The 115,343-nt window shown below is 41.8% G+C and carries 76 protein-coding genes, 3 tRNA genes, 7 rRNA genes and 7 pseudogenes (1 of these 93 running past the window's edge); 58 read left to right on the forward strand and 35 right to left on the reverse strand.

What is annotated here, in order from left to right:
- From ACGEDC_RS10290 to ACGEDC_RS10305, 4 genes are all read left to right on the forward strand, one after another.
- On the forward strand, nucleotides 1-1,100 hold the 3' end of the coding sequence (locus ACGEDC_RS10290) for an AAA family ATPase (protein ID WP_394498062.1). It extends 1,270 nt beyond the left edge of the window; 1,100 of the gene's 2,370 nt are visible here — the last part of the coding sequence; its start codon lies off the left edge, out of view; it ends in the stop codon at nucleotides 1,098-1,100.
- Nucleotides 1,100-4,420, forward strand: a complete 3,321-nt coding sequence (locus ACGEDC_RS10295) for a type I restriction endonuclease subunit R (RefSeq protein ID WP_394498064.1) — start codon at nucleotides 1,100-1,102, stop codon at nucleotides 4,418-4,420. The genes ACGEDC_RS10290 and ACGEDC_RS10295 overlap by 1 nt, the downstream gene beginning before the upstream one ends.
- On the forward strand, nucleotides 4,420-5,121 hold the full coding sequence (locus ACGEDC_RS10300) for a M48 family metallopeptidase (RefSeq protein WP_394498067.1): 702 nt from the start codon (nucleotides 4,420-4,422) through the stop codon (nucleotides 5,119-5,121). The genes ACGEDC_RS10295 and ACGEDC_RS10300 overlap by 1 nt, the downstream gene beginning before the upstream one ends.
- A 275-nt stretch (nucleotides 5,122-5,396) precedes the next feature.
- Nucleotides 5,397-5,654 carry a hypothetical protein gene (locus tag ACGEDC_RS10305; protein WP_394498069.1) on the forward strand — a complete coding sequence of 86 codons (258 nt, stop codon included), beginning with the start codon at nucleotides 5,397-5,399 and terminating at the stop codon, nucleotides 5,652-5,654.
- 916 nt (nucleotides 5,655-6,570) lie between these two features.
- Here ACGEDC_RS10305 and ACGEDC_RS10310 read toward each other — a convergent pair.
- The 5 genes from ACGEDC_RS10310 to ACGEDC_RS10330 all read right to left on the reverse strand — a co-directional run bounded on the left by ACGEDC_RS10310 (nucleotide 6,571) and on the right by ACGEDC_RS10330 (nucleotide 12,202).
- Nucleotides 6,571-7,914, reverse strand: coding sequence for a HipA domain-containing protein (locus tag ACGEDC_RS10310; protein ID WP_394498071.1), 1,344 nt, complete (start codon nucleotides 7,912-7,914; stop codon nucleotides 6,571-6,573).
- Nucleotides 7,915-7,917: 3 nt separating this feature from the next.
- Nucleotides 7,918-8,208: a helix-turn-helix domain-containing protein gene (locus tag ACGEDC_RS10315; RefSeq protein WP_394498073.1), complete on the reverse strand. Its 291-nt coding sequence runs from the start codon at nucleotides 8,206-8,208 to the stop codon at nucleotides 7,918-7,920.
- A 359-nt stretch (nucleotides 8,209-8,567) separates the two neighbouring features.
- Nucleotides 8,568-9,656: a hypothetical protein gene (locus ACGEDC_RS10320; RefSeq protein ID WP_394498075.1), complete on the reverse strand. Its 1,089-nt coding sequence runs from the start codon at nucleotides 9,654-9,656 to the stop codon at nucleotides 8,568-8,570.
- Nucleotides 9,657-9,871: 215 nt separating this feature from the next.
- Nucleotides 9,872-11,143, reverse strand: coding sequence for a tyrosine-type recombinase/integrase (locus ACGEDC_RS10325; RefSeq protein ID WP_394498077.1), 1,272 nt, complete (start codon nucleotides 11,141-11,143; stop codon nucleotides 9,872-9,874).
- A gap of 195 nt (nucleotides 11,144-11,338) precedes the next feature.
- Entirely contained in the window at nucleotides 11,339-12,202 is an 864-nt protein-coding gene (locus ACGEDC_RS10330) for a YicC/YloC family endoribonuclease (RefSeq protein WP_394498079.1), read from the reverse strand.
- A 281-nt stretch (nucleotides 12,203-12,483) separates the two neighbouring features.
- Between ACGEDC_RS10330 and lgt the strand changes: the two genes are divergently transcribed.
- Complete coding sequence (gene lgt / locus ACGEDC_RS10335) at nucleotides 12,484-13,266, forward strand: prolipoprotein diacylglyceryl transferase (protein WP_394498081.1); 783 nt, start codon at nucleotides 12,484-12,486, stop codon at nucleotides 13,264-13,266.
- Between the two features lie 86 nt (nucleotides 13,267-13,352).
- Here lgt and ACGEDC_RS10340 read toward each other — a convergent pair whose 3' ends face one another.
- Nucleotides 13,353-14,351, reverse strand: coding sequence for a 2-dehydropantoate 2-reductase (locus ACGEDC_RS10340; protein WP_394498084.1), 999 nt, complete (start codon nucleotides 14,349-14,351; stop codon nucleotides 13,353-13,355).
- 281 nt (nucleotides 14,352-14,632) lie between these two features.
- On the opposite strand from ACGEDC_RS10340, the gene rph reads away from it, so the two are divergent.
- Nucleotides 14,633-15,346, forward strand: a complete 714-nt coding sequence (gene rph, locus ACGEDC_RS10345) for a ribonuclease PH (protein WP_055025233.1) — start codon at nucleotides 14,633-14,635, stop codon at nucleotides 15,344-15,346.
- Nucleotides 15,347-15,450: 104 nt separating this feature from the next.
- The gene (gene pyrE / locus ACGEDC_RS10350; protein ID WP_065110096.1) at nucleotides 15,451-16,092 is read left to right on the forward strand and encodes an orotate phosphoribosyltransferase; all 642 of its coding nucleotides are present in this window, start codon (nucleotides 15,451-15,453) and stop codon (nucleotides 16,090-16,092) included.
- Nucleotides 16,093-16,177: 85 nt separating this feature from the next.
- Here pyrE and folE read toward each other — a convergent pair whose 3' ends face one another.
- The 5 genes and pseudogenes from folE to coaBC form a co-directional block, all read right to left on the reverse strand.
- On the reverse strand, nucleotides 16,178-16,831 hold the full coding sequence (folE, locus tag ACGEDC_RS10355) for a GTP cyclohydrolase I FolE (protein ID WP_055025231.1): 654 nt from the start codon (nucleotides 16,829-16,831) through the stop codon (nucleotides 16,178-16,180).
- Nucleotides 16,832-17,013: 182 nt separating this feature from the next.
- Nucleotides 17,014-18,977 (reverse strand): annotated as a pseudogene (locus ACGEDC_RS10360) (alpha/beta hydrolase family protein).
- Between the two features lie 156 nt (nucleotides 18,978-19,133).
- Entirely contained in the window at nucleotides 19,134-19,727 is a 594-nt protein-coding gene (gene slmA / locus ACGEDC_RS10365) for a nucleoid occlusion factor SlmA (protein ID WP_055025229.1), read from the reverse strand.
- A 34-nt stretch (nucleotides 19,728-19,761) separates the two neighbouring features.
- Complete coding sequence (gene dut / locus ACGEDC_RS10370; protein ID WP_055025228.1) at nucleotides 19,762-20,220, reverse strand: dUTP diphosphatase; 459 nt, start codon at nucleotides 20,218-20,220, stop codon at nucleotides 19,762-19,764.
- A complete protein-coding gene (gene coaBC / locus ACGEDC_RS10375; RefSeq protein ID WP_394498088.1) occupies nucleotides 20,217-21,386 on the reverse strand; it encodes a bifunctional phosphopantothenoylcysteine decarboxylase/phosphopantothenate--cysteine ligase CoaBC in 1,170 nt (389 codons plus the stop codon). The genes dut and coaBC overlap by 4 nt, the downstream gene beginning before the upstream one ends.
- A 197-nt stretch (nucleotides 21,387-21,583) precedes the next feature.
- Between coaBC and radC the strand changes: the two genes are divergently transcribed.
- The 5 genes from radC to ACGEDC_RS10400 all read left to right on the forward strand — a co-directional run bounded on the left by radC (nucleotide 21,584) and on the right by ACGEDC_RS10400 (nucleotide 25,291).
- Nucleotides 21,584-22,261 carry a RadC family protein gene (gene radC / locus ACGEDC_RS10380; protein ID WP_055025226.1) on the forward strand — a complete coding sequence of 226 codons (678 nt, stop codon included), beginning with the start codon at nucleotides 21,584-21,586 and terminating at the stop codon, nucleotides 22,259-22,261.
- Between the two features lie 122 nt (nucleotides 22,262-22,383).
- Nucleotides 22,384-22,620 carry a 50S ribosomal protein L28 gene (gene rpmB, locus ACGEDC_RS10385; RefSeq protein ID WP_055025225.1) on the forward strand — a complete coding sequence of 79 codons (237 nt, stop codon included), beginning with the start codon at nucleotides 22,384-22,386 and terminating at the stop codon, nucleotides 22,618-22,620.
- A gap of 6 nt (nucleotides 22,621-22,626) precedes the next feature.
- Nucleotides 22,627-22,800, forward strand: coding sequence for a 50S ribosomal protein L33 (gene rpmG / locus ACGEDC_RS10390; protein WP_055025224.1), 174 nt, complete (start codon nucleotides 22,627-22,629; stop codon nucleotides 22,798-22,800).
- Between the two features lie 453 nt (nucleotides 22,801-23,253).
- A complete protein-coding gene (argA, locus tag ACGEDC_RS10395; protein ID WP_065110094.1) occupies nucleotides 23,254-24,579 on the forward strand; it encodes an amino-acid N-acetyltransferase in 1,326 nt (441 codons plus the stop codon).
- 190 nt (nucleotides 24,580-24,769) lie between these two features.
- A complete protein-coding gene (locus ACGEDC_RS10400; protein WP_394498092.1) occupies nucleotides 24,770-25,291 on the forward strand; it encodes a PH domain-containing protein in 522 nt (173 codons plus the stop codon).
- Between the two features lie 12 nt (nucleotides 25,292-25,303).
- On the opposite strand, the gene rarD is transcribed toward ACGEDC_RS10400, so the two are convergent.
- Nucleotides 25,304-26,200, reverse strand: coding sequence for an EamA family transporter RarD (rarD, locus tag ACGEDC_RS10405; RefSeq protein ID WP_080914704.1), 897 nt, complete (start codon nucleotides 26,198-26,200; stop codon nucleotides 25,304-25,306).
- Between the two features lie 171 nt (nucleotides 26,201-26,371).
- The gene (locus tag ACGEDC_RS10410; RefSeq protein ID WP_055025220.1) at nucleotides 26,372-26,836 is read right to left on the reverse strand and encodes a thioesterase family protein; all 465 of its coding nucleotides are present in this window, start codon (nucleotides 26,834-26,836) and stop codon (nucleotides 26,372-26,374) included.
- Nucleotides 26,837-27,026: 190 nt separating this feature from the next.
- On the opposite strand from ACGEDC_RS10410, the gene recQ reads away from it, so the two are divergent.
- The 7 genes from recQ (at nucleotide 27,027) to glpK (ending at nucleotide 38,149) form a co-directional block, all read left to right on the forward strand.
- Complete coding sequence (gene recQ / locus ACGEDC_RS10415; protein ID WP_080917350.1) at nucleotides 27,027-28,895, forward strand: DNA helicase RecQ; 1,869 nt, start codon at nucleotides 27,027-27,029, stop codon at nucleotides 28,893-28,895.
- A 916-nt stretch (nucleotides 28,896-29,811) separates the two neighbouring features.
- Nucleotides 29,812-31,380 (forward strand): 2-isopropylmalate synthase, encoded by a 1,569-nt coding sequence (leuA, locus tag ACGEDC_RS10420; protein WP_055025219.1) that lies wholly within the window; start codon nucleotides 29,812-29,814, stop codon nucleotides 31,378-31,380.
- Nucleotides 31,377-32,471, forward strand: a complete 1,095-nt coding sequence (gene leuB / locus ACGEDC_RS10425) for a 3-isopropylmalate dehydrogenase (RefSeq protein ID WP_055025218.1) — start codon at nucleotides 31,377-31,379, stop codon at nucleotides 32,469-32,471. Before leuA ends, leuB begins: the two co-directional genes overlap by 4 nt.
- Nucleotides 32,471-33,889, forward strand: coding sequence for a 3-isopropylmalate dehydratase large subunit (gene leuC, locus ACGEDC_RS10430; protein ID WP_282167098.1), 1,419 nt, complete (start codon nucleotides 32,471-32,473; stop codon nucleotides 33,887-33,889). Before leuB ends, leuC begins: the two co-directional genes overlap by 1 nt.
- A 27-nt stretch (nucleotides 33,890-33,916) precedes the next feature.
- Complete coding sequence (gene leuD / locus ACGEDC_RS10435) at nucleotides 33,917-34,522, forward strand: 3-isopropylmalate dehydratase small subunit (protein WP_394498097.1); 606 nt, start codon at nucleotides 33,917-33,919, stop codon at nucleotides 34,520-34,522.
- Nucleotides 34,523-35,092: 570 nt separating this feature from the next.
- Nucleotides 35,093-36,451, forward strand: coding sequence for an outer membrane protein transport protein (locus tag ACGEDC_RS10440; protein ID WP_394498099.1), 1,359 nt, complete (start codon nucleotides 35,093-35,095; stop codon nucleotides 36,449-36,451).
- A 219-nt stretch (nucleotides 36,452-36,670) separates the two neighbouring features.
- Nucleotides 36,671-38,149, forward strand: a complete 1,479-nt coding sequence (glpK, locus tag ACGEDC_RS10445; protein WP_394498101.1) for a glycerol kinase GlpK — start codon at nucleotides 36,671-36,673, stop codon at nucleotides 38,147-38,149.
- 9 nt (nucleotides 38,150-38,158) lie between these two features.
- Here glpK and ACGEDC_RS10450 read toward each other — a convergent pair whose 3' ends face one another.
- Nucleotides 38,159-38,401: a hypothetical protein gene (locus ACGEDC_RS10450; RefSeq protein ID WP_080914709.1), complete on the reverse strand. Its 243-nt coding sequence runs from the start codon at nucleotides 38,399-38,401 to the stop codon at nucleotides 38,159-38,161.
- A 583-nt stretch (nucleotides 38,402-38,984) separates the two neighbouring features.
- On the opposite strand from ACGEDC_RS10450, the gene mraZ reads away from it, so the two are divergent.
- From mraZ to lpxC, 15 genes and pseudogenes are all read left to right on the forward strand, one after another.
- Nucleotides 38,985-39,443 carry a division/cell wall cluster transcriptional repressor MraZ gene (gene mraZ / locus ACGEDC_RS10455; RefSeq protein ID WP_055025297.1) on the forward strand — a complete coding sequence of 153 codons (459 nt, stop codon included), beginning with the start codon at nucleotides 38,985-38,987 and terminating at the stop codon, nucleotides 39,441-39,443.
- Nucleotides 39,444-39,466: 23 nt separating this feature from the next.
- Nucleotides 39,467-40,408 carry a 16S rRNA (cytosine(1402)-N(4))-methyltransferase RsmH gene (gene rsmH / locus ACGEDC_RS10460; protein WP_055025212.1) on the forward strand — a complete coding sequence of 314 codons (942 nt, stop codon included), beginning with the start codon at nucleotides 39,467-39,469 and terminating at the stop codon, nucleotides 40,406-40,408.
- Nucleotides 40,409-40,442: 34 nt separating this feature from the next.
- Complete coding sequence (gene ftsL / locus ACGEDC_RS10465) at nucleotides 40,443-40,757, forward strand: cell division protein FtsL (protein WP_055025211.1); 315 nt, start codon at nucleotides 40,443-40,445, stop codon at nucleotides 40,755-40,757.
- 27 nt (nucleotides 40,758-40,784) lie between these two features.
- Nucleotides 40,785-42,521, forward strand: coding sequence for a peptidoglycan D,D-transpeptidase FtsI family protein (locus tag ACGEDC_RS10470; RefSeq protein WP_394498105.1), 1,737 nt, complete (start codon nucleotides 40,785-40,787; stop codon nucleotides 42,519-42,521).
- Nucleotides 42,518-44,094 (forward strand): annotated as a pseudogene (gene murE, locus ACGEDC_RS10475) (UDP-N-acetylmuramoyl-L-alanyl-D-glutamate--2,6-diaminopimelate ligase). The gene ACGEDC_RS10470 and the pseudogene murE overlap by 4 nt, the downstream one beginning before the upstream one ends.
- A complete protein-coding gene (locus ACGEDC_RS10480) occupies nucleotides 44,091-45,464 on the forward strand; it encodes a UDP-N-acetylmuramoyl-tripeptide--D-alanyl-D-alanine ligase (protein WP_394498107.1) in 1,374 nt (457 codons plus the stop codon). Before murE ends, ACGEDC_RS10480 begins: the two are co-directional and overlap by 4 nt.
- A complete protein-coding gene (mraY, locus tag ACGEDC_RS10485; RefSeq protein ID WP_055025207.1) occupies nucleotides 45,465-46,547 on the forward strand; it encodes a phospho-N-acetylmuramoyl-pentapeptide-transferase in 1,083 nt (360 codons plus the stop codon).
- 6 nt (nucleotides 46,548-46,553) lie between these two features.
- Nucleotides 46,554-47,879, forward strand: coding sequence for a UDP-N-acetylmuramoyl-L-alanine--D-glutamate ligase (murD, locus tag ACGEDC_RS10490; protein ID WP_372036215.1), 1,326 nt, complete (start codon nucleotides 46,554-46,556; stop codon nucleotides 47,877-47,879).
- Nucleotides 47,866-49,080, forward strand: a complete 1,215-nt coding sequence (gene ftsW, locus ACGEDC_RS10495) for a cell division protein FtsW (protein ID WP_055025205.1) — start codon at nucleotides 47,866-47,868, stop codon at nucleotides 49,078-49,080. The genes murD and ftsW overlap by 14 nt, the downstream gene beginning before the upstream one ends.
- Nucleotides 49,081-49,088: 8 nt before the next feature.
- Nucleotides 49,089-50,176: pseudogene (gene murG, locus ACGEDC_RS10500) on the forward strand (undecaprenyldiphospho-muramoylpentapeptide beta-N-acetylglucosaminyltransferase).
- Nucleotide 50,177: 1 nt separating this feature from the next.
- A complete protein-coding gene (gene murC / locus ACGEDC_RS10505; RefSeq protein WP_372036213.1) occupies nucleotides 50,178-51,641 on the forward strand; it encodes a UDP-N-acetylmuramate--L-alanine ligase in 1,464 nt (487 codons plus the stop codon).
- Between the two features lie 112 nt (nucleotides 51,642-51,753).
- Nucleotides 51,754-52,521: a cell division protein FtsQ/DivIB gene (locus ACGEDC_RS10510; protein WP_394498112.1), complete on the forward strand. Its 768-nt coding sequence runs from the start codon at nucleotides 51,754-51,756 to the stop codon at nucleotides 52,519-52,521.
- Nucleotides 52,522-53,757, forward strand: a complete 1,236-nt coding sequence (ftsA, locus tag ACGEDC_RS10515; protein WP_055025203.1) for a cell division protein FtsA — start codon at nucleotides 52,522-52,524, stop codon at nucleotides 53,755-53,757.
- A 26-nt stretch (nucleotides 53,758-53,783) separates the two neighbouring features.
- Nucleotides 53,784-54,965: a cell division protein FtsZ gene (gene ftsZ, locus ACGEDC_RS10520; RefSeq protein WP_055025202.1), complete on the forward strand. Its 1,182-nt coding sequence runs from the start codon at nucleotides 53,784-53,786 to the stop codon at nucleotides 54,963-54,965.
- Between the two features lie 206 nt (nucleotides 54,966-55,171).
- On the forward strand, nucleotides 55,172-56,092 hold the full coding sequence (gene lpxC / locus ACGEDC_RS10525; RefSeq protein WP_055025201.1) for a UDP-3-O-acyl-N-acetylglucosamine deacetylase: 921 nt from the start codon (nucleotides 55,172-55,174) through the stop codon (nucleotides 56,090-56,092).
- A 4-nt stretch (nucleotides 56,093-56,096) separates the two neighbouring features.
- On the opposite strand, the gene ACGEDC_RS10530 is transcribed toward lpxC, so the two are convergent.
- Nucleotides 56,097-56,549, reverse strand: coding sequence for a DUF721 domain-containing protein (locus ACGEDC_RS10530; protein WP_055025294.1), 453 nt, complete (start codon nucleotides 56,547-56,549; stop codon nucleotides 56,097-56,099).
- Nucleotides 56,550-56,576: 27 nt separating this feature from the next.
- Between ACGEDC_RS10530 and ACGEDC_RS10535 the strand changes: the two genes are divergently transcribed.
- The 9 genes and pseudogenes from ACGEDC_RS10535 (at nucleotide 56,577) to rrf (ACGEDC_RS10575) (ending at nucleotide 66,439) form a co-directional block, all read left to right on the forward strand.
- A complete protein-coding gene (locus tag ACGEDC_RS10535; RefSeq protein ID WP_394498116.1) occupies nucleotides 56,577-57,476 on the forward strand; it encodes a peptidoglycan DD-metalloendopeptidase family protein in 900 nt (299 codons plus the stop codon).
- 58 nt (nucleotides 57,477-57,534) lie between these two features.
- Nucleotides 57,535-60,254: pseudogene (gene secA / locus ACGEDC_RS10540) on the forward strand (preprotein translocase subunit SecA).
- A gap of 601 nt (nucleotides 60,255-60,855) precedes the next feature.
- Nucleotides 60,856-62,397 (forward strand): 16S ribosomal RNA (locus ACGEDC_RS10545).
- 73 nt (nucleotides 62,398-62,470) lie between these two features.
- Nucleotides 62,471-62,547 (forward strand) — tRNA-Ile (locus tag ACGEDC_RS10550).
- A gap of 64 nt (nucleotides 62,548-62,611) precedes the next feature.
- Nucleotides 62,612-62,687, forward strand: a tRNA-Ala gene (locus ACGEDC_RS10555).
- Between the two features lie 318 nt (nucleotides 62,688-63,005).
- A 23S ribosomal RNA gene (locus tag ACGEDC_RS10560) occupies nucleotides 63,006-65,896 on the forward strand.
- 168 nt (nucleotides 65,897-66,064) lie between these two features.
- Nucleotides 66,065-66,180, forward strand: a 5S ribosomal RNA gene (gene rrf, locus ACGEDC_RS10565).
- 49 nt (nucleotides 66,181-66,229) lie between these two features.
- Nucleotides 66,230-66,305: transfer RNA gene (locus ACGEDC_RS10570), tRNA-Thr, on the forward strand.
- 18 nt (nucleotides 66,306-66,323) lie between these two features.
- A 5S ribosomal RNA gene (gene rrf, locus ACGEDC_RS10575) occupies nucleotides 66,324-66,439 on the forward strand.
- The 16S, 23S and 5S rRNA genes sit together here with 3 tRNA genes alongside, the layout of an rRNA operon.
- 517 nt (nucleotides 66,440-66,956) lie before the next feature.
- On the opposite strand, the gene ACGEDC_RS10580 is transcribed toward rrf (ACGEDC_RS10575), so the two are convergent.
- Together ACGEDC_RS10580 and ACGEDC_RS10585 are read right to left on the reverse strand one after the other, a co-directional pair.
- A protein-coding gene (locus tag ACGEDC_RS10580) for an IS3 family transposase (RefSeq protein ID WP_394493236.1) occupies nucleotides 66,957-68,146 on the reverse strand; the annotation gives its coding sequence in 2 pieces (ribosomal slippage) (nucleotides 66,957-67,888 and nucleotides 67,888-68,146; 1,191 coding nt in all).
- A gap of 45 nt (nucleotides 68,147-68,191) precedes the next feature.
- A complete protein-coding gene (locus ACGEDC_RS10585) occupies nucleotides 68,192-68,599 on the reverse strand; it encodes a hypothetical protein (RefSeq protein ID WP_394498118.1) in 408 nt (135 codons plus the stop codon).
- A 610-nt stretch (nucleotides 68,600-69,209) separates the two neighbouring features.
- Here ACGEDC_RS10585 and ACGEDC_RS10590 point away from each other — a divergent pair.
- The 3 genes from ACGEDC_RS10590 to rrf (ACGEDC_RS10600) all read left to right on the forward strand — a co-directional run bounded on the left by ACGEDC_RS10590 (nucleotide 69,210) and on the right by rrf (ACGEDC_RS10600) (nucleotide 74,267).
- Nucleotides 69,210-70,751, forward strand: a 16S ribosomal RNA gene (locus tag ACGEDC_RS10590).
- Nucleotides 70,752-71,101: 350 nt separating this feature from the next.
- Nucleotides 71,102-73,992 (forward strand): 23S ribosomal RNA (locus ACGEDC_RS10595).
- 159 nt (nucleotides 73,993-74,151) lie between these two features.
- Nucleotides 74,152-74,267, forward strand: a 5S ribosomal RNA gene (gene rrf, locus ACGEDC_RS10600).
- A 688-nt stretch (nucleotides 74,268-74,955) separates the two neighbouring features.
- On the opposite strand, the gene mutT is transcribed toward rrf (ACGEDC_RS10600), so the two are convergent.
- The 7 genes and pseudogenes from mutT to pilB all read right to left on the reverse strand — a co-directional run bounded on the left by mutT (nucleotide 74,956) and on the right by pilB (nucleotide 80,981).
- Nucleotides 74,956-75,351: an 8-oxo-dGTP diphosphatase MutT gene (mutT, locus tag ACGEDC_RS10605; RefSeq protein ID WP_119967846.1), complete on the reverse strand. Its 396-nt coding sequence runs from the start codon at nucleotides 75,349-75,351 to the stop codon at nucleotides 74,956-74,958.
- Between the two features lie 16 nt (nucleotides 75,352-75,367).
- Complete coding sequence (gene yacG / locus ACGEDC_RS10610; protein WP_055022953.1) at nucleotides 75,368-75,577, reverse strand: DNA gyrase inhibitor YacG; 210 nt, start codon at nucleotides 75,575-75,577, stop codon at nucleotides 75,368-75,370.
- A gap of 40 nt (nucleotides 75,578-75,617) precedes the next feature.
- Nucleotides 75,618-76,355: a cell division protein ZapD gene (gene zapD / locus ACGEDC_RS10615; protein WP_372036595.1), complete on the reverse strand. Its 738-nt coding sequence runs from the start codon at nucleotides 76,353-76,355 to the stop codon at nucleotides 75,618-75,620.
- Nucleotides 76,356-76,364: 9 nt separating this feature from the next.
- Nucleotides 76,365-76,970 (reverse strand): dephospho-CoA kinase, encoded by a 606-nt coding sequence (coaE, locus tag ACGEDC_RS10620; protein ID WP_372036593.1) that lies wholly within the window; start codon nucleotides 76,968-76,970, stop codon nucleotides 76,365-76,367.
- A 12-nt stretch (nucleotides 76,971-76,982) separates the two neighbouring features.
- Nucleotides 76,983-77,912 (reverse strand): prepilin peptidase, encoded by a 930-nt coding sequence (locus tag ACGEDC_RS10625; RefSeq protein ID WP_394498122.1) that lies wholly within the window; start codon nucleotides 77,910-77,912, stop codon nucleotides 76,983-76,985.
- Nucleotides 77,913-77,938: 26 nt separating this feature from the next.
- A pseudogene (locus ACGEDC_RS10630) lies at nucleotides 77,939-79,210 on the reverse strand (type II secretion system F family protein).
- Nucleotides 79,211-79,271: 61 nt separating this feature from the next.
- The gene (gene pilB / locus ACGEDC_RS10635) at nucleotides 79,272-80,981 is read right to left on the reverse strand and encodes a type IV-A pilus assembly ATPase PilB (RefSeq protein ID WP_372036587.1); all 1,710 of its coding nucleotides are present in this window, start codon (nucleotides 80,979-80,981) and stop codon (nucleotides 79,272-79,274) included.
- A 630-nt stretch (nucleotides 80,982-81,611) separates the two neighbouring features.
- On the opposite strand from pilB, the gene ACGEDC_RS10640 reads away from it, so the two are divergent.
- Nucleotides 81,612-82,574, forward strand: coding sequence for an O-antigen ligase family protein (locus tag ACGEDC_RS10640; RefSeq protein WP_394498124.1), 963 nt, complete (start codon nucleotides 81,612-81,614; stop codon nucleotides 82,572-82,574).
- A gap of 211 nt (nucleotides 82,575-82,785) precedes the next feature.
- On the opposite strand, the gene ACGEDC_RS10645 is transcribed toward ACGEDC_RS10640, so the two are convergent.
- Nucleotides 82,786-83,151, reverse strand: coding sequence for a type IV pilin protein (locus ACGEDC_RS10645; protein WP_372036583.1), 366 nt, complete (start codon nucleotides 83,149-83,151; stop codon nucleotides 82,786-82,788).
- 1,138 nt (nucleotides 83,152-84,289) lie between these two features.
- Nucleotides 84,290-85,168, reverse strand: coding sequence for a carboxylating nicotinate-nucleotide diphosphorylase (nadC, locus tag ACGEDC_RS10650; protein WP_282166432.1), 879 nt, complete (start codon nucleotides 85,166-85,168; stop codon nucleotides 84,290-84,292).
- A gap of 237 nt (nucleotides 85,169-85,405) precedes the next feature.
- Here nadC and ampD point away from each other — a divergent pair, with 237 nt between their 5' ends.
- From ampD to ACGEDC_RS10690, 8 genes are all read left to right on the forward strand, one after another.
- Nucleotides 85,406-85,966, forward strand: a complete 561-nt coding sequence (gene ampD, locus ACGEDC_RS10655; RefSeq protein ID WP_394498127.1) for a 1,6-anhydro-N-acetylmuramyl-L-alanine amidase AmpD — start codon at nucleotides 85,406-85,408, stop codon at nucleotides 85,964-85,966.
- Nucleotides 85,967-86,164: 198 nt separating this feature from the next.
- A complete protein-coding gene (gene ampE / locus ACGEDC_RS10660; RefSeq protein WP_080914721.1) occupies nucleotides 86,165-87,016 on the forward strand; it encodes a beta-lactamase regulator AmpE in 852 nt (283 codons plus the stop codon).
- Between the two features lie 369 nt (nucleotides 87,017-87,385).
- Nucleotides 87,386-88,138, forward strand: a complete 753-nt coding sequence (pdhR, locus tag ACGEDC_RS10665) for a pyruvate dehydrogenase complex transcriptional repressor PdhR (protein ID WP_055022944.1) — start codon at nucleotides 87,386-87,388, stop codon at nucleotides 88,136-88,138.
- Nucleotides 88,139-88,212: 74 nt separating this feature from the next.
- Nucleotides 88,213-90,876 (forward strand): pyruvate dehydrogenase (acetyl-transferring), homodimeric type, encoded by a 2,664-nt coding sequence (gene aceE, locus ACGEDC_RS10670; protein WP_055022943.1) that lies wholly within the window; start codon nucleotides 88,213-88,215, stop codon nucleotides 90,874-90,876.
- 11 nt (nucleotides 90,877-90,887) lie between these two features.
- On the forward strand, nucleotides 90,888-92,852 hold the full coding sequence (gene aceF / locus ACGEDC_RS10675; RefSeq protein WP_394498131.1) for a dihydrolipoyllysine-residue acetyltransferase: 1,965 nt from the start codon (nucleotides 90,888-90,890) through the stop codon (nucleotides 92,850-92,852).
- A gap of 162 nt (nucleotides 92,853-93,014) precedes the next feature.
- Nucleotides 93,015-94,442, forward strand: a complete 1,428-nt coding sequence (lpdA, locus tag ACGEDC_RS10680) for a dihydrolipoyl dehydrogenase (RefSeq protein ID WP_055022941.1) — start codon at nucleotides 93,015-93,017, stop codon at nucleotides 94,440-94,442.
- Nucleotides 94,443-94,638: 196 nt separating this feature from the next.
- Nucleotides 94,639-99,081 carry an EAL domain-containing protein gene (locus ACGEDC_RS10685; RefSeq protein WP_394498134.1) on the forward strand — a complete coding sequence of 1,481 codons (4,443 nt, stop codon included), beginning with the start codon at nucleotides 94,639-94,641 and terminating at the stop codon, nucleotides 99,079-99,081.
- A gap of 129 nt (nucleotides 99,082-99,210) precedes the next feature.
- On the forward strand, nucleotides 99,211-101,424 hold the full coding sequence (locus ACGEDC_RS10690; RefSeq protein WP_080914724.1) for a patatin-like phospholipase family protein: 2,214 nt from the start codon (nucleotides 99,211-99,213) through the stop codon (nucleotides 101,422-101,424).
- Nucleotides 101,425-101,503: 79 nt separating this feature from the next.
- Here the strand turns inward: ACGEDC_RS10690 and hxpB are convergent, their stop codons facing one another.
- Complete coding sequence (gene hxpB / locus ACGEDC_RS10695; protein WP_394498137.1) at nucleotides 101,504-102,175, reverse strand: hexitol phosphatase HxpB; 672 nt, start codon at nucleotides 102,173-102,175, stop codon at nucleotides 101,504-101,506.
- A gap of 432 nt (nucleotides 102,176-102,607) precedes the next feature.
- On the opposite strand from hxpB, the gene acnB reads away from it, so the two are divergent.
- Complete coding sequence (acnB, locus tag ACGEDC_RS10700; RefSeq protein WP_394498139.1) at nucleotides 102,608-105,205, forward strand: bifunctional aconitate hydratase 2/2-methylisocitrate dehydratase; 2,598 nt, start codon at nucleotides 102,608-102,610, stop codon at nucleotides 105,203-105,205.
- Nucleotides 105,206-105,544: 339 nt separating this feature from the next.
- Here the strand turns inward: acnB and ACGEDC_RS10705 are convergent, their stop codons facing one another.
- The 8 genes and pseudogenes from ACGEDC_RS10705 to ACGEDC_RS10740 form a co-directional block, all read right to left on the reverse strand.
- Nucleotides 105,545-105,949: a MerC domain-containing protein gene (locus ACGEDC_RS10705; RefSeq protein WP_394498141.1), complete on the reverse strand. Its 405-nt coding sequence runs from the start codon at nucleotides 105,947-105,949 to the stop codon at nucleotides 105,545-105,547.
- Between the two features lie 438 nt (nucleotides 105,950-106,387).
- Nucleotides 106,388-106,768, reverse strand: coding sequence for a gamma-butyrobetaine hydroxylase-like domain-containing protein (locus ACGEDC_RS10710; protein WP_055022935.1), 381 nt, complete (start codon nucleotides 106,766-106,768; stop codon nucleotides 106,388-106,390).
- A gap of 237 nt (nucleotides 106,769-107,005) precedes the next feature.
- Nucleotides 107,006-108,331, reverse strand: a complete 1,326-nt coding sequence (hslU, locus tag ACGEDC_RS10715) for an ATP-dependent protease ATPase subunit HslU (RefSeq protein ID WP_055022934.1) — start codon at nucleotides 108,329-108,331, stop codon at nucleotides 107,006-107,008.
- 22 nt (nucleotides 108,332-108,353) lie between these two features.
- Nucleotides 108,354-108,878 carry an ATP-dependent protease subunit HslV gene (gene hslV / locus ACGEDC_RS10720; protein ID WP_055022933.1) on the reverse strand — a complete coding sequence of 175 codons (525 nt, stop codon included), beginning with the start codon at nucleotides 108,876-108,878 and terminating at the stop codon, nucleotides 108,354-108,356.
- 152 nt (nucleotides 108,879-109,030) lie between these two features.
- Nucleotides 109,031-109,609 carry an SPOR domain-containing protein gene (locus ACGEDC_RS10725; protein ID WP_394498145.1) on the reverse strand — a complete coding sequence of 193 codons (579 nt, stop codon included), beginning with the start codon at nucleotides 109,607-109,609 and terminating at the stop codon, nucleotides 109,031-109,033.
- Between the two features lies 1 nt (nucleotide 109,610).
- Nucleotides 109,611-111,355 (reverse strand): annotated as a pseudogene (argS, locus tag ACGEDC_RS10730) (arginine--tRNA ligase).
- 152 nt (nucleotides 111,356-111,507) lie between these two features.
- Nucleotides 111,508-113,343, reverse strand: a complete 1,836-nt coding sequence (gene priA, locus ACGEDC_RS10735; RefSeq protein WP_394498147.1) for a primosomal protein N' — start codon at nucleotides 113,341-113,343, stop codon at nucleotides 111,508-111,510.
- Between the two features lie 110 nt (nucleotides 113,344-113,453).
- Nucleotides 113,454-113,702, reverse strand: a pseudogene (locus tag ACGEDC_RS10740) (primosomal protein N'); the annotation flags it as partial.
- A gap of 188 nt (nucleotides 113,703-113,890) precedes the next feature.
- On the opposite strand from ACGEDC_RS10740, the gene ACGEDC_RS10745 reads away from it, so the two are divergent.
- Entirely contained in the window at nucleotides 113,891-114,589 is a 699-nt protein-coding gene (locus ACGEDC_RS10745; protein WP_394498149.1) for a FimV/HubP family polar landmark protein, read from the forward strand.
- 127 nt (nucleotides 114,590-114,716) lie between these two features.
- A complete protein-coding gene (rpmE, locus tag ACGEDC_RS10750) occupies nucleotides 114,717-114,929 on the forward strand; it encodes a 50S ribosomal protein L31 (protein WP_055022928.1) in 213 nt (70 codons plus the stop codon).
- Nucleotides 114,930-115,343 lie beyond the last annotated feature (414 nt).

A 115,343-nucleotide genomic window follows, 5' to 3' on the forward strand; every position in this document is an offset into this window, starting at 1 on the left:
TTGCAGATCTGAACTCTGATTACCAAACCTTTAATAAAAGAGCCAACGAATTCAAAGCTAGATTTGAAGGAGACCAAATTGAAAAAGCTCTTGAACACCTTAAACTACAAGGCACAGGCTTAGCGTTAAAGGTTGAGCGATATGAAAAGAATGACGCTTGTATAAACCACATGGCTTTGTCAAAAAACATAAGCGATCTTGTGGAAGATATTCCAAAGCTAAAAGAATCGCTTCGGAACGAACAAAGCGCCTTCCTAAAACAGTATTTCACTAAAATTAATAAACATTTTAATGATTTAGGAAGTAGAGACTTTAAGCTTGAATATAAGCATGAGCCACTTGGTAACAAACCTATTTATAGCTTTAAAGTAAAGTTTAAAGGCGCTGATATTGCCGAGAATGATTTAGATAAAATTTTTAGTGAATCTGATAGACGATCTCTTGGTTTATCAATTTTTCTCGCATCGCTAGACTCTCTTGAAGACAAAACCTTAGCAAAAACAATAATTGTTTTTGATGACCCTGTTACCTCATTTGATGAAAACAGAGTTGGGCAAACGCATAGCAAGCTAGTGAAATTGGCGGATAAGTGCCAACAAGTAATAATGCTTAGCCACTTCAAGGATGGAGTCGCGAACTTTTTAAAGGTACATGGATTCTCAAAGAATGATATTGCTCTAATCGAAATTAAGAAAAATGCTCAAGGCTCATATCTTGAAGTTGGAAACAAAGATGCCTTTGTAAAATCAGCTCACCATTTGAACACTGAAGAGTTAATTGATTTTGTTGAACGAAATACCGATAAATTAAGCTGTAAGCCACGTGTTTATCTTGAAGAAGTTTTAAGTTTGAGATTTTCGAAACAGATACGTAAAAAACAAATTACTAATGAATCGTTAAGTAAGCGGATTGATGCGTTGAGCGAAGAAAAAATAGTATCGCAAGATATTGCAAAGCAATTGCATGATTGGCGCGAAGAGCTTAACCCTGAACATCATGTTTGGGTGGATGACGATATAGAAAATCAAAGGACTACAATTTCTAGCTTTTTAGAATTCGTGTTTTATGAGCTAGTACCAGAACCAGTGGGAGAGGTTTAATGTCTGAATATCAATTTGTAGAAAAGCCTCTACTAAATCAACTAGCAGCTATGGGATGGCAAGTTATTGAGCATTCCTCTAGTGTGATACCTAAAGATCCTAGCATTAGTTATCGAGAACATTTCAGAGAATGTGTTATCCAGAGAGAGTTTACAAAGGCGATAAGCACACTTAACACTATTGATGGCCAATGTTGGTTAACTGATTCACAAATAGATGGCCTGTATGAAGACTTCACTGATTTTGGTGTTAAGAGCCTGCTTGAAAACAATCAAGAGTTTATGGAGCGAATCAAAAAATGGCAGGTAGATGAGAACACCGTAACTGGTGAGCAGAACCCTACGGTTAAGATTATTGATTTTGATAATTGGAAGGCCAACCGATTTGTTGCAATAAATCAGTTTCGTATTGATACCCCTGCTGGCGTTAAAGAATGCATCATTCCTGATGTTGTATTGTTTGTTAACGGCCTTCCGCTGGTTGTTATTGAGTGTAAAGATGTAAATAGCTTTACATCAGACCCAATGAATCAAGCAATAGAGCAATTAAGGCGATATGCCGATCTAAGGGAGCCGGAAGGCTCTCAACTGATTGAAGGTGAAGAAAAACTTTTTTATACCAATCAATTAATGGTTGGCACATATGGTGACAACGCCAAGTTCGGTACAGTTACATCAACAGAAGAGTATTATTTTAATTGGAAGACAATTTACCCAGATGATACTCCTTATGTAGATCCCAAGACAGGGAAGCATCGTAAACAAGAAACCCTTGTTCAAGGTATGTTGCACCCCAGAAACCTGATAGACATTACGAATAACTTTACATTATTCATGGATGCAGGAAAGCAACGCATAAAGGTTGTTGCTCGTTATCAACAATATCGTGCTGTTAATAAGATTATTCAACGAATTAGAACTGGCGAGACAAGTGATGAACGCTCTGGTGTCGTTTGGCATACACAAGGTAGCGGCAAGTCTTTAACAATGGTCTTTTTAGTACGCAAAATGCGTAGTACCGAAGACTTGAAAGATTACAAAGTATTGATGGTTAATGACCGTAAAGACCTAGACAAACAGCTTGGTGAAACGGCTGATTTAACAGGCGAAAAGGTTTATCGCATTTCTAGCAGTGATGAAGTTAAAACAGAGCTGTGTGATGATCGCTCAACTCTGAATATGGTGATGGTGCATAAATTTAGAGAAGCAGATAACAGCAATACGCCAGACTATTTAAATGAAGCTTTGGGTAAATCTGTTGCAGAACCCTCTTCTGAGTATTCTTCTGAAGCTGACAAAGACAATGTTGTGAAGCTATTTGAAAGCTTTGGTGAGGTTAATTCATCAGAGAAAGTGCTTATCATGATTGATGAAGCACACCGAACACAGAAAACAGGGCAAGATAAAGCTAGTTTGTCGGACAATATGTTCGATGCATTCCCTAATGCAACTCGCTTGGCTTTTACTGGCACTCCTTTAATTGCCGACCATCATAACGATCCAACTTGGAAGCGCTTTGGCAATAACCCTGATGAACCATATATTGATGAATACAAGCTTCAAGATGCTGTAGATGATGGTGCTACTCTGCAAATATTGTATGAGGGTAAAACAGCCGATTCAGCAATTTATGATAAACATGGTTTTGATACAAAGTTTGAAAACTTGTTTAAAGACAGAACCGAAGAAGAAATAGCTGCAATACGCAAAAAGTATGGTGCAACTGGCGATATATTAGAAGCAGAAGATCGTATTGAAGAAATATCTAACGACCTTGTTAAGCATTATATACAAAAAGTATTGCCTAGTGGCTATAAAGCTCAGGTTGTTTGTTCTTCAAAGCAAGCGGCATTGCACTACCAAACGTTTATTAGAAAAGCGCTTAATGAGTGGGCAGAAGAGGAAAAGCAAAAACCTGCTGAAGAACAGGATAAAGAGCTACTCAAACAGGTCGAGTTTCTAGATGCTATGGTTGTCATTTCTTCTGATGGAACCAATGAAAAGGCTTCATTCGTTGCTGCTAGAAACGAGTCTCGTAAACGTAATGCGGTGGAAAACTTTAAGAAGAAATTTGATTACGACAAGCCAGATACAGGCATCGGTTTCTTAATAGTTTGTGACATGCTTCTTACTGGTTTTGATGCGCCCATTGAACAGGTTATGTACATCGATAAGAAGCTAAAAGAACATAACTTACTGCAAACAATAGCCCGTGTTAATAGAACATATCCCGGCAAAACAGTTGGGTATGTTGTCGATTACATAGGGTTAACTGAGAATCTAAAAGAAGCGCTATCGCTATACTCAGGCAAAGATCAAAAAGATATTTTAGATACGTTTAAATCGGTTGAGTCTGAAATGCCTGTACTTCAAAGCCGTTATAGGCAGTTGATTCAACTATTTGAAGATAAAGATATCTCACAAATAGAAAGTCTCGTTCAACAGAAGTTATCTTCAGATATTGAAAGATATAAAGTTACTGAGTCAGTCATTCAAGCACTAGAGGATATTAAAACTCGCGATAGCTTTAATGTTTATCTAAAGAAGTTCATGCAAAGTATGGATATTATTTTGCCAAACAAGCTGGCACATCCATACAAAATACCTATGTACCAATTTAGTCATCTACAGGCTAAAGCGAGGGAGCGGTATAAAGATGACTCTATCAATATTGCTGGTGCAGGTGAAAAAGTTCGCAAGCTAGTTAGTGAACATCTAATTAGCCTAGGTATTAACCCTAAAGTGCCACCTGTAGAGTTATTCTCAGATAAATTCATTACTACCTTAAAAGAGCATAAGGATGATCGTGCTGCGGCTAGTGAAATGGAACATGCTATTCGTAAACATTGCAAAGTGAATGAAGCTGATGACCCTGTAATGTACAAACGCTTCAGTGAAAAGCTTGATGATATTCTTAAGAAGTACAATGAGCAGTGGGATCAGATGCTGCTTCACTTGGAAACATTAAGAGAAGAAATTGACCAAGGTAGAGGTGATGATTCATCTGCTGGAGATCCGTTTACTGATCTAATCATTGAGTTGGCATTTGATGGGTCTTGCCAGCCAAGTGAGATGGAACCTGTTAAGAGTATTGTTGAACGAATACTAGAAATAATGGTTGATAAAATTGAAGGGTTAAACTTCTGGGATCGCCCTAATATGGTTGACGAACTTGAAGGTAAAATCCAAGAAGTATTTATTTTGAGTGGCATTCCGGCACTAGAAGAATCATTTGAGCTAGTAACAACAGAGTTATTGAATCTAGCCAAAAGAAGAGAGCTAGATATTTTGTCTAATAGAAAACAGCAGGATGGTAATTAGTGGCAGATACTTTAAATGTCAGCACATATAGGGATATCAGCTACCAACTAAAGAAAAGTGATAGGAAGACAACAAGTATCTACATTGAACGTGATGGTACTGTTTTAGTAATAGCGCCATCATCGTTTGATGTTGAGAAAATTGAACAGGTCATAGAGTCTAAGAGAAGCTGGATTTATAAGAGCCTAGCCGAGTGGGAGGACCTTAACAGAACTCGAATCCATCGAGAGTATGTTAACGGTGAAAGTTTCTTATATTTTGGCAGAAACTACCGCCTGCAACTAGTGAAGGACCAATTAGAGCCACTCACTTTCCATTATGGGCAATTTAAGTTGTTAGATTCAGAAGTGGCTAATGCCCCTGATCACTTTAAGAACTTTTACAAAACGAAATTAGAGCAGCGTTTAGATGAAAGGCTTAAGCTCTACCAGCCAAAAATGAACCTGAAACCTGCCAGCATTCGAGTTATGGAATTACAAAACCGCTGGGGGTCATGCACTTCGAAAGGAGCAATAAACCTTCATTGGAAGTGTGCCATGTTACCTTTAAGTGTGTTGGACTACGTTATAGTTCATGAACTTGCGCATTTAGAAGACAAAAATCACTCTCCCAAATTTTGGCGCACGATAGAAAAAGTGATGCCAGACTATGATGAAGCCAAAAAATGGCTGAAATTTAATGGTGCAGGAATGAGTTTATAGTTAATATCAATGGATCGGAACTATTTCAGTTGTTCCGATCCATCGACTAATGCACAGGAATTATTAAACTGCACCTTATAATTTGAAGCACTCCGTGATGTAACACAGTATTACTTTAAGCGTTCTTTATTGGTGGGAAGGTTTATAACAGTATGTAAACGTCAAGTTCACACAGTGGCCACTGTACTAAATTATAGTCATAACCGAACCATCTTTTGAGTTCAGAGTACTATTTAACTATGCTTAACTAGTATGGCGTTAATGCGAGTTTTCAAATGAAGAACAAAAGTACTAAGTATCCGGATTTGCGAAAAATTACTTTATTAGGAGAATGCCCTTCTCTCGATCCTGAGCAAAGCAATGCCTTTCAAACGGGATTGGATTTAGTAAATAATGTTGACTCATTCACAGATAAAAACCAGAAGGAAGCAATATCATACACATTTGAAACTCACCCCTTTTACTCTCAATTAGGTGATTATAGTAATATCGAGATTCCCGACACTTTTGATCCATCTCTTAATGATTTTTAATTTCAAAAAGCATGCTACTAATTAAATCAAAACTTATCGTAATCGATATTTTTATTTTGTCAGAGTAAATATTAAATAGGATCATTTGTTAACCACCTAACTCTAAATCCTTCAAAATAAAATCCGCTTATAGCCCTTGCAAACACTACATTTCTGTATAAGAAAATGTGTTTTTATGTTATAACTATTATAACGATCATAAAATTATAAAGTTATATAACAAAAGTAAGGTGAGGATTCGCCTTGTTCTTCAAATCACCAAATTTAGTCAAAAATACCCCATAAAAATGTTTGCCATTCTTGGCAATTTGTATGTCAAAGTCGACAATTCATGCGCCGAATTTGGCAAAGTAGTTGTCAAAAAGTCACAAGGCACTTCAGCGAAACTTGCTTATTAAGCAAGCCAAAATAACTTACATTGGCTAAGTCCGATCAAGTCTCCACCAACTTTCATTCAAAATGACACGGTAACCGTACCGATTCGGAACACTTCAAACTTCAAATCAAATTGGTGATGCTGCTGTACCGATTCGGAACACTTCAAACTCCAAATGAAAAGGTGGTACTGCTGTACCGATTCGGAACACTTCAAACTTCAAATCAAATTGGTGATGCTGCTGTACCGATTCGGAACACGTCAAACTTCAAATCAAATTGGTGATACTGCTGTACCGATTCGGAACACCTCAAACTTCGAATCAAAATGGTGAAACTGCCGTACCGATTCGAAACACCTCAAACTTCAAATCAAATTGGTGATGCTGCTGTACCGATTCGGAACACCTCAAACTTCGAATCAAAATGGTGAAACTGCCGTACCGATTCGGAACACCTCAAACTTCAACCCAAAGTGATGAAATGACAGGACCTATTCGGTCATCGATAGGTACATACTAAAAACAAGTAAAAGTACTCATTACACCTCTATTGTTGAGATCATTGAAGTTTGAGAATTTAGGTGTTGTGCTCTTGATACAATATTGTCTTTCAATTGACCTATGTATACTTGCTCTTCTGCCGAAAAATCATTGGTCTTGATTAGATCTTGAATAAAAGATTCTTCTGTTAAGGTGGAGAGCACTTGTTTTGTTAAATTAGAAAGTAACCTTGCCAGTAATTTTTTATCTATTGCACAAGTTTCGGCAAAATCAGCTAGCTGATAGGCATTGATATCATTGGGATCAAACTCATCTCCCATTGCCATAGCTAACACATGCTTAAATTGAGAAAACATTGCAATATTTACGAGGTCATAAGCAGGAGTGAAGCTACTATTCTCCCTACTCCAAAACAGTGATACGTTTTTTCCATGACTATCATAATTACTAATGATTAAGTTGAATAGCTGCCAGTTGATTAACCATTGTGCGCTTTCAACAGGGGAAGACATTGATTTACTAAACTCAAATAACTTAGGGAGGCTTGCGCCATCTCTTATATGCAATACATCTCTGTTGTCTCCCAAATTTCGTTCGTATTTATAATCCCTAGGCAAGTTCAATGCTTGGCATCCGTCAATGACGTGCCTCCTCAACACTTGTTTTTTCTCCGAGACATATTTTCTATCAAAGCGATGAACAATAAGCGCTGGGTGCTTTCCAAATCGAATAAACTCGACTTCAGCAGTAGGTAAACCAACTGCTGCGGATAACTTCATACAAAAATATTCGTTTAGAACTAGATTTAGGCAATTTTTCTTTTCAAATTTTAAGATATGTGTAGAACATAGCGTTCCATCACCAAAGCCAATTTCGCCATTTTCATTTATGAAGACGTTGAGCTTATCCTGAACCCCAGCCACACTGAGCCTAGGCTTGTCATCCCATGTTAATAAACCTATGTCTTCTTTAGTATCTAGTCTCCTTTCAAGCTCATCTTCAGTGAGTAATCTGAAAGCAGGCTCTTCAGCTTCATTTACACTCTGTTCAATACTGTCAGAAGTAAAGGTGACAGCCCCTGAAAGATCGCCACCTATTTCACGTATTTGTGAGAAAACATTTTTTTCTGATACTCCAGCCCTTTCTGCAAGGAGTAGTCGAGCTTCTCCTTCAGGTAAGGCGTTATCAAGAAAGTTATATGCAACAGAGTTGTCGTGATTATTATCTAGCGTTAGGTTTGGCGATATAGCGAAACCATTTTGTTGCCAATAATCATTGTATTCTAGTTTGGGCAAACCAGTTTCTTTGTTCAGTGATAGTTCACCGATAACATTTTCTGCAAATCTTATATTTAGACTGTAGGCATCTAATTTATCATTCATCAGTTAGACCCACTCGTTATCAGCTATAGTATTGGCGTTCGGAGTGAGTAGCTCTTTTGTTGTTAGCTTTATCCCTAACCCTTGTAAAACCGAAAAGACAGCGGACAAAGTACAATTAGCATTGCCGTTTTCAATACGTGATAGCGTATTTATACCGACTCCACATAGCGCTGCGCAGTCTGCCAGTTTCATATTCAACTTTGTTCGTTTTGCTTTAATTAGCTTACCTAGTACTACTGCATCTTCTATGTGTGCAGAGCTAGGCATGTCTGAAACTTTAACTCGATTAGCCATATTGATATGTACCCAATAATTCACCACTAGTAGTGATTATATTACTACTAGTCACATTAGCAAGAAATATTCACCACTACTAGTGAATAAATTAGATAGTAGTCATAAGATGAATTATATTCACTAGTAGTGGTGAATATAGGGTGTTGTAGTAGTAATTCAACAATAGTTCACTAGTAGTGGTGAACTATTTACAATTAGCTATTACGCAGTAAATTTAGAACTTGAGAAGTAGTAATAGTCGAATCAGTCAAAGCTTTCTCTAGAAGCTCTTTGACCTTTTTAGAAGGTACCTTCGATTCTAGTCGGTTATTGGCTAGTGCCTGCTTAAGAGCATTGGGATTAGTGATGCGCATTGTTTAAGTCTTTCTGTTCAGTGAACACAATCGGTAAGGCAAATTGAGTTGCTGAACAATACTCAGCAACTCTTTACCATTAATAAATAGCTTTTTCTTTAGATCACAAGGGGGAGTAGAGTACATCTGACAAACTTGAACTTTACAAAAGTGTCGATAAGGATTTGATAGATCTATTTGTAAAGTTTCCAATAATGATCGGTGCATGAACAAATGCTCAATTTGGAAAGCCTCACCTTCTCTATGGGCTTTTATTCCTTTCTTCTCTTCCTTAGCGATTTTTTTGCGCCCTATACATTCGTAGCTATGATACCCACCAAAATAAAATGCTAGTTCCCCTTTATCATACTCATAGTAAAATTCATAACTTCTCGGACACATAAATGAAGCCCTCATAAGGATAAGCTGTATTGCTTCTGAATCTAATCTTAAGCGGCTATCATGAATATAATTGAAATGAGAGACTAGGAAATTATCATTTTCTACAAAAATAGCCTCTTTAGCATAGTGTTCAATATAATTATACAGTGGCAAAGAAGGCATATAAGGTCTGTGTCTTCTATCAACATCTTCTTTATTGATCTCAATACAAGGCCCTATAGATACCCCTAGAGCATCTCTTTGCTCCAAGGCTATTAACAAATCAAGCTCATGTTTATAACCTACAACTTCATAAATGTTGCCTACATCTGTAGGTAGCAAGCACAGCTTAATTTCACTTTGTTCATCAAGATTCCAAGTACTTATCCATGATGCATTCTTTGGGAAAAAACTAGACAATATTTTTTTACTAATATTGACTACATGCTCTCGAGTGAGCTTCACTTCAGAAGGAATTAGCTTAAGGATGCAAGATGGAAAGTGCTCTTTAATTAAATGAAAAATATCAGTGAACATTACCTGTTTCTCACTGAATTCACTCAGCACTTCCCAGCTTGGGTAGTCTATTGTGATAGCAATAGCATCTAACACTTCATTTAACTTGAACTGAAGACTAGAAATATTTGAGTTCAATATTTCGATTGTGTGATTTGCAAGATCTTTTAAAACCAAAAGATCATTGTTACTGACTAAATTAGTATATTTAGACATAAAAATCTCCGTCGCCCCATGGAATCTCGATCTGCTTGGACGAAGTTGCTAAATATAAACTAAGTTAAATTTTAAGTGGGTAGCACAAAGGTCAGTGATTCCGTCTAGTTAATGTGCCCAATTAGAATATATTTATGCAACTTATTTTTCAAATATAGTTTTATTGCACTTATATTTGTCCGCTGAGCATTGCTCAGCAGAACTCTATAATTTAGTTAACCAACTGTAGCAGCAACTAAAGGCTTATAGTTAAGTAAAGGCGCAACATATTCACTGAGTTTGTTCAGAGCTTTTACTCGTTCAGGAAAAAAGCCGTAGCAATCATAGGTTTTCTCGACGCCTTTTAAACTATGGTTCATGCATTTTTCAGATACTTCACGGCTTACACCAAGCTTAGAAAGAAACGTGCGAAAAGTGCGGCGTAAATCATGTAAGGTAAAGTGCTCAACACCTGCTTCCTCCATGCGATTAGGACCTCTATCCCGCTTTCCATATGAAATACCAAACAAACAAGCTACAGCATCATTCAAGGTATCAGGCCCAATATGAGGGTATTGACTCGCTTTACGCTTAGGAAAAAGATATTCCGAGTGGCCACTCAGCACTCGTAAATCCTGAAACAGCGGAACTGCTAGATCAGGAATAGGGATCACAAGTGCAGCATCGGTTTTAGTTGAACTTGCAAATAATTTAAAGGTCTGTCGCTCAATATCAACTTGCGTCCATTTTGCTGATAACAGCTCCATTTTCCGTGTACCCAGCATAAGCAATAACGATAGTGCAATATAGGACGACTGTGTGATCTTCACAGGGTTTTCCCTAAAAACTCTAAAGGCTGCTTCTATCTCATGCTCCTCTAAAAATCGCTGACGTTTATTATCTGCTCCCCCTGCATCTTCCGTTTGTGAAAACTCCTGTGCGATATTTGACACAATAACGCTGTACTTAATAGCGACTCGAAAGACACGTTTGATTAAAAGCAAGGCTTGGTTCGCGACCGCTGGCCTACCCGTATCTAGGATACGTTGAATAACGTTATCAATATCATAACTGTTAATGTGCTCCATCCGAACATAACCGAGGTGGGCTTTAATCTCTTTGTTATAGATTCGTTCGTAAACAAAAGCAGTTCGAATTTGCTCGCGCTTTTTAGCTAAATACTTCTGAGCACAATCGTCAAACGTTATGAGCTTAGGGCGGCTTTGGCGCTCCATTTCCAGTTTAGGATCGATACCATCATTTAACTTTTGGCGGCAATCAATTGCGATTTTAACCGCGTCAGGGAAGTCCAATAGTTGCTCATGGTCTTGTCCATAGCTGCCGATTTTGAACTGACATCGCCTTCCCCGAAGTTGGTAACGGAAAACCCAGTTGGCAACACCAACTGATCTTACATCGATATATAAACTTGGATAGACATTCTGAAAGGTAGGATCACCAGAATAAACTAGTGCTTCAATCTGTTTAGATTTATCGGTTTTACTCACAAATTTTCTCCTCAAATTCTCAACCAAAATGTGGTGAGTAAAATGAGGAGTTCAGTTGCTTCAAGTGGTGAGTTGTCACCGCCAAAGTCACCACCTCAAAGCAGGTTTTTATAAAATTCACTGAATATTTTATGAATAAAACCTGAATAAGGCACTAAATCTGGCTGTTTTTGTGAATATATATGTAAAAACTAATCACTCAATATTCTGGATCTGTTCTCTCATCTGCTCAATCAGTACTTTAAGCTCTACCGCTGCGGCAGTGACTTCTGCGCTGATTGATTTAGATGCTAGGGTGTTAGATTCGCGGTTGAATTCTTGCATCATGAAGTCTAAGCGGCGGCCTTGTGCACCACCTTTTTTAAGGATTAAGCGCGTTTCAGCAACGTGTGCGTCAAGGCGATCCATTTCCTCTGCAACATCCATCTTTTGTGCAAGTAATACCATTTCTTGTTCCATACGTGCTGGATCAAGTTCGCCAGTGATTTCGGCTAAACGGTTGGTTAGCTTGTCACGTTGCCATTGCATAACCGCTGGCATGTGCTCGCGAACAATAGCTACTTGCTCAACGATTTGGTCGAGGCGAGTTTGTAGCATGGCGTTGATGGCTTCACCTTCACGGCCGCGGGCTTCGATAAATTGAGCCACTGCACCGTCGAAAGCACCGAGTAAATCTTTATTGATTTCGCCCATGTCTTGTTCTGCACCTGCCATAACACCAGGCCAGCGTAGAATATCAACTAGGTTAATTTGGCCGTGTGGCGCTTCTTTGTTTAACCATTCTGTCGCATTTAACAGCTGCTTGGCTAAGTCTTGGTTTAGGCGCATTTCGCTGCTGCCAGATTCAGACAGTTCGTAACGTAAGTTGACCTCAACTTTACCGCGGTTTAAGCGCTTACGTAGGCGATCACGCAATACTGGCTCAAGGCTACGCATTTGCTCTGGTAAACGTAGGTACGTTTCCAAGTAGCGTTGATTGACTGAGCGAATTTCCCAAGAGGCAGTGCCCCATTCGGCTTTATGCTCAATGCGAGCGTAGGCGGTCATACTTTGGATCATGGTTGAACCCTGAATAGTTAGCAGCAAGTGTGTTGTCGATTATAGTCTGCTGGCATTGAAGGTCAAAGTGTACAAGGGTAAATTCACTTTAAATATCGAAACTTAACCCGTTTTACACGGTCACATCACTGAAGTGTTTATCGCTTTGGGTTATCTCGGCCTGTTAAATGGCGTTATCGATGGGTTTGTCATCGAATTCGTTAAGTGAATTGTTTATAGTAGGCTCAATCACCAACTTAGATCTGCGGATTTAAGGTGTTATCAAATTTTGGAGTAGGCAATTGGACCATTTCGTGTGGAATCTCGACCCAGTATTAATTTCATTTATGGGTCTTAAAGTACATTGGTACGGGGCGTTATTTGCATTGGCGATTGCCAGTGGTTTTCAGGTAATGAAGCGCATGTACAAGCAAGAGGGCTTGGATGTTGAGTCGCTAGATAACTTGCTGATGTATTGTGTGGTGGGGATTATTGTTGGTGCGCGTTTGGCCCATTGTTTCTTTTACGATCCGAGTTACTACTTTGCCAATCCGATGAAGATTTTGGCGATATGGGAAGGCGGCTTAGCCAGCCATGGTGGCGGATTAGGGGCGATTTTAGCGCTGTATTACTACAAGCGTAAAACCGATATGCCGTTTTTATTCTTGCTGGATAGATTAGCGATTGCTACCGCGATATTTGGCTTCTTTGTGCGTATGGCCAACTTTGCTAACTCTGAGATTTTAGGTCTGCCGACCACTAAACCTTGGGGCATTATTTTTGAGCGTGTGGATTTATTGCCGCGTCATCCTGCGCAATTGTATGAAGCGATTAGCTACTTAATTATCTTTATCGCGCTTTATGCTGTGTACAAGTTTACTAACCTAAAAGAAAAGCATGGCGTGATATTCGGCTTGTTCTTATGTAGCGTATTCAGTGCCCGTTGGGCGATTGAAATGGTGAAAGTGAAGCAAGCAGCTTATGCCACTGAGTGGACCATGAGTGCAGGGCAGTTATTGAGTATTCCGTTTTTACTTGTGGGTGTCGCTTTGCTTATTTTACCGTTTGTGAAAAAGCAAAAGTAAGGCTTTACGATAACGTTCTGCCAAAAGAGAACTGACAAAACAAAAAAGGCCGTGACTTATTTAAGTCACGGCCTTTTTTATGCAGATTAAGCGAGTGATTCAATATCGATCTTTTGGCCTTGTTCAAGCTGCTTAATGGCGCTGACGATGGCGGCATTAACGGGGGTGGCGACCTGATGTTGTTGCCCAAGTTTGACCACGGCTTGATTTAAATAGTCTATTTCGGTTTTACGATTAGCTTGTATGTCTTCCCACATGGATGAGCGTGCCTGTGGGTCGATATCAAGCATTTGCTTAGCGAGCACGGTAAATAGGCTGTCGGGTAAGGACAATATCAGCGGCAACCATTGGGGTTTTACTTTGGTAAATTGCGCTAACGGCAAGCGGGCTTTTTGACACACGCTTAGCCATTCTTTCATCGCAAGGCTTAATAATTTACGGGTTTGTTTTTGACTCAGTTGCTGCTTAATAGGCACATCAGTAATTGCATTGAGTGCATTATTAAGGTTAAGCAGTAGTTTGCCGTAAATGATTGGCGCCATATCCTCTACCAAGGTGCAGCTTAAGCTCGCTGAAAGCATTGCTTGTTGGATCGCTTGCGTATGGGGCGTGTTGGCAAAAGTGAATTGGCCTTCGGTGCCTTTATGAAAGGTGGCATGTTCTTTTTGCAGCACGTTAAACGGGGTAATGCCTTGTAACAGCAGCCTTAGCTGCGTTGGGGCGTTAGCGAATGCTTGCTTAACTTCATCTAAACTGCCCAAGCCATTTTGCATTAATACTATGGTGCTTTGCGGGTGGGTTAACTGCAGTAGTTGCTCAGTTATATCGCTAAGTTGATGACATTTTAAGGTGACAAAAATCAAATCGAATCTGGGAGTGTCAGCGTCAACTTCGGTAATCATCGCGTTCGGCATGACTTTTTGATGTAAGCCTTGGTAGCTTGTGAGCGTGATACCTTGGTTGTCGATAATGCTGCGTTTAATACGCTCGCGACAAATTAAGCTGACATCGAGCTTTGCCATGAGTAGTTCACCCGCTAAGTAACATCCTGTTGAACCTGCACCAAAGATGGCTATTTTCATCATTTCCCTTAAAGCATGAGTCACATTCCATTGACCAGTGTGCCGTTTTGTTAATAAAAATCCAATAAGGGTTTTGTTTGACGTGGCATCAAGGCTAACAAGTCACTATAATGCTGTTCAATTATGAGCGTTGGTTGTGGGTTTATCGTGTTAGCTGCTATTTGAAGGCGCTACAAACGATAATATGCCCCGACCTTAGCTAGAAACTTAGGCTTAATACTTAGGTTTAACACTTAGGTTTAACACCCAATTTAGTCACTGATTCCACACAATAGGAAATGCATATGCGTCCAAGCGACAGAACACCAGCACAATCTCGTCCAGTTACGATTACTCGTCAATTTACAGCTCACGCTGAAGGTTCGGTGTTGGTTGAATTTGGTGACACTAAAGTTTTGTGTACCGCAAGTTTTGAAGAAGGCGTACCGCGTTTTCTTAAAGGCCAAGGCCAAGGCTGGGTAACTGCTGAATACGGTATGCTTCCTCGTTCGACTCATAGCCGCATGCAACGTGAAGCTGCACGTGGTAAACAGTCTGGTCGTACGCAAGAAATCCAACGTTTAATCGGCCGTTCTTTACGTGCTGCGGTAGACATGAAAGCCTTAGGCGAGAACACGATTGTTATCGATTGTGACGTGATTCAAGCTGATGGCGGTACTCGTACTGCTGCAATTACCGGTGCATGTGTTGCATTAGTAGATGCATTAAACTGGGCGCGTGGTAAAGGCATTTTAAAAACTAACCCGCTTAAGTTCTTAATTGCTGCTGTTAGTGTTGGTATTTACAAAGGTGAGCCAATCTGCGATTTAGAATATATCGAAGATAGCGCTGCTGAAACTGACATGAACGTTGTGATGACTGAAACTGGCAAGATGATTGAAATCCAAGGCACTGCCGAAGGTGAGCCATTCAGCCACGAAGAGTTATTAAGCTTACTTGAGCTTGCGAAGCACGGCATTCGCGAAATTGTCGATACGCAAAAAGCGGCATTAAGCTAAAGCGTATTTGATTAAGGGGCTGCTTGAATAAGGTGGCCCTTTTTTTAAGCTGTATTTAATACAAAAAAAGATTACCCAACAGATAACAGTGTTAAGGAGATAATGTGAAAGCATATCAACGTGAGTTTATTGAATTCGCTCTTGAGCGTCAGGTATTACGCTTTGGTGAGTTCACCTTAAAATCAGGCCGTACTAGCCCTTACTTTTTTAATGCGGGTTTGTTTAATACGGGTCGTGATTTAGCACGTTTAGGTCGTTTTTATGCTGCTGCATTGGTTGATTCTGGTATTGACTACGATTTAGTGTTTGGTCCGGCTTACAAAGGTATCCCTATTGCGACAACGACTGTTGTAGCGCTTTGCGATCACCATGATAAAGATGTGCCTTACTGCTTTAACCGTAAAGAGAAAAAAGATCACGGTGAAGGTGGCTCGTTAGTGGGTAGCGAGCTTGCGGGTAAAGTGATGTTAGTGGATGATGTGATTACCGCCGGTACAGCTATTCGTGAGTCGATGGAAATCATTGCTGCCCACGATGCAAGCTTAGCAGGTGTGTTAATCGCACTTGATAGACAAGAAAAAGGCAAGGGCGAGTTATCAGCGATTCAAGAAGTTGAACGTGACTTTGGCTGTGCTATCGTATCTATCATTAAGCTAGGTGATTTAATCAATTACTTATCTGAAAAACCAGGAATGGAAAAAGAGTTAGCGTCAGTGAGCGCTTACCGTGAGCAATACGGTATTTAATCCATCTTCGTTAAAAACAAAAGCCAGACTTGATGTCTGGCTTTTTTGTATTTGTTTTGCATTGAGCAGGGTTAATGATTGCTAACTAACACTTAGACTGGTGTAAAAACTCAGCACGGGTTGCTGGGTTTGATTTAAAAATCCCGCCTAATGCCGTGGTGGTGGTTGAGCTGGTGGAGTCCATCACGCCGCGAGATTTAACGCAGTAATGCACCGCATCCATTTTAACGGCAACATCTTTAGTTTCAAGCAAGGTTTGCAGTGCAACTAAGACTTGCTGGGTCAGTCTTTCTTGTACTTGTGGGCGCTGGGCAAAAAAGCGCACAATGCGGTTTATTTTTGATAAACCGATAATTTTAGTGCGAGGCAAATAGGCGACAGTGGCATAGCCATCAATGGTCACTAAGTGATGCTCACAAGTGCTGGTAAGGCTAATGTCTTGCACCCGAACCATTTCATCAACGCCCATCTTATTGTCGATGACAGTGATTTTAGGGAAGTTCTCATAATCAAGCCCTGAGAAAATCTCATCAACATACATTTTAGCAATGCGGCGAGGCGTATCCATTAAGCTGTCATCTGATAAGTCTAACGCCATTAGCGTTAACACTTCTTTCATGTGATGCTCAATTTTTTCTTTACGCGCTTCTGGAGTATGAGTTTGCGGCAGCATCGGGGTTTCTAACCCTTGCTCAGTCAGTGCTGTTTTGACCTTTATTGCAGCTTCACTTAATGCCATCTTATCCTCCAACCACAGGGGTAATGCGTACTACTGAGTGTATGTTATGAACCGTGATACTGCTGCAAATGCCGTATCACGAGGGAGGGGATAATAACGTGATTTGAAGCAAATTAATATTACTGACATAAAAAAAGCCGACCTTTTTAGTCAAGTATCGGCTTTAGTGGTGAGGTGACGAATTAGAGTTTGAGGTTACTTTTTAAAAAACTCAGCATTTTATCGTAATATTTTGCCCTATGGTCATCGTTATAAAAACCATGGCCTTCATCATCCATAATGAGTTTTTCATAGGGATGTTTGTTTTGGTTCAGCCCTTTTTCTAATGACTCTAATTGCTCAATCGGTGCTCGTTCATCATTGCCACCATGCACTAGTAGTATGTTTGCTTTCAGTTTATCAGTATTAAAAGCAGGTGACATGTTTTCTAGCTGCTGGATGTTTTCTCCAAGGACTTGTTTTAAATAGCTATTGCCGCTACTTGTTTGTTGTATATCACCTTCCTCAAACATCATTTTTAAATCGTAGACACCAGCAAATCCAATTGCACATTTGAATAATTCAGGTTCAATGATTGCGCTTTGAAGTGCACTGTAGCCACCAAAACTAGCACCTACGATACAAATTCTGTCTTTATCTACGAAGCCTTGATCAATTACATACTTGGTACCATCGATGATGTCGTATTGAATATCAGCTCCCCATTTTTGATAACCGTCTTGTTGGAACTGTTTACCATAACCACCAGAACCTCGAAAGTTAACTTGTAAAACGGCCATTCCTTGGCTGGCAAGCAATTGACTTTGGGGATCAAAAGACCACCAGTCTCGCACGTAATGTGGACCACCATGTGGATTAACAATTAGCGGTAAGTTCTTGGCCTCTTTGCCTTCAGGTAAAGTTAAATAACCAGAAATAATTTTTCCATCACGACTCGTGAAGCTTATCGGCTTTACTTCTGCCATTGCATCAGGATCTAACCAGCTTTTTCAGATGCGAGATAGTCTAATGTGACTTTTTCTGTATCAAATAGGTAGTAGTCACCGGGATTTTTATCGTTAAAAGCTTTAATCACGAATAGTTTTGCATCTGTTGTTTCACTGATAATTTGCACTTGATGACCGGGGAGTGATGCAATGAGTTGCTTCAGTAATTTTGTATGATCATCTTTTTGATCAACGAAAGCATATGTTGGATAGCCATCTTCATATTCAACTGCATAGAGCTGTTTAGACTGTTTGTTGATCCAAAAGTTACTTGGATCAACATTTTCATCATTAATGATCTTTTCTTTTTGGCCACTGACTAAGTCAATTTTATAAATACTTACAGTTTGATTATTTTCTCTAGCCGCTGCATAAATGGTGCTTGCTTTTCCTGCAAATGAAATAGGGTGAAAATCAGTTAACCCTACATTGAGATCATTGGCATTTATCCAATCACCATCTTGTCGATAAAACGTGTGTAATTCGTTGTTTTTATTAACCCCAGAGACGAATTTAACTTCGCCTTCATTGTCAGTTAAAAAGCTTGGGTTACCGATGGGGGATGTGGCTACTTTTCTCCTAACACCAGTTTTAACATTGACTCTGTAAACATGTTGTAAGCTATCGTTGCCCAATGAAGTGACGCTTCCCCAAGGAATTGCATTAACTAGCATATACTTATCATTTTCAGGTAATGGGTCTAAAATATATGCAGTGGCTCTAATTGATGTATTTCTCTTAATATTTGAACCAGTTTGCTGCTCGCTGCTATTGTAGCCAAATAAATATTTTCCTTTCGAGCCGTCAGCATTAACAGCCATAAGTTCACCATAATACTGGGGAACATCTGTCCAGCCTTTAAGATAGACTTTTTGCAATACGATTCTATCTTGGTTGACCCACTCATAATTTCCGACTTCAGCATTCCCTGGAAAATTTATCGCACTAATCATTTTTTTAGTTTCAGTTTCTAAAATAATTAAGGTTTTTTTACCATCATGGGTGGTCAATGCGCTGAGAAAATCACCATTTGGTGATATTTTTACATGGCTATACTCAGCGCCTTTACTATATAAAGCTGCCTGAGATAAAGAAGTTGCACTTAATATTGAGGGGAAAACAGCGAGCAGAAAACTTGCAATAATAGCAGTGTATTTCATAAACATCCTTGTATTTTTATCGGAAAAACCTATCGACTTCTATCGATTAATTCTATTTTTGTCATCTTAAAGTACGACTTTTAAGTCATTAATACAATTGTTTACATAAAAAAACGCACCGAAGTGCGTTTACATTATTGTACTTTGAAGGCTGATTTAGCTGCGTAACAACTGCTGCTGAACAAATTGCCATTGCTCGTCAAAGTGCTCGGTAGGTTTTTGTTTAAATTCACTACGAACAAATTGGGCGATTCTGCCTTCGGCGATAGCTAATAATAAGTTTGCTAAAATGGCTTCATCTAAATTAAAACCATGGCCTTCACGTAAGGTTTTTTCACGCAGTATTTGCTTAATTTGGGTTTCAATTTTGGCAAATAAACCACTGATGCGGCTGCGTAGACGCTCGTTCTCGCCCAGTAGTGCGTCGCCATTGAGTACCCGTGAAATACCTGGGTTACGCTCAGAGAAGACTAGTAATAGCTGTAAGACTAATTCACAGCGTTTCATGGTGTCTTTCTCTTCATCCATAATCAGGTTTAAACGAGACAAAATCGCGTCTTCAATAAACTCAATTAAGCCTTCAAACATTCTTGCTTTACTTGGGAAGTGGCGATAAAGCGCCGCTTCAGAAACACCAACTTCAGCTGCCAATTTAGCAGTGGTAATACGTTGGCCAGGGCTGGTTTCCAGCATGTGCGCGAGACACTGTAAAATGTGCTCACGACGATTTATTTTTGGGCTAGCCGCCATTTGTTATTCCTAGGCTTGTGACTACTTGTAAAGGTTATTTGGTACCTGAGTGACCAAATCCGCCTTCACCACGATCTGAGGTATCAAACTCATCGACTAAGGTAAATTGTGCTTGAACAACAGGAACAAACACCAGTTGCGCTAAACGATCACCTATTTCTAATGTAAAAGGCTCATCGCTACGATTCCAGCAAGACACCATTAATGGTCCTTGGTAATCAGAGTCAATTAAGCCGACTAAGTTACCTAACACAATGCCGTGTTTATGCCCCAAACCTGAGCGAGGCAAAATCACTGCCGCAAGACTTGGATCGGCAACGTGTACTGCAATCCCTGTGGGGATTAACACTGTTTTACCTGGCTCAATGACCATGGTGGTATCGATCATGGCGCGCAAGTCCATACCAGCACTGCCTGGTGTGGCATAGTTTGGTAGTGGAAACTCGCTGCCTATGCGGGAGTCGAGTAACTTTAATTCTACAGGTGTCTTCATGATGTTTTTATTTTTGTTGCTATTAAAGTAAGTAATTGTTTTGCTAGGGTCAGTTTATCGGTTGCTGGCAGCTGTTGACTACCGTCCTGCCAAAAAACATGTAATGCATTGGCGTCAGCATTAAAACCAAGCCCAGCGATTGATACGTCGTTTGCGGCAATTAAGTCCAACTTTTTTCGCTCAAGCTTGCCACGGGCGTATTCTTCTACGTTATCGGTCTCAGCAGCAAAACCTACAGTGAAAGGACGATTTTTTAATGCGGCTACATTGGCAAGAATGTCTGGATTACGGATCATCTCAAGCTGCATATTCTCAGCTGATTTTTTGATTTTTGATTCTGCTACTTCAGCAATGCGGTAATCTGCGACAGCAGCACAGCCTATAAAGATATCTTGACCATCAACATGCTCCATAACAGCATCAAGCATGTTTTGGGCTGATTCAACATCAATACGGTTGACATGACTTGGGGTCGCTAAATTGACTGGCCCTGATACTAAGGTGACTTCAGCGCCCATTTGTGTCGCTGCTGTGGCCAATGCGAAGCCCATTTTGCCTGAACTATGGTTAGAAATATAACGCACTGGGTCAATCGCTTCTCGAGTTGGGCCTGCTGTGAGGAGTAGTTTGACTCCGGCTAATGGTTTAGGGCCAAAGAAATTGATGAGCTGCTCAGCAATGGCTAACGGCTCCATCATCCGACCGGGACCCACTTCGCCACAGGCTTGGTCGCCACTCGCTGGTCCCCAAACTGTGATGCCTTTGCGAGCAATATTGGCAAGGTTTTCTTGAGTGGCTTGATTACGATACATTTGCTGGTTCATGGCTGGACACACTATCACTGGCGCTTCTGTGGCTAAACAAGTGGTAGTTAGCAATTCATCTGCCATGCCAGCATTAATGCGGGCAATAAGGTTTGCTGTTGCTGGCGCTACGATGACTACATCAGCCCAACGAGCTAATTCAATGTGCCCCATTGCAGCTTCAGCTGCGGGATCCAGTAAGTCAGAAGCAACAGGGTGACCTGATAAAGCTTGAATGGTTAACGGGGTGATAAATTCCATGGCGCTTTGGCTCATGACCACACGAACATCTGCGCCACGTTCTTTGAGGCGACGAATTAAGTCAGCACTTTTATACGCGGCTATGCCACCACCGATACCCAAAAGGACTTTTTATTTGTCAGCATGTTTACTCAATCCTGCTATCCAGTTCATTGGCGCTACAATATCACAATCAACCTAAATGGTGACGATCCGAAATTAAAATTTTCGTCCATACTCTATGGTTATGTTGGCAGTGATGCGTGAGCTAACAGGAATATTGACTGAATTTGATTTAAGCAATAAACAAGGGAGTGTTTATGGCAATAAAAGATTGGCCAGAAGGAGAAGGTCCACGAGATAAGTTACTTCATCATGGGGCTGGGCACTTATCAGATGCAGAATTATTGGCTGTATTATTGCGAAATGGGTTAGCAGGCCATAATGCGGTGGATTTGGCTCGAGGAATGATCACAGAATTTGGCGGATTACGGGCTTTATTTTCAGCATCACAGTCTCAAGTGTGTCAATTAGCGGGTGTTGGGCCGGTAAAATTTGCTCAAATGCAGGCTGCATCGGAGATTTCGAAGCGAATTTTTCAAGAAAATATGCATCGAGGACAAATTTTAATAAATCCTGATTTAACTCGGGACTATTTAATGAGACAATTAGCAGACCGATCCTATGAAGTGTTCGCATTATTATTGTTGGATAGCCAACATAGAGTGATTCAGTTTGTAGAATTATTCCGCGGAACGATTAATTCGGCATCAGTATATCCACGTGAAGTGGTGGCGTTGGTGCTGGAGAAAAAGGCTGCGGCAGTCATAGTGTGTCATAATCACCCGTCTGGCATTGCAGAGCCAAGTCAGGCAGATCGGCAAATTACTGACAGATTAAAAAAAGCCCTCTCTACTATCGATGTTTCTCTATTAGATCATATGGTTGTAGGTGATCAGCAGATAATATCCTTTGCTGAACGTGGGTGGATATTTTAAACAACACTTGATCTTAGTTTTGTTATCGTGTATAAAATGCGCCCTCTTTGTGCCTCGGGCGACGGCCACACGAGGCACATAAATGCTCGAGCGTTTTAAAATTGTTTTTGGAGAAGATTGACATGTCAAGAGTATGCCAAGTAACTGGCAAGAAGCCGATGGTTGGTAACAACCGTTCGCACGCTAAAAATTCGACTCGTCGTCGTTTTTTACCTAACCTACAAAACCACCGTTTTTGGTTAGAAGAAGAAAAACGCTTCGTGCAACTACGTGTATCTACTAAAGGTATCCGTATCATCGATAAAAAAGGTATTGAAGTTGTAGTTAAAGAACTTCGTGCCCGCGGCGAGAAGGTATAATAGAAAATGGCTAAATCTAAAGGTAATCGTGAGAAGATCAAATTAGTATCTAGTGCTAAAACTGGTCACTTCTACACTACTGAAAAAAATAAGCGTAACATGCCTGAAAAAATGGAAATCAAAAAATTTGATCCAGTTATTCGTCAGCACGTTATCTACAAAGAAGCTAAAATCAAGTAATTGATTTTTCCTCCTTTTAAAAGCCCCTTTTTAGGGGCTTTTTTTGGCCCTTTTTCAGCCCCACCAATGTCATCCCAACTCTCTTATCCATTTTTAAGTAGCAATATATCTTTACAGTGCTTTGTACTGATTATTTAGTGTGAGTATTAAACTTGTCATCTTGGCTGATTAGGCTGCGTATGACTGAGTGCTTACCTGTATATTGGCCAACTATTTTACAAACCATGGCAAAAGGGTCGCTTTAATTAAGTGATTGGCTAGCTGATATTTTATCGAATACTAACGTGACACCGCTTTTGAGACTTTTTTGAATAGTTAAATACTAAAAATCGCTAAATATCCCAATAAAAGTCTTTTAAAGTGAATTTAAATGCAATAATATTGATTAATTATATTGGTGTCGTATTTAGAATAGACACTGAATACCGTTAAGTTTATTTGTTAGGGGTTAATGTGCCTTTAAGAACCACAGAACTTGTTGATGGATTCCGTCACTCAGCGCCATATGTCAATGTGCATCGCGGCAAAACCTTCGTTGTGATGCTTGGTGGCGAAGCACTATTACATAATCAATTTAGAGGCATTCTCAATGATGTCGCCTTGTTGCACTCTTTAGGGATTAAAGTCGTGCTAGTTTATGGTGCCCGCCCTCAAATTGACGCGGCATTGCATGATGCGAACATCGAGCCTACGTATCACAATGGTGTGCGTATAACCGACGAAGACTCGCTTAAAGTCATTAAGCAAGTTGCCGGTGCGGTGCAATTTGATATTACCGCGCGCTTATCGATGAGCTTGGGTAATACACCGATGCAAAATGCGCAAATCAACTTAGTGAGCGGCAATTTTGTTATTGCACAGCCATTAGGTATTGATGATGGCGTCGATTTTTGCCTGACTGGCAAAGTGCGCCGTATTGATACCCAAGGGTTAGAGCGTCAATTAAATAATAACTGTATTGTGTTAATGGGTCCTATGGCGGTCTCAGTGACTGGTGAGTGTTTTAATTTAACGGCTGAAGAGGTTGCCACCCAAGTGGCGATAAAGTTAAAGGCAGATAAGATCATCGGCTTTAGTAATACTCACGGCATTTTAGATGAGTCAGGCGAGGTGATTGCCGAGTTAATGCCTAATGGCGCACAAGCTATTTGGGATGACATGAATCAAGCTGGCGAAGCCTGTGTTGGTACTATGGCCTTCTTAAAAGCCAGTATTGATGCGTGTCGTAATGGCGTGCCACGTTGTCATTTAGTGAGTTACCTTGAAGATGGCACCTTGTTGCAAGAGTTATTCTCTCGTGAAGGTATTGGTACCCAGATTGTGACCGAAAGTGCCGAACGATTACGCCGGGCAAACATTGGCGATATCGGTGGTATCTTAGATTTAATTAGACCACTAGAAGAGCAAGGGATACTGGTTAGACGCTCTCGTGAGCAACTGGAAATGGAAATCGAACAGTTTATGCTGATTGAGCGTGACAGTTTGGTGATTGGTTGTGCAGCACTGTATCCATTTGAAGAAGATAATGCCGGTGAGTTTGCTTGTTTAGTCGTGCATCCCGATTACCGTGATGCCGACAGAGGTAGCGTGCTATTGAATAACATTATTGGTCAAGCCAGAGTCAGAGGCTATTCACGGCTATTTGCCTTAACGACTCGCAGTATTCATTGGTTTTTAGAGCATGGCTTTAATATTGTTGAGGTTGATGCGCTGCCGAATGTCAAAAAGCAGCTATATAATTTTCAACGTAAATCAAAAATATTGGCCCTAGATTTATAAGGTATATTTATAACACTAGATTTGAACATTAATGTTGAATACGTGATTGTTTGATACTTACTGAAATGCCACAACATGTTAAGCCATGGGGTGGCATTTTTGTTATGCTCGCAAAATATTGCATTATTCCAATCACATGCTCTATTAAGTTGGGCGCTTAATAAAAACGAATTTTAGGTATAGAAAATCAATGAATATAGAACTGGCAGGGCTAACAGCGAACGGTTTAGCTAATTTCATCGGCGTTATGATGGGCTTATTGCTGCTCACGTTACTTTTAAAACTGAAAAAGATGCCAAGCATGGCCGTTTACGCAAGCTTAGGGATAATTATTGCGGTGTTTGGTTTGTTTTCTATTACCTTGTATCAAACGCAACATGCGGGGTTATCGGTCGAGAAAAGTCATCAGGTGACACTGACTATTCCACTCTACGGACAAGTATTTCAGCAAGATGAATTAGTTTGGCAGCAGGCCAGAGTGATTAATCTTATTGAGGTGCCTCAATATATGCCTACAAGACGAACGAATGGTCTTGGCTTGTCAGGTTACTCATTAGGATGGTTTACGCTGCAAAACGGCGATAAGGCGTTAGTATCAGTGACTACAAACGAGAATGTCTTGTTGTTACCCACTGAAAAGGGGTATTCGTTGTTGTTATCGTTAGAAAACCCGCAAGCAGCAATAACAAAAATGACTGCTTGGCAGGATTAAGTCAATTGGCTGTTAGCTTTGCTTTAAACGACGGCGTCGTTGTAGTGCCATATCGGTAGTAAAGACCACTAAAGCACTCCAAATAAACCCAAAGGTGATGCCCTTTTCAATATCGAATGGTTCCTTGTATAAAAATATTGCCAAAATAAACATGATACTGGGACCGATATACTGAAAGAATCCCAGCATCGATAGGGGGATGCGCATGGCTGCACCAGCAAAGCACAATAATGGCACTGTAGTGACAATACCTGCTGCAATCAGTGTGAGGTTCATTGTCATATCATTAGTCAGCATATTCGCGCTGGCAGTGTCTAATGTGAGCGCTAAATAGCCGAGTGCGATAGGGAGCAAAATAGCGGTTTCAACTAATAAGCCTGTTTTAGCGTCGATATTGACCTTTTTACGCAATAAACCATAAAAGCCAAAAGAAGCTGCTAATGCCAGAGATACTAAAGGTATTGAGCCGAATGAAATGAGCTGAATCAAAACGCCAATACTGGCTAGCGCCACAGCAGCCCACTGCAATTTGCGTAACCGCTCAGATAAAAAGACCATTCCCAATAGCACATTAAATAATGGATTAATGAAGTAGCCTAAGCTGGCATCAAGCATTTGATCGTTATTAATGGCCCAAATAAATATCAACCAATTAGCAGCAATGAGCACCGAGGTGAGTGCTAACACCAGTAACTGTTTGGGCTTTTTCAGCAAGGTCGTTAAGCGAGAGAAACCGCCCAAAAACTGCATTAAAATGATAATAAAAATAAATGACCACACGACACGGTGCGCTAAGGTTTCCAGCGCAGAAACGTCACTCAGTAACTTGAAATAAAGCGGTGCAATTCCCCATAGACAGTAGGCACAAATGGCAAGGGCTATGCCTTTACGATGTTCAAGATCTTGCATGGGAATCCAGTATGAAGCGATAAAGAAGGCGATTGTAGGTGGCTTACGGTAATCTCTCAAGTAATTCGCGAAATCATTTTACGTATATTGAATATACAAAAACTTTACAGTTGCCAAATAGACACTGATGTTCAAATGAATTATTCGCATCTGGCTACTCAACCCATCATATCAGCCAACCATATAAGTTCCCGTGCCAAATGCGATATGAGTACCTTGTTCATTATGCAGCTCCATTCGGCACACTGAAACACGATTACCTGAACGGATCACACATCCTGTGGCTGTAAATATTTCTCCTCGGCCTGGGCGAAGGTAATCGACTCGCATATCAATTGTACCGAGCGTAGTGAGCCGTTGTTCTAACGCTTCAATGGTCCAATCTTCTCGGCTTGAAACTAAGCCTGCAAAACAGGTTAACCCACCGACAACATCGAGCAGTGTGGCTGTCACTCCACCATGTAATATGTGTTGATGAATATTGCCAATGAGTTCGGGTTTCATTTTAATCACCACTTCAACACCGTCGATATCGTAACGCTTGATTTCTAATCCGAGTAGATTATGAAAAGGAACATGCTTATCAAAAATATCAGCCACTTGTTGTAATACTTTACGTTGAACGTCCGTGGTCATAGTTGGCCTTTAGTTAGCAAGTCATGCTGAAATACATGAACGTGATGAGATAGAGTATTTAATCTAACTTAATTAGCTTTATAAAATCAATGGTGCATATTTGAGCAGTTGAGGTCAGCTATTGCGCATTGATTCGAGACATATGCACAGCAGTGCTTTAAAATGGCGCTTCTTATCTTCAGCTCAAAAGATGGACAATCATATCTCAGGTTCAGTAGAAGCACAGCCGCAGCAGATTTCAGTTCCCACTCCAGCATTGGAGCAGGACGCACTCGGCTACCATTTACAACAGATATTTGGCTATCGTGACTTTAGAGAAGGTCAGCGTGAGATTATTGAGCAAACGTTAAACGGCCAAGACACATTAGTTATCATGCCCACAGGTGGCGGTAAAAGTATGTGTTATCAGCTGCCAGCTTTATTACTGCCAGGGTTGACAGTAGTGGTGTCACCTTTGATTTCTTTGATGAAAGATCAAGTGGACAGCTTAACTCAATCTGGTGTTGCGGCAGCTTATTTGAACTCATCCTTGCCTCGTGAAGAAACGGTGGCAATACTACGTCGTTTGCATCAAGGTGAAATTAAGCTGCTATATGTATCGCCAGAGCGCTTACTTCGTCCTGACTTTATTGAACGTTTACATGAATTACAGGTATCTCTGTTTGCCATTGACGAAGCGCATTGCATCAGTCAATGGGGCCATGATTTTAGACCTGAATATGCCGCCCTTGGTCAGTTAAAACAGATATTTCCATACATTCCACTGATGGCGTTAACAGCTACTGCTGATCAAGCAACTCGTGAGAGTATTTGCCAGCGTCTTCATATCACGCCATTTTGCTTATTATCTAGCTTTGACAGACCTAATATCCGTTACACTGTGGTCGAAAAGCTCAATGCGGCTAACCAGCTAAAGCAGTTTTTACAACTGCAAAAAGGCAGTAATGGCATTATCTACTGCAGTAGTCGACGCCGTGTTGATGAGGTTGCTGATCGCCTAAAGCTGCAGGGCTTCAGCGCTGCTGCGTACCATGCGGGTATGACACAAGAAGAACGTGTTGATATTCAAGATAAATTTTTAAAAGATAAAATCGATATTGTAGTGGCAACTGTTGCCTTTGGCATGGGGATTAATAAATCCAATGTCCGCTTTGTAGTGCATTACGATATTCCGAAAAGCGTGGAGTCTTACTACCAAGAAACAGGCCGAGCAGGACGAGATGGCTTAGATGCTGAAGCTTACATGTTATTTGACCCTGCTGATATTGGGCGCGTGAAGCATTTAATTGAGCAATCTGAGCCCGGTCCGCAACAAGATGTGGAGTTCCATAAAATGAATACCATGGCGGCGTTTGCTGAAGCGCAAACATGCCGCCGTCAGGTATTACTGCATTACTTTGATGAAAGTGCTGATAAGCCTTGTGGTAACTGCGATGTCTGTATTGACCCGCCTAAAAAGTATGATGGCAGTGAAGATGCTAAAAAAGTTTTGTCTTGTATCTTTAGACTAAACCAGCATTTTGGGGTGAATCAGGTCATTGACGTGTTACGTGGCTCAAAAGCGGCCAATGTGATGGATCGTGGCCATAATAAGTTATCCACTTGGGGAATTGGCAAGGAGCAAAGCCATGAGTATTGGTTGTCGGTTACACGTCAACTCATTCACCTTGGACTGGCTTCACAAGATATTACCCGTGGTTCATCTGTTAAGCTCAACGAATCAGCAAGAGCCGTGTTAAAAGGCGAGGTGACATTGCAACTTGCAGAGCCTCGTATTCAATTAGTGACCACTAAACGTCGCAGTAGCGCCTCTCGTGCGCCGCAGCAATACGACAGAAAGCTCTTTGCACGCCTGAAATTACTACGAAGAGAGCTGGCCGAAGAGCATGACGTTCCGCCATATTTAGTATTCAATGACGCAACATTAGCAGAAATGGCGGCAATGGTACCCACGAGCGCCGGAGAAATGTTAGCGGTGAATGGTGTTGGTGAGCGTAAGTTAAGCCGATTTGGTAATGCCTTTTTGGATGAAATTAGCCAATACTTAATCGAAAGCTAGTTAATCTTTGGTACAAGGCTTATTGCGTTATCATCAAGGATGTTAGCGAGCCGTTTTAATGCTAGGTAATGAAAGCGTGATGGTTCTTCACCTCCTCAGTTCTTCACTTCTTCAGTTCTTCACTTCTTCAATTCTCGTTTGTCGTCAATTTTAGCTCTCTTATATTTCACTAGCTTGATTTCATCATTCTCGTTATGGCCTTCCTTTGTGTGCAACCGCTTTGATTAGGTTATCGCGCAAACATGATTAACAGGTGTTTTTAATCACGAACGATCTATTTCATTCAGTTACTATGCTAGTCCCATATTCAATGTTTGCTGGCTGCGTATTGATTCGCATGGCTGATATAACAAAAATGGCTTAATCACTTCAAAAAATTTATGCACTTTTTTATTGGTGGTGATACTTAGTTGTTTGATGCAAATTATTTTTGAAAATAAATCCTAGAATCAGCGTATATCAAGGTTTACGTTGGGTTTTTCTTTATCGCTACACTGTTTTAGGGAAGATTGACTGTCGAGTCTGATTTAGCTTTAAGGGATAATTGAACAAAAGATGAATAAAATAGGGTTGACACAGCAGGCTTGTCACGTTAAAAAGTCAGTATAGAACATTTTAATTTAAGAATAATTAGTTAACTTTAATGAATATTTATAGTGATAACATTCTCCTAGGTCTCTTTCTTCTCTTACGCAAAATTTGCGCGGAGTCCTTTGTGTTACTTGCTAAATAAGTTTACTTGCATTCACAAACCCCGCGCTAACAGCCGCGGGGTTTTTTGTTTCTGTACCCAATTGATTTTTAGAACAAACAAATAGACGAATGACTTGCTAAACACTTTTAATGGCGTCGCAGTTATTTGTTAGATAACCGAACAAACTTTTACCTGAACAACAAAGTTCGATGGAGAAAACTGATGTCCAATAGAGTCATAATATTTGATACCACATTGAGAGATGGTGAGCAGGCGTTAGCAGCAAGTTTAACGGTTAAAGAAAAGCTGCAAATTGCTCTGGCGCTTGAGCGCTTGGGTGTTGATGTTATGGAAGTGGGTTTTCCTGTGTCATCGCCAGGTGATTTTGAATCAGTGCAGACCATTGCTAGAACAATTAAAAACAGCCGTGTTTGTGCATTATCTCGTGCTCTTGAAAAAGACATTGATGCGGCAGCTCAAGCGTTATCTGTTGCTGAACAGTTCCGTATTCATACTTTTATTTCTACATCGACTATTCACGTTGAAAGCAAATTAAAACGTTCATTTGATGACGTGCTTGATATGGCTGTTGGGGCCGTTAAATATGCTCGCCGTTTTACTGATGATGTTGAGTTTTCGTGTGAAGATGCGGGTCGAACACCTATTGATAACCTATGCCGTATGGTTGAACAAGCCATTAAAGCGGGTGCTCGCACCATTAATATTCCTGATACCGTGGGCTATACCGTGCCAAGTGAGTTCGGTGGCATCATTCAAACGCTATTTAATCGTGTACCTAATATCGATCAAGCAGTGATATCAGTGCATTGTCATGACGATTTAGGTTTGTCTGTGGCTAACTCTATTACTGCTGTTGAGCATGGCGCTCGTCAAATTGAATGTACTGTAAACGGTATTGGCGAACGAGCGGGTAATTGTTCATTAGAAGAAATCGCCATGATCCTATCGACGCGTAAAGGTTTATTAGGGCTTGAAAGCAATATTAATGCAAAAGAGATCCATCGCACCTCTTCATTGGTGAGCCAGCTGTGTAATATGCCTATTCAAGCGAACAAAGCTGTCGTGGGCACCAATGCGTTTTCTCATTCATCAGGCATTCACCAAGATGGCATGTTAAAAGCGAAAAACACTTACGAGATCATGACACCAGAAAGCATTGGTTTGAATCGTAATAATTTAAATATGACATCACGCTCAGGTCGCCATGTCATTAAGCACCGTATGGAAGAAATGGGTTACCAAGCTTCCGATTACGATATGGATAGCCTTTACGAGCAATTTTTGAATTTAGCGGATAAGAAAGGTCAAGTATTTGATTATGACCTAGAAGCCTTAGTGTTTATGGAAGCTCAATCTCAAGATGATGATCATTACGCATTACAACATTTGATGGTGCATTCAGACTCTACAGAAGGCGTGGCAACGGCCACAGTGCGTATTACGGTGGATGGTAAAGAGATGACAGAAGCAGCGACCGGTAATGGTCCTGTTGATGCTGCGTACAATGCCATTGCAAGAGCAACAGACCGCACCATCAATATTACCAACTACAAATTAGGTGCGAAAGGTGAAGGTCAAAATGCCTTAGGCCAAGTTGATATTACCGCAGAATACAATCAGCAAACTTTCCATGGTCTAGGGTTAGCAACAGACGTGGTTGAATCCTCAGCACAGGCGCTCGTTCATGTGATGAACTTAATTTATCGTGCAGATAAAGTAGCTGATTTTAAACAACAGATTCATAAAGATAGGGAGTTAGGTGGAGTATGAGTTATCAAGTAGCAGTATTAGCAGGGGATGGTATTGGTCCTGAAGTAATGGCTGAAGCACGCAAAGTGCTAAAAGAAGTTGAAGCCAGATTTGCACTAAATATTGAATATGCTGAGTACGATGTTGGTGGTATTGCCATTGATAACCATGGTTGCCCGTTACCAGAATCAACTTTGAAAGGTTGTGAAGCTGCAGATGCCGTATTGTTTGGTAGTGTTGGTGGCCCTAAATGGGAACATCTAGCCCCTAATGATCAACCTGAACGTGGCGCGTTGTTACCGCTTCGTGGTCATTTTGATTTGTTCTGTAATTTACGTCCTGCCAAGTTGCATACAGGGCTTGAACATATGTCACCGCTGCGCAGTGATATCTCATCACGTGGTTTTGATGTGTTATGCGTCCGCGAGTTAACGGGTGGTATTTACTTTGGTAAGCCAAAAGGGCGCCAAGGTGAAGGCGCTGATGAAGAAGCGTTTGATACGATGCGCTATAGCCGCCGCGAGATTGAACGCATAGCTCGCATTGCTTTTGAAGCTGCTCAAGGCAGAAGCAAAAAAGTGACATCAGTTGATAAGGCTAACGTTCTGGCTTGTTCAGTATTATGGCGAGAAGTTGTTGAAGGTGTCGCTAAAGATTTCCCAGATGTAGAGCTTGAGCATATCTATATTGATAACGCGACAATGCAATTGTTACGTCGTCCGAATGAATTTGACGTTATGTTATGTTCAAACTTATTTGGCGATATTATTTCTGACGAAATTGCCATGTTGACGGGCTCGATGGGGCTATTGTCATCTGCGAGTTTAAATAGCAGTGGTTTTGGTATGTATGAACCTGCTGGTGGCAGTGCACCAGATATTGCCGGCCAAGGTATTGCTAATCCAGTGGCACAAATTTTATCAGCGGCCTTATTGCTGCGTCATAGTTTAAAGCTTGAAGAAGCCGCGAGTGCGATAGAGCGTGCGGTAAGTAAAGCCTTGTCTGAAGGTTATTTAACGGGCGAGTTATTAAGTGCTGATGAACGCCAAAATGCTAAAACAACGTCAGAAATGGGCGATTTTATCGCTAATGCTGTTAAGGAAGGTGTGTAATGGCAACTCAAGCAAGTGGTGCTCAGACTCTGTATGAAAAAGTGTGGAATGCCCATGTACTGGCATCGCCAGAAGCAGAGGCTCCGATTATCTATGTGGATCGCCATTTGGTTCACGAGGTGACATCACCGCAGGCCTTCAGTGGTTTAAAAACCGCAGGGCGTAAACTCCGCGCACCTGAAAAAACCTTTGCAACCATGGATCATAATATCTCGACATTGAGCGCGAGCTTAGATGCGATGAGTCCAATGGCACGTATTCAAGTGGAGACATTAGCGCAAAACTGTAAAGAATTTGGCGTTAAGCTTTATGATATTCACCATCCTAACCAAGGTATTGTTCATGTAATGGGGCCGGAATTAGGCATTACACTTCCTGGTACTGTCATTGTTTGTGGCGACTCGCATACGGCGACACATGGGGCATTTGGTGCATTGGCATTTGGTATTGGTACTTCAGAAGTTGAGCATGTGTTAGCAACCCAAACTATGCGTCAGCTGAAAGCGAAAACCATGAAAGTGGAAGTACGTGGTCATGTCGCTGAAGGCATTACAGCAAAAGATATTGTGTTAGCCATCATTGGTCGCTTAGGCATGGATGGCGGTACTGGTTATGTCGTTGAGTTCTGTGGTGACGCTATCGAAGCGCTATCAATGGAAGGTCGCATGACATTATGTAACATGGCCATTGAAATGGGCGCTAAAGCAGGCATGGTTGCGCCTGATCAAACCACATTCGACTATCTTGAAGGGCGCGAGTTTTCCCCTAAAGGCGATGACTGGCAGCAAGCCGTTGCGGATTGGACAGCGTTAAAAACCGATCCAGATGCAAGCTTTGATGCAGAAGTGATTTTAGACGCTGCCGATATTGCACCACAATTAACTTGGGGAACAAATCCAGGTCAAGTGGTTCCGATTGATGCAGAAGTGCCAAATCCAGCGAGCGAGCCAAATGCGACAGTGCGTAGTAGCATGGAAAAAGCCCTTGAATATATTGGCCTAACTTCTGGTACAAAAATGGTTGATATTCCGATTAATAAAGTCTTTATTGGTTCGTGTACTAACTCTCGTATCGAAGACTTACGTGCAGCTGCGCACCATGCTAAAAACCGTAAAGTCGCTGATGGCGTCACTGCGATTGTGGTTCCAGGTTCTGGACAAGTTAAATTACAGGCAGAAGCAGAAGGGTTAGATAAAGTCTTCCTTGATGCTGGTTTTGAGTGGCGCTTACCGGGTTGCTCTATGTGTTTAGCAATGAATGATGATCGATTAGAAGCTGGCGATCGCTGCGCATCGACCAGTAATCGTAATTTTGAAGGTCGCCAAGGCCGTGGCAGTCGAACACATTTGGTGAGCCCTGCAATGGCAGCTGCAGCAGCTATTGCTGGTCATTTTGTTGATATCCGTAAGCCTTATTAATCCATTACCACTAGAAGAGAGAAACAGATGCAAGCTTTTACTCAACATACTGGTCTAGCGGTTGCGATTGATAGTACGAATATCGACACTGACCAAATAATTCCTAAGCAATTCTTATCAAAAGTGACAAGGGATGGCTTTGGGGTGCATTTATTCCATGATTGGCGTTATTTAGATGAAGCGGGTGAGCAAGATAATCCAGATTTTTCATTAAATTTACCTCGTTATAAAGGTGCGTCGATTTTATTAGCTCAAGAAAATTTTGGCTGTGGTTCTAGTCGTGAACACGCACCATGGGCGTTAGCCGATTTTGGTTTGCGTGTGGTCATTGCGCCCACTTTTGCTGACATTTTTTATGGCAACTCGATCAATAATGGTTTATTGCCAGTTAAGTTAACTCACGAGCAAGTCAATCAATTGATGGCAGAGGTTGAGGCCAGTGAAGGTGCGAATATTACCGTTGATTTAGTGTCGTTAACGGTGACCTCACCAACTGGGAGTGTTTTCGATTTTTCGATTGCTGAATCAGCGAGACATAAGCTATTAAACGGCTTGGATGCAATTGGCTTAACCTTAGAATATGCACAGGCAATTACGGACTACGAGGCGAATATACCTGCTTGGCGTCGTTAATCGCCATGACAATATGTCTGCGATTAGCGACGTAATTTTAAACAGGTTTAATCAAATTGTTGCTATTGGGCTTAAAATTAACATTTAGGCTTACACTTGTACCAAGTTTATATTAGCTAAAGCCCTTACTATGATAAGTAAGGGCTTTTTTATTGATTGATATAAATTATATTGGCTTAATAGTTTGATTTTTAAGGTTTTGTCTTTTTATCTTTCATTGTTTTACACAAAGGTAGTGAAACTCACTGCTTTTTTGGGAACACTTGCGTCCAGTAATACATTCTTGTTATCTGATTGATATTTAAGTTTTTATTATTATGTTTGATATTTTTCTATTGGCTCTTAGCGAGTATTTTTTAAAAAACGTCTCTGAGAGGGCGTTTTTGGTGTGAGCTGTGTCACCAAAGATGTTTTCTGTTACTGGTTTTGTAGTTATTTACTCTGTTTTAAGGCTTTGGCTTGTAAATTTATTCTGCATCAGTAAACTTGCCGCGATTTCAAATTGAGCAATTGCTCTAATGATGTAAGAGATTAAGCAAACATTAGATTTGCTACAAACAGAGACTAATAATGAAAAAGACACTATTGACTGTGGCAGTAAGTGCCATGCTTTTCGGGGCAACGACTCAAGTGAATGCAGCTGGTTTTCAGTTAGCGGAATACTCATCAACGGGTTTAGGCCGTGCTTTTGCTGGTGAAGCGGCAATGGCAGATAATGCTTCGGCTCAAGCAAGAAACCCTGCAATGTTAACTTACCTTGAAGGTCGTCAACTTTCAGCTGGTGCGATTTACATCATGCCAAATGTTGATGTTGTAGGTGACGTCAGTATTTCTTCTCCAATATTAGGTCCTGATCCTGTCATTATTACAGCGGATGCTACTGATTTTGCTGATAGTGCGGTTGTGCCTAACTTTTATTACTCTAATCAGTTGAATGACAACTGGACTTGGGGTTTAGCGGTTAACTCAAATTACGGTTTAGCGACAGAGCTTGATGCAACCCATCCAGCGTCTTTATTCGGTAATGAAACTGGGATTACAACTGTCGAGTTTAACCCGAATATTGCTTATAAAGTTAATGAAGCATTCAGTGTCGGTGCCGGATTACGTGTGGTGTATGGTGAAGGCCATGTTGGCGCATCTATGCCGGGTTGGATTGATGGCGTGAAACAAGCCGTTCCTGCTCTTGCCCCTCAACTTCCTGATGCAGGTGCGAGCCTTAAGTATATGGAAGGTGATGATATTGCCTTAGGTTGGCAATTAGGCACAAGCTGGCAGATCAATGAAGCGCATCGTTTAGGCTTTGCTTATCACAGTGGCGTTGAACTTGAGTTAGATGGCTTTGCATCTGGCTTATTGTACGATGGCGGTCAAGATGTGCACATTGAAGGCTACTTACCGATTGAGTTACCTGCATTTGCTGAGTTAGCTTCACATCACCAATTAACTGAAAACTGGGCAATGCATGCAAGTGTAAACTGGACTCAGTGGAGTGTTTTTGATGAGTTAGTAGCATACTTCCCTGGCGAAACTAAACCAATTGACTCAACAACGGGTTTACCATTGGAGTCTGATTTAGTTAAAGAAGAGAACTTCAAAGATAACTGGCGTTTTGCTGTCGGTACAACATACCAACTTAACGACAAGTGGTTAGTTCGTGGCGGTATGGCATTAGATCAAGGTGCTGCGCAAGACGAATACCGTTCAACAACAATCCCAGATTCAGATCGTTTATGGTTCAGTGCTGGTGCAGGATATCAAGCAACGAAAAACCTAACGGTTGATTTTGCTTTGACCTACATTAAAGGTGTGGGGGACGCGCCAATTGACGAAACTCAAGACCTACTGGGTTTAGCATCAGTTAATTATAGCGGTGATGTTGAAGCTGATGTTTGGTTAGCTGGTATTCAATTAAGCTATAAAATGTAATTTGAAACTGTAGATTACATTGAAAAAGCCTCGCACTCGCGGGGCTTTTTTGTAGGCTAAATATAGCTTACAGCACAATTATTCTCATTGTGAGTGTAACGGACTTGAGATCGGTGATTATCCGTCTTAACTTAGTAAAGATAATTTTTACAGTGTTATACCGCGCAAGCGTGCAGAACACTTTTTAAAATAACACTGCTGACAATCTATAGGTAGATAATGACTTCTAAGAAATATGTTATTGCGCTCGATCAAGGTACGACAAGTTCTAGGGCGATTGTATTCGATCACAATGCCAATATGGTTGCAGTGGCGCAAAGAGAGTTTTCTCAGATATATCCTCAAGCTGGGTGGGTAGAACACGATCCGATGGAGATTTGGTCGTCGCAAAGTTCGTCATTAATCGAAGTCTTAGCAAGGGCGAGTATTAGCGCTGATGAAGTGGCATCAATTGGCATCACAAATCAACGTGAAACAACAGTGGTGTGGGATAAACGCACTGGTAAGCCAATATACAATGCCATTGTTTGGCAATGCCGTCGTAGTCAAGCCATATGTCAGCAGTTTAAAGCGGATGGGTTAGAGGAGAATATTAAGTCTGCCACAGGTTTAGTACTCGACCCTTATTTTTCTGCCAGTAAAATTAAGTGGATTTTGGATAATGTTGAAGGTGCGCGTGAAGAAGCCCAAGCGGGCAATTTGTTGTTTGGCACAATAGATACTTGGCTAGTGTGGAAGTTGACTCAAGGTAAAGTGCATGTAACCGAGCCGACTAATGCGTCTCGGACGATGTTGTTTAATATCCATCAGCAGCAATGGGACGAAAAACTGTTAAAAGCGTTTGATATTCCAAGGGCAATGCTGCCAGAAGTGAAACCTTCTTGTGCTGTTTATGGTACAACCACGATTGCTGGTGGTGAGATTGCCGTTGCTGGTATGGCGGGAGATCAGCAATCTGCGTTATTTGGTCAGCTTTGTTTTGAGCCAGGAATGGCAAAAAATACTTATGGCACAGGCTGTTTCTTATTAATGAATACAGGCCAGAAAGCCGTATCATCAACTCATGGCTTATTAACCACTGTAGCAATTGGTGGAGACTTATCGGTAAACTATGCATTAGAAGGCTCAGTGTTTATGGGCGGCGCTGTGATTCAATGGCTTCGTGATGAAATGGGCTTGATTCAGGATGCACAAGACACAGAATATTTTGCTAATAAAGTGGAAGATACCAATGGAGTGTATTTGGTACCTGCATTTGTTGGTTTAGGAGCGCCTTATTGGGAACCTGATGCTCGTGGCGCGATTGTCGGTCTGACTCGTGGCGTTAACCGCAGTCATATTATCCGTGCAGCATTAGAAGCGATAGCCTATCAAAGCCAAGATTTACTTGCAGCGATGAGCCAAGATTCGGGAGTCCCGTTGACTCAAGTTCGCGTCGATGGCGGTGCAGTTGCAAACGATTTCTTAATGCAGTTTCAAGCTGATATTAGTGATGTGGATGTGATTCGACCTCAGGTTACAGAAACTACGGCGATGGGGGCTGCATTTTTGGCTGGGCTTGCTGTTGGTTTTTGGCAATCAACTGCTGAACTTAATAATATCGCAGCGGCCGATAAAACGTTCTTTGCATCGATGGAAGCCGATGTACGCAATCGTTTATATTCAGGTTGGAAAAAAGCTGTCCAACAAACAGTTTAATGGTGAAGTTTACACTTCTATATCGATATGTCTTGCAGATGATTTAGTATCTGCGGGTTGAGCTTGGTTTGTATTAGGACGTGATATAGCTGCATTTGGGGTTGATGTGTTTGGTGGCAATTGCGATTGCGGCGCTTCATGACTATCAGCATCTAAGGCATTACTGTTGCTTACCTTTTTGACATCTCGTTTAAAACTACCCACTTGCTTTGGTGGTGTTGCTGTTATGGCATATATGGTGTCTAAGCTCATGATGGCCTCCTTATGGTTGTCGATAAATGATGGATCTAAGTCGATTCATATACTATATCGGCAATCTTTGGTTAGTATTTAGACAATTTAAGTATAACTTTGTTTCATCTTTCTTGGTATTTTCCCTTTTGCGTATATGGAATGGTCATTTTTGACTCACATGTGCTGCTCTGTTTTATATATCATTCAATACAACAAAATGCGCTGGTTAACGGCAATCATTATTGCCAGTCAGTTATCGACATCATGTTTTCGGTGGATTTTTATTTTTATTTTGCCTGTAAGATCGACCCTATTTGTTATTTTTATATGAAAATGGTCACAATTTGGATCAAATTCCCCACATTCTTTACTGAGATGAACGCTGTTATGTCTATGGTTTCGTTCATTTACCCATCTAAAAACCACTTTTATCCACTCGCTTATCATTAATTAAAATTTGCTGCGAACCCGCTTCAGAACTGGATTTAATTAATGTTGTCATCCCTTGACAATACTTGTGTTGTGTCCCTAAACTTAAGGGTTGTGGGGAATTGTGGATATTTGTGGGAAATTTAATAACAAATTATAGGATTTGATGACCGTGTTTCGGGGTGCCAGTGCAATAAATATGGATGCAAAAGGACGGATCGCTATTCCAATGCGATACCGAGAATCCTTGCGCGCCGAGCACGAAGGCATTGTGGTTATCACCGTTGATATTCAATCACACTGTTTACTGATCTATCCGATCCATGAATGGGAATTGATTGAAGCCAAGTTATTACAATTGTCTGACACAGATAAAGTCGAACGTTCTATGAAACGTAGATTACTCGGTCACGCTCACGAATGTGAGTTGGATGGCAATGGACGTGCGCTTGTTCCACCTGCATTAAGACAATACGCCAGCTTACAAAAGAAAACGATGTTGGTGGGTCTACTCAATAAATTTGAATTATGGGATGAAGCTGCTTGGCAACAACAGATGGATGAAAGCCATGAGTTGATTCAAGCAGAAGATCTCGCAAACCATGAAAGATTAGCTAATTTTTCATTATAAATAACCCAATTAAGAAGAGTCTAATGAGCCAAGAATTTGCCCATTTATCTGTACTACTAAAAGAAACCGTTGATGGTTTAAATATCCATGAAGATGGCATCTATATCGATGGCACTTTTGGGCGTGGTGGTCATTCTAGGCATGTATTAAGTCAACTTGGTGACAATGGACGTCTAATTGCGATCGATCGTGATCCCCAAGCTATTGAAGCGGCAAAGCAATTTGCTGACGACCCTCGCTTTCAGATTGTTCACGGAGGTTTTGGCCAATTGGCTGACTACGTTACTGAGCTCGGGCTTAAAGGCAAAATTGACGGTGTGTTATTGGACTTAGGCGTGTCATCGCCTCAGTTAGATGATGCTGAACGTGGTTTTAGTTTTTTACGCGATGGTCCACTAGATATGCGAATGGATAACAGCCAAGGTCAAACGGCTGCTGAGTGGATCGCTAAAGCAGAAATTGAAGATATGGCTTGGGTTTTTAAAACCTACGGCGAAGAGAAAAATGCGCGTCATATTGCCCGATGTATTGCTGCTGACCGTGAAGAAACTCCTTTTTTACGCACAAAAGATTTAGCCGATCTAATTGCTCGAATTACTAAAAATAAAGAGCGTAATAAGCATCCAGCGACACGTGTTTTTCAAGCTATTCGTATTTATATCAACAGTGAGCTTGAGCAAATTGAGCAAGCGTTAGAAGGCGCAGTTTCAGTATTGGCGCCAGAAGGCCGCTTATCGGTGATCAGTTTCCATTCTTTAGAAGACAGAATGGTAAAACGTTTTATTCGTAAAAATAGCCAAGGTGAAAGCGTGCCACACGGGCTACCGATAACAGAAGCGGAAATAAATAAATCGAGAAAGCTAAAAGCGATTGGCAAAGCAATGAAGCCGTCGGATGTTGAAATTGAGCAGAATCCACGAGCACGAAGCTCGGTGTTACGCGTTGCTCAACGTCTTGATTATTAATTATTGAGCACAGCGACATCATAAAGAGGTTAATTTGGGACAATCATCAATAAAATTATCACGCATTGTGATTGCCGATATCTGGCGACATAAGTGGATTTTATTATTGTCGATGGTGGTGTTAGCCAATGCGGTAGGGGTGGTTTATACCAGCCATGCCACGCGTAAGTTGACCTCGCAGTTAGATCAGCTTTTACAAGAGCGGGATCGTTTAGATATCGAGTGGCGCAATTTGTTACTCGAAGAGCAATCTAAGTCTGAGCATAGCCGTGTTACTCGTATTGCTACTAAAGATTTAAAAATGGTTCGACCCTTACCTAAAGAAGAAGTGGTTATCAGGCTGCAATAACAGAAAAGGAATGATTGAGTCAGTAAAATGAGCAGACAAGCAAAACGTAAGTTAAATCCAGAGTTAATTCCATGGCGATTATTCGTAGTGGTAGGCTTTGTTTTGCTTTTATTTACGGCCTTGATTGCTCGAGCGGCTTACATTCAGATTATTGAACCAGATAAATTGCGTCACGAAAGTGATATGCGAACCCTTCGTACCAGCAGTAACCAAGTGCAACGTGGCTTAATCACTGACCGTAACGGCGAAATGCTTGCGGTGAGTGTGCCTGTGCGTGCAGTGTGGGCAGACCCTAAAGTGTCGCACGACAAAGAAGCATTTAATGATATGCGCCGCTGGCAAGCCCTTGCAGATGTATTGCATTTACCTGTTGAAAGCATTGTAGGCAAAGTGCAGCGAGATCCTAAACGCCGCTTTATCTATTTAAAACGTCAAGTGACTCCTGCAGTTGCTGAATATATTAAGCAGCTAAAAATTGCTGGTATTTATTTAAAATCCGAATCTCGTCGTTACTATCCTGCTGGTGAAACTGCAGCGCAATTAGTTGGTTTGACGAATATTGATGATGTCGGCATTGAAGGTATTGAAAATGCTTACGATAGCTGGCTTACAGGCACGCCTTCTAAGCAAAAAGTACGTAAATCTCGAGATGGTAAAGTCGTCCAACGTCTAGATATTGTTGAAGAGGGTGAAAGCTCAAATGATTTAGTGTTGAGTATTGATCAGCGAATTCAGCAGCTTGCTTACCGTGAGTTAAAACGCACAACAGAAATTAACCAAGCAACGTCAGGTTCAGTGGTGGTGCTTGATGTTCATACTGGTGAAGTGTTAGCGATGGTGAATACACCATCTTACAATCCTAATTCTCGAGAAAACCTACAATCGTATCGAATGCGTAACCGTGCATTAACCGATACGTTTGAGCCTGGTTCAACAGTAAAACCGTTTGTGGTTGCTGCAGCATTAGAGGCTGGCACAATTGAACGTAATGATTTAATTAAAACCTCACCGGGCTGGATGCGAGTGGGTGGTCGTCAGGTACGTGACCCGATTAATTATGGCGACATGACTTTAGATAAAATCTTAGTGAAATCCAGTAACGTAGGTATCAGTAAGGTATCGCTATCGATGCCAGTGCAAGAGTTATTGGGTACATACCAGTCAATGGGGTTAGGTAATTATTCTGGCATTAATCTCGCGGGTGAAAGTGCCGGATTGATTCATGATCGTCGCCGCTGGTCTGATTTTGAAAGAGCCACTCTTTCATACGGTTACGGCTTAACTGCTACACCACTGCAGTTAGCTCGAATGTATGCCACCCTAGGAAGCGGTGGTGTGCTTTATCCTGTTTCGGTGTTAAAACTCAAGCAAGCCCCTCGTGGTGAGCAGGTTATTTCTGAGCAAACAGCCAAAGATGTCATGGAAATGATGCTGGGTGTGACTGAAAAGGGTGGCACTGCGACCCAGGCGCATATTGATGGCTATCCAATTGCAGGTAAAACAGGAACCAGTCGTAAATCAATTGCTGGTGGTTATGGTGATGATTATGTGTCGCTATTTGCCGGTGTCGCGCCAGTTCATAACCCTCGCTTAGCGATATCTATCGTGGTTAACGAGCCAAAAGGCGATCGTTACCATGGTGGTGATGTTGCAGGCCCAGCATTTGCAAAAATCATGTCTGGAGCATTACAGATGCTCAACGTAGAGCCATTGAATGAGAAAGAAAAAGTGGAATTAGCTGCCATTGCTAGGAGGGCTGAATAATGCTTCTTAGTGATTTGCTTGCTCCTTGGTTTCATTATGCCGGTCGTGAGATCGTGGCCTCGATGACATTAGATAGTCGTCAAATTAAACCAGGCAGTTTGTTTGTTGCATTACCAGGCCATCAAGTTGATGGCCGTCAATTTATTGATAAATCCATAGACTCTGGGGCGATAGGTGCGCTTATTCATACCGATAATCCGGATGAGCATGGCAAAGTTGAACATCATGATACTGGCGCAGTATTAGTCTACTTTTTCAGTTAAGTCGTCAGTTATCGGCAGTCGCAGCACAGCTTTACCCGGTTCAAGGGCAAGCAATGTCAATTATTGGCGTAACTGGAACAAATGGTAAAACATCAGTTAGCCAGCTAATTGCACAGCTCGTTACCCTCAAACAGCAAAAAGCTGCGGTGATGGGGACACTAGGCAACGGTGTGTGGGGACAGTTAGTTGATAGCGGTAATACCACGGCTGATGCGATAACGATAATTGAGCAAATTAGTGCTTTTCAGCAGCAAAATGTGTCAGCGTGTGCCATTGAAGTATCTAGTCATGGCCTGGTACAAGGCCGAGTGGAGGCCGTTCCTTTTGATACGGCAGTGTTTACTAATCTTAGCCGTGACCATTTAGATTATCATGGTGACATGGATGCGTACGGCGCAGCCAAAAAGCGTTTATTCACCTTTCCATGTGTTAAGCATGGCTTACTCAACTTAGACGATGCCGTTGGAGCGCAATGGTATGCTGAATTCGATTCCCACACTATGTTTGGCTTTAGTACAAAAGCACCTGTGACTTCACAAGATATTGAAACGCAGCAATTAGCGCGGTTTTATACGGATAATATGCAGTTTAATGATGCAGGTGTTAGTTGCGACTTTTATTACCCTTCAAATGTCAATGATCAGCAATCAGCATTAGTTAAAGCTAAGTTAACATCGCCACTGCTTGGTGATTTTAACTTATCAAATCTTGTTGCAGCGATAAGCGCACTTTTCTTACAGCAATCTAGCCCTAATCGTGACTCAATGAATGAGTTATTGGCGCTTGTGCCATTGCTCACCCCAGTAGCGGGTCGTATGGAGCGCTTTAATCAGCAAGATGGCCCAACTTTGGTCGTTGATTACGCTCATACACCAGATGCTATTGAGCAAGCGTTAAAAGCATTAAGAATCCATTGTCATGGTACTTTGTGGTGTGTTTTTGGTTGCGGTGGTGATAGAGATACAGGTAAACGACCATTAATGGCTCAAGCGGCTGAGCATTACGCAGATAAGGTCATGGTGACAAGTGATAATGCGCGTAGTGAAGACCCTATGACCATTATCAATGATGTTGTCGCTGGTCTAAATAAGCCCGAGCTTGCTTTGACAGAAATTGACAGAATCACAGCCATTAAGAAAGTCGCTACATTAGCGAAAGCAGGTGACATTGTTTTGCTAGCAGGTAAGGGGCATGAGACTTATCAAGAAGTGTCGGGTAAAAGAATTGATTATGATGAGCGTGCGCTAGCCATGCAATTAACGGGCTGTGACACTATGACCAGTGTTAGCGAACAAAAGGGGCGCCTATGATCCCTATTCAATTATCCGACTTAGCACGTGAGTTAAATGCCACGTTAGTCGGCGCTGACATAGAAATTAATGATGTCACAAGCGACAGCCGTAAGATGGCTGAAAGCAGTTTATTTGTTGCATTAAAAGGCCTGCGTTTTGATGGGCATCAATTTGCGTCAACCGCGATTGAAAATGGTGCGCAAGCGTTATTAGTCGAGCATGAACTTGCTGTTAATGTACCTCAATTAATTGTGAGTAACACGCAAAAGGCAATGGGCGCTATCGGTGCGTATGTTCGTCAACAAGTGTCGCCAATTGCGGTAGCATTAACTGGGTCAAATGGTAAAACGACTGTGAAAGAAATGGTTGCGACGATTTTATCGCAGCACCATAACGTGCTTTACACAGCGGGAAATTTTAATAATGAAATTGGTGTGCCGTTAACCTTACTCAGATTAGAGCATCAACATGAATTTGGTGTGTTTGAGTTAGGGGCAAATCATCTGGGAGAAATTAATTATACTTCATCTTTAGTGACGCCTCAGGTGGCGTTAGTCAATAATGTTGGCCGTGCTCATCTTGAAGGTTTTGGCTCGATTGAAGGTGTTGCTAAGGCCAAGTCTGAAATCTTCAATCATTTGCAAAAAGATGGCGTAGCAATCATAAATGCTGACGATCAATTCTCATCATTTATGATGGATAAAACTGCCGAATTTACGCAACTTAAGTTTTCGATATCAGCAGAGAATGAAGCTGATATTAAGGCGTTAGATATCGTCGCTGATAACAGCGGATGTTATCAATTTAGCCTAGAGTACCTTGGAAAATCACACCTTGTACATCTTCCATTAGCAGGCTTGCACCAAGTCAGTAATGCTTTAGCTGCTACCGCTATTTGTATTGCGCTTAACATCCCCGTTTCTGACATTGTGACAGGGCTTAGCCAGTTGTCACCAGTGAAAGGGAGAATGGTGCCGCATAACTTAGGCAGAGTATTATTAGTTGATGATAGTTATAACGCTAACCCAACTTCTGTCGATGCCGCAATGAATTGGCTTAAACAAACTCGAGGTTTTCAGTGTTTAGTGCTGGGAGATTTAGGTGAATTAGGTGACAATAGCGCCCTTTTGCATGCGGAAGTTGGTAAACAGGCCAAAAAAGCTGACATCGATGCCTTGTTTTGTTGTGGTCAACTGACTGAATCTACAAGTAAAGCGTTTGGAAGCGAGCATTATGAGGATAATAAATCCTTAGCAAAAGCGTTAATTGAAAAAATAAATCAGTTACCTGGTGAGGTAACCATTTTAGTAAAAGGTTCTCGAAGTGCAGCGATGGAAACTGTAGTCGAAGAGTTGTTAGAAGCCAATAGGCGTGGGGAGTTTGTTTAGATGCTGGCTTATTTAGCTGAGTATTTAACCCAGTTTTACAGTGGGTTTAATGTTTTTTCATATGTGACTTTTAGAGCCATTCTTGGCCTGATGACAGGTCTTATCTTTAGTTTATGGTTTGGTCCGAAACTGATTGAGCGATTGCAGTTGATGCAAATTGGTCAAGTTGTCAGAAATGATGGCCCTGAATCACATTTTAGTAAGCGTGGAACACCTACAATGGGTGGTTTACTGATACTTGCTGGTATTTTTGTCAGTGTTTTATTGTGGGGTGACCTATCGAATCGATACGTCATTGTCATGTTATTTGTACTTGGAACATTTGGCGGTATTGGCTTTCTTGATGACTATCTAAAAGTGGTTAAAAAGGATTCCAAAGGTCTTATTGCACGTTGGAAATATGCTTCGCAATCTATCGCAGCCTTGGTCGTTGCGTTTTATTTGTATAGCTCGGCATCAATTCCTGGTGAAACGCAATTAGTTGTTCCGTTTTTTAAAGATGTAATGCCGCAACTTGGTCTGCTTTATATCGTGTTGGTTTACTTCACGATTGTTGGGGCGAGTAATGCCGTTAACTTAACAGATGGACTTGATGGTTTAGCGATCATGCCAACAGTGATGGTAGCAGGCGCTTTTGCACTGATTGCTTACTTATCTGGCCACGCGCAATTTGCTAATTATTTACATATTCCACATTTACCCGATGCGGGTGAGCTGGTGATTGTATGTACGGCAATTGTTGGAGCTGGTTTAGGTTTTTTATGGTTTAACACATACCCTGCACAAGTTTTTATGGGCGACGTTGGCTCGTTAGCGCTAGGCGCAGGCTTAGGTGCTATTGCGGTATTAGTGCGACAAGAAGTGTTATTGGTGATCATGGGCGGTGTTTTCGTGATGGAAACTGTGTCGGTGATTTTACAAGTTGGTTCATACAAATTGCGCGGACAACGTATATTCAGAATGGCGCCAATTCACCATCATTACGAATTAAAAGGTTGGCCAGAGCCAAGAGTGATCGTTCGCTTTTGGATTATTTCATTGTTCCTAGTCATGCTAGGACTGGCAACCCTTAAGTTAAGGTAGTTAGCAATGCAATCAAGCTATTCACATATTGTTTTGGGACTTGGGGCGACAGGGTTATCTGTGGTTCGTTATTTGATGTCTCAAGGAATAACACCATTGGTGATGGATAGTAGGCGTACACCACCAGGTCAAGATACGTTAGCGCAGGAGTTTCCTGATGTTGAGTTATTAACCGGTGGCTTTGTTTGCCGATACTTAGTGCAAGCTAAGCAAATTATTGTGAGTCCGGGTATTCCTATCGACACGCCTGAAATCCGTGCTGCTATGGATATGGGAATTGAGGTTATAGGTGATGTTGAGCTATTCGCTCAAGCAATAGCAGATAGACCGCCTTGTGTTGTCGCTATTACTGGTTCAAACGGTAAAACAACAGTGACTACCTTAGTGTATGACATGCTCAATGCTGCAGGTAAAAAAGTCGCAGTTGGTGGCAATATTGGTATTCCTGTTTTGGACTTACTGGCTACAGATGCTGAATTCTTTGTACTAGAGCTATCAAGCTTTCAGCTAGAAACAACCCATAGCTTGCAATGCATTGCAGCGACTTGTTTGAATATCAGTGAAGATCATATGGACAGATATCACGATATTCATTCGTATCGCGCCGCTAAGCTGCGCTTATATCAGCAAAGCCGCTTCGTGATGTTTAATCGTGATGATGCGTTAACTTATCCAGATGAGCCAACAAACCAAAATACGTTTGGTTTAAGTGTACCTGAAGGTGACGAATGGGGCTTAGCTGACGGCAAAATCTTGCATGGTGAAAGTGAGATTATGAATTTGCATGAGGTGAGCTTAATTGGTAGCCACAATCAGGCAAATTTACTGGCGGCGATGGCATTGGCTGATGCCTGCGGTATTGATAAGAATGTGATGATCGAGATTGCCTCACATTTCAGTGGGCTTGCGCACCGTTGTGAATTAGTCGGGTTGAAACAAGGTGTCACGTACATTAATGACTCAAAAGCCACCAATGTTGGTGCTACGGTTGCAGCCTTAAACGGACTAAGCGATCACTTGGGCGACCTCATTTTAATTGCTGGCGGTGAAGGCAAAGGTGCAGATTTTAAAGAGCTTGAAAAATCACTGACCAATGTTACTCAAGTGATTACCTTTGGCAAAGACGGAAGCAAAATTGCGCAGTTAAAAGCTGACAGTATTGAAGTGAATAATTTGGAAGAGGCCGTCGCGAAAGCTGTTGAGATCACTTTTTCTGGCGATATCGTGCTACTTTCGCCAGCTTGTGCAAGTACTGATATGTACAAGAACTTCATGGATAGAGGTGATCACTTTAAACAATTAGTGGAGCAGATTGAAGATGGCGAGGGGTGAGCAACAACTTAGCTTATTCCAACAAGTCCTAAAAAGGCCTTGGGCAAACATTCTGTCTGAAACTACACCCAGTGATCAGCTTTATGACCGTAGTTTATTTTTGGCTGTTGCAGGGTTAATTACATTTGGCTTTGTGATGGTGATGTCAGCGTCTATGCCTGAAGCGCAGAAACTGACAGAGAACCCGTTTCATTTTATATATCGCCACGTAGCGTATTTAATGGGATGTGGTGTGATCGCTTATGCCGTACTCAATATTGAGCTGAAGTTTTGGGAGCGTTACAGCGCATATTTAGTGTTGTTGGTGTTGCTATTACTGGTAGCGGTATTAGTGGTGGGAACCACTGTAAATGGGGCTACCCGCTGGTTAGCGATTGGGCCTGTGAGAATACAGGTCGCTGAGATAGCCAAGTTTGTTTTTATTATTTACATGGCGGGGTATTTAGTTCGCCGTCATGGTGAGTTAAGAGAAAACAGTAAGGGGTTCTATAAACCTATTTTTGTCTTTTTACTGTTTGCTTTTTTGATTCTTGCTCAACCAGATTTAGGTACTGTCGTCGTACTTTTCGTTTGTACTGTCAGCCTGTTATTTTTGGCAGGAGCACGAATCATGGACTTTTTGGTACTGATATTTCTCGGTATCGCCATGTTTGTTTTTTTAGTGGTGTTTGAGCCTTATCGAATGCGACGGGTGACGTCATTTTTAGACCCATGGGAAGATCCCTTTGGGAGTGGTTACCAGCTAACTCAGTCACTGATGGCTTATGGTCGTGGTGATATTTTTGGGCAAGGTTTGGGTAACAGTATTCAAAAACTGTCGTATTTACCTGAGGCACATACAGATTTTATCTTTGCTGTTATTGGTGAAGAACTTGGTTTTGTTGGTATTGTTTGCGTATTAACTGTGCTGTTTTTTGTATCGTTTAGAGCGATCCGATTGGGTAATTTGTGTTTGAGTATTCAGCGCCCATTCGAAAGTTATTTAGCATATGGCATTGGTATATGGATTTGTTTTCAGACAGTAGTCAATGTGGGGGCCAGTATTGGTATGTTGCCCACTAAAGGTCTGACGCTGCCCTTTATTAGTTATGGCGGTAGTAGTTTATGGGTCATGACGGCAGCGGTAATGTTACTGATACGAATTGATCATGAACGGCGGTTAAGTTTAACGCAAGCGGTGCAAGGGAGAGTAAAAAAGTGAGCCCTAATATGACTGATGCACCTAAATTATTGGTGATGGCTGGCGGCACGGGCGGACATGTATTCCCGGCGTTAGCAGTTGCAAAAGAATTAGCCAAAAAGGTTGGCAAGTACGCTGGTTAGGTACGGCTGACAGAATGGAAGCAAGGCTGGTTCCTCAACATGGATTCGATATTGAGTTTATTGATATCAAAGGTGTGCGAGGAAATGGAATAGTAAGAAAATTGGCTGCACCATTTAAAATTATACGTTCAATATTACAGGCTAAAGCGTTCATTAATGAATATCAGCCAGACGTGATTTTAGGCATGGGTGGTTTTGCCAGTGGCCCAGGTGGTGTGGCGGCAAAATTGGCAGGCGTGCCTTTAGTATTACATGAGCAAAATGCAATTCCGGGCATGACTAATAAGTTGTTATCTCGCATTGCTAACAAGGTACTTTGTGCATTTCCGAATACCTTTTTACCGGCAACCAATGCAGAAGTCGTTGGTAATCCAATTAGACAAGAGTTAATAGAGCTCGGTCAAAAAGAGAAAGTATGTGATGACGAAGCCTTAAAGGTGTTAGTTGTTGGTGGCAGTTTAGGCGCAAAAATATTTAACGATGTTATGCCGGATGTGGTTGGGCAATTAAGTCAACAGCATTCAATTACCGTGTGGCATCAAGTAGGTAAAGGAAACCAACCTACTGTCAATAGTCACTATCAGGACAAAGGCCAAGCAGCCAATGTCAATGTGGCAGAATTTATCGATGACATGGAAGCCGCATATCGCTGGGCAGATGTTGTTGTTTGTCGTTCAGGTGCATTAACAGTATCTGAATTAGCCGCTGTAGGACGGGCAAGTATTTTAGTGCCTTATCCTCATGCTGTAGACGATCATCAAACTATCAATGCTTCAGTATTAGTAGAGGCTGGTGCGGCAATTTTATTGCCGCAAACCATAGTAAATGCAGATAATTTAGCTGAGAAGTTAACCCTTTTCGCTGAAAAAAGACATGTTGTATTAGAGATGGCTCAGCAAGCAAGAAGCGTTGCTGTTTTAGATGCCACCCAACGTGTTGCAGGTATTTGTGCTGAATTAGCACGAAAGGATTGAAATGACAAAAACAGAAAAGTACGCCCAATTACGTAGCATGATCCCTGAGATGAGACGGATTAAGAAAATCCACTTTGTCGGAATAGGTGGTGCAGGCATGGGCGGGATAGCCGAAGTATTAGTAAATGAAGGTTATCAGATCAGCGGCTCAGATATTGCTGTTAATAGTGTGACTGAAAGGCTAGAAAGTTTAGGGGCAAAAATCATCATTGGCCATCAGGCTGAAAGCGTTACAGATGTTGATGTTGTGGTCGTTTCAACGGCAATTGATAAGCAAAACCCTGAAATCATAGCGGCTAAAGAACGCCGTATTCCGATTGTCCGTCGTGCTGAGATGTTGGCTGAATTAATGCGTTACCGTCATGGCGTTGCAATTGCTGGTACCCATGGTAAAACAACGACGACAAGCTTGATTGCCAGTGTATACGGTCAAGCTGAACGTGATCCAACATTTGTTATTGGTGGATTGCTCAATAGTGCCGGAACCAATGCACGTTTAGGGACAAGTCGTTATTTGATAGCAGAAGCCGATGAAAGTGATGCAAGCTTTTTGCATTTACAGCCTATGGTCAGTGTTATTACTAACATTGAAGCTGATCATATGGACACTTATGGTGGTGATTTTGAGAAGCTAAAGACGACCTTTGTCGACTTTTTACATAACTTGCCATTTTATGGTGTAGCCGTGATGTGTATTGATGATGAAGTCATTCAAGAAATCATGCCAAGAGTCGGTAGACAAGTCGTTACTTATGGCTTTAGTGATATTGCTGATGTACAAGCATTGGACTTTAAGCAAGTTGGCCATCAGTCGCAATTTAACGTACGCCGGACGGGGCGTGAAGATTTAGCCATAGTGTTAAACCTTCCTGGCGAGCACAATGTGTTGAATGCACTGGCAGCGATTGCCGTCGCTACTGAAGATGATATCGATGACGAAGCTATTGTTGCAGCACTTGCAGAATTTGAAGGGATCGGAAGACGTTTTCAGCATTTAGGTGAGTTTGATACAGCAAACGGTAAGGTGATGTTGGTTGATGATTATGGTCATCACCCAAGTGAGGTACTTGCAACGATCAAGGCGGCTAGAGCTGGCTGGCCTGATAAGCGCTTAGTGATGGCATATCAGCCACATCGATATAGTCGTACCCGTGATTTGTACGAAGATTTCGTTGAAGTATTATCTCAAGTCGATGGCTTACTGTTACTTGATGTATACGCAGCGGGTGAAAGTGCCATCCCTGGAGCAGACGGCAGAGCATTATGTCGCTCAATAAGATTGCGTGGGCAAGTTGATCCTATATTTGTCGCATCGCCTGAGTTACTTGCTGATGTGTTGCCTGACGTTTTACAAGAGGGCGACTTATTGCTGACTCAAGGCGCTGGTAATATTGGTGCACTATCCAAAATGCTTGCATCATCTAATTTAGGTTTTGATGAGTCGAACAAAGAAAGTGTTGATTGATTATTAAACGATAACTGTTTGTAAATAGAAGCTTTAATACAGTCAGCATGCTAGATATAATGGTGAATTGCCAAATGAAAGTGACCAGATACAGTTGGGAGTTACAGTAACCGTGGCGTGGAGTGATAAAGCTCGCCAATTAAAAGGCCATTTGAGTCAAGTCAATTGGTACTTATATACCGGATTACTGTTTTTACTGACAGTGCTGCTGACTATCGTGTGGGCTGGCTTAAAGCTGAATGTATTATTGAACGATGCAGATGCATTGCCTATTGATGCTGTAGCGATTAAAGGTGAGCGAATTTATACCACAGATGCAGAGATTCAAGCTGCATTACAAGCATTAATGCAGCGCAGTTTTTTTAGTGCAGATGTGGTTGAAGTGCAGCAAGCGCTAGAAGCATTACCTTGGGTACATCATGCGTCAGTGAGACGTGAATGGCCGGCTAAATTGAAGGTAACATTACAAGAGCAACAGGCTGTAGCACACTGGAATGGTGATGATTGGCTTAATGTTCATGGTGATGTGTTTATTGCTCAATCACATGAAAGTATCTCAGCATTACCAATGCTTTCTGGCCCAGAAGATATGTCTTCTGAAGTGTTAACGAGTTATCAGCAATTGGCTGATTTATTGAGTATTAATGGTTTTAAGCTTGCGAGTTTAAGTTTAAGCCCACGGCATGCATGGCATGCGACATTGGATAACGGCATCCTTCTTGAATTAGGTCGAGAAGATAAGATGTCGAGAATACAAAGATTTATAAATGTTTATCCTGAAATAACAAAAAATGACAAGCCAATAGCAACCATTGATTTACGCTATGACACGGGTGTTGCCGTTGGCTGGGACGATACTAACACAGAGAGTCGACACTAAATGACCAAGAATCAGGAAAGAAATCTTATCGTAGGCTTAGACATTGGCACGTCCAAAGTCGCAGTGATCATTGGTGAAGTGCTACCCGATGGTGAGATAAGTGTGGTCGGTTTAGGTAACCATCCTTCACGTGGCATGGATAAAGGTGGTGTGAATGATTTGGACTCTATTGTAAAAAGTGTTCAACGTGCACTTGACCAAGCTGAACTAATGGCTGACTGCCAAGTATCATCAGTCTATTTAAGCATTTCAGGTAAGCACATCGCCTGCCAAAATGAAAATGGCATGGTGTCAATTAATGATGAAGAAGTAACGCAAGAAGATGTGGACAATGTGATTCACACCGCTCGCTCAGTTAAGATCCCAACAGAGAGAAGGATCTTACATGTGTTACCGCAAGAATATTCTATCGATGTGCAAGATGGTATTAAGAGCCCAATTGGCATGTCAGGTATGCGTATGGAAGCAAAAGCCCATATTGTCACTTGTGCAAACGATATGGCAAAGAACATCACCAAGAGTGTTGAGCGTTGTGGCTTAACAGTAGATGACTTAGTTTTTTCAGGTATTGCTTCCGCTGATTCTGTTTTAACTAATGATGAAAAAGATTTGGGTGTATGTATTGTCGATATTGGTGGCGGAACGACTGATATCGCGGTTTATACCAATGGTGCATTACGACATTGTGCAGTGATTTCTGTAGCCGGTAACCAAGTAACGAGCGATATTGCGAAGATTTTTAGAACGCCATTAACTCATGCCGAGCAAATTAAAGTGCAATTTGCTAGTGCACGAAGTTCAATGGTGAGCCGTGAAGACAGTATTGAAGTTCCATCAGTGGGTGGTCGTCCTTCACGCAGTATGTCTCGTCATACGTTGGCAGAAGTCGTAGAACCAAGATACCAAGAATTATTTGAATTGGTATTAAAAGAATTAACTGACAGTGGTTTAGAAGATCAAATTGCTGCAGGGATTGTATTAACGGGCGGAACAGCTTCTATTACAGGTGCTGTTGATATTGCTGAAGCAACTTTCGGCATGCCAGTTAGGGTAGCGTCACCGCTACCAGTGAAAGGCTTAAATGAATATGTTGATCAACCTATTTACTCAACAGGAATAGGTTTGCTTCATTATGGCGCCAGACGCGTTATCGAACGTCAGTTCGAACGTCCTGAGCGTCAAGGGGTTACCAGTCTTTTGAATCGGGTCAAAAGCTGGTTTAAGGGTGAATTTTAATAACGCAGGCAAACGGAGATCAGACAATGTTTGAGATCATGGACACTCATAATGACGAGGCGGTGATTAAGGTCATCGGCGTCGGTGGTGGCGGCGGAAACGCTGTCGAACATATGGTTAAACACAGCATCGAAGGTGTTGAGTTTATTGTAACGAATACGGATGCTCAGGCATTACGCAAATCAGGCGCTGGCTCAACAATTCAATTAGGACGTGATGTCACTAAAGGGTTAGGTGCTGGAGCGAACCCTGATGTGGGTCGCCAAGCTGCAGTTGAAGATAAAGAAAACATCCGCGCTGCGATTAAAGGCTCTGACATGGTCTTCATTGCTGCAGGTATGGGTGGCGGAACGGGTACTGGTGCTGCACCAGTCGTTGCAGAAATCGCTCGCGAAGAAGGCATTTTAACAGTAGCGGTAGTTACCAAGCCGTTTCCGTTTGAAGGCAAAAAGCGCATGACGTTTGCTGATCAAGGCATTGCGGAGCTAGCAAAACATGTTGACTCATTGATCACAATTCCGAATGAGAAATTGTTGAAAGTCTTGGGCCGTGGAACGTCATTGCTAGACGCTTTCGCTGCGGCAAACAATGTTTTATTAGGCGCAGTGCAAGGTATTGCTGAACTAATTACGCGTCCTGGTCTAATTAACGTGGATTTCGCCGATGTGAAAACCGTGATGTCAGAAATGGGTAATGCCATGATGGGCACAGGTGTTGCAACTGGTGATGATCGTGCAGAAGAAGCTGCGGAAGCTGCAGTTGCAAGTCCTTTACTAGAAGATATTGATCTAGCTGGCGCGCGTGGCGTATTGGTCAACATTACAGCCGGTATGGATATCAGTATTGAAGAGCTTGAGACTGTGGGTAACCACGTAAAAGCATACGCTTCTGATAATGCGACAGTGGTTGTTGGTGCAGTTATTGATCCAGAAATGAGCGAAGAGTTACGTGTAACTGTTGTTGCTACAGGAATCGGCGCTGAGAAAAAGCCTGATATTCAATTAGTGACTAAGCCTGTTGCTCGTCCAGAGCCTGCACCGGTTATTGAGCCTAAAGTTGAACCTGCAGAAGAGCCAGTACCAGCCGCTAGCTATGTAGCGCCTACTGGAAATGCGGTTCCAGCACAGCAACCTGCGGCGCAACCTGCAACGCGTGCTGACGGTGATTACTTAGATATTCCAGCATTTTTACGTAAGCAAGCTGATTAATTGTTGAAAGTAAAAATGAAAATCTAAAAACGCTAAGATGTTGATAAAATGTTACTTGTGTAAGTAGAGGCGTAGAAAAACACAGTAAAGGAGTCTTTTTTGTGAAAAGACAATTTTATGGTAGTATATCGCCTCAGCTTACTGGGTAAACTCAGTAAAAGCAGTGCAATAATGTTTATTAATAAGTGATTAAAACGGGTAACTGAATGATTTTTCAAAGAACTGTTCAAAAAATGGTGAAGAGTACTGGTGTCGGATTGCATTCCGGCAACAAGGTAACTCTGTGCATTATGCCCGCACCTGTTAACACTGGTATCGTACTAAGACGTACAGATTTAACGCCTGCAGTGGAAATTCCTGCTAAGGCAAATCTTGTTCGTGAAACAACAATGTGTACGGCATTGGTTAATGACGAAGGTGTTCGCATTTCGACTATTGAACATTTATTCGCAGCGCTTGCAGGCCTTGGCATAGATAACGCTGTTATCGAAGTTGATGCTCCTGAAATCCCGATTATGGATGGCAGTGCAAGCCCGTTTGTTTTTTTACTGCAAAGTGCAGGTATTAAAGAACAAGCAGCCGCTAAAAAATACATTAAGATCAATCAAACCATTCGTGTTGAAGATGGAGATAAATGGGCTGAATTAAAACCATTTAAAGGTTTTAGAGTTGATTTCAAAATTGACTTCAATCACCCAGAAATTTCGCGTAGTCAGCAACACATGGTGATGGATTTTTCAACATCTGCGTTTGTTAAAGATATTAGCCGAGCAAGAACGTTTGGCTTTATGCAAGATATTGAATACCTAAGAGCTAACAATTTAGCGTTAGGTGGCAGCATGGAAAATGCTGTAGTGCTTGATGAGTATCGTGTTCTTAACCCTGATGGTCTGCGATATGAAGACGAATTTGTTAAGCATAAGATTCTTGATGCGTTCGGTGATTTATATGTAGCAGGACATGCCATTGTTGGTGAGTTCTGTGCGTATAAAACTGGTCATGCTCTAAACAACCAATTGGTAAGAGCATTACTGGCACAACAAGAAGCTTGGGAGTTAGTCAGCTTTGAAAATGAAGTTGATGTACCACTTAGCTTTATGGTGCCGGGCGCTGTATCTTTAGCGTAAAGAGTTAAGATTGCCTATTACGGCTGGCTAATGCAGCCAGCCGTTTTAGTTTTTCACCAAGAGACCCTTCAACGTGATCAGCCAATGTTTGCAGATGCTCTGCAGCGACAGGGCTGATTTTTGCGTAATTAGTTGGTGCTTTACTTGGTGTTATTGCTAACCCTGGGTTGACTTTAACCTCTATTGCGGTAAGCATTGGAAGCGTCTCTTCCTGAAGTTGTTGCAGTAGTTTGGTCTTTTGGAAATTTATTCTAGCAGCCCATGCAGCCGAAGTAGTTTCAATAACAAGAACACCCTGACGAAGATTAGCGACTTTTAGCTGCTCACTAACAGGGCCATTTAAACTCTGCTTTACGTAAGTATTCAGCTGGTTTAATAGCTCTGCTTTTTCAGCTAGTTCCGGTAATGTTCCCGATTGATGTAGTAATCTACTGAGATCTTGAGGGGGCTTTTTCATATGATAATAAGATGGCTGAGTTAGGCTATGAGTGTAACAGTTTTTATTCAAGGTCGAAATGGAGTAACACGTTGGCATCCTAGCAAACGTTGGTTGCTTCTACCTATCCTATTAGTGGCAGCAGGAACTGGTCTTTACCAGCAAAATGCTGATCGCTTTGCTGCACAGCAGACGAAAGTTGATGAAAATCAAAAGTTGCGTGAACAGCAAAAACAACAAGTTCTAGACCTCAAAAAAGCGACTGAAACTCAACTAAGTGCATTAGTTGCTCACGTCGCACGCATGCAAGCTAATGTGACTCGTTTAGAGGCATTAGGCCAGCAAGTCGCCGAAAACAATTTACTTGAAGATCAATTTGATTTTACTGCTGACGTTGGTGTTGGTGGGTTAAGTGAAATCGGTGCAGGTGTTGAATTAAACCAACTGCTAGACGATATGTCGCAGCTGGCATCCAGAATTGATAATAATAATGTTCAGTTAGCACTACTTGAAACTGTGTCAACTAATCTCCATATAGATAAAGAACGTTATATATCAGGGCGACCAATTGTCAAAGGTTGGTTATCTTCGCCCTACGGTTTACGAAATGACCCTTTTAATGGTCGTAGAACAATGCATAAAGGCATTGATTTTGCGGGTAAAGAAGGAGGCGATGTTATCGCGACTGCTGCAGGCGTGGTGACATGGTCAGGAAATATGCTTGGTTATGGTGGGCTTGTCGAAATTGATCATGGAAATGGTCTTCGAACCCGCTATGGACACAATAAATCTATGTCAGTAAACGTAGGTGACGTCGTTGCCAAAGGCGATAAAATTGCCAGTATGGGTAGCACAGGCCGTTCAACCGGTCCCCACGTGCATTACGAAGTATTGCGAAACGGACAACAAATCGATCCTAGAAAGTTCGTTTATCGCAAGGCTAGTTAATAACATTTTCGGTTAAGTCGCTCAATTGAGCTCAACCTACAAGAGATAAGTGATTAAGATGTTAGGCAAATTACTGACAAAAGTATTCGGCAGTCGTAACGACCGTACCTTGAAAGGCCTTGGTAAAGTTGTAACTAAAATTAATGCATTAGAAGCTGAATATGAAAAGCTGACTGATGAAGAATTAAAAGCAAAAACGGACGAGTTCCGTCAGCGTATTGAAAATGGCGAAACGTTAGACGCAATTATGGCTGAAGCATTCGCAACAGTGCGTGAAGCCTCTAAACGTGTATTCGAAATGCGTCACTTCGATGTGCAGTTATTAGGTGGTATGGTGCTAGATAGTAACCGTATTGCTGAAATGAGAACAGGTGAAGGTAAAACATTAACCGCTACCTTGCCTGCTTATTTAAATGGTATTACAGGTAAAGGTGTTCACGTTATTACCGTGAATGATTACCTAGCAGCACGTGATGCAGAAAATAACCGACCTTTATTTGAATTCTTAGGCTTAACTGTTGGCATTAACGTGGCAGGTTTAGGTCAAGTCGAGAAAAAGAAGCGTATAACTCAGATATTACTTACGGTACTAACAACGAGTTTGGTTTTGATTACCTTCGTGACAACATGGCATTTTCGCCTCAAGAACGTGTTCAGCGTCCATTACATTACGCCCTAATTGATGAAGTCGACTCAATCTTAATTGATGAAGCACGTACGCCGTTGATTATTTCTGGCGCAGCCGAAAATAGCTCTGAGTTGTACATAAAAGTTAATACACTTATTCCTAATCTTATCGTTCAAGAAAAAGAAGATACTGAAGATGAAATTGGTGAAGGTGATTTCAGTATTGATGAAAAGGCTAAGCAAGTTCACTTTACAGAACGTGGTCAAGAAAAAGTAGAAACTTTGCTTATCGAGCTGGGTGTATTGGCTGAAGGTGATTCACTTTATTCAGCAGCTAACATCTCGTTGCTGCATCATGTTAACGCAGCGCTTCGTGCGCACACTTTGTTCGAGCGTGATGTCGATTACATTGTTAAAAACGGCGAAGTTGTTATTGTTGATGAACATACTGGTCGTACAATGCCAGGACGTCGTTGGTCTGAAGGTTTACACCAAGCTGTAGAAGCTAAAGAAGGTGTTAATATTCAGAATGAAAACCAGACATTAGCATCTATCACATTCCAAAATTACTTCCGTCAATACGAGAAGTTAGCCGGTATGACAGGTACAGCTGATACTGAAGCATTTGAATTCCAACATATCTACGGGCTAGATACGGTTGTAGTTCCGACGAACAAGCCAATGATTCGTAATGATATGGCTGACTTGGTGTACTTAACAGCTGCTGAAAAGTACAACGCAATTATTGATGATATTAAAGGTTGTCGTGAGCGTGGTCAGCCAGTGCTAGTTGGTACAGTATCAATTGAGCAATCTGAATTATTAGCAACACTTTTAAAGCAAGCTAAGATCCCGCACTCAGTATTGAATGCGAAGTTTCATGAAAAAGAAGCACAGATTGTTGCAGATGCGGGTAGTTCAGGCACGGTAACTATTGCTACTAATATGGCAGGTCGTGGTACCGATATCGTCTTAGGTGGTAACTGGAAGGTTCAAGTTGATGCATTAAAGAACCCAACAGATGATCAAATTGCTAAAATTAAAGCTGAATGGCAAGTTCGTCATGATGCAGTAATTGCAGCTGGCGGTTTACACATCTTAGGTACAGAACGTCACGAATCTCGTCGTATTGATAACCAATTACGTGGTCGTGCTGGTCGTCAAGGTGATGCAGGTTCTTCACGCTTCTACTTATCAATGGAAGATAGCTTAATGCGTATCTTTGCATCAGATAAAGTAACGGGCATGATGAAAAAACTAGGTATGGAAGAAGGCGAAGCCATCGAACATCCTTGGGTATCACGTGCTATTGAAAATGCACAACGCAAAGTAGAAGCACGTAACTTCGATATTCGTAAGCAATTGCTTGAGTATGACGATGTTGCTAATGACCAACGTCAAGTCGTTTACTCACAACGTAATGAGTTAATGGATGCTGAAAGTATCGAAGATACGATTTCAAATATCGAACAAGATGTAGTAAGCAGTGTGATTGATCAATATATTCCGCAACAATCTGTTGAAGAGCTTTGGGATGTTCCAGGTTTAGAGCAACGATTAGAACAAGAATATGGTTTAAAACTGACAATCCAACACTGGTTAGATACTGAAGATGATCTTCATGAAGAAACTTTACGTGAGCGTATCGTCAACAGTTGGAGCGATGCATACAAAGCCAAAGAAGAAATGGTTGGCTCACAAGTGCTTCGTCAATTTGAAAAAGCGGTAATGCTGCAAACTCTTGATGGTTTGTGGAAAGAGCATTTAGCGGCAATGGATCATTTACGTCAAGGTATCCACTTACGTGGTTATGCTCAAAAGAACCCTAAGCAAGAATATAAACGTGAATCGTTTGAATTGTTCCAGCAAATGCTTGAGTCACTCAAACAAGATGTGATTAGTGTCCTTTCAAAAGTTCAGGTACAAGCACAGTCTGATGTTGATGAAATGGAACAGCGTCGCCGTGAAGAAGAAGCTAAGATCCAACGTGATTATCAACACGCTGCTTCAGAAGCGTTAACTGACAACAGTGAAGTAGAAGCGGCGATGCCAAGAACGGTAATCCGTGATGGTGAGAAAGTTGGTCGCAATGATCCTTGCCCTTGTGGTTCTGGTAAGAAGTACAAACAATGTCACGGTAAATTAAGCTAAAAACGCTTTCTTTATATAGAACTAAAAAGCAGCTATTAATAGCTGCTTTTTTTATATCCTGATTTTAGGCTGAAAAAACACCATTGTTCTTGTATTTGTGGATAACTATGGGGGTAAATAGTGTGTAGCTTGTGGCTAATGAAAAACATGCAAAAAAATCATATTTTTTTGCAAAAAGCCCTGCACGGTTTCATAATCTCCCTATAATGCGCATCCACTGACACGGCAAACCACGCAATAGCATGGTGTACACGCCAAATCAGTTCACTGAAAAGTGACGCTGAAAAGAGTTTTTAAATTAGTTTAAAAATCACTTGACGCGATACGGGAATTGCGTAAAATACGCATCCCTAGCCACTCGGGCTTACCGAGATGCGCTAACGCTCTTTAACAATTTATCAAGTAATCTGTGTGGACACTCACAGGTGTTGAGTTAATCGAAATTGCTGACTTCTTTCTCGTAAAGAATGCAGCAATCAAAATTATTATCAATGTAACGATGAGTGTTCATAGCAATATGTAACAAACAGGATGTAGATTCTTCCGAGTCTGCATAATGTAATCAGAATTCATTGAGCCGAGACTTAGTCTCAAAAAACTTTAATTGAAGAGTTTGATCATGGCTCAGATTGAACGCTGGCGGCAGGCCTAACACATGCAAGTCGAGCGGTAACAGAAAGTAGCTTGCTACTTTGCTGACGAGCGGCGGACGGGTGAGTAATGCCTAGGGATCTGCCCAGTCGAGGGGGATAACAGTTGGAAACGACTGCTAATACCGCATACGCCCTACGGGGGAAAGGAGGGGACCTTCGGGCCTTTCGCGATTGGATGAACCTAGGTGGGATTAGCTAGTTGGTAAGGTAATGGCTTACCAAGGCGACGATCCCTAGCTGTTCTGAGAGGATGATCAGCCACACTGGGACTGAGACACGGCCCAGACTCCTACGGGAGGCAGCAGTGGGGAATATTGCACAATGGGGGAAACCCTGATGCAGCCATGCCGCGTGTGTGAAGAAGGCCTTCGGGTTGTAAAGCACTTTCAGTAGGGAGGAAAGGTAGCAGCTTAATACGTTGTTGCTGTGACGTTACCTACAGAAGAAGGACCGGCTAACTTCGTGCCAGCAGCCGCGGTAATACGAGGGGTCCAAGCGTTAATCGGAATTACTGGGCGTAAAGCGTACGCAGGCGGTTCATTAAGCCAGATGTGAAATCCCCGGGCTCAACCTGGGAATTGCATTTGGAACTGGTGAACTAGAGTCTTGTAGAGGGGGTAGAATTTCAGGTGTAGCGGTGAAATGCGTAGAGATCTGAAGGAATACCGGTGGCGAAGGCGGCCCCCTGGACAAAGACTGACGCTCATGTACGAAAGCGTGGGGAGCAAACAGGATTAGATACCCTGGTAGTCCACGCCGTAAACGATGTCTACTCGGAGTTTGGTGCCTTGAGCACTGGGCTCCCAAGCTAACGCATTAAGTAGACCGCCTGGGGAGTACGGCCGCAAGGTTAAAACTCAAATGAATTGACGGGGGCCCGCACAAGCGGTGGAGCATGTGGTTTAATTCGATGCAACGCGAAGAACCTTACCTACTCTTGACATCCAGAGAACTTTTCAGAGATGAATTGGTGCCTTCGGGAACTCTGAGACAGGTGCTGCATGGCTGTCGTCAGCTCGTGTTGTGAAATGTTGGGTTAAGTCCCGCAACGAGCGCAACCCCTATCCTTATTTGCCAGCGCGTAATGGCGGGAACTCTAGGGAGACTGCCGGTGATAAACCGGAGGAAGGTGGGGACGACGTCAAGTCATCATGGCCCTTACGAGTAGGGCTACACACGTGCTACAATGGCGAGTACAGAGGGTTGCAAAGCCGCAAGGTCTAGCTAATCTCATAAAGCTCGTCGTAGTCCGGATTGGAGTCTGCAACTCGACTCCATGAAGTCGGAATCGCTAGTAATCGTAGATCAGAATGCTACGGTGAATACGTTCCCGGGCCTTGTACACACCGCCCGTCACACCATGGGAGTGGGCTGCACCAGAAGTAGATAGTCTAACCTTCGGGAGGACGTTTACCACGGTGTGGTTCATGACTGGGGTGAAGTCGTAACAAGGTAGCCCTAGGGGAACCTGGGGCTGGATCACCTCCTTACCTATACGACTAACTTAATGTTTGTTGAGTGTTCACACAGATTACTTGATAGAAAGTAAGAGCAAATTACGTTGGGTCTGTAGCTCAGCTGGTTAGAGCGCACCCCTGATAAGGGTGAGGTCGGTGGTTCAAGTCCACTCTGACCCACCAAAATCTTTGTTTTCTCCTAAACAAGATTTTGTATTAACGTAAATTTGTTTGACTGCATGTAAATGGGGCTATAGCTCAGCTGGGAGAGCGCCTGCCTTGCACGCAGGAGGTCTGCGGTTCGATCCCGCATAGCTCCACCATTTACTTGCTCATGGATAGAGACGCCAAAGATAAAACGACAGTTTTATCTTTGGCTTTTTTAAGCCCGCTCTTTAACAATTTGGAAAGCTGATAGTATTTAATTACATGAGTCTGTCATGTTAATTAATACAAATCGTATTACTGGGAAGTTAATCCCTTTTTAGTAATACATTGAGTTCTCAAAACACTTTATTAAGTGTCTTGAATATTCTAAAACTAAGGCGAATTTGTGTAGTGTTAATTCACATGCAAATTATGTAATAAACCAGCTAGTTACGGTACAACTTGAGTTTCTTTGAAACTTATTTGGGTTGTATGGTTAAGTGACTAAGCGTATACGGTGGATGCCTTGGCAGTCAGAGGCGATGAAGGACGTAGTAACTTGCGAAAAGCGTTGGCGAGCTAGTAACAAGCATTTGAGCTAACGATGTCCGAATGGGGAAACCCGGCCACATAAGTGGTCATCATACAGTGAATACATAGCTGTATGAGGCGAACTCGGGGAACTGAAACATCTAAGTACCCGAAGGAAAAGAAATCAACCGAGATTCCCCTAGTAGCGGCGAGCGAACGGGGATTAGCCCTTAAGTCTATGGGGTGTTAGTGGAATGTGTTGGAAAGCACAGCGGCACAGGGTGATAGCCCCGTACACGAAAACTAACCATAGATGAAATCGAGTAAGGCGGGACACGTGACATCCTGTTTGAATATGGGGGGACCATCCTCCAAGGCTAAATACTCCTGACTGACCGATAGTGAACCAGTACCGTGAGGGAAAGGCGAAAAGAACCCCTGTGAGGGAGTGAAATAGAACCTGAAACCGTATACGTACAAGCAGTGGGAGCGGTTCTTGAGACCGTGACTGCGTACCTTTTGTATAATGGGTCAGCGACTTACGTTTTGTAGCGAGGTTAAGCGAATAGCGGAGCCGTAGGGAAACCGAGTGTTAACTGCGCGTTTAGTTGCAAGGCGTAGACCCGAAACCGAGTGATCTAGCCATGGGCAGGTTGAAGGTTGAGTAACATCAACTGGAGGACCGAACCGACTAATGTTGAAAAATTAGCGGATGACTTGTGGCTGGGGGTGAAAGGCCAATCAAACTCGGAGATATCTGGTTCTCCTCGAAAGCTATTTAGGTAGCGCCTCGAGCGAATACCACTGGGGGTAGAGCACTGTTAAGGCTAGGGGGTCATCCCGACTTACCAACCCTTTGCAAACTCCGAATACCAGTGAGTACTACTCGGGAGACAGACGGCGGGTGCTAACGTCCGTCGTCAAAAGGGAAACAACCCAGACCATCAGCTAAGGTCCCAAAGTTATTGCTAAGTGGGAAACGATGTGGGAAGGCTTAGACAGCTAGGATGTTGGCTTAGAAGCAGCCATCATTTAAAGAAAGCGTAATAGCTCACTAGTCGAGTCGGCCTGCGCGGAAGATTTAACGGGGCTAAGCAATACACCGAAGCTATGGGTTTGCACTTAGGTGCAAGCGGTAGAGGAGCGTTCTGTAAGCGGTTGAAGGTGAAGGGGTAACCCACACTGGACGTATCAGAAGTGCGAATGCTGACATGAGTAACGATAATGGGGGTGAAAAACCCCCACGCCGAAAGACCAAGGGTTCCTGTCCAACGTTAATCGGGGCAGGGTGAGTCGACCCCTAAGGCGAGGCTGAAAGGCGTAGTCGATGGGAAACAGGTCAATATTCCTGTACTTTTGCTAACTGCGATGGAGAGACGGAGAAGGCTAGGCTAGCGCGGCGTTGGTTGTCCGCGTTTAAGGTTGTAGGCTGTTCACTTAGGCAAATCCGGGTGAACATTAGGCTGAGAGCTGATGACGAGCCACTAAGGTGGTGAAGTAGTTGATGCCATGCTTCCAGGAAAATCTTCTAAGCTTCAGGTTAGTAGGAATCGTACCCCAAACCGACACAGGTGGTCGGGTAGAGAATACCAAGGCGCTTGAGAGAACTCGGCTGAAGGAACTAGGCAAAATGGTACCGTAACTTCGGGAGAAGGTACGCTCCTGACGGTGATGAGACTTGCTCTCTAAGCTGTTGGGAGTCGCAGATACCAGGTGGCTGCAACTGTTTATCAAAAACACAGTACTGTGCAAAATCGCAAGATGACGTATACGGTATGACGCCTGCCCGGTGCTTGAAGGTTAATTGATTGGGTTATCTTCGGAGAAGCTCATGATCGAAGCCCAAGTAAACGGCGGCCGTAACTATAACGGTCCTAAGGTAGCGAAATTCCTTGTCGGGTAAGTTCCGACCTGCACGAATGGCGTAATGATGGCCACGCTGTCTCCAGCCGAGACTCAGTGAAGTTGAAATTGCGGTGAAGATGCCGTATACCCGCGGCTAGACGGAAAGACCCCGTGAACCTTTACTATAGCTTGGCACTGAACATTGAACCTACATGTGTAGGATAGGTGGGAGACTTTGAAGCTTCGTCGCTAGATGGAGTGGAGTCAATCTTGAAATACCACCCTTGTAGTTTTGATGTTCTAACCGTGACCCCTAATCGGGGTTCGGGACAGTGCCTGGTGGGTAGTTTGACTGGGGCGGTCTCCTCCCAAAGAGTAACGGAGGAGCACGAAGGTTGGCTAAGTACGGTCGGACATCGTACGGTTAGTGCAATGGCATAAGCCAGCTTAACTGCGAGACATACACGTCGAGCAGGTACGAAAGTAGGTCATAGTGATCCGGTGGTTCTGTATGGAAGGGCCATCGCTCAACGGATAAAAGGTACTCCGGGGATAACAGGCTGATACCGCCCAAGAGTTCATATCGACGGCGGTGTTTGGCACCTCGATGTCGGCTCATCACATCCTGGGGCTGAAGTCGGTCCCAAGGGTATGGCTGTTCGCCATTTAAAGTGGTACGCGAGCTGGGTTCAGAACGTCGTGAGACAGTTCGGTCCCTATCTGCCGTGGGCGTTGGATGATTGAAGGAAGCTGCTCCTAGTACGAGAGGACCGGAGTGGACGAACCGCTGGTGTTCGGGTTGTTATGCCAATAGCATTGCCCGGTAGCTACGTTCGGAATCGATAACCGCTGAAAGCATCTAAGCGGGAAGCGAGTCCTAAGATGAGTCATCCCTAGGAATTTAATTCCTCTAAAGAGCCGTTCGAGACTAGGACGTTGATAGGCAGGGTGTGTAAGCGTTGTGAGGCGTTGAGCTAACCTGTACTAATGACTCGTGAGGCTTAACCATACAACCCAGATGAGTTTTATCTGAGTTGGTGGTAACTAGATTTATTACTTACTGTTAAAGGTAAGACTTAGTGAAGAATATAAAGCACTTAATAAAGTAGAAAACTCAAAGAAACAAACAGCTTTCCGAATTTAGTTAATTGCGATAAGCGATTAACATCCGAATTTGCTTGGTGACAATAGCATTGTGGTACCACCTGATCCCATCCCGAACTCAGTAGTGAAACGCAATCGCGCCGATGATAGTGTGGGGTCTCCCCATGTGAAAGTAGGTCATCGCCAAGCGCCTAATTTAAGTCTCAAATTACTGAAAAGTAATCTTGAGCAAGATCATGCTGATATGGCTCAGTCGGTAGAGCGCATCCTTGGTAAGGATGAGGTCCCCAGTTCGATTCTGGGTATCAGCACCATCTTTAAAACCAGATTTGTCTGGGGACAATAGCATTGTGGTACCACCTGATCCCATCCCGAACTCAGTAGTGAAACGCAATCGCGCCGATGATAGTGTGGGGTCTCCCCATGTGAAAGTAGGTCATTCCCAGACACCAAATAATGATAAGCCCGCTACTACGTAGCGGGCTTTTTCGTCATAAAACATTTTTATTAACTTAGTCAGAGCAATTATCATTAGCTAAAGAATATTGGGTGTTGTTTAACAGTGTGTAATGAACAATTTCAATATGGCAGCGGTATAAGATGATTAAAAAACTGTAGGCCTAAGGATAAGTGGTTCTAAGCTTTTATATGACTTACTGAGAGCAATTAAACGACTAATCACAGTTTTTGAGAAGAACTAAAAAATCATACTGTGTTTACCTGGTGGTTAGTTCCTGGTGGTTAGTTCCTGGTGGTTAGTTATAGAGGCTCAGTTAATTATTCTTTCAATAAATACATCAGTTAAAAAATTGGTTTCATAATAAAAGAATCCAGTCATTCATAGAATAACGCTTGCTAATGATTAGGTTTATTGTATTTTTCTATACCTTCTATACCTTCTATACCTTCTATACCTTCTATACCTTCTATACCTTCTATACCTTCTATACCTTCTATTGTAGTGGTCAAGTTAAATTGGCCACGGTTTTATAGTTTAGCCAGTACCTTTTCTCTGACTCGTTTGGTGTTAAACCGCCATTATGTTGATGCGGCCTAACGTGGCTGTAATAGCCAATAATATATTTCGTTATATCTATCTTAGCTTCATTAAAACTTCGATAGCCTACCGTTGGCACCCATTCGGTCTTCAAACTTCTAAAGAACCGTTCCATTGGTGCATTATCCCAACAGTTACCGCGACGACTCATGCTTTGTGTTATCTGGTAACGCCACAGTCGTTGCCTGAACTTTCTGCTTGTGTAATGACTTCCTTGGTCACTATGAAACATAACGTTATCAGGTCTACCACGAAGCTCATAAGCCATCGTTAATACTTTGGCGGTTAACTCACTATCAGGTGAATGTGACATAGCCCAACCAATAGGTTTACGAGCAAACAAGTCAATTACCACTGCTAAGTACGCCCAACGGTTGCCAGTCCAAATATAAGTCACATCACCACACCAGACTTGATTTGGCTCAGTAACATCAAACTGACGCTCTAGCAAGTTAGGGATTGCCACATGCTTTTTAGAGCCTTTCTTATAAGCATGTTGTGGCAATTGGCAGCTAACCAGTTCTAGGTCTTTCATAAACCTTGTCGCGCGATATCGGCTTAACTGAAAACCACGCTGCGTTACAATTTCAGCAATGGTTCTTGCACCTGCGGAGCCTCCACTTAGTTCATGCGCTGACTTTACTTCAGCTCGCAACTTAATTTCTTCTGGAGGCAATGACGTATCACGCAAGCACCAGTATTTATAACTGCTGCGATGGACATCAAATACATCACACAACGTTTGAATCGAATATCTGGCTTTATGGCTCTGATTGAGTTTTTCGATTAATTCGAATTGTTCAGTGAGTCCGACATCAACAGAGCCGTAGCCTTTTTTAGAATTTCCTTTTCTAATTCAATGCGCTCAATCTTCTTCTCAAGCTCACGTATCTTAAGCTGCTCAGGGGTCATAGGTGTCGCTTTCGGGGCTTTACCTTGGCGCTCTTCTTTTAACTGTTTAACCCACTTACCAATTGTTGAAAAACCAACATTCATGGCCTTGGCTGCTTCTTCATGAGTGTAACCATGGTCGACCACCAATTGTGCCGTTTCCAATCTAAATTCTGGACTGAAATTTTTACGTGACTTCTTAGCCATTATCTTCACCTAATACTGCTATGAATTAATCATAACATCCTCTAATTAGGTGGCCAAAATCACTATGCCACTACATATACCTTCTATACCTTCTATACCTTCTATACCTTCTATACCTTCTATACCTTCTATACCTTCTATACCTTCTATACCTTCTATACCTTCTATACCTTCTATACCTTCTATACCTTCTATACCTTCTATACCTTCTATACCTTCTATACCTTCTATACCTTCTATACCTTCTATACCTTCTATACCTTCTATACCTTCTATACCTTCTATACCTTCTATACCTTCTATACCTTCTATACCTTCTATACCTTCTATACCTTCTATACCTTCTATACCTTCTATACCTTCTATACCTTCTATACCTTCTATACCTTCTATACCTTCTATACCTTCTATACCTTCAGATTGAAAACAGTTTATCTGTTCATAAGTGTTCAATTGGAATAGAGTTGGCTCTATTAATTAGTAAATTAATGGCAAAATTCAATATTCATCGCAGCTTAAAGCGATAATGGTAGCTCTTGGTACATCTATTCAGCTTCAGTCAATAGAGCTAATTTGCCTTTCTTTGTGTATAACTCTGGGGGTAAGTTTGGGGTATCTTGTTCTTAATTAGTGCGCTGAATTTAATTTCAATTTTTTTCAAAAAAGCCCTTGCACGGTTTCATAATCTCCCTATAATGCGCATCCACTGACACGGCAACAGGCACTAGCCAACACTGAGTCAGCTTGATTTGAAGCGGTTTTAACCACCTTAAATCAACGGCGAAAAGAAGTTTGAAAAAACACTTGACGCTGACAACGGGAAGTGTAGAATACGCATCCCTGACCAACACGGTCAACGCTCTTTAACAATCAAACAAGTAAATCTGTGTGGACACTCACAGGTGTTGAGTTAATCGAAATTGTCACTTAGGTGGCAATCAAAATTATTATCAATGTAACGATGAGTGTTCATAGCAATATGTAACAAACAGGATGTAGATTCTTCCGAGTCTGCATAATGTAATCAGAATTCATTGAGCCGAGACCTAGTCTCAAAAAACTTTAATTGAAGAGTTTGATCATGGCTCAGATTGAACGCTGGCGGCAGGCCTAACACATGCAAGTCGAGCGGTAACAGAAAGTAGCTTGCTACTTTGCTGACGAGCGGCGGACGGGTGAGTAATGCCTAGGGATCTGCCCAGTCGAGGGGGATAACAGTTGGAAACGACTGCTAATACCGCATACGCCCTACGGGGGAAAGGAGGGGACCTTCGGGCCTTTCGCGATTGGATGAACCTAGGTGGGATTAGCTAGTTGGTAAGGTAATGGCTTACCAAGGCGACGATCCCTAGCTGTTCTGAGAGGATGATCAGCCACACTGGGACTGAGACACGGCCCAGACTCCTACGGGAGGCAGCAGTGGGGAATATTGCACAATGGGGGAAACCCTGATGCAGCCATGCCGCGTGTGTGAAGAAGGCCTTCGGGTTGTAAAGCACTTTCAGTAGGGAGGAAAGGTAGCAGCTTAATACGTTGTTACTGTGACGTTACCTACAGAAGAAGGACCGGCTAACTTCGTGCCAGCAGCCGCGGTAATACGAGGGGTCCAAGCGTTAATCGGAATTACTGGGCGTAAAGCGTACGCAGGCGGTTCATTAAGCCAGATGTGAAATCCCCGGGCTCAACCTGGGAATTGCATTTGGAACTGGTGAACTAGAGTCTTGTAGAGGGGGTAGAATTTCAGGTGTAGCGGTGAAATGCGTAGAGATCTGAAGGAATACCGGTGGCGAAGGCGGCCCCCTGGACAAAGACTGACGCTCATGTACGAAAGCGTGGGGAGCAAACAGGATTAGATACCCTGGTAGTCCACGCCGTAAACGATGTCTACTCGGAGTTTGGTGCCTTGAGCACTGGGCTCCCAAGCTAACGCATTAAGTAGACCGCCTGGGGAGTACGGCCGCAAGGTTAAAACTCAAATGAATTGACGGGGGCCCGCACAAGCGGTGGAGCATGTGGTTTAATTCGATGCAACGCGAAGAACCTTACCTACTCTTGACATCCAGAGAACTTTCCAGAGATGGATTGGTGCCTTCGGGAACTCTGAGACAGGTGCTGCATGGCTGTCGTCAGCTCGTGTTGTGAAATGTTGGGTTAAGTCCCGCAACGAGCGCAACCCCTATCCTTATTTGCCAGCGCGTAATGGCGGGAACTCTAGGGAGACTGCCGGTGATAAACCGGAGGAAGGTGGGGACGACGTCAAGTCATCATGGCCCTTACGAGTAGGGCTACACACGTGCTACAATGGCGAGTACAGAGGGTTGCAAAGCCGCAAGGTCTAGCTAATCTCATAAAGCTCGTCGTAGTCCGGATTGGAGTCTGCAACTCGACTCCATGAAGTCGGAATCGCTAGTAATCGTAGATCAGAATGCTACGGTGAATACGTTCCCGGGCCTTGTACACACCGCCCGTCACACCATGGGAGTGGGCTGCACCAGAAGTAGATAGTCTAACCTTCGGGAGGACGTTTACCACGGTGTGGTTCATGACTGGGGTGAAGTCGTAACAAGGTAGCCCTAGGGGAACCTGGGGCTGGATCACCTCCTTACCTATACGACTAACTTGATGTTTGTTGAGTGTTCACACAGATTGCTTGTTACTCCTTTATGGAGTTGAGCGAAATGCGCCGCCAGCCGGTTAGCATTGTTCTTTAACAATTTGGAAAGCTGATAGTATTTAATACGATGATGTCTGTCGTTGTATTAATTACAAATCGTATTACTGGGAAGTTAATCCCTTTTTGGTAATACATTGAGTTCTCAAAACACTTTATTAAGTGTCTTGAATATTCTAAAACTAAGGCGAATTTGTGTAGTGTTAATTCACATGCAAATTATGTAATAAACCAGCTAGTTACGGTACAACTTGAGTTTCTTTTGAAACTTATTTGGGTTGTATGGTTAAGTGACTAAGCGTATACGGTGGATGCCTTGGCAGTCAGAGGCGATGAAGGACGTAGTAACTTGCGAAAAGCGTTGGCGAGCTAGTAACAAGCATTTGAGCTAACGATGTCCGAATGGGGAAACCCGGCCACATAAGTGGTCATCATACAGTGAATACATAGCTGTATGAGGCGAACTCGGGGAACTGAAACATCTAAGTACCCGAAGGAAAAGAAATCAACCGAGATTCCCCTAGTAGCGGCGAGCGAACGGGGATTAGCCCTTAAGTCTATGGGGTGTTAGTGGAATGTGTTGGAAAGCACAGCGGCACAGGGTGATAGCCCCGTACACGAAAACTAACCATAGATGAAATCGAGTAAGGCGGGACACGTGACATCCTGTTTGAATATGGGGGGACCATCCTCCAAGGCTAAATACTCCTGACTGACCGATAGTGAACCAGTACCGTGAGGGAAAGGCGAAAAGAACCCCTGTGAGGGGAGTGAAATAGAACCTGAAACCGTATACGTACAAGCAGTGGGAGCGGTTCTTGAGACCGTGACTGCGTACCTTTTGTATAATGGGTCAGCGACTTACGTTTTGTAGCGAGGTTAAGCGAATAGCGGAGCCGTAGGGAAACCGAGTGTTAACTGCGCGTTTAGTTGCAAGGCGTAGACCCGAAACCGAGTGATCTAGCCATGGGCAGGTTGAAGGTTGAGTAACATCAACTGGAGGACCGAACCGACTAATGTTGAAAAATTAGCGGATGACTTGTGGCTGGGGGTGAAAGGCCAATCAAACTCGGAGATATCTGGTTCTCCTCGAAAGCTATTTAGGTAGCGCCTCGAGCGAATACCACTGGGGGTAGAGCACTGTTAAGGCTAGGGGTCATCCCGACTTACCAACCCTTTGCAAACTCCGAATACCAGTGAGTACTACTCGGGAGACAGACGGCGGGTGCTAACGTCCGTCGTCAAAAGGGAAACAACCCAGACCATCAGCTAAGGTCCCAAAGTTATTGCTAAGTGGGAAACGATGTGGGAAGGCTTAGACAGCTAGGATGTTGGCTTAGAAGCAGCCATCATTTAAAGAAAGCGTAATAGCTCACTAGTCGAGTCGGCCTGCGCGGAAGATTTAACGGGGCTAAGCAATACACCGAAGCTATGGGTTTGCACTTAGGTGCAAGCGGTAGAGGAGCGTTCTGTAAGCGGTTGAAGGTGAAGGGGTAACCCACACTGGACGTATCAGAAGTGCGAATGCTGACATGAGTAACGATAATGGGGGTGAAAAACCCCCACGCCGAAAGACCAAGGGTTCCTGTCCAACGTTAATCGGGGCAGGGTGAGTCGACCCCTAAGGCGAGGCTGAAAGGCGTAGTCGATGGGAAACAGGTCAATATTCCTGTACTTTTGCTAACTGCGATGGAGAGACGGAGAAGGCTAGGCTAGCGCGGCGTTGGTTGTCCGCGTTTAAGGTTGTAGGCTGTTCACTTAGGCAAATCCGGGTGAACATTAGGCTGAGAGCTGATGACGAGCCACTAAGGTGGTGAAGTAGTTGATGCCATGCTTCCAGGAAAATCTTCTAAGCTTCAGGTTAGTAGGAATCGTACCCCAAACCGACACAGGTGGTCGGGTAGAGAATACCAAGGCGCTTGAGAGAACTCGGCTGAAGGAACTAGGCAAAATGGTACCGTAACTTCGGGAGAAGGTACGCTCCTGACGGTGATGAGACTTGCTCTCTAAGCTGTTGGGAGTCGCAGATACCAGGTGGCTGCAACTGTTTATCAAAAACACAGTACTGTGCAAAATCGCAAGATGACGTATACGGTATGACGCCTGCCCGGTGCTTGAAGGTTAATTGATTGGGTTATCTTCGGAGAAGCTCATGATCGAAGCCCAAGTAAACGGCGGCCGTAACTATAACGGTCCTAAGGTAGCGAAATTCCTTGTCGGGTAAGTTCCGACCTGCACGAATGGCGTAATGATGGCCACGCTGTCTCCAGCCGAGACTCAGTGAAGTTGAAATTGCGGTGAAGATGCCGTATACCCGCGGCTAGACGGAAAGACCCCGTGAACCTTTACTATAGCTTGGCACTGAACATTGAACCTACATGTGTAGGATAGGTGGGAGACTTTGAAGCTTCGTCGCTAGATGGAGTGGAGTCAATCTTGAAATACCACCCTTGTAGTTTTGATGTTCTAACCGCGGCCCCTAATCGGGGTTCGGGACAGTGCCTGGTGGGTAGTTTGACTGGGGCGGTCTCCTCCCAAAGAGTAACGGAGGAGCACGAAGGTTGGCTAAGTACGGTCGGACATCGTACGGTTAGTGCAATGGCATAAGCCAGCTTAACTGCGAGACATACACGTCGAGCAGGTACGAAAGTAGGTCATAGTGATCCGGTGGTTCTGTATGGAAGGGCCATCGCTCAACGGATAAAAGGTACTCCGGGGATAACAGGCTGATACCGCCCAAGAGTTCATATCGACGGCGGTGTTTGGCACCTCGATGTCGGCTCATCACATCCTGGGGCTGAAGTCGGTCCCAAGGGTATGGCTGTTCGCCATTTAAAGTGGTACGCGAGCTGGGTTCAGAACGTCGTGAGACAGTTCGGTCCCTATCTGCCGTGGGCGTTGGATGATTGAAGGAAGCTGCTCCTAGTACGAGAGGACCGGAGTGGACGAACCGCTGGTGTTCGGGTTGTTATGCCAATAGCATTGCCCGGTAGCTACGTTCGGAATCGATAACCGCTGAAAGCATCTAAGCGGGAAGCGAGTCCTAAGATGAGTCATCCCTAGGAATTTAATTCCTCTAAAGAGCCGTTCGAGACTAGGACGTTGATAGGCAGGGTGTGTAAGCGTTGTGAGGCGTTGAGCTAACCTGTACTAATGACTCGTGAGGCTTAACCATACAACCCAGATGAGTTTTATCTGAGTTGATGGTAACTAGATTTATTACTTACTGTTGAAGGTAAGACTTAGTGAAGAATTTAAAGCGCTTAATAAAGTAGAAAACTCAAACAGCTTTCCGAATTTAGTTAATTGCGATAAGCGATTAACAGCGAATTTGCTTGGTGACAATAGCATTGTGGTACCACCTGATCCCATCCCGAACTCAGTAGTGAAACGCAATCGCGCCGATGATAGTGTGGGGTCTCCCCATGTGAAAGTAGGTCATCGCCAAGCGCCAAATTTCTCTTTTAAGAGAGTCGAGAAAGCCCTGACTTAATAGTCAGGGCTTTTTTCGTACATAGCTAGTCAAAATTTAGTACAGCGAAAGACAGTGTGGACGATATGCCCATGTGAAAGTAGGTCATCGCCAAGCGCCTAATTTCTCTTTTAAGAGAGCAGATAGCCCATTACTCTCGTAACGGGCTTTTTTGTGTCTGATTGTTAAGTGAATTGAGTGCAGGGAAAGACAGTATGGACGATATGCCCATGTGAAAGTAGGTCATTGCCAAGCGCCTAATTTCTCTTAATTGAGAGCAGATAGCCCGTTACTGACGTAACGGGCTTTTTTGTGTTTGTAATTTAAGATAAACAGGTTAAGGAACGAAGCTAAAGCTTAAGTTTAGACACATTAACTGCTGATAGTGTGATTGATATACCCATGTGAAAGTAGGTCATTGCCAAGCGCCTAATTTCTCTTTTAAGAGAGCAGATAGCCCGTTACTCACGTAACGGGCCTTTGAAGTTTAATTCTTAAGTATCTAGACTGGCGTGACAGATAGTGTAAGTGTGCAAGCATGTCATTACCATGTGTATATGTGACTGGCAGCAAAAAGTTGTAGTACTAGCTATGGTAATGCGGCTGGTTACGCTGAAATATGGAAACTAAATTAAAGCTAATGTAATCAGCACCAGCCTGTGTGGTTTATATCATTTCGCTCATTAGTTTCTTTATGATAGGTATATTGGCTTCAGGAAATTCATATTGTGACAAGGCTGAGAGCTCTACCCATTTGATCTCTTGATTTTCAAGACCTTCTCCGATCCCATCAAAGTCTTTGACTAAATGTATATCCAGTAGTACATGTTTATCTGGGTAATTATGTGCTATCTCCAAAAATGAAATCGAACTATAAACATCGAGATTTACTTCTTCTTTAAGCTCTCTAATTAGCGCTTGTGTGACCGTCTCATTGTTTTCCACCTTACCGCCAGGAAATTCCCATTTACCACCTTGATGGAGGTGTGAGTGACGCTTTGCTAATAATATTTTTTGTTCATCATTAATGATAACGCCAACGGCTACATGAACTCTTTTCATTATTACTTCCGGTAGGTTAATGCTTGAAGAAGTCACCTTCATCGAATCCTTCTGTATCTAATGTTTCGTGATCAAACTCTGGCTTTACTGGAATAGCATGTTTTTCACTAGCCCAATCTCCTAAATCAATCATTTTACAGCGTTCACTACAAAATGGCTTAAATTTAGATTCACTGTTCCATTGAACATTTTCTTGGCAAATTGGGCATTTAACTGAAATTGGCATAATTCATCTCTCTAACTAATACAGTGAGATCCTAAAGAATTTATTGGCAAGTAGCTAGTTTGAATTTAATTTGTTTGTCGGTATGCTTTTGAGAATCAAAATTAACAAAGTGAATGGCAAACCGGCTTTTATGACCGCTGATGGTAGGGTAACAACCTTGAGATTGTGATAGTTTTACTCTAATAAGTGACAAGGTTTGTGGACTGGTTCCTTGATAGAAGCCTTGTTCTGCCTCTGAGGTTCTAAATTCAGCAGTACTTCGAGTTAGTTCTAGCAATAATGTAATAGGTTTCAAAATAGGTTCAAAATTTGCTATCCATGCTTTTAAATCTTTTTGTCTTTCATGCCAAGGCTTTGAAAGCCAAAAATGTAGTTGAGGTAAATCAAAATTGCAACATGCTCCAGGCATACCAAAACGCTGCTTTAAAGCGGATATAAACCTATCTTGCTTTAACTTACAGCCGATACGGTCGTTACTTTGCAGCGGAGCTTTTGCTGCTTGAAGTTGGTCAATTATTGATTGTATTTGTTGTTTATCAACATGAGGTAAAGCATGCCATTTTGTTAACACAATTAGCTGCTTATCGATGTCTTTAAGAATATCAGAACGGTAATCACAACGATCTGTTAGTTCAGCAAGCGAAAAAAGAGGGTAGAAACAGTGGTGCTGCTGGTCATCATTGACATGACTGTTAAGCTGAACTGCTAAATATTCGAGTCTTAGGTAACTACGCGTTTTTTCATTTAATGGTTGCTCATAAATCAGATCGTTATTCATTGTTATTATCTATGCTGAAGATGCTTGGGCTAAATATCTCAAATGTAATAACTGAACAGTGTCTCGTAATGCCTCGGGAGATTGAGTATTCTCAATAACGTTATCTGCTTTAGAAAGTCTCGTATTTCGGTCTATTTGGCTGGCTATAATACGTTCAACTTGAGCTGATTCGACCCCGTCTCGTTTTGCTGTTCTGGCTATTTGTTCATGTGGTGGAATATCCACCACTAAAGTCGTATTGACTAAACTATCTAACCCATTCTCAAATAGCAAGGGAACAATCATAATTACATAGGCTGATTTAGCATTTTCTACCGCTAGGAGCATTGCGTTGCGGATCATTGGGTGTAGTAGGTTATTTAACCAAAGCCGTTCTTCCTCATTATCAAATACAATTTCTCTTAACGCTGCTCGATCGAGCTCTCCTGAAGGCTGCAATAGTTTTTGGCCGTGACGAAGAACGATTTTTTTGAGTCCATCGCTTCCTTTTTCAACGACTTTCCTTGCGATAATATCCGCATCTACAAGTTCAATTCCTAATTCAGCAAATTGATTTGCAATTGTGGTTTTACCTGAACCTATTCCACCTGTAAGTCCGACGATATATTTAGACATATTGCGCTCTAATTAATATAAGGTTCCAAGGTACCAATTGATAATATCTTGTCCCCAGACTAATGCAATCCAGCCTGCTACCGCTATGTATGGGCCAAATGGAATCGGGTTGTCTCTCGATAAATTTTTCAATAACATCATCGTAATACCGACAATGGCTCCTACTAACGAAGATAGGAGGATGATAAGCGGTAAAAATTGCCAGCCTAACCAAGCACCAAACACGGCTAACAATTTGAAATCGCCATAACCCATGCCTTCTTTGCCTGTAACTAGCTTGAACAACCAAAACACAGACCAAAGACTTAAATAACCAGCAGCTGCACCTACAATGGCATCAGTAGGGCTTGCATAGATACCTTTAAGATTAATAAGCAAGCCAAGCCACAATAAAGGTAAGGTTAACTGATCCGGTAGTAGCATTTCATCTAGGTCAATACCTGTTAGTGCTATCAGTATAAACGTCAGTATTGATGCAAATAGAAACTGCCAGGTAGGTCCAAAGTGCCAAGCAAGCACCGCAACTAAAATGCCTGTTATTAATTCAAATAGAGGGTATCTAGCGCTAATTGCTGCTTTACAATTAGCACATTTACCTTTTAGTAAAATCCAACCTAAGATAGGTAAATTATGCCAAGGTTTGATATTACTTTTGCATTTCGGGCAGGCTGAGCCAGGTACAACTAAGTTATATTTTAGGGGGTATTTGTCTATTGGCTTATTTAAACGTTTTTCACCGACTTCTTTGACGATGTCTGGGTGGTATTCTGATAAATAAAAGTTACATTCACTTTGCCATTCACGTTTCATCATCACTGGAAAGCGGTGGATGACGACGTTTAAAAAGCTGCCAATGGTGGCAGCAAAGATAAAGCTAATTGACATAAAGAGCCAAGGTGATTGGGTCATTGACTCAACAAAAGTCATTAGGAATTCATTCATTTTATTTTTCTTCTATATTCTCATTATTATCCACCAACAATGTTACCCATCTGGAATATCGGTAAATACATTGCCACAATTAATCCACCTACTAGAGTACCAATCACGACCATCATTATTGGTTCAATTAAGCTTGATAAGCCATCTACCGCATCATCTACCTGCATTTCGTAAATATTTGCTACTTTGTTGAGCATATCATCTAACCCACCAGACTCTTCACCGATCATTACCATTTGTATTAGCATATCAGGGAAGATACCAGTGGTTCGCATTGCTACATTCATTTGCATACCAGACATGACTTCTTGGCGTACTTTTAATAATGCTTTTTTATAAACGGCATTACCGGAAGCGCCAGCAGCAGACTCAAGGCCATCTATTAAGGGAACACCTGCTGAAAATGTAGTAGCTAGAGTCCTTGCAAAACGGGCCATGGCACCTTTATGTAAAATCTCTCCTATAGCTGGTATTTTTAAAATTATCTCGTCAACTCTATCTCGAAAACTTTGAGATGTATTATGGGCTCTCTTGAAGCCCCAAACTAAAGCTACAATTGCAATAACGAAATAGTACCAAGAAGACTGTAGCCAACGAGAAAGGTTTACAACGATTTGAGTAAATGCTGGAAGTTCGGCACCAAAACCAGCGAAAATACTTTCAAACTGAGGCACTACAAATAAAAGAAGTAATACAGTCACAGCTATGGCAACAACAACTACAGCAGCAGGGTAAAACATGGCTTTTTTAATTTTAGATTTTAATGCCTCAGCTTTTTCCCTGTATGTCGCTATTCTATCAAAAACGGCATCTAATGAGCCTGAGTGTTCGCCCGCAGCGACAAGATCGACATAAAGGTCATCAAAATATAATCGATGAGGTCGTAACGCATCAGATAATGGAATTCCAGATTGAACATCTGTTAAGATTCCTGCTAGAAGTTCTCTCACCTTAGCTTTTTCATGACCACGGCCTAATAGTTCTATTGTCGTGACTAAGGGGACGCCAGCGGAAAGCATGGTTGCAATTTGCCTAGTAATCATTGCAATATCCATTGCATTGATTTTTTCTCAGATTTAAATAATGATGCAGATTTTTTCTAACGCCTTTAGGTGTAACACCTTGAGCTTTTAGAACACTTCTAATTTCGGCAATTGAAGCACCTCGCAACTCTCCTGATGTCCTCAGTCCATCACGATTAATTCCCTTCCATTCAAAGGTGAAAGTTTTAGGCTGGAGTTTGGTGTTTTTTTCTTTTTATCGATACTAGGCTTTCTTCTTGCCGATGCAGTTGCCATAAAGCAAATCCTTTTCTATTTATTATGTGCAATCAATGCTTAGTTCTAACTAATAACTAAATTAATTAAAACTGGTAACGCGATTAACTTCAGCGATACTGGTAATACCGTGAGTCACTTTTAACAAGCCTGATAAGCGTAAGTCTCTCATGCCACTAATTTTAGCTTGTCTAGCAATTTGTAAGGAATTGCCACCTTCCATAATCGTCTTAGATATCTCATCTGTCATTTTCATCACTTCATAAATACCGACTCGGCCCTTATAACCACCAGAGCAGTGCTCACATCCGACTGGTTTATAAACAGTAAAGCCTGTATCAATAATATCTTGAGTAAAGCCAAGTCGTTGCAGTTCTTCAACTGGAACATCTTCTGGTGTTTTGCACTCAGGGCATAAACGTCTTGCAAGGCGTTGAGCAATAATTAAATTCACAGAGCTAGCAATGTTATAACCTGGTACGCCCATATTGATTAAGCGAGTTAGCGTCTCTGCTGCAGAGTTTGTATGTAGTGTCGATAATACCAAGTGACCGGTTTGGGCTGCTTTAATAGCAATTTCTGCTGTTTCTAAATCTCGAATCTCACCGACCATCACAACGTCAGGATCTTGGCGTAAAAATGATCTGAGTGCTGAAGCAAAGGTTAACCCAGCTTTCAAATTGATGTGAACTTGGTTAACGCCTTCAAGGTTAATTTCAACTGGATCTTCAGCTGTTGAAATGTTTCGTTCTTCTGTATTAAGAATATTTAAACCAGTATATAACGAGACTGTTTTACCAGAACCAGTAGGTCCTGTTACTAATATCATCCCTTGTGGTTTGGCGAGCATTTCTTCGTATAGAAGGCGCTGATCATCTTCATAGCCGAGTTTTTCAATACCTAATTGCGCAGAAGAAGAGTCTAAAATACGCATTACAATCTTTTCGCCCCAAATAGTGGGCAGGGTGCTGACACGAAAATCGATTGATTTCGTACGTGACAGTTTCATCTTAATTCGGCCATCCTGTGGAACACGACGCTCAGCAATATCTAATTTCGACATGACTTTTAAGCGAGCAGAAATTCGGCTTGAAAGATTGACTGGGGGCTCAGAAACTTCATGTAAGATACCATCGATTCTAAAACGAATACGGTAACGTTTTTCATAAGGCTCGAAATGTAAATCTGAAGCACCTTTGCGAATTGCATCAGTAAGAATCTTATTTATATAGATGACAATAGGCGCGTCGTCACTTGCTTCATTTTCAGAACTTTCATTACGTTCGGTATCAGCTATTTCCATATTCGCTAATGCTTCTTCGTCTGCACCAGCAAGATCTAAACCTGATATATCATCTTCTGCAATTTTCTCTAATATTATTTGAAGCTTGTCATCTTCCACTAATATAGCTTCAGCATGTAACCCTAGACTGAATTGAAAATCCTCTAAAGCTACAATATTTGTGGGATCTGACGTTGCTATATAAAGCCTGTTACTGCGCTTGAATAAAGGTAAGCATTTGTGTTTATTTATTAATTTCTTATTTAATATTTCTTCAGGAATACTTTGGATGTCGAATCCGGCTAAATCCAGAAGTGGAGTTCCATATTCTTCATAGCATAACTCTGCAATTTCTCGAGCTGATAAAAACTTTTCAGCCACAAGTGTAGTGACTAATGAGGATTTATCTTTTCGTGATTTTGATATCGCAGTTGACAACAACTCTTCAGTTAATAAGCCTTTGTTCAAAAAAAGACCAGACAACCCTAAGTGTAGAGAAGTTGAAGGCATGAAACGGATCCTTGAGGTGTATACTAATTATACTTAATAATAACAATACTAATCATATAAGCCAATTAAAACTAAGCATATGTTTTAATTAGCAAACAACTCTTATACTCTTTAGGTCAATTTATAGCTATGAAGATTTATGCCACAGGAGATTTAATAATTAGCCAGCTTTGCATTCATGCTTAACCAAAAGGTATGAGTTTAACTCGAAGGATATGCCATCTAACGTTAAAGGCAAAAGCAGGTTATAAAAGTTTCTTTCAAGCAATAAGCAAGTTTACTTATTTATTTTTAATGTAAGCACTTAAAGCTTGAGGTAGGCTATTTATATAGTTTTCAAATATCAGTATGTGATCAGTTAGGGATTTATATGGAGTCAAAAGCATATTCAAAAATTGTGTTAGTTATTTGCGGGGCGGGTTTCTTGTTAGGTACTCTTTTCTCAATTAATTTTTCGCGATTAGTTGGTGTTAGTAATGAGTATGATATTAAGCGACTAATCGTAATTTTTTGTATTTGTTTTTCTCTCTATTACTCACTTTCGTAAAGAGTATTGAGTTTAAGAAGGTTCCAATAAAAATTAAGCTGTTGGGAACTATTATTTTACTTGCAGGCTTGTACTCGTCCTTTATGAGTAAAAATCCATTTTTTAGTGGAATAGAGCTAATATATAATGGTTTGTTATTAATATATTTTGCTTTTTTTGTGATTTGTATGAGAGCACTTGAAAAAAATAAGCTCTATTTTGGGGTTTATCTATATTTTTTATTTTTCTCTATATTCACATTTGTTAAGTATCTGTTGTTTCTGGTTTTTTTCTATTTTGATGCAAAAAGCTTTAATATTCATGAGTTAGTCTACGGTTATGTCAATGTTCGCTTTTTCAATCAGTTACAGGTAATGATAATCCCTATACTGTTTTGGCCGTTTTTTCATCCAGAGTGTAAGAGATATAAATTGGCCTCTATTATCATCATATCGTTACATTGGGTTGTACTATTACAATCAGAGGCTCGAGGAGCTGCCCTATCCTTAATCATCTCTACGGGTGTATTAGGTTATTTTTTACCTTCGGAAAAGAGATTTAAATTATTTTTTACAAGTGTAAAAGCATTCCTTTTTGGGGGCGTGCTTTGGCTAATTTTGATTATAATTATCCCCAATTGGTTAATGAATGTGGAAAACCTGCAATTAAGAACGGGAAGTTCTGGTCGTATTGATTTATGGTTTTATAGTGTTAAAAGTATCGTTGATAATATTTGGTTTGGATTTGGGCCAATGAGTTTTGCGTGGGCTGAAGGTAAACCACTCTATAATGCTCATCCCCATAATTCGGTAATTCAACTTCTCTATGAATATGGAGTTGTTACGTGGTCGGTCATAGTATTCGGAGTTTTTTATTTTCTGCGGGGAAAAATACAAGGCTTAAAATGTGAATATTTTCAAAAGACTACACCATTTTTACTATCTATTTTTTCTGGACTGATCTACTCATTGTTTAGCGGGGTGATAGTGATGCCATTCTCACAAATATTGTTGGTTTTCTTAGTCGCTTTAGTTTGCCATGAAGGGGGGCTGGATATTACAAGGTAAGAAAAAATACAACAGTTATACTTTTTATATCAACGTTGACAGGGGCAGGGATAATTCTATCAAGTTATCATCATGAGCAATTATTACCTGCTTTATTTCCTAGATTATGGGTGAATGGTTTAATAGGTTAGTGCGAAATTTTTATATGATTTGAACCAGAAATAAAAAAGGAGCTACATAGCTCCCTTTTCCATTAATTACTTACAAAGTATTAAGTGCCTTCTTTACATGAAGATGTTGCTATATCACAAGTAATATTACCAGCACCATCTTTTGCAGCAAAAGTTAAAGTGCCTCCAGTATTTAAAGCTGCAATGGTAGTAGGAAGTGTAACTACTGCATTGCATGCAACAGCGACATGTCCTGGAATTGTATCTAATTCAGCAACGATTGCTGCAGCATTTGCTTTAACGGCTGCAGTAGCTTCACCTAGACATGAGTTCACTTTACTTTTTTCAACATATTCTTTGTAAGCAGGCAATGCGATTGCTGCAAGAATACCGATGATCGCTACTACGATCATTAATTCAATAAGAGTAAAACCCTTAGCGTTTTTCATTTGGTTAATGCTTTTCATTTTTGTCTCTCTCTGTATTGCTTCGGGCTTGTTCTTATCCTTGAAACTTAAAATTATTAAAGGCCCTTAATAACTTTAAGTGGTGTCCTATCACCACAATCCTTCCGACATTAGTAAACTAGTGTTCTTATTAAAATGGTAATGCAGTTACGAGACAGCTAAATAACTCGCTTCTCAGGGAAACCAGTCATAAGCCATATCGTTACATTAGTGTTAAAGGATAGAGTAGTGTTTGAATATTCGCCACTTTACCTTTGACCACAATTAGCAGTGTAACATACTTGCTACATTGTTAACGGAGTGTTCAGTTGAGAGTTAGTGCTTAAAAATTACTTATCAAAGTAATCAATTGTTACCAAGGTAACACTTTGAAAAGTCATTTGTTAAAGCTTGCGTCTCAACATTAGCTCGTCTGTAGTGAACGTTATTATAAAGTTACTAAAAAGGGAATACTTTATCGGCGTAAAGTGCGAAAAAAGCGTTTTTTGCTGGTTTTATTTCATTGAAACGACTCGGGAAGTAACATTTTTGTGACAATCTTTGCTTGATTTGAATAATAATTGACTGTCGATTGGTTTTGTCAAAATTATGGCATTGTTAAACAGCCTTTATATATAGAAATAAGTACTATATAAATGAAGCTTTAATAATGGTAAGACCTCTCAAGGTATTATGAGAAACTGGAATTCAATTAAAATCGCAAGCATGAACTCCCGCTTAAATAAGAAAGCAATGAGCAGATTAAAGGTTGGAATGACAGTAAATGTAGCTCATTTTATAGCCTAAATAGCAGTGTTATTGTCTCAGAGAGAATCAGATAAAGGCTTTATATAGATCGATGTGCCAATGTTTAGACATGTTATTTGTACTCGTGAAACCATAACCATACCATAACCATACCATAACCAAAGTCATATTCTCTAAGTGAAGTGAGTAATCGCTGAAGTTATTAGAGAAAGCTGATTCCGCACTTTTTGGGAGCACTAGCAAGGTATTAAAAAGCCTGCTTTAAGCAGGCTTCATAGAAACATCAAGGTTTAACTGTTAGTTGTGCCAATATGTTGATGTCATTTGTTATAAGTACCTAAATGCTAATAACGGTGTTTCTACTCTATATCAGTAACGAGTTCGCCGATATTTATGATTTTAGACGTAATGATAAATCAAGCGCTTTAACATGCTTGGTGAGTGCGCCAACAGAAATAAAATCAACGCCAGTTTTTGCAAAATCACTGATGGTGTCGATAGTGACGTTACCAGAGACTTCTAATTTAGTATTAAAGCCTTTTTGCTTAAATTGTTCATTTAGTGCTACTGCTTCAATCATCATAGTGACATCAAAATTATCAAGCATAATGATGTCTGATCCAGCTTCTAATGCTTGAGTTAACTCATTAATAGACTCAACTTCAACTTCCACGGGTTTATCAGCCGCTAGTTTTCTCGCTGCATTGACAGCCAGCTCAATATTACCGCAAGCCATAATATGATTTTCTTTTATTAAAAATGCATCGAATAAGCCGATGCGATGATTTTTACCGCCACCACAGGTGACTGCGTATTTTTGTGCTGTGCGAAGTCCTGGAATGGTTTTACGCGTATCAAGCAGACGAGTGTGTGTGCCTGCTAATTTGTCGACATAATGCTTGGTTAAACTCGCTACACCAGATAGCGTTTGAATAAAGTTCATTGCTGTGCGTTCGCCAGTTAAGATTGCTCTAGCTGGCCCTGAAAGCTCACATAGCACTTGGTTAGGAACTAATAAATCACCATCATCAACATGCCAATGTAAAGCGACTTCGCCACCAAGTTGGTTAAATACTTGCTCTGCCCAAGCTTTACCGCAAAAAACACCTTCTTCACGGGTGATAAGTTCGGCTTCTGCATACTTTTCAGTAGGAATAAGTTGCGCTGTGATATCTGCAGCTAACATGTCTTTTGGAGTATGAGACGGATTGTGTCCTAGATCTTCATCAAGAGCGGTTTTCACTGCGTGACGGATGTCATTTTCAATCATGTGATTTGTCCTTGCTATAACAGCTGCATCAAGTTGGTCAATATATAATGAAATCCAACTGATAATAAAACAGGTATGCGAGCAACTTTACCACAGTTGTCATTTCAAAATATAGCGCTTAACTGATACATTAAGCTTGTATACTCGCAACGCAGAAACAAGCTTAGTGATTAAATTCATTATGTATATAACAGCCCATTAAAGGTTGTAGTTTAACGCTGATAATAAGAATAGATTATGAACAAAAGTATTCATGCAGGCTGGCACCGAAAAGCCCGCATATGTAAGTCACCTCATTTTAATCAACGACCCCTTCATGAGGTGAGTGGGTTAATTATTCATAATATCAGCCTTCCCGCAGGCAGCTTCGGTTTACCGCACATTGATGGCCTTTTTCAAGGTTGTTTAGATGTCAGTGCCGATCCTAGTTTTGAAGAGCTTGCGGGTCTTGAAGTCTCTGCGCACTTTTTAATACGTAGAGATGGCGAGTTAGTGCAATATGTCAGTTGTGATGACAGGGCATGGCATGCTGGAGTGTCGAGTTTTGAAGGTCGTGACAATTGTAATGACTTTACGGTGGGGGTCGAACTTGAGGGAACAGACGATGCTCCTTATACCAATGAGCAATATCAAGTTTTAGCTGAATTAACCTTGGAGTTGTTCAATGTATACCCTATGCTTAATCAAACTAGAATTGTAGGGCACTGCGATATAGCACCGGGGCGAAAAACTGATCCTGGCGATAGTTTTGATTGGTCACGATATTTTAGTTTATTAGCAAACCGTGGTGCCAGCTAATGCCACTGATTAAATGATGTTCGGAATCTAACAGTAAATGTCTATTGTGTCAGTGGTTTTTATGATGTTGTCAGCTTGTATACTTCAAAAGGTAAGGCCAAATAAGCCTTTGTTATAAAGTCATTTTTTAATTATAGTGTTGAACTTAGTTTTGCGTTTATCCAGTAACTTTATTTTTGTTTAGTTTGCAGGAGTCACATGGCACTTTTTTCGTTATTAATTGCAATCATGGTCGAAAGACTCAAGCTACTTCCTGCAAGTTGGCAATTTGATTCAATGCTCGCTAAATACCATTCTTTATTTTGGAAAGATAAGCAACTTGATTCAGCTATTTGGGTTTCTATTGTTATCCTTATTCCTGCGGTTATGATTTTTCTCTTGTTAGTCCTCTTAGATGGTCTCGTTTATGACTTACTGACATTATTGCTATGGGTCGCAATATCCATTCTTTGTTTTAGCCATCAAACTCTGCGTAATAACTTCAAAAAATACATGCTTGCGGCGTGTCGAGGAGATGTACAGGCCTGTTACCATTATGCCGAAAGCCTAGATTGTGCTGAATGCTTAGATGCTATTGATGAAAAAGATTTGGGCCAACAAATAGGTAAAACAGTGGCTTGGGTTAATTATCGGTACTACGGTGCTGTAGCATTATTTTTGATCTTCTTTGGGCCAGTTGGTGCGGTGCTTTATTGTACGGTACGTTTTTATGACCAACATAATCAGTTAAACCAACTCAATATGCCTTTTATTAGTCGATTACTGTTTTTACTCGACTGGCTACCGAGTCGCATTTTTAGCTTTGGTTTTGTATTAAGTGGTCATTTCGCTTCAGGCATTGCCGAATGGCGTAAACAGGTATTCAGTGCCAGCAATCATGCAAAAAATATTGTCACCCGTACAGCCATAGCCGCTGAAAGTATACCTGAATCAACCTCGGCGCCTGTTTGTGTGCAGCCAACGTTGGCATTATTAGCATTAAGTAAACGTAACTTTATTTTATTACTGACAGTTTTGTCGGTACTCACTATCTTCGGTGTGGTGAGTTAATACACGATTAAGTTTATGCGTAATTAATGCATAACTAATATTTATTTGAAATAGAAAAACAGTTTTTATTTTATAGATGATTAGCATTTAAATTAGCTGCTAAAGTTTACTAGAAATGCGCTTTTTATTTTAGCCGCTAACGACATTGAAACATTCCGTATCCCCTCAGTGGTTGCGTTTGTGAAATGGTCAGACCCCTTAAAAGTTTTTTTTCGTTATGCTCATAGCACCTTAAGAGTTGTGATGTTTTAAACTTTTAGCCAACATCCATTCAACACTAGCCTAACTAGACATCAATTGTTTGATTTGATAAAGTGCGCTATCTCATATAAATTGGTAAGACCAATTGACAACGGAGCTGAGGGCCAAATGGCTTATAGCAAAATAACCCAGCCAAAAATTTCAGATGTGATCATGGAGCAGCTAGAGCGCATGATCCTCGAAGGTAGCTTGCAACCAGGGCAAAAATTACCGCCTGAGCGTGAGCTTGCCTTGCAGTTTGAAGTGTCTCGTCCTTCTCTGCGTGAAGCGATTCAAAAGTTAGAAGCCAAAGGTCTGCTAATGCGCCGACAAGGTGGAGGCACTTACGTCAAAGAGCAACTTTGGCAAAGCCTAGCAGATCCTATTGTAGAGCTGATGCATAACGACTCTGAAAGCCAATACGACTTATTGGAATTCCGTCATGCTACAGAGGGTATGATGGCCTATTTTGCTGCGCTTCGTGGAAACGATGCCGATATGCAAAGCATCAAGCGTTCAATTAATGAAGTTGAAACGGCAAGCAATATTGAAGCTCAAGCCGATGCGATTGTGCGATTTTATCGTGCAGTTGCAGAAGCATCGCACAATGTGGCGATGTTACACCTAGTACTCAGTTTAACCCCTGTGTTGCACAAAAACGTGGCACAGAACTTAGAGCTTTTAAGCCGTCGCGAAGAAGCCTCTACTATGGCGAATGAACACAGGCGAGCATTACTCGCTGCGATTGTTCGCCGTGATCCTGATGCGGCACGTGAAGCCTCGAACGAACATTTAAGTTACATCGAGGAAGTCATGTTGTCAGTGAGGGAAGAAGACAGTCGGTTGCAGCGTAGCTTGCGCCGTTTAAAGAGCGGTGTTTGATACAAAATATAGTGAACATCACTATAGATTGACCGAAACACATTAATTATCAGTATCTAGAGAAGGACAGCGACATGTCTGAAGATATGCTACAAGACTTAGATCCATTAGAAACTCAAGAATGGGTAGATTCCCTGCAAGCGGTATTAGAGCAAGAAGGCCCTGAACGTGCGCATTATCTACTTGAACAGTTAATCGATAAAGCGCGCCGTAATGGTACTCATCTACCTTACAAGGCAACGACCGCTTATTTGAATACCATTCCATCTGGCCAAGAGCCACATATGCCTGGTGATCAGGAAATGGAGCGTCGCATTCGTGCTATCGTTCGTTGGAATGCCCTTGCAATGGTATTACGTGGTTCTAAGAAAGATTTAGAGCTAGGTGGTCACATTTCTAGTTTTGCCTCTAGTGCGACTATTTATGATGTGTGTTTTAACCACTTCTTCCGTGCTCCTAACGCAAAAGACGGCGGAGATTTAGTGTATTACCAAGGTCATATCGCACCGGGTATCTACTCTCGTTCTTTCCTTGAAGGTCGTATTAGCGAAGATCAAATGAACGGATTCCGTCAAGAAGTTGATGGTAAAGGTCTGTCTTCATATCCGCATCCCAAATTAATGCCTGACTACTGGCAGTTCCCGACAGTATCAATGGGCCTTGGTCCGATTCAAGCAATTTATCAAGCGCGTTTCCTTAAGTATCTCACTGACCGTGGTTTAAAAGATTGCTCTGAGCAAACGGTTTACTGTTTCTTAGGTGATGGTGAGTGTGATGAGCCTGAAACATTAGGTGCTATCGGTCTTGCTGCCCGTGAAGAATTAGATAACTTAGTCTTTATTGTTAACTGTAACTTGCAGCGTCTTGATGGTCCTGTTCGTGGTAACGGTAAGATCATTCAAGAGTTAGAAGGCGAATTCCGCGGCGCAGGCTGGGAAGCCGTTAAAGTGATTTGGGGTCGCTACTGGGATCCACTACTTGCACGTGATACTAGCGGTAAATTATTGCAGTTAATGGAAGAAACCGTCGATGGTGAATACCAAAACTGTAAAGCTAAAGGTGGCGCTTATACACGTGAGCACTTCTTTGGTAAGTATCCTGAAACTGCCGAAATGGTTGCTAACATGTCAGATGATGACATTTGGCGTTTGAACCGTGGTGGTCATGATCCAGTTAAGATTTATGCTGCATTACAACATGCTAAAAATACTAAAGGTCGTCCTACAGTCATCCTTGCTAAAACAGTTAAAGGCTACGGTATGGGTGATGCGGGTGAAGGTAAAAACATCGCGCATAACGTCAAGAAAATGGGCGTAGAATCGCTTAAATACTTCCGCGATCGTTTTAATATCCCAATTAGCGATGATCAGTTAGAAGATATTCCTTACTACCATCCAGGTGCTGACTCTGAAGAGGTTAAATACCTTAAAGCGCGTCGTGAATCACTCCATGGTGCGATGCCAACTCGCCTTGAGAAGTTCTCTGAAGAGTTAGAAGTACCATCGCTTAAGATTTTTGACTCAGTGCTGAAAGGCTCTAATGGCCGTCAAATCTCAAGCACAATGTCATTTGTCCGTATTTTGACTGCGCTACTAAAAGACAAGAAAATCGGCAAGAACATCGTACCGATTATTCCTGATGAAGCACGTACTTTTGGTATGGAAGGCTTATTCCGTCAGGTGGGTATTTATGCCCATGAAGGACAAAAATACGAGCCGCAAGATTCAGATCAAGTTGCTTACTACCGTGAAGATAAAACCGGTCAAGTATTACAAGAAGGGATTAACGAATTAGGTGCAATGTCATCTTGGGTCGCAGCGGCAACAAGCTACTCAGTTAACGATACTCCTATGATCCCATTCTACATCTACTACTCAATGTTTGGTTTCCAACGTATTGGTGACATGGCTTGGGCTGCAGGTGATATGCGAGCGCGTGGCTTTATGGTGGGTGGCACATCAGGTCGTACTACCTTGAATGGTGAAGGTCTTCAGCATCAAGATGGCCACAGCCATGTCTTAGCAAACACTATTCCAAACTGTATTTCTTACGATCCTACTTACGGTTACGAAATTGCTGTGATTGTTCAAGACGGTATTCGTCGTATGTATGGTGAGCAGGAAGACGTGTTCTACTACCTCACTACTATGAACGAAAACTACGAACAACTTGCTATGCCTGAAGGCAGCGAAGAAGGTATCGTTAAAGGTATCTACAAGCTAGAAAGTCATCAAGGTAGTGGTAAAGGTTCAGTTCAGTTAATGGGTAGCGGCACGATTCTAGAGCAAGTGCGTAAAGCGGCTGTCGCTTTATCAAAAGACTTCGGAATTAGCGCAGATGTATTCAGCGTGACTAGCTTTAACGAGTTAACACGTGACGGCCAAGCCACTGAGCGTTACAACATGCTTCACCCAACTGAAACGCCAAAAGTACCATATATCTCTGAAGTGTTATCAAAAGATGCACCAGCGATTGTCGCAACAGATTATATGAAGATTTACGGCGAACAATTACGTGCTTACATCCCGACTGATTACAAAGTGTTAGGTACTGACGGTTTCGGCCGCAGTGATAGCCGTGAGAATTTACGTCACCACTTTGAAGTTGATGCTAAGTTCATTGTTATTGCTTCACTTAAGTCTCTTGTCGACCGTAACGAAATACCAGTTGATGTGCTAACTAAAGCAATCAAGGAATACGGTATTGACGTTGATAAGATCAACCCACAGTTCGCATAGAGAGAAACAAAATGGCTGAATTAAAAGAAGTTTTGGTTCCTGATATCGGTGGTGATGAAGTTCAGGTTATTGAAGTCTGTGTTGCAGTTGGTGATGAAATCGCTGCAGAAGACTCAATTCTTACCGTTGAAAGCGACAAAGCAACCATGGATATTCCAGCGCCGTTTGCCGGTACTGTAGCCGAGTTAAAAGTGGCTGTAGGCGATACCATCGCTGAAGGTAAGCTGATTGCGATGTTAAATGCAGCTTCTGCGGCGGCTCCTGTTGAAGCGCCACAAGCAGCACCAGCTCCAGTAGCACCAGCGTCTCCTGCTGCACCAATCGTTGAAGCTCCTGCAGCGCCAGCAGCTGGCGGCTCGCAACTCATTGAAGTGGCAGTGCCAGATATTGGTGACGCTGAAAACGTTGATATTATTGAAGTTCTGGTGAGTGTGGGTGAAACCATTGAAGCCGATACCGGCTTAATCACCTTAGAAACTGACAAAGCGACGATGGAGGTGCCTGCACCTTCAGCGGGCGTGGTGAAAGAACTTAAAGTTGCCGTTGGCGATAAAGTGTCTCAAGGCTCATTAGTATTAATGCTTGAAGTAGGCGCATCGGCTCCTGCTGCAACTGAACAAGTTGCCACAGCTCCTGCAGAAGCAACGCAAGCTACTGCGCCTGCTGCTAGCACTGTGGAAGTGAAAGAAGTTGCGGTTCCAGATATTGGCGATGCATCGGATGTCGACGTTATTGAAGTTTTGGTTGCCGTTGGTGATGTGCTTGAAGTGGATACGGGGTTAATTACCCTTGAAACGGATAAAGCGACGATGGAAGTGCCTGCACCATTTGCTGGTAAACTTGTAAGCTTAACGGTAAATGTGGGTGATAAAGTTTCTCAAGGTAGCATTATTGCCACTGTTGAAACGACTTCATCTGCAGCCCCTACTCCAAGTGCGCCAGCGCCTGCACCGGCTGCAAGCAAACCAGCTCCTGCAGCGGCACCTGCTCCAGCTAAGGCTGCACCAGTGCCACATCATCCAAGTGCGGGTAATCAACCTAAAACGGGTGTGGTACATGCTTCACCTGCTGTACGCCGCTTAGCGAGAGAGTTTGGCGCCGATTTAACGTTAGTTAAAGGCACCGGACGTAAGGGCCGTATCTTAAAAGAAGATGTACAAGCCTTTATTAAGTATGAGCTAAGTCGCCCTAAAGCATCTGCTGCAACTTCTGTTGCTGGTGGTGCGGGTGGATTGAATGTGATTGCTGCGCCGAAGGTGGACTTCAGTAAGTTTGGTGAAGTTGAAGAAGTGCCGTTAAGTCGTATTCAGAAAATCTCTGGACCTAACTTACATCGCAACTGGGTTACGATTCCACATGTGACGCAATTTGATGAAGCTGATATCACTGAATTAGAAGCATTCCGTAAAGAACAAAATACACTTGCTGCTAAGAAGAAAGCGGATTACAAAATTACGCCGCTTGTCTTTATGATGAAAGCTGTAGCGAAAACATTGGCTGAATTCCCAGTGTTTAACTCAAGCTTAAGTGCTGATGGTGAATCATTAATTCAGAAGAAATATTTCCACATTGGTGTGGCTGTAGATACACCAAACGGATTGATGGTACCAGTTGTTCGCGACGTTGATAAGAAAGGTATCGTTGAGCTATCTCGTGAGTTAATGGACATTTCAGTACGTGCTCGTGACGGGAAGCTTAAGTCAGCGGATATGCAAGGTAGTTGTTTCACTATCTCAAGTTTAGGTGGCATTGGCGGTACCGCATTTACCCCAATTGTTAACTATCCTGATGTGGCTATTTTGGGTGTATCTAAGTCTGAAATGAAGCCTAAATGGAATGGCAGTGATTTTGAGCCTAAATTGATGTTGCCATTATCGTTATCATACGATCACCGTGTGATTGATGGTGCAATGGCTGCGCGCTTTAGCGTCACATTATCTAGCATTCTTAGCGACATCCGTACGTTAATTTTGTAAAGAGAAAGGCTGCTCAATGTGAGCAGCCTTTTTTATCTCGTCACAGGATTGTGATCAGTGTCAAACAAAGGGTAAAATGCGGCCACCTTACAAGATTCAATAATGACCCCATTTTGCAGTTTGGACGGTTTTTCCGCCAACAAGAGAAAAATAGAGGAAAACATGAGTAAAGAAATCAAAACTCAGGTAGTAGTACTTGGTTCAGGCCCTGCAGGCTATTCAGCAGCATTCCGAGCTGCAGATTTAGGTTTAGAAACAGTTATCGTTGAGCGTTTTAGTACGTTAGGTGGTGTTTGTTTGAATGTGGGTTGTATCCCGTCAAAAGCATTACTACATGTCGCTAAAGTGATCGAAGAAGCAAAAGAAGTTGCTCATCACGGTGTTGTATTTGGTGAGCCAACGATTGATTTAGAAAAATTACGCGGCTTTAAAGAAAAAGTAGTGGGTCAATTAACAGGCGGTTTAGGCGGAATGTCTAAAATGCGTAAAGTTAATGTAGTTAATGGCTATGGTAAATTTACTTCATCAAACACCATGGAAGTTCAAGGTGAAGATGGCGTTACAGTGATTAACTTTGAACACGCAATTATTGCTGCTGGTTCACGCCCAATCGAGCTACCGTTCATTCCACATGAAGACCCACGTATCTGGGACTCTACTGATGCACTAGAACTTAAAGAAGTGCCAGGTAAATTATTAGTTATGGGTGGCGGTATTATTGGCCTAGAAATGGGTACCGTTTATTCATCAATCGGTAGTGAAATTGATGTGGTTGAAATGTTTGACCAAGTCATTCCTGCTGCTGATAAAGATATCGTTCGTATCTTCACTAAGAAGATCAAGAAGAAATTCAACTTGATGCTTGAAACGAAAGTGACAGCGGTTGAAGCAAAAGAAGACGGTATCTACGTTACTATGGAAGGCAAGAAAGCACCTGCTGAGCCTGTGCGTTATGATGCTGTATTGGTTGCAATTGGTCGTACACCAAATGGTAAATCAATTGATGCTGAAAAAGCTGGCGTAAATGTTGATGAGCGTGGTTTCATCAATGTTGATAAGCAGTTACGTACTAACGTACCTAACATTTTCGCTATTGGTGATATCGTAGGTCAGCCAATGTTGGCTCACAAAGGTGTGCATGAAGGTCATGTGGCTGCTGAAGTTATTTCAGGTCTTAAGCATTTCTTCGATCCTAAAGTGATCCCTTCGATTGCTTATACAGACCCAGAAGTAGCATGGGTTGGTCTAACTGAGAAAGAAGCAAAAGAGCAAGGTGTTGCATACGAAACTGCAAGCTTCCCTTGGGCTGCAAGTGGCCGTGCTATTGCTTCTGACGCAAGTGATGGCATGACTAAGTTAATCTTCGACAAAGAAACTCATCGTGTGATTGGTGGTGCTGTTGTTGGTGTTAATGGTGGTGAATTACTAGGTGAAATTGGCCTAGCAATTGAAATGGGTTGTGATGCTGAAGATTTAGCATTAACTATTCATGCTCACCCAACCTTACATGAGTCTGTCGGTCTTGCTGCCGAAGTTTATGAAGGTTCTATTACTGATTTGCCAAACCCAAAAGCAAAAAAGAAAAAATAACTAGCAACTCATTGTAGCTATTTGTATCAAAGCACCTTACGGGGTGCTTTTTTTGATCAATTTTTACAATATGGTGATATATTTAAAATGTGTATCAATTGAGTTTTAGATAGTTGTTGGCATGAAGCCAGTTTATATTTTGCAAGGAAACTTCCAACGTTACGAATAAATCATTTTCCAGAGTAATAATTAACAAATGATAAATCGCGTTAAACAGTTTTTAAGTTTCATTTTTCTAACCATTTTATTTTGTAACCAAGCTTCAGCTGTAAATGTTGTCCAGCGACTTTTTAATGCCCAAGATGGGTTAATTAACTATTCGATTAATGATATTACTTTTGATGATTATGGTTATGTCTGGCTTGCAACTCAGCAGGGGTTGTATCGTGTCAGTAGCTCTGCAATTCGCAGAATTGACCAACCTAATAGCGCTGATGCTCTCAGTTATCAAAATATCAAATTGCTGATTAAAGTCGGTAAAAATCATTTATTACTCAACAGCAATTTCTCTTTAACCCTTTACGATATTTCGACAAACCAATTCTCTGATCTGCTTATTGATTCACCTGACAGCTTTTATAACGATCCTATTTCAGGTTACACAAGGCTTGCAAACGGAAGTGTGGTGTTATTAACCAATGCTGGTCGAGTATTGCTGCTTGATAACGAGTCTTTACAGCTAACCTTGTTACACTCACTCGATGAAAATGTGGCTTGGAACAGTATTCATCAATGGGCTGATAACACTTTTTTATATTCAAATAGCCTTGCTATTGAACTTAGGGATGCTCAAGGTGCACTGTTATCTCAAATTGATTGGGATATAAAAAATACCTTTATTCGTGGCTTATTTATCGATAGCAAAGATGATATTTGGGTATACAGTAATAAAGGCTTATTCCTTGTCGATATCGATAAAAAAACCATTAACCGCATGGCTATTGCCCCCTTTAATATCCATCAGTTGGTAGAAGATAAGCAAGGTAGTTTATGGATGTCGACGACTTCTGGTCTGTTTTCTTGGCAACCGCATACCGACGAGATTAAATCTTATAAAGAAGAGTTAAAGCGTGATGCTGATATTGATTACATTGACGATGTTGCCGTTGATCAGCATGGGCTGATTTGGCTTGGCGGTTCTGGTGAAGGCTTGGCTTTATTAGCGCTAAAACCTGATTTCTTACTGGATTACTTTAACAAGGCCTCTAAATATAAACTCGTCGATGAGATGATATGGAGTGTATTTGCTCAAGACGATAAGTTATGGCTTGGCGGTGATGGTGGATTGAATATTGTCGATAAACAAGCTGTTGCTTCTAGTTTGCATCTCCCAAATGGGTTTCAAGCAAGTGATTCAGTATACAGTCTATCTGAGTTAGAGAGCCAATATGTGTCACTCGCGACCACCAATGGCGTGTTTGTGTATGACAAAGATACGAATAACGAAGTCGACTTTTCAACATTCGCTCCTAACAGTGACAGCCTTAGAGGTTCGCAGCTATTCACCTCTTATAACGATCCCCTGATTGATGGGCGAACTTGGTGGGGTACGTTTGATAAAGTCCATTATTGGCAACCTGGATTGACTGATATTAAACAAATATCAATATTCAATGAAGGTGAGCGGAATACCCGAACCAGTATTAGCAGCGTTTATCGTGATGATGAAAACACGCTATGGGTCGGGGGAGATAAATATTTAGGTTATTTAACCAATCAGAATCAATTGAACTCGTTATCAGACATTTTGGTGAGAGAATATCCAAATGCTAGTGTGAATAACATCAATCAAGTTGACGATGATACGTTGTGGTTAGGGACTTACCAGGAAGGCTTACTTCGATTTAATACGAAAACCCATGACATTGAATCAATGAACAAATTATGGGGTTTAGACTGCAGTACTGTGTATTTTATCCAGCAAACTGATCGCTATAATCTCATTGGTTGTGAATCGATTTTAATCCGCCACGATCCCCTCAAAGATGTCGTAGACGTTTTCTCTGTGAATGATGGTTTTACAGCTTCAGAGTTTAATGAAGCTGCATCCTTTTATGACCCCAAAGCGGGGTTATATATTGGTAGTCCTGACGGGGCAATGCTGGTGGATGTTGATAAGCTTGAGCACCGAAGTCAAAGCCATGATATTTCATTGGAATCGATCTCAGTTTTTTACGACGATCAAACCGAGCTGTATTTACTGCCAGACTCATTTAACACTGTCAGACCTGATGCCAAACTGATTAGTTTTCAAATGACCACATTTGATTACATCGATACGGCGCCAATTAGTATCAAATATCGTTTAGTGCTGGATGGTTCTGCTAAAAAGCCTAACTATATTCTTCTTGAAGGGCAGACACAGGTCAATATTGCTGACTTAAATGCCGGTGTATATACCTTGGAGTTACTGCACAAACAGCAGGGAATATGGTCGACAGAACCGTTTCAATTCCAATTCAAAGTTAATGAATATTGGTGGGCATCGCAGTGGTTTAAAATGTTGGTGTTATTAATCGTTTTATTAACTGCATTCACATCAGTGGTTTTGCGTCAAAAGCAAGTTAGGCGGGTATTAAAGATTAATACGGCGCTTCGGGAAAGTGAAGACAAACTCCGTCAATCTCTGCGGGGCAGTGATTCTGACTTGTGGGAATGGAACAGCCACTCAAATAGTATTTTATTCGAAAATAAAGCGGGGATTTTAGGCGCTAAATCTCAGTTATCTTATCTCGTACCGGACTTGCCTATTATCGATGAGGATAAAGAAGGTGTAACTCGCCATTGGATGGATTTACTCAAAGGCAAGCAAGACTCGATTGATATTGAGTTTCGATATACCCGAGCCGGCGGCATTCTAGGTTGGTTACGTATCCGTGGACGTGCAGTCAAAGTCAATGATGAAACAGGGCAAGTGGAGAAGGTTGCGGGTATTTATACCGAAGTGACAGAGCAGCGAGAACTTCAAAGTGAAATTGATTTACTCGCAAAAGCTTTCGAGAATACCTCCGAAGGAATGTTAATTCTGGATGCTAAAAAGCACATCAAGGTCATTAATGCTGCAGCCAACAATTTGGTAGGCGCTGAAGAAGAACAATTGATTGGACAGCCTTTTGAGTCACTGCTGCACAAAAGTAACCCTGAAAATGACATAGATGTCTTAAAGCTTGTAGAAGGCATCTGGAATGGCGAATTGACATTTATACGCCAGCCAAATGATAAGTTTCCTGTTTGGGCCAATATTTCAGTGATGACTGATAAGCATCAGGTTATTCAGCATTATGTGGTGGTGTTTTCTGATATTACGTTACGTAAGCAAAATGAGCTTAACTTACGCAATCTAGCCAATAATGATGTATTAACAGGGCTATCGAACCGTTCCATGTTTAATCGGCAATTAGCACGAATTACTTCAGGCGCTCATGGCTCCAATGAACGATTAGCGTTATTGTTTCTCGATTTAGATCGCTTTAAGCACGTGAATGATTCATATGGTCATAGTATGGGGGATGCGTTATTAGTCGAAGCCGCTAAGCGTATTCAACGAAGTGTGGGTAGCGAGCATCTTGTGTGCCGATTTGGTGGTGATGAATTCGTTATTCTATTAAGGAAAGTTGAGTCAATCGACGAGATTAACTTGGTTGCAGAAAAAGTTCTTAAGCAAATTGCGGCACCTTTTAGGCTATTCTCACGAGAGTTTTTCGTTTCTACTAGTATTGGTATTAGCATGTGGCCTGAAGACACTTTGGACCCTGAAACTCTGATTAAAAATGCTGACTTAGCAATGTATCACGCCAAGGAAGAAGGGCGGGGGAATTTTCAATATTATTCAGCAGAGCGAAACGCAGAAGCGCAATACCATTTATGGATTGAATCGGAGCTCAGAAAAGCCATTGAGAATAACGAACTGCAACTGTATTACCAGCCGCAAATTGATATTTTAAGAGGTGATAAATTTATTGGGATGGAGGCGTTGATCCGTTGGCAACATCCTGAAAAAGGGTTTATTAGACCTGATGTATTTATTAAAGTTGCCGAGTCCTGTGGTTTGATTATTGATATTGACCGTTGGGTGTTACGTCAGGCTTGCACTGATGGTGCTCGCTGGCATGCCTTACATGATGAGCATTTTCAGTTATCGGTTAATGTCTCAGCAGTGCAATTTAGGCAAGTGGATTTCATTGATAGCCTAAAAACAATTTTGACCGATACTGGCATGCCACCTCAATGCTTAGCTGTTGAAATCACCGAAGGTGTTTTAATGAAAGAGTTGCAAGTAGCAAATGCACATTTGGCACAATTAAAAGCGTTAGGGATAGAAGTGGCGATTGATGATTTTGGTACTGGGTATTCATCACTGGCTTATTTACGAAACTTTGAAGTTAATACACTTAAAATTGATCGGTCATTCTTGATTGATATTGTTAATAACGAGGCCGACCAAGCGATTGTGAGTAGTATTATAGAATTAGCTCGTAACCTTAAATTACATGTGGTTGCAGAAGGTATTGAGTCTTACGATCAAATGGAGCAAGTATTCAGCCGTGGTTGTTATATCATTCAAGGTTACTATTTTGCTAAGCCGATGCCACGTGACGCGTTTGATGCATTTATCGGAATTTCAAAGGCGGACTCATAAACTAGGGAATACATTCTAAATACGATAATGCAAATAAAGGTTAATAAGATGGTTTGAAAGGTTTTATTAATGATGCATTTTCTTTGCTAGAATGGCGCCGATAATAATTTAAAGATAGGGATGCTTTATATGGGTCGTAAGATCGCATTGTTACTGTTGTTGAGTTTAACCACGAGTTTCACTTATGCAAAAGAACGTCCAACAGTAGGACTGGTATTAAGTGGCGGTGGCGCAAAAGGTTCGGCTCATATTGGCATCCTGAAAGTATTAGAGCAAAACCGTATTCCAGTTGATTATGTGACTGGTACCAGTATTGGTTCGTATGTAGGCGGTATGTACGCACTTGGTTATACCGCTGATGAAATAGAAACGATCATGCTGAACTCTCCTTGGGCTGAGGGCTACTCAGATACTATTCCCCGCGAAGATCTAACCTACCGTGATAAACAACATCGAGATAAATTTAATATCCCATTAAATGTGGGCTATAAAGATGGGGGGCTTGCTGCGCCAAGTGGCTTACTTCGAGGCCAAACAATGTCACAGCTACTGCAACATTCAACTGACCTCGTTGAGCAGTTTGGTGATTTCGATGATTTAGCTATTCCCTACCGTGCAGTTGCAACAGATTTATCCACAAGTCACGCCGTTGTATTAGATAAGGGCAGTATTGTAAAAGCCATGCAAGCTTCTGCCACTGTGCCAGGTGCGCTGCAACCAGCAGAAATAGATGGCAAGCTTCTCGTCGACGGCGGTATTTCGAATAATATGCCGATTGATGTGGTTAAAGCCATGGGAGCAGATGTGGTGATCGCTGTTGATATTGGCTCACCATTGGCAACTAAAGAGCAGCTAGATAGCACCATTGCAGTATTGGAACAGCTATCGACGATTCTGACCAAAGCTACCACTGAAGAGCAGAAGACCTATTTAACAGATGGTGACGTGCTCATTCGTCCCGCGATTGACGACATGAGCACTACTGACTTTGAAATCATGCCGCAAGCATTAGAAGCTGGGACTATCGCTGGTAATGCTGCTCTGCCTATGTTGGCTCACTTGAGTATCAGTGAAGCTGATTATCAAGCTTATCAAGATAAAAAAAGACGAGCCAAGCTGGTGTTTGTGAATCAAGTCAACCGTCCTTCCACCAAAATTGTTTTCGACAATAACTCTAAAGTTAGTGAGCGCTTATTACGAGAAGAGTTAGGCTTAAAAGAAGGCGAGGTGATCACTAAAGAAGAGTTAAATGCTGCAATCAAACGACTATATTCGCTTAATAAATTTGAACGTGTCGATGCAGAATTTGAAGATACTGAAGAAGGCCGTGTTTTAACCGTCAGTACCCATGCAAAATCTTGGGGACCTAATTATTTTGATGTCGGCTTTAATTGGGAAGATGACTTTACTTTAGATTCGGCGATTACCTTGAGCTTGGCTTACACCATGGGTGAACTTACCGATAATGGTGGCGAATGGCGAAACGAGATGCAACTTGGATTTGAAAAACGAATTAGTACTGAGTTTTACCAGCCTTTCTCAAAAGACCAAGATTTTTATGGCCGAGCGCTTTATGAGTATGAGATTAAAGACTGGGACTTTTATGATGGCAATGACCGTTTATATGAGCTTAAAAATTCGTTAAATCAATTCTCTATGGGTGTGGGTTATAACTACTCTCACGCTGGTTTGATAGAGATTGGTGCTGTGGGTGAACTAGGGACACTATCTAATCGTGCCGTTTCCGAAATTGACTTGGATTATGATTCAGTCGGTGGATACTTTTTGATGACGTACGATACATTAAATAGCATCAGCTTCCCTACTGAAGGTCAACGCTTAACCTTTAAAGCGGCAGTGCGTGATGAAAAATACTCAGGTGCCGTGGTCAATGACTCAGATCAACTGGCTTGGCAATTTGAAGCAGATTGGAAAGGGGCATTAAATCTAGGTAACCATGCCATTGTAGGTAAAGCGGCAATCACTACAGTGGATGTTGACCGTGATTTCACCATTCATGTTGCTGAATTAGGTGGCTTCTTGAATTTATCGGGTTATCACAAAGGTGCTCTTGCTGGACCTCACAAAGCATTTGGCGCACTGATTTATCAGTATGATCTTGGTCGAGATGTTTTATTATCAGATGTGCCACTCTACTTAGGTGCCAGTATTGAGGCTGGTAACGTGTGGCTACTAAAGGATGACATTGATTTAGATGACTTGATATATGCGAGTAGTCTTTATTTAGGTACCGATACTAGCTGGGGGCCGGCAGCATTAGGCTTTGGCTTTACTGATACTGGCGAGCAAGCGTTTTACTTATTCATTGGTAAAAACTTCTAACTTAAGTCTTTATTCGAATAGACTTGGTGATGTAAAGGGCTGCGGGTGCAGCCTTTTTTATATCGCTTTTGTTGCTTAGTTAGATTCTGGTAGTGGCATTTAGCACATCAGCTAATTGGCCTAAATGCTCAAGCTGTTGATGCGCAATAACCCAACGTGATTGCTCTGCCAATTCAGGAGCAGGAATCGCCACGGTTTGCATTGTCGCTGCTCTTGCTGCAATTAGGCCATTAAATGAATCTTCAATGGCTAGGCAATGTGCAGGATTTACCTTTAATGCATTGGCGCAATTCAAATAGACTTCTGGATGCGGCTTTCCGTACTGAAGATTTTCAGCAGATGCAATTGCTTCAAAATATGATCTTATCCCTAGTTTTGCCATGACTGAGTCAATGAGATCTGTTGATGAAGAGGTCGCTAGTCCAATTTTAAGCTGCTTTTGCTGGCATAGTTTCAGTGCATCGATAACGCCGCGCATTGGGGCACCTTCAGTTTCAATAAACGTGACGACTTTATCGATAATCTGCTGCGCGACAGCACGGTTATCATAGTTATCCCATGGGTATCGCTGGTACCAATAGGCAACCAATAAGTCGATTCGTAACCCTGTGGTAACTTCGGCATCTTTCATGGTGATGGGTACACCGAGTTGATTGAGCACTTCGACCTCAGCTTTTTGCCAAGCTGGCTCGGTATCAATAATCACGCCGTCCATATCAAATATGACCGCTTCTATAGTGGTTAATGACATATTACTCCCTTACTTAGTTTGAATAGCTAGTCAATAAAGTTGAATAAACAGTGTTTTAGGCATGTATTAGGTGGTGCTGTTCAAAGACTATGCAGAATAGCGAAAAAAAGCAAAATTTCATCTAAGTTATACGATTGATTTATAGGACTGAATTAAATTGTGGTGTCAGGTTAATTTACTGAAATTAAAGTGTTTATTTAATGTTTTAAACTATTGTCTAATTTTATTTGTTTAAAGCAGAAGTTAAATTATACTGCGAGCTCAATATTAGTATCGATTTCGTCTCCATTAGAGTGTGATCTAATTCATACTTTTGCAAACCTGTAGTATACTACGGGTCGGATTTCAAGCCCGAACCTGTGGAATGGTCATTTTTTCTATTAAATGATGTTCAGTTTCGCTGTTAGGCGCAAAACAAAGAGGAATGTTGCCGTGCTAGAAGCATATCGTAAACACGTCGCAGAACGTGCTGCAGAGGGTGTTGTCCCTAAGCCATTAGATGCACAACAAGTGGCTGAATTAGTGAAGTTAGTTGAAACTCCGCCTGCTGGTGAAGAGGCCGTGATTCTAGATCTATTAGAAAATCGTATTCCCCCTGGTGTTGATGAAGCTGCGTACGTAAAAGCGGCATTCTTAGATGCAGTTGCCAAAGGCACTGCTTCGTCACCAATCCTATCAACTGAGCGTGCTACTGAACTACTTGGTACTATGCAAGGTGGTTACAACATTGAGCCGTTAATCGCTCAATTAGATAATGATGCACTTGCTCCGATCGCAGTCACTGCATTATCAAATACACTATTAATGTTTGATGCCTACCATGATGTGGTAGAAAAAATGCAAGCAGGTAATGACTTTGCTAAGCAAGTTGTTAACTCTTGGGCTAATGCTGAGTGGTTCCTAAACCGTCCTAAATTAGCAGAAAAAGTGACCTTGACTGTATTTAAAGTGTCAGGTGAGACAAACACAGATGACTTGTCTCCTGCTCCTGATGCATGGTCTCGTCCAGATATCCCATTGCACGCATTAGCCATGCTGAAAAATGCCCGTGATGGCATTGTGCCTGATGAAGCTGGCGTTGTTGGCCCAATCAAAGAAATCGAAGCACTTAAAGGCAAAGGTCATCCACTGGTTTATGTTGGTGACGTTGTTGGTACTGGTTCTTCTCGTAAATCGGCGACTAACTCAGTGCTATGGTTCATGGGTGACGATATCCCTTATGTACCTAATAAGCGCGCTGGTGGTTTCTGTTTAGGTGGTAAAATTGCACCAATCTTCTTCAACACGATGGAAGATGCAGGCGCATTACCAATTGAGCTAGACGTAGAAAAAATGAACATGGGCGATGTTATTGATATCTACCCATATGAAGGCGTAGTTAAGCGTGCTGGCACTGATGAAGTGATTTCAACGTTTGAGCTTAAAACTGACGTACTGCTAGATGAAGTACGTGCTGGTGGCCGTATTCCATTAATCATTGGTCGTGGTTTAACAGACCGTGCACGTGAAACGCTAGGTCTTAGTGCTTCAGATGTATTCGTACGTCCACAAGACGTTGAAGCATCAAGTAAAGGCTTCACACTGGCGCAAAAAATGGTCGGTAAAGCTTGTGGTGTAACAGGTATTCGCCCAGGTCAGTATTGTGAACCTAAAATGACATCTGTTGGTTCGCAAGATACCACTGGCCCAATGACACGTGATGAGCTAAAAGATTTAGCATGTTTGGGCTTCAGTGCAGACCTAACGATGCAGTCATTCTGTCATACTGCCGCTTATCCTAAGCCTGTTGATGTGAATACGCATCAAACATTACCAGATTTCATCATGAACCGTGGTGGTGTTTCACTTCGTCCAGGTGACGGTGTTATTCACTCATGGTTAAACCGTATGCTTCTGCCGGATACTGTTGGTACTGGTGGTGACTCTCATACGCGTTTCCCAATTGGTATTTCATTCCCTGCAGGTTCTGGTCTTGTTGCATTTGCTGCAGCAACTGGTGTTATGCCATTGGATATGCCTGAGTCAATTTTGGTTCGCTTTAAAGGTGAAATGCAACCAGGTATCACATTACGTGATCTTGTACATGCTATCCCACATAAAGCTATCGAAATGGGTCTATTAACGGTAGAGAAGAAAGGTAAGATTAACGCTTTCTCTGGCCGTGTTCTTGAAATTGAAGGACTAGAGCACCTTAAAGTTGAGCAAGCATTCGAGTTATCTGATGCATCTGCTGAGCGTAGTGCTGCTGGTTGTACAATCAAGTTAGACAAAGAGCCAATTATTGAATACTTGAACTCTAACATCGTGATGTTGAAGTGGATGATCTCTGAAGGTTATGGCGATCGTCGTACTATTGAGCGTCGTATTAAAGGCATGGAAGAGTTTATTGCTAATCCAGAGCTAATGAGCGCAGATAGTGATGCTGAATACGCTGAAGTTATCGAAATTGATTTAGCTGATATCAAAGAGCCAATCCTTTGTGCGCCGAACGATCCAGATGATGCAGTGTTATTATCATCAGTTGTTGATACTAAAATTGACGAAGTCTTCGTCGGTTCTTGTATGACCAACATCGGTCACTTCCGTGCAACAGGTAAAATGCTTGATAAGTTTGCTAAGACTTTACCAACACGTTTGTGGATTGCTCCACCAACGAAAATGGATAAAGACCAGCTAACAGAAGAAGGCTATTATGCAATCTTTGGACGTGTCGGTGCACGCATCGAGATCCCAGGTTGTTCACTGTGTATGGGTAACCAAGCACGTGTTGCTGAAAATTCAACAGTCGTATCAACATCGACACGTAACTTCCCTAACCGTCTAGGTACTGGCGCAAACGTTTACTTAGCATCTGCTGAGTTAGCTGCCGTAGCTGCACTATTAGGTCGTTTACCATCTCCTGCAGAGTATCAAGAATATGCGAAAGAGTTAGATGCAACAGCAGCTGACACTTACCGCTATTTGAACTTCGATGAGATTGAGTCTTACACAAAGAAAGCTGATAGTGTAATTTTCCAATCAGCAGTGTAGCCTTTGATAAGATGGTTACGTTTTAAAGCGTAAACTGAAAAATGCCAGCTAATTAGCTGGCATTTTTGTGTCTGGAGTTTGTCTGGATAAAAGTCGCGGCACTTCATCCATACCCGAGTCAAAAGGAGGCGTTTATCCTTCTTAACAAACCCGCATTGCCCAGTGCTATTATATAAAGCGAATGATTGCTAACGGCCGGTTCATCTATAGACTGACTTCAATTGATATTTGGCTAAATAATTAGCTTACCTCGACAACTAGGGATTAATTGGGATTCTACAATCTTAATCCAAACGAAGGTTGGAGCGCTAACAACAAGTTTCCCTTAACAGCCAAAAATCACTTCTCGCTGTGCTCACAAGCATCACTGCGACAAAGAGAGTAATTACGCCAATGTGCACAAACCAGAATGATGGTTGATGCAAGTGTCATTAGCTTTTCTCCAGTCTCACCAAATAAATCATGTCCATAAATTGCGGTTACTCCTAGCGCTATCATTCCAGAAAATGCTAACACTAAAACGGTAGGATCTTTGTGTCGTGTGCAGCCAAGAAAGACTGCGATACTGCTTGTCGGGATAATAACCCACACCATGAGAATATGATAAAAGTGATCGCTTACAGGTAGGGACAACATCGTTGGAAACAATATTAATAATAATGGCCCCGCGATACAGTGAAGTGCGCACAACGCTGAGACTGAAATAGCAAGGCGATCTAATAATATTTGGGCGGGCTTATTCATATTGATACTCAAGTGATTAATTGGTTAGGCATGATAATGATATGTTATATCATAAAGGGTCGTTAATCTATCATTGGCTTCATGAGTATTCAATAAGTTATCGGTAATATACGTATGATTTACATATTGAGTCTTGGGTTTAAGGTTAAACTCATGGTACTAAGCGGCGGTATTAAGCGATGGTATTAAGCGATGGTACTAAGTGATGGTAAAAAGTAATGGCGGTAAGCGTGATAGGGTCGAGCCAGACGATATAAAAGGCTAGATAAGCATGGAGGTGAAGATTGGTAATTTGGCTAACATCAGTATTCATTAAATTTTCTGGAATGAAAAGTCGTAAATAAGGGAAATACTATCATTTCCCTTGTTTCAGTTTTGGTCTCTGAGAAACAGTTGTCGTGCTTTGTCCTCAACCTAAGCTATATCAGGAAATGAACACTAAGAGTACTTAATATTCATATCAATTAACGGCTCACGAGAGCCTTTCTCAGCACGAAGTCGAGCTAAATATCTTTCCCAAATCTCAACTTGATGTGTTCCAAATTCATGTAATAACTTCCATGAAAATAGCCCTGTATCATGACCATCATCAAAAATGATTTTTACGGCATAATTACCAACAGGTTCAATGGCTGTAATGTTCACTGCTTTTTTATGGGTGACCAAAATTGGATTTCCGTGACGTTGCACTTCTGCTGATGGAGAGTTAACTCTGAGCATTTCACAGGTGATATTAAAAACGTCGCCATTATCAAACGTGACTTCAAGTAGCTTGGATTTACGTTTTAATTTTAGGTTAGTGACATTGGGTGAGCTCATAACGGTTACTCTCTTATAATGGAACGTTATCTAATGATAGTTTTTTCACGAATGATACTTCATAGCTAAACAGGGCGCTTAAATACAGCGTCGAGGCTTCAATAAAAAAGGTGGTTACTCTTGGAGTTAACCACCTCTTTTCATGTAGCTATCCTATTTATATTAGTTAATGTTAACTAAAATAAGGACAGCTAACACAGTGATAGCTCACAATTGAGGCATATCACCTACCGCAGATTATAAAATAAAGCGGCTTAAATCTTCATCTTCCACTAAGGTGTCGAGATGCTCTGTGACATAAGCTTCGTCGATGACAAAAGTACTGCCAGATTTTTCAGAAGCATCATAAGATATTTCTTCCATCAGTTTTTCCATCACAGTATGCAAACGGCGAGCACCAATGTTTTCTGTAGTCTCATTGACTTGCCATGCAGCTTGAGCGATTTTTTCGATACCTGATTCAGCAAATTCGACTTTAACGCCTTCTGTACCCATCAGTGCAACGTATTGCTCTGTAAGTGATGCATGTGGTTCGGTTAAGATACGCTTAAAGTCGTCAGCACTTAGGGCGCTAAGCTCAACACGAATAGGTAAACGACCTTGTAACTCAGCAATCAAGTCAGACGGCTTAGACATTTGGAACGCACCTGATGCGATAAACAGAATATGGTCAGTTTTAACCATGCCGTGTTTAGTTGTCACTGTGCAGCCTTCGATCAACGGGAGTAAGTCACGTTGTACGCCTTCACGAGATACGTCAGGTCCCGAGCTTTCGCCACGTTTACAGATTTTATCGATTTCGTCTAAGAATACGATACCGTTTTGCTCGACTAAATCAATCGCTTGTTCTTTAAGATCTTCTTGATTAACCAGTTTTGCCGCTTCTTCTTCAATCAATAGCTTGAACGCTTCTTTGATTTTTACTTTCTTACGGTTTTCTTTAGTTTGCCCCAAGTTTTGGAACATGCTTTGAAGCTGATTGGTCATTTCTTCCATGCCAGGAGGCGACATGATTTCAACACCCACTTGTGGCGCAGCTAAGTCGATATCAATTTCTTTATCGTCTAGCTGACCTTCGCGGAGTTTTTTACGGAAGATTTGACGGGTATTTGAGTCATCTTTTGGCTCAGTATTCCAATCATCTTTAGGTTTGGGTAGTAGAGCATCTAAAATGCGTTCTTCTGCTTGTTCTTCTGCGCGGTGGCGGCATTTTTTCATTTGCTGCTCACGGGTCATTTTGATAGCTGAATCGGTTAAATCACGAATGATCTGTTCGACTTCTTTGCCCACGTAACCGACTTCAGTAAACTTGGTTGCTTCCACTTTAATAAATGGCGCATTAGCAAGTTTAGCTAAACGACGGGCAATTTCAGTTTTACCGACACCTGTTGGGCCAATCATCAGAATATTTTTAGGGGTCACTTCTTGGCGCAATGAAGGCTCAAGTTGCATACGGCGCCAGCGATTACGCAAGGCTACGGCAACAGAACGTTTTGCATTTTTTTGACCAATAATATGCGAGTCCAATTCATGGACAATTTCGCGAGGGGTCATTTCAGACATAAATAATTCCTTACGTTCTAATTTAGTAGTCGATTTGCTCAACCGTTTTATGTTGGTTGGTGTATACGCAAATATCACCGGCAATCGTTAATGATTTTTCTGCAATTTCACGAGCCGTTAAGTCAGTGTTTTGCAGTAGTGCTAACGCTGAGGCATGAGCGTAATTTCCGCCTGAGCCGATAGCAATCAAATCATGTTCAGGCTGCACTACATCGCCATTACCTGTAATGATTAATGACTCTTTGGTGTCTGCAACAATCAGCATAGCTTCAAGGTTACGGAGCATTTTGTCAGTACGCCAATCTTTAGCGAGCTCTACAGCTGATTTTAATAAATGACCTTGATGCATTTCGAGCTTGGTTTCAAAGCGCTCAAAAAGGGTAAATGCATCGGCTGTGCCGCCAGCAAATCCGGCGATCACTTTATTTTGGTATAAACGACGCACTTTACGTGCATTGCCTTTCATGACGGTATTGCCGAGGGAAACTTGGCCATCACCTGCGATGACAACTTGATTATTGCGGCGTACGGATACGATAGTAGTCACGGTAAATCCTCTTAACGACGGCAGCGAATAGGAGTCTGCTGCTGGTTGATAAAACAGATATGGGGATGCTTGTTAATAATTCAAGGGATAAAAAAAGCGCTTACTAAAGTAAGCGCTTAATATTGCGGAAAAAGTCTTCACATTAAAACTAATTAATATTCCCACAGCCAAATTTGGCAACCATTAATACCAGCACGTTGCAGTTTGTGCCTGCTGCGCTCGGCTGCACGTTTAGATTCAAATGGGCCTAAAATGACTTTATGCCAGACGCCACTTGAGCCTGTGGTCGCCCTAACTTGTGCTTCCATACCTTGAAAAGCAATCATGGCTTTCATTTCTTCTGCGGGTTCAAGCTTTCTAAACGACGCACATTGCATTTGATATGGGCCTTTAGATTTCAATGCATCTTCTGGTACTTCAACATCAATGCTCTTGTTTTCTAGCTCTTCTAAGTAAGTCCATTCTTCCGTCGGTTTTGGCGGTAATGCATTTGGATCTTTCTTCACTGGCTTAGGCTTAGTCTGTTCAATAGTGACAGCAGGTGCCGTTGTTACTGGTGCATCATCAGAGCTGCCGCTTATCCACCATAAAAAATAGCCAAATCCGCCGACAAGTAACAAGACGATTAATGTCGGCAGGTAAGGAATCGATCGCTTTTGCTGTGGTTTCTTTCCTCGAGAAGACGAACGTTTTTTACCACTAGGCTTTTTATTGGCGTAATCTCGACTCATGTTACATACGCTCTAACGTTTCGATACCTAACAGAGATAACCCTGTTTTTAAGGTCTTAGCGGTTAACTGTGACAACAATAAGCGGCTTTGTTTTTGCTCTTCAGTTTCTGCTGCAAGAACTGGACAAGCCTCGTAAAAGCTTGAGAACTCACTTGCTAACTCATAAACATAAGCACACATCACATGTGGTAATGCTTTATCTGTCATACGAGCCAGTACTTCACCAAACTGAGCAAGTTTAGTACCTAGCTCTTTTTCTTTATCATGTTCAAGTACAATTTTCGCTTGGCTCAAATCGATATCTTCAGCACGTTTGAAGATGCTAGCCACACGTGTGTATGCATAAAGAAGGTATGGTGCAGTGTTGCCTTCAAAGCTCAGCATTTGTTCAAAGCTGAAAATGTAATCACTGCTACGGTTTTTAGATAAGTCAGCGTATTTAACTGAGCTAATACCAACAACACGCGCAATTTCAATGATTGTCGCTTCGTCCATATCAGGATTTTTACTGCGAACTAATTCGATTGCACGGGTGTTTGCTTCATCTAATAAGTCGACTAATTTAACCACACCGCCACTACGAGTTTTAAATGGACGGCCATCGGTGCCATTCATTGTTCCGAAACCTGTGTGCTCTAGAGATAGCTCTTTACGGACAAAACCAGCTGTTTTCGCTAGGCTAAATACTTGCTGGAAATGCAGTGCTTGGCGTAAATCAACGAAGTATAAAGCACGATCAGCTTTTAAAACGTTTGAGCGATAACGCATGGCTGCTAAATCAGAGGTGGCGTATAAGTATCCACCATCGGCTTTTTGGATAATAACGGGTAATGGCTCACCATCTTTGGTGCGGAATTCTTCTTGAAATACCACTTTAGCGCCGTTGCTTTCGCTTAATAGGCCTTTACTATCAAGATCTGTTACGACTTGCTCTAGGTCGTCATTATAAGCACTTTCACCGTGAACATCTTTACGGGTTAAGCTCACGCCTAAACGTTCGTAAACTTCATGACAATGATTTAACGAGATGTCATTAAATTCACGCCATAATTTATTGCAGTACTCATCGCCCGATTGCAGTGAAACCACTAAATTACGTGCACGTGTTGCAAAATCTGTTGATTCATCGAAGCGGACTTTAGCGGCACGGTAGAAGGTTTCCAAATCTGAAAGTTCAAGTGCTGCTTGCTCGCCATTCGCTGCTCGTAACTCTTCCATGTAGGCTAGTAGCATGCCAAATTGTGTGCCCCAGTCACCCACATGGTTTTGACGGATAACATCATGGCCTAAAAATTCAAGTGCACGAACGACACTGTCGCCAATAATCGTTGAACGAAGGTGACCTACATGCATTTCTTTAGCAAGGTTAGGCGATGAATAGTCCACGACGACTCTTTGTTTTTCTGGTAACGAAACGCCTAAGTGTTCATCTGTTAGGGCATGTTGTAGTTGGTTTGCTAAGGCATTTTCATCGATAAAAAAGTTAATGAATCCTGGGCCTGCAATATCGACCTTAGCCACATGGCTAGACGCTGGAAGATTATCAATAATCAACTGAGCAATTTCACGAGGATTTTTTTAGCGACTTTGGTTAGCATCATGGCCAAGTTAGTGGCGAGATCACCGTGACTTTTATCTTTGGTTCGCTCCACTTGAATGCGTGCCTGAAAATCAGCTGGAATAATGCCTTGTTGCTTAAAAGAGTCGATGGTTTGTTCTAGTAAAGATGCAATATGTGATTTCATGGGCGTTTATTAGCACTAACTTAAAGTGGATGAGTGGAGTAACCTTGTATTTTACCCGCTAATGCTATGCAAATGCTATCTCAGCGGGGTAATTAATCGAGTTTTTTTGATTTTCTTTGCTATCGAGCTAAACCCATTGTGCTGCAATTTGATTACATTAAATCTTGCGGATCGCGATCGATACTCCAGCGACAACGTTTACTCTCTGTCAACGCTTCGATTTGGGGAAGAACAGATTCAAATTCTTGTTGTAAACGCTGTCGATTTTTAGCTTGAAATAACAGTTGTCTGCGATATTTTCCGGCTTTTCTATCCAGGGGCGCAGGCATGGGGCCAATGACTTCAAAATCTCTATCTTGAGGCAACAGGTTCGCGACTTGTTGTAGAAAATTATCAGCATCTTGTGCTAAATGAGCATCGGCTCGCAACAGTACCATGTGCCAAGCGGGAGGAAGTAGTGCTTGTTGGCGCTCTTCTAACTGAGCTCGCGCAAATTTACCGTAACCATTTTTTAATAAATCATGCAGTATTGGATTTTCGCTTTGATGGGTTTGCAGTAATACTTTACCGGGTTTGTCGGCGCGTCCTGCTCGCCCAGAGACTTGGGTGTAAAGCTGAGCAAAGCGCTCAGGTGCTCTAAAATCAGCACTAAAGAGTGCGCCATCAACATCCATTAACCCCACAAGTGTGACATCGGGGAAATGATGCCCTTTGGCTAGCATTTGGGTGCCCACCAAAATTTTGTACTCACCCTTTAAAATACTGGTGAGTTGTTTTTCTAATGAGCCTTTTTTGCGTGTGGTATCACGATCGATACGTACCACGGGGTACTGAGGGAATTCTTGCTCTAATGCTTGAGCAAGCTGCTCTGTTCCCGTGCCATGGCCCATTAGCATGGTGCTACCACATTCATGGCATTGATGTGGAATAGCGTATTGATTGCCACAATGGTGGCAACAAATTTCGTTCAACCCTTGATGTACGGTAAAAAAGGCATCGCAGCGATCGCATTCATGCAAATGACCGCACTCATGACACAATAATGCAGGTGAGAACCCGCGACGATTGAGAAATAAAAGGACTTGATTGCCCGCATCAAGATGCATGCGCATTTCATTAATTAGCGAAGCAGACATCCCTGATTTTAAAGGTTGTGAGCGTATATCGATAATACCTTGCTTAACTTTTTGTGCAGCACCTGCGCGCTCTGCCAAGGTTAAATGCGTATAGCGGCCAATAATCGCATTTTGCAGCGTCTCTAGTGATGGGGTTGCTGAGCCTAAAATGACTTGGACATCTTCTAAATGCCCCCGCATAACAGCTAAGTCGCGGGCGTGATAACGCACACCTTCTTGTTGCTTAAAGCTACTATCGTGCTCTTCATCTAAAATTATCAGCCCAGGAAAGGCCATTGGGGTAAATAAAGCGGATCGTGTACCGATGATAATGGCGGCTTCACCACAACGAGCTTGGCGCCACGCCTCAAGACGTTGATTATCTGTTAATGCAGAATGAATAACGGCAATATTCACATCAAATCGACGTTTGAAGCGATTAATGGTTTGTGGTGTTAACCCGATTTCAGGCACTAAGATGAGTGCTTGTTTACCCTGTTTTAAGATGGTTTCTAAAATCGATAAGTAGACTTCTGTTTTACCTGAACCGGTGATACCTTCAAGTAAACTGCAATGAAAGCCTTGTTGTTGATTTAAAACTGAAACGGCAACTGCCTGTTGCTTATTGAGCTTTAACGGTGTTTCAGTCATATTAAGTTGTTGGCGCCAACTTAAGTCGGTTTCACTGGTGACATGTTTAGGCTCTACCCAGCCCTTATCCTCTAATGCTTTGAGGGCAACTTTGCTAAGTTCTTGGGTGGTAAATTCTTCTTGGCTAATGGCTGATTTTTGTAAAAGTTCGAAGAGTTTTTTTGTGCTGGAGCACGTTTCAGTACACTGACATCGACCTGTTTTCCTGTCTCGTTGAGGCAATAAAAGGTGACGGTTTGCGGTTGTGCACTTAAGCCTTTTCGCAGCGCGACAGGCAAGGCTTGACTTAACATTTGGCCTTGGCTAGCAAAGTAATACCTTGCCGCCCATAAAGTGAGCTTATACAGTGAGGTAGGTAATAAAGGTTTGTCGTCTAATAGTGCGGTAAATGGTTTTATTTTATTCGCAGGGACGTCGCATTCATTATTGATAGCGGTAATTAAGCCGACAAGTTGTTGTCTACCAAAAGGGACTTTAACCCTTAGCCCAAGTTGTATTTGCGATACGTTGGCTTCGGGGACTTGGTAACTAAAGGTTTGCCGCATAGGAACCGGCAAAGCAACCTCAACAAACACGGGCATAAGTTATCATCATTAAGAATTGAGAGGGTCTAGTTTACTAGAGCCAGAACATAAAGAAATAGAATAAGAGAAAATTGATGTTAAAAGGAATATTCAGTAAGGCCAGCTTAGCTCTCTCCCTTTTTTTATTTTCATTTATTGCTCAGGCTGCCCTGACGCATATCAGCATAAACAGTAGGCAGTTTGAGTTGGGTCAACACCCAAAAATCAAACTTAACATTGTTGCCTCTAGCAAAGACTTGTCTCGGCTTAGTATTCATTTGCGACAAACTAATGATGATAAAGAAAGCATGGAAGAGTTAATGGTACAGCCTATCAGTAGCTTTATGTTATTTGCTATTGGTGTTGAAGATGTGAGCGATCCGAAAGCAAAGCTGATCGTCAGCGAATATAAAGGCAACAGCTGGCGTCAATTTGCTGTATTACCGGTTTTTGATTCTCCATTTATTAAAGAAACAGCTAAAACTCAAATAAAAATAGATAAGCAAAAACAACTGCCAAAAGTGGTCACTCAGGCTAAGCCTAAATTGGCTTCATCAAGTCAATCAGTTGCGGAAAAACCTTCAACTAGTCGACCTTCAACGACAGCAAAAGTTCTCAATAATAAGCCGACGTCTACGATGGCTCATTGTTTTATTGAAAGGCAGGCATCAGATACTTTATGGCGCATTGCTACTCGCTATCAAAGTGAGTGGGATTTAAACGTCTATGGAGTGATGATGGCAATTTTTGATGCTAACCCTCAAGGCTTTTCTAAACAGAAAATTCATTTAATCAGACAAGATGTAACACTGGCATGTCCTTCACAAGAGCAGCTAAATCAGTATGGTAATAAAGCACAAGATAAGCTGAGATTTGAGGCGTTACAGCAACAACATCGACAGTGATAATTTTTACTTGTCTGGACTGAACAGATACTGTACTATTGCGCGCCTTAACACTATTGTTATTAACGCATGTGGTGCTCAACTTCGGGTTGGGAGAGCGACATGGCCTGCTATTAAGGTAATCCAAATGAAACCAGGTATCCACCCAGACTACGCTGAAGTAACTGCAACTTGTACTTGTGGTAACGTAATTAAAGTTAACTCTACTGTAGGTAAAAACTTACACTTAGACGTATGTGGTGCATGTCACCCATTCTACACTGGTACACAGAAAGTTGTTGACACTGGTGGTCGTATCGACAAATTCAACAAGCGCTTTGGTGCACTTGGTAAAAAGTAATTGCGACTGCAATTATTTTAAGAAAAAGACGCCTTCGGCGTCTTTTTTTGTTTTTGGATTAAATTTTTAAAAAAATTAAAATTTTTAGTTATAAATTATGTGTTGCCAGTTAGGTTGATAATATTGTTATTTAGGCAAACTATTTGTAACTTTATCATGCTGATTCTGCTTTTTTATGTCAAATCTTGTTATTTTTCTACATTTTTAAGTCTTTGATTCTTATTGTGATGATTTATTTAATATCGATAAATTGTAACTTGATCAAATTCTGCCGATTAAAGATAACTTTTGTTAATTTTTCATTTATACTCCCTTTCCAAAGCACGCTACAGCTCATTTTACTGACATTCAGTAAAGTTAGTTTTAATGCGTTGCGACTGAATTAATCTTACTTTCGCCGTATAAATTGCCTCA

The organism is Shewanella sp. ENK2 (assembly GCF_043568515.1).
Classification (GTDB): domain Bacteria; phylum Pseudomonadota; class Gammaproteobacteria; order Enterobacterales; family Shewanellaceae; genus Shewanella; species Shewanella japonica.

Excerpts from the sequence above, each read along its gene's own strand:
- ftsW (WP_055025205.1), top strand. The coding sequence starts at position 47,866 with ATGGCGAGGGGTGAGCAACAACTTAGCTTATTCCAACAAGTCCTAAAA.
- dut (WP_055025228.1), bottom strand. The coding sequence starts at position 20,220 with ATGAAGACACCTGTAGAATTAAAGTTACTCGACTCCCGCATAGGCAGC.
- leuD (WP_394498097.1), top strand. The coding sequence starts at position 33,917 with ATGCAAGCTTTTACTCAACATACTGGTCTAGCGGTTGCGATTGATAGT.
- ACGEDC_RS10710 (WP_055022935.1), bottom strand. The coding sequence starts at position 106,768 with ATGAGCTCACCCAATGTCACTAACCTAAAATTAAAACGTAAATCCAAG.
- ACGEDC_RS10310 (WP_394498071.1), bottom strand. The coding sequence starts at position 7,914 with ATGAATGATAAATTAGATGCCTACAGTCTAAATATAAGATTTGCAGAA.
- ACGEDC_RS10410 (WP_055025220.1), bottom strand. The coding sequence starts at position 26,836 with ATGACCACGGACGTTCAACGTAAAGTATTACAACAAGTGGCTGATATT.
- aceF (WP_394498131.1), top strand. The coding sequence starts at position 90,888 with ATGGCTGAATTAAAAGAAGTTTTGGTTCCTGATATCGGTGGTGATGAA.
- ACGEDC_RS10625 (WP_394498122.1), bottom strand. The coding sequence starts at position 77,912 with ATGAATGAATTCCTAATGACTTTTGTTGAGTCAATGACCCAATCACCT.
- ACGEDC_RS10315 (WP_394498073.1), bottom strand. The coding sequence starts at position 8,208 with ATGGCTAATCGAGTTAAAGTTTCAGACATGCCTAGCTCTGCACACATA.
- murC (WP_372036213.1), top strand. The coding sequence starts at position 50,178 with ATGACAAAAACAGAAAAGTACGCCCAATTACGTAGCATGATCCCTGAG.
- murD (WP_372036215.1), top strand. The coding sequence starts at position 46,554 with ATGCAATCAAGCTATTCACATATTGTTTTGGGACTTGGGGCGACAGGG.
- yacG (WP_055022953.1), bottom strand. The coding sequence starts at position 75,577 with ATGCCAATTTCAGTTAAATGCCCAATTTGCCAAGAAAATGTTCAATGG.
- leuC (WP_282167098.1), top strand. The coding sequence starts at position 32,471 with ATGGCAACTCAAGCAAGTGGTGCTCAGACTCTGTATGAAAAAGTGTGG.
- rph (WP_055025233.1), top strand. The coding sequence starts at position 14,633 with ATGCGTCCAAGCGACAGAACACCAGCACAATCTCGTCCAGTTACGATT.
- radC (WP_055025226.1), top strand. The coding sequence starts at position 21,584 with ATGGCAATAAAAGATTGGCCAGAAGGAGAAGGTCCACGAGATAAGTTA.
- ftsZ (WP_055025202.1), top strand. The coding sequence starts at position 53,784 with ATGTTTGAGATCATGGACACTCATAATGACGAGGCGGTGATTAAGGTC.
- recQ (WP_080917350.1), top strand. The coding sequence starts at position 27,027 with ATGGACAATCATATCTCAGGTTCAGTAGAAGCACAGCCGCAGCAGATT.
- ACGEDC_RS10450 (WP_080914709.1), bottom strand. The coding sequence starts at position 38,401 with ATGAGCTTAGACACCATATATGCCATAACAGCAACACCACCAAAGCAA.
- ACGEDC_RS10725 (WP_394498145.1), bottom strand. The coding sequence starts at position 109,609 with ATGAGTCGAGATTACGCCAATAAAAAGCCTAGTGGTAAAAAACGTTCG.
- lpxC (WP_055025201.1), top strand. The coding sequence starts at position 55,172 with ATGATTTTTCAAAGAACTGTTCAAAAAATGGTGAAGAGTACTGGTGTC.
- leuA (WP_055025219.1), top strand. The coding sequence starts at position 29,812 with ATGTCCAATAGAGTCATAATATTTGATACCACATTGAGAGATGGTGAG.
- lpdA (WP_055022941.1), top strand. The coding sequence starts at position 93,015 with ATGAGTAAAGAAATCAAAACTCAGGTAGTAGTACTTGGTTCAGGCCCT.
- rpmB (WP_055025225.1), top strand. The coding sequence starts at position 22,384 with ATGTCAAGAGTATGCCAAGTAACTGGCAAGAAGCCGATGGTTGGTAAC.
- ACGEDC_RS10305 (WP_394498069.1), top strand. The coding sequence starts at position 5,397 with ATGAAGAACAAAAGTACTAAGTATCCGGATTTGCGAAAAATTACTTTA.
- ACGEDC_RS10645 (WP_372036583.1), bottom strand. The coding sequence starts at position 83,151 with ATGAAAAGCATTAACCAAATGAAAAACGCTAAGGGTTTTACTCTTATT.
- ACGEDC_RS10470 (WP_394498105.1), top strand. The coding sequence starts at position 40,785 with ATGAGCAGACAAGCAAAACGTAAGTTAAATCCAGAGTTAATTCCATGG.
- hslU (WP_055022934.1), bottom strand. The coding sequence starts at position 108,331 with ATGTCTGAAATGACCCCTCGCGAAATTGTCCATGAATTGGACTCGCAT.
- nadC (WP_282166432.1), bottom strand. The coding sequence starts at position 85,168 with ATGATTGAAAATGACATCCGTCACGCAGTGAAAACCGCTCTTGATGAA.
- ACGEDC_RS10530 (WP_055025294.1), bottom strand. The coding sequence starts at position 56,549 with ATGAAAAAGCCCCCTCAAGATCTCAGTAGATTACTACATCAATCGGGA.
- aceE (WP_055022943.1), top strand. The coding sequence starts at position 88,213 with ATGTCTGAAGATATGCTACAAGACTTAGATCCATTAGAAACTCAAGAA.
- pdhR (WP_055022944.1), top strand. The coding sequence starts at position 87,386 with ATGGCTTATAGCAAAATAACCCAGCCAAAAATTTCAGATGTGATCATG.
- ACGEDC_RS10400 (WP_394498092.1), top strand. The coding sequence starts at position 24,770 with ATGAATATAGAACTGGCAGGGCTAACAGCGAACGGTTTAGCTAATTTC.
- ACGEDC_RS10340 (WP_394498084.1), bottom strand. The coding sequence starts at position 14,351 with ATGATGAAAATAGCCATCTTTGGTGCAGGTTCAACAGGATGTTACTTA.
- ACGEDC_RS10320 (WP_394498075.1), bottom strand. The coding sequence starts at position 9,656 with ATGTCTAAATATACTAATTTAGTCAGTAACAATGATCTTTTGGTTTTA.
- ACGEDC_RS10705 (WP_394498141.1), bottom strand. The coding sequence starts at position 105,949 with ATGAATAAGCCCGCCCAAATATTATTAGATCGCCTTGCTATTTCAGTC.
- ACGEDC_RS10330 (WP_394498079.1), bottom strand. The coding sequence starts at position 12,202 with ATGATCCAAAGTATGACCGCCTACGCTCGCATTGAGCATAAAGCCGAA.
- hxpB (WP_394498137.1), bottom strand. The coding sequence starts at position 102,175 with ATGTCATTAACCACTATAGAAGCGGTCATATTTGATATGGACGGCGTG.
- glpK (WP_394498101.1), top strand. The coding sequence starts at position 36,671 with ATGACTTCTAAGAAATATGTTATTGCGCTCGATCAAGGTACGACAAGT.
- mraY (WP_055025207.1), top strand. The coding sequence starts at position 45,465 with ATGCTGGCTTATTTAGCTGAGTATTTAACCCAGTTTTACAGTGGGTTT.
- slmA (WP_055025229.1), bottom strand. The coding sequence starts at position 19,727 with ATGGCGGCTAGCCCAAAAATAAATCGTCGTGAGCACATTTTACAGTGT.
- ACGEDC_RS10690 (WP_080914724.1), top strand. The coding sequence starts at position 99,211 with ATGGGTCGTAAGATCGCATTGTTACTGTTGTTGAGTTTAACCACGAGT.
- zapD (WP_372036595.1), bottom strand. The coding sequence starts at position 76,355 with ATGAATAACGATCTGATTTATGAGCAACCATTAAATGAAAAAACGCGT.
- coaE (WP_372036593.1), bottom strand. The coding sequence starts at position 76,970 with ATGTCTAAATATATCGTCGGACTTACAGGTGGAATAGGTTCAGGTAAA.
- rsmH (WP_055025212.1), top strand. The coding sequence starts at position 39,467 with ATGAGCCAAGAATTTGCCCATTTATCTGTACTACTAAAAGAAACCGTT.
- ACGEDC_RS10640 (WP_394498124.1), top strand. The coding sequence starts at position 81,612 with ATGAGTAAAAATCCATTTTTTAGTGGAATAGAGCTAATATATAATGGT.
- ACGEDC_RS10480 (WP_394498107.1), top strand. The coding sequence starts at position 44,091 with ATGATCCCTATTCAATTATCCGACTTAGCACGTGAGTTAAATGCCACG.
- ftsA (WP_055025203.1), top strand. The coding sequence starts at position 52,522 with ATGACCAAGAATCAGGAAAGAAATCTTATCGTAGGCTTAGACATTGGC.
- folE (WP_055025231.1), bottom strand. The coding sequence starts at position 16,831 with ATGGCATTAAGTGAAGCTGCAATAAAGGTCAAAACAGCACTGACTGAG.
- ACGEDC_RS10295 (WP_394498064.1), top strand. The coding sequence starts at position 1,100 with ATGTCTGAATATCAATTTGTAGAAAAGCCTCTACTAAATCAACTAGCA.
- rarD (WP_080914704.1), bottom strand. The coding sequence starts at position 26,200 with ATGCAAGATCTTGAACATCGTAAAGGCATAGCCCTTGCCATTTGTGCC.
- ACGEDC_RS10685 (WP_394498134.1), top strand. The coding sequence starts at position 94,639 with ATGATAAATCGCGTTAAACAGTTTTTAAGTTTCATTTTTCTAACCATT.
- ampD (WP_394498127.1), top strand. The coding sequence starts at position 85,406 with ATGAACAAAAGTATTCATGCAGGCTGGCACCGAAAAGCCCGCATATGT.
- pilB (WP_372036587.1), bottom strand. The coding sequence starts at position 80,981 with ATGCCTTCAACTTCTCTACACTTAGGGTTGTCTGGTCTTTTTTTGAAC.
- leuB (WP_055025218.1), top strand. The coding sequence starts at position 31,377 with ATGAGTTATCAAGTAGCAGTATTAGCAGGGGATGGTATTGGTCCTGAA.
- ampE (WP_080914721.1), top strand. The coding sequence starts at position 86,165 with ATGGCACTTTTTTCGTTATTAATTGCAATCATGGTCGAAAGACTCAAG.
- rpmE (WP_055022928.1), top strand. The coding sequence starts at position 114,717 with ATGAAACCAGGTATCCACCCAGACTACGCTGAAGTAACTGCAACTTGT.
- rpmG (WP_055025224.1), top strand. The coding sequence starts at position 22,627 with ATGGCTAAATCTAAAGGTAATCGTGAGAAGATCAAATTAGTATCTAGT.
- mutT (WP_119967846.1), bottom strand. The coding sequence starts at position 75,351 with ATGAAAAGAGTTCATGTAGCCGTTGGCGTTATCATTAATGATGAACAA.
- ACGEDC_RS10535 (WP_394498116.1), top strand. The coding sequence starts at position 56,577 with ATGAGTGTAACAGTTTTTATTCAAGGTCGAAATGGAGTAACACGTTGG.
- ACGEDC_RS10440 (WP_394498099.1), top strand. The coding sequence starts at position 35,093 with ATGAAAAAGACACTATTGACTGTGGCAGTAAGTGCCATGCTTTTCGGG.